The organism is Marinobacter sp. bablab_jr008 (assembly GCF_016464145.1).
GTDB classification, from domain to species: Bacteria; Pseudomonadota; Gammaproteobacteria; order Pseudomonadales; family Oleiphilaceae; genus Marinobacter; species Marinobacter nauticus.
On the sequence record NZ_JACDWW010000024.1, the window covers coordinates 57672 to 171432 of the forward strand.

General features: G+C 56.9%; 112 protein-coding genes, 1 tRNA gene and 1 pseudogene (2 of these 114 only partly in view). 54 read left to right on the forward strand and 60 right to left on the reverse strand.

Annotated features, from left to right (window positions below; genetic code table 11):
- From JIF53_RS01030 to JIF53_RS01070, 9 genes are all read left to right on the forward strand, one after another.
- On the forward strand, positions 1-1769 hold the 3' portion of the coding sequence (locus JIF53_RS01030; RefSeq protein ID WP_199451643.1) for a transglutaminase TgpA family protein. Its footprint begins 322 nt before the window's first position; the window shows 1769 of its 2091 coding nt (coding positions 323-2091); the start codon falls outside the window, past its left edge; the stop codon is at positions 1767-1769.
- Complete coding sequence (gene holB / locus JIF53_RS01035) at positions 1762-2793, forward strand: DNA polymerase III subunit delta' (protein WP_011785059.1); 1032 nt, start codon at positions 1762-1764, stop codon at positions 2791-2793. The genes JIF53_RS01030 and holB overlap by 8 nt, the downstream gene beginning before the upstream one ends.
- Positions 2794-2858: 65 nt before the next feature.
- On the forward strand, positions 2859-3209 hold the full coding sequence (locus JIF53_RS01040) for a PilZ domain-containing protein (protein WP_008171779.1): 351 nt from the start codon (positions 2859-2861) through the stop codon (positions 3207-3209).
- Between the two features lie 12 nt (positions 3210-3221).
- Positions 3222-4142, forward strand: coding sequence for an alpha/beta fold hydrolase (locus tag JIF53_RS01045; protein WP_011785058.1), 921 nt, complete (start codon positions 3222-3224; stop codon positions 4140-4142).
- Positions 4135-5043, forward strand: coding sequence for a DUF4892 domain-containing protein (locus tag JIF53_RS01050; RefSeq protein ID WP_023010333.1), 909 nt, complete (start codon positions 4135-4137; stop codon positions 5041-5043). Before JIF53_RS01045 ends, JIF53_RS01050 begins: the two co-directional genes overlap by 8 nt.
- Before the next feature lie 4 nt (positions 5044-5047).
- Positions 5048-6256, forward strand: coding sequence for a patatin-like phospholipase family protein (locus tag JIF53_RS01055; protein WP_199451644.1), 1209 nt, complete (start codon positions 5048-5050; stop codon positions 6254-6256).
- 75 nt (positions 6257-6331) lie between these two features.
- The gene (gene prmB / locus JIF53_RS01060) at positions 6332-7237 is read left to right on the forward strand and encodes a 50S ribosomal protein L3 N(5)-glutamine methyltransferase (protein ID WP_023010098.1); all 906 of its coding nucleotides are present in this window, start codon (positions 6332-6334) and stop codon (positions 7235-7237) included.
- 37 nt (positions 7238-7274) lie between these two features.
- Complete coding sequence (gene aroC / locus JIF53_RS01065) at positions 7275-8369, forward strand: chorismate synthase (RefSeq protein ID WP_199451645.1); 1095 nt, start codon at positions 7275-7277, stop codon at positions 8367-8369.
- 18 nt (positions 8370-8387) lie between these two features.
- Positions 8388-9542: an MFS transporter gene (locus JIF53_RS01070; RefSeq protein ID WP_199451714.1), complete on the forward strand. Its 1155-nt coding sequence runs from the start codon at positions 8388-8390 to the stop codon at positions 9540-9542.
- On the opposite strand, the gene JIF53_RS01075 is transcribed toward JIF53_RS01070, so the two are convergent.
- A complete protein-coding gene (locus JIF53_RS01075) occupies positions 9536-10423 on the reverse strand; it encodes a LysR family transcriptional regulator (protein WP_199451646.1) in 888 nt (295 codons plus the stop codon). The genes JIF53_RS01070 and JIF53_RS01075 overlap by 7 nt on opposite strands.
- 464 nt (positions 10424-10887) lie before the next feature.
- On the opposite strand from JIF53_RS01075, the gene leuC reads away from it, so the two are divergent.
- The 20 genes and pseudogenes from leuC to cobA form a co-directional block, all read left to right on the forward strand.
- On the forward strand, positions 10888-12306 hold the full coding sequence (leuC, locus tag JIF53_RS01080) for a 3-isopropylmalate dehydratase large subunit (RefSeq protein WP_014421371.1): 1419 nt from the start codon (positions 10888-10890) through the stop codon (positions 12304-12306).
- A gap of 17 nt (positions 12307-12323) precedes the next feature.
- Complete coding sequence (leuD, locus tag JIF53_RS01085) at positions 12324-12971, forward strand: 3-isopropylmalate dehydratase small subunit (RefSeq protein ID WP_114434040.1); 648 nt, start codon at positions 12324-12326, stop codon at positions 12969-12971.
- A gap of 18 nt (positions 12972-12989) precedes the next feature.
- Positions 12990-14063, forward strand: a complete 1074-nt coding sequence (leuB, locus tag JIF53_RS01090; protein ID WP_114434041.1) for a 3-isopropylmalate dehydrogenase — start codon at positions 12990-12992, stop codon at positions 14061-14063.
- 126 nt (positions 14064-14189) lie between these two features.
- Positions 14190-15305 (forward strand): aspartate-semialdehyde dehydrogenase, encoded by a 1116-nt coding sequence (gene asd / locus JIF53_RS01095; RefSeq protein ID WP_114434042.1) that lies wholly within the window; start codon positions 14190-14192, stop codon positions 15303-15305.
- Between the two features lie 313 nt (positions 15306-15618).
- Complete coding sequence (locus JIF53_RS01100; RefSeq protein WP_113880129.1) at positions 15619-18792, forward strand: FimV/HubP family polar landmark protein; 3174 nt, start codon at positions 15619-15621, stop codon at positions 18790-18792.
- A gap of 84 nt (positions 18793-18876) precedes the next feature.
- Positions 18877-19785, forward strand: coding sequence for a tRNA pseudouridine(38-40) synthase TruA (gene truA / locus JIF53_RS01105; protein WP_113880128.1), 909 nt, complete (start codon positions 18877-18879; stop codon positions 19783-19785).
- Positions 19782-20411 (forward strand): phosphoribosylanthranilate isomerase, encoded by a 630-nt coding sequence (locus tag JIF53_RS01110; RefSeq protein WP_113880127.1) that lies wholly within the window; start codon positions 19782-19784, stop codon positions 20409-20411. The genes truA and JIF53_RS01110 overlap by 4 nt, the downstream gene beginning before the upstream one ends.
- Positions 20404-21612, forward strand: coding sequence for a tryptophan synthase subunit beta (gene trpB / locus JIF53_RS01115; protein WP_197536003.1), 1209 nt, complete (start codon positions 20404-20406; stop codon positions 21610-21612). Before JIF53_RS01110 ends, trpB begins: the two co-directional genes overlap by 8 nt.
- Before the next feature lie 17 nt (positions 21613-21629).
- Complete coding sequence (gene trpA, locus JIF53_RS01120) at positions 21630-22442, forward strand: tryptophan synthase subunit alpha (protein ID WP_113880126.1); 813 nt, start codon at positions 21630-21632, stop codon at positions 22440-22442.
- Positions 22443-22480: 38 nt separating this feature from the next.
- Entirely contained in the window at positions 22481-23410 is a 930-nt protein-coding gene (gene accD, locus JIF53_RS01125) for an acetyl-CoA carboxylase, carboxyltransferase subunit beta (protein ID WP_014421381.1), read from the forward strand.
- Positions 23391-24713 (forward strand): bifunctional tetrahydrofolate synthase/dihydrofolate synthase, encoded by a 1323-nt coding sequence (gene folC, locus JIF53_RS01130; RefSeq protein WP_113880125.1) that lies wholly within the window; start codon positions 23391-23393, stop codon positions 24711-24713. The genes accD and folC overlap by 20 nt, the downstream gene beginning before the upstream one ends.
- A 92-nt stretch (positions 24714-24805) precedes the next feature.
- Positions 24806-25477 carry an SPOR domain-containing protein gene (locus tag JIF53_RS01135; RefSeq protein WP_014421383.1) on the forward strand — a complete coding sequence of 224 codons (672 nt, stop codon included), beginning with the start codon at positions 24806-24808 and terminating at the stop codon, positions 25475-25477.
- A 93-nt stretch (positions 25478-25570) separates the two neighbouring features.
- A complete protein-coding gene (locus tag JIF53_RS01140; protein ID WP_014421384.1) occupies positions 25571-26140 on the forward strand; it encodes a CvpA family protein in 570 nt (189 codons plus the stop codon).
- Between the two features lie 34 nt (positions 26141-26174).
- Complete coding sequence (gene purF, locus JIF53_RS01145) at positions 26175-27698, forward strand: amidophosphoribosyltransferase (RefSeq protein ID WP_113880124.1); 1524 nt, start codon at positions 26175-26177, stop codon at positions 27696-27698.
- Between the two features lie 27 nt (positions 27699-27725).
- Entirely contained in the window at positions 27726-28949 is a 1224-nt protein-coding gene (locus JIF53_RS01150; protein ID WP_113880123.1) for an O-succinylhomoserine sulfhydrylase, read from the forward strand.
- 22 nt (positions 28950-28971) lie between these two features.
- Positions 28972-31572: a DNA translocase FtsK gene (locus tag JIF53_RS01155; RefSeq protein ID WP_113880122.1), complete on the forward strand. Its 2601-nt coding sequence runs from the start codon at positions 28972-28974 to the stop codon at positions 31570-31572.
- A 10-nt stretch (positions 31573-31582) separates the two neighbouring features.
- On the forward strand, positions 31583-32233 hold the full coding sequence (lolA, locus tag JIF53_RS01160) for an outer membrane lipoprotein chaperone LolA (protein WP_113880121.1): 651 nt from the start codon (positions 31583-31585) through the stop codon (positions 32231-32233).
- Positions 32233-33567, forward strand: coding sequence for a replication-associated recombination protein A (locus tag JIF53_RS01165; RefSeq protein ID WP_113880120.1), 1335 nt, complete (start codon positions 32233-32235; stop codon positions 33565-33567). The genes lolA and JIF53_RS01165 overlap by 1 nt, the downstream gene beginning before the upstream one ends.
- A 113-nt stretch (positions 33568-33680) precedes the next feature.
- Positions 33681-34955: a serine--tRNA ligase gene (gene serS, locus JIF53_RS01170; RefSeq protein ID WP_113880119.1), complete on the forward strand. Its 1275-nt coding sequence runs from the start codon at positions 33681-33683 to the stop codon at positions 34953-34955.
- Positions 34956-34996: 41 nt separating this feature from the next.
- Positions 34997-35803, forward strand: a pseudogene (cobA, locus tag JIF53_RS01175) (uroporphyrinogen-III C-methyltransferase); the annotation flags it as partial.
- A gap of 16 nt (positions 35804-35819) precedes the next feature.
- Here the strand turns inward: cobA and JIF53_RS01180 are convergent.
- Entirely contained in the window at positions 35820-36899 is a 1080-nt protein-coding gene (locus tag JIF53_RS01180; RefSeq protein WP_011785031.1) for a 3-deoxy-7-phosphoheptulonate synthase, read from the reverse strand.
- A 183-nt stretch (positions 36900-37082) separates the two neighbouring features.
- Between JIF53_RS01180 and JIF53_RS01185 the strand changes: the two genes are divergently transcribed.
- Together JIF53_RS01185 and JIF53_RS01190 are read left to right on the forward strand one after the other, a co-directional pair.
- Positions 37083-38909, forward strand: a complete 1827-nt coding sequence (locus tag JIF53_RS01185; RefSeq protein WP_113880116.1) for a DUF1631 family protein — start codon at positions 37083-37085, stop codon at positions 38907-38909.
- Between the two features lie 8 nt (positions 38910-38917).
- Positions 38918-39334, forward strand: coding sequence for a PilZ domain-containing protein (locus JIF53_RS01190; protein ID WP_113880115.1), 417 nt, complete (start codon positions 38918-38920; stop codon positions 39332-39334).
- A 56-nt stretch (positions 39335-39390) separates the two neighbouring features.
- Here JIF53_RS01190 and JIF53_RS01195 read toward each other — a convergent pair whose 3' ends face one another.
- The 7 genes from JIF53_RS01195 to gloB form a co-directional block, all read right to left on the reverse strand.
- Positions 39391-40176 (reverse strand): enoyl-ACP reductase FabI, encoded by a 786-nt coding sequence (locus JIF53_RS01195; protein WP_014421393.1) that lies wholly within the window; start codon positions 40174-40176, stop codon positions 39391-39393.
- Positions 40177-40243: 67 nt separating this feature from the next.
- On the reverse strand, positions 40244-41842 hold the full coding sequence (locus JIF53_RS01200; RefSeq protein WP_199451647.1) for an ABC transporter ATP-binding protein: 1599 nt from the start codon (positions 41840-41842) through the stop codon (positions 40244-40246).
- Position 41843: 1 nt separating this feature from the next.
- On the reverse strand, positions 41844-42866 hold the full coding sequence (locus tag JIF53_RS01205) for an ABC transporter permease (protein ID WP_113880113.1): 1023 nt from the start codon (positions 42864-42866) through the stop codon (positions 41844-41846).
- 2 nt (positions 42867-42868) lie between these two features.
- Entirely contained in the window at positions 42869-43954 is a 1086-nt protein-coding gene (locus JIF53_RS01210; RefSeq protein ID WP_022991191.1) for a microcin C ABC transporter permease YejB, read from the reverse strand.
- Positions 43955-43997: 43 nt separating this feature from the next.
- Complete coding sequence (locus tag JIF53_RS01215; protein WP_199451648.1) at positions 43998-45827, reverse strand: extracellular solute-binding protein; 1830 nt, start codon at positions 45825-45827, stop codon at positions 43998-44000.
- A 12-nt stretch (positions 45828-45839) separates the two neighbouring features.
- Positions 45840-47582 carry a LysM peptidoglycan-binding domain-containing protein gene (locus JIF53_RS01220; RefSeq protein WP_113880111.1) on the reverse strand — a complete coding sequence of 581 codons (1743 nt, stop codon included), beginning with the start codon at positions 47580-47582 and terminating at the stop codon, positions 45840-45842.
- Positions 47583-47751: 169 nt separating this feature from the next.
- Positions 47752-48543: a hydroxyacylglutathione hydrolase gene (gloB, locus tag JIF53_RS01225; protein ID WP_113880219.1), complete on the reverse strand. Its 792-nt coding sequence runs from the start codon at positions 48541-48543 to the stop codon at positions 47752-47754.
- Between the two features lie 122 nt (positions 48544-48665).
- On the opposite strand from gloB, the gene JIF53_RS01230 reads away from it, so the two are divergent.
- The 4 genes from JIF53_RS01230 to JIF53_RS01245 all read left to right on the forward strand — a co-directional run bounded on the left by JIF53_RS01230 (position 48666) and on the right by JIF53_RS01245 (position 52598).
- A complete protein-coding gene (locus JIF53_RS01230; RefSeq protein WP_113880110.1) occupies positions 48666-49475 on the forward strand; it encodes a class I SAM-dependent methyltransferase in 810 nt (269 codons plus the stop codon).
- Positions 49475-49918 carry a ribonuclease HI gene (rnhA, locus tag JIF53_RS01235; RefSeq protein WP_011785020.1) on the forward strand — a complete coding sequence of 148 codons (444 nt, stop codon included), beginning with the start codon at positions 49475-49477 and terminating at the stop codon, positions 49916-49918. The genes JIF53_RS01230 and rnhA overlap by 1 nt, the downstream gene beginning before the upstream one ends.
- Before the next feature lie 52 nt (positions 49919-49970).
- Positions 49971-50681: a DNA polymerase III subunit epsilon gene (gene dnaQ / locus JIF53_RS01240; protein WP_153739912.1), complete on the forward strand. Its 711-nt coding sequence runs from the start codon at positions 49971-49973 to the stop codon at positions 50679-50681.
- A gap of 210 nt (positions 50682-50891) precedes the next feature.
- The gene (locus JIF53_RS01245) at positions 50892-52598 is read left to right on the forward strand and encodes a chemotaxis protein (RefSeq protein ID WP_153739911.1); all 1707 of its coding nucleotides are present in this window, start codon (positions 50892-50894) and stop codon (positions 52596-52598) included.
- An 84-nt stretch (positions 52599-52682) separates the two neighbouring features.
- Here JIF53_RS01245 and JIF53_RS01250 read toward each other — a convergent pair whose 3' ends face one another.
- Positions 52683-52997, reverse strand: a complete 315-nt coding sequence (locus JIF53_RS01250) for an SCP2 sterol-binding domain-containing protein (RefSeq protein ID WP_011785017.1) — start codon at positions 52995-52997, stop codon at positions 52683-52685.
- A 232-nt stretch (positions 52998-53229) separates the two neighbouring features.
- On the opposite strand from JIF53_RS01250, the gene sohB reads away from it, so the two are divergent.
- Complete coding sequence (gene sohB / locus JIF53_RS01255; protein WP_199451649.1) at positions 53230-54291, forward strand: protease SohB; 1062 nt, start codon at positions 53230-53232, stop codon at positions 54289-54291.
- 49 nt (positions 54292-54340) lie between these two features.
- On the opposite strand, the gene JIF53_RS01260 is transcribed toward sohB, so the two are convergent.
- The 4 genes from JIF53_RS01260 to metH all read right to left on the reverse strand — a co-directional run bounded on the left by JIF53_RS01260 (position 54341) and on the right by metH (position 60791).
- Positions 54341-54847, reverse strand: coding sequence for a DUF934 domain-containing protein (locus JIF53_RS01260; protein ID WP_022991198.1), 507 nt, complete (start codon positions 54845-54847; stop codon positions 54341-54343).
- A complete protein-coding gene (locus tag JIF53_RS01265) occupies positions 54840-56492 on the reverse strand; it encodes a nitrite/sulfite reductase (protein WP_153739909.1) in 1653 nt (550 codons plus the stop codon). Before JIF53_RS01265 ends, JIF53_RS01260 begins: the two co-directional genes overlap by 8 nt.
- Before the next feature lie 351 nt (positions 56493-56843).
- Positions 56844-57077, reverse strand: coding sequence for a DUF2970 domain-containing protein (locus tag JIF53_RS01270; RefSeq protein WP_014421407.1), 234 nt, complete (start codon positions 57075-57077; stop codon positions 56844-56846).
- 15 nt (positions 57078-57092) lie between these two features.
- Positions 57093-60791 (reverse strand): methionine synthase, encoded by a 3699-nt coding sequence (gene metH / locus JIF53_RS01275; protein WP_199451650.1) that lies wholly within the window; start codon positions 60789-60791, stop codon positions 57093-57095.
- Between the two features lie 238 nt (positions 60792-61029).
- Between metH and nfuA the strand changes: the two genes are divergently transcribed.
- From nfuA to JIF53_RS01290, 3 genes are all read left to right on the forward strand, one after another.
- Positions 61030-61617 carry a Fe-S biogenesis protein NfuA gene (gene nfuA / locus JIF53_RS01280; RefSeq protein ID WP_199451651.1) on the forward strand — a complete coding sequence of 196 codons (588 nt, stop codon included), beginning with the start codon at positions 61030-61032 and terminating at the stop codon, positions 61615-61617.
- 184 nt (positions 61618-61801) lie between these two features.
- A complete protein-coding gene (locus JIF53_RS01285; protein ID WP_031210544.1) occupies positions 61802-63013 on the forward strand; it encodes a DUF445 domain-containing protein in 1212 nt (403 codons plus the stop codon).
- 21 nt (positions 63014-63034) lie between these two features.
- Positions 63035-63394 (forward strand): hypothetical protein, encoded by a 360-nt coding sequence (locus JIF53_RS01290; protein WP_023010138.1) that lies wholly within the window; start codon positions 63035-63037, stop codon positions 63392-63394.
- A gap of 22 nt (positions 63395-63416) precedes the next feature.
- Here JIF53_RS01290 and JIF53_RS01295 read toward each other — a convergent pair whose 3' ends face one another.
- The 5 genes from JIF53_RS01295 to JIF53_RS01315 all read right to left on the reverse strand — a co-directional run bounded on the left by JIF53_RS01295 (position 63417) and on the right by JIF53_RS01315 (position 65626).
- A complete protein-coding gene (locus JIF53_RS01295) occupies positions 63417-63743 on the reverse strand; it encodes a TusE/DsrC/DsvC family sulfur relay protein (protein WP_113880103.1) in 327 nt (108 codons plus the stop codon).
- Between the two features lie 3 nt (positions 63744-63746).
- On the reverse strand, positions 63747-64034 hold the full coding sequence (gene tusB / locus JIF53_RS01300) for a sulfurtransferase complex subunit TusB (RefSeq protein ID WP_022991207.1): 288 nt from the start codon (positions 64032-64034) through the stop codon (positions 63747-63749).
- 9 nt (positions 64035-64043) lie between these two features.
- Positions 64044-64394 (reverse strand): DsrE family protein, encoded by a 351-nt coding sequence (locus tag JIF53_RS01305; protein WP_022991208.1) that lies wholly within the window; start codon positions 64392-64394, stop codon positions 64044-64046.
- A gap of 2 nt (positions 64395-64396) precedes the next feature.
- Positions 64397-64807, reverse strand: a complete 411-nt coding sequence (gene tusD, locus JIF53_RS01310) for a sulfurtransferase complex subunit TusD (RefSeq protein WP_023010142.1) — start codon at positions 64805-64807, stop codon at positions 64397-64399.
- Between the two features lie 96 nt (positions 64808-64903).
- The gene (locus tag JIF53_RS01315; protein ID WP_199451652.1) at positions 64904-65626 is read right to left on the reverse strand and encodes a Bax inhibitor-1/YccA family protein; all 723 of its coding nucleotides are present in this window, start codon (positions 65624-65626) and stop codon (positions 64904-64906) included.
- Positions 65627-65881: 255 nt separating this feature from the next.
- On the opposite strand from JIF53_RS01315, the gene JIF53_RS01320 reads away from it, so the two are divergent.
- The 3 genes from JIF53_RS01320 (at position 65882) to JIF53_RS01330 (ending at position 66903) form a co-directional block, all read left to right on the forward strand.
- A tRNA-Ser gene (locus tag JIF53_RS01320) sits at positions 65882-65972 on the forward strand.
- A gap of 110 nt (positions 65973-66082) precedes the next feature.
- Positions 66083-66718: a hypothetical protein gene (locus JIF53_RS01325; RefSeq protein ID WP_199451653.1), complete on the forward strand. Its 636-nt coding sequence runs from the start codon at positions 66083-66085 to the stop codon at positions 66716-66718.
- Positions 66719-66750: 32 nt separating this feature from the next.
- Complete coding sequence (locus JIF53_RS01330) at positions 66751-66903, forward strand: hypothetical protein (RefSeq protein ID WP_199451654.1); 153 nt, start codon at positions 66751-66753, stop codon at positions 66901-66903.
- Positions 66904-67049: 146 nt separating this feature from the next.
- Here JIF53_RS01330 and JIF53_RS01335 read toward each other — a convergent pair whose 3' ends face one another.
- From JIF53_RS01335 to JIF53_RS01450, 24 genes are all read right to left on the reverse strand, one after another.
- Positions 67050-67310, reverse strand: a complete 261-nt coding sequence (locus JIF53_RS01335) for a hypothetical protein (protein WP_199451655.1) — start codon at positions 67308-67310, stop codon at positions 67050-67052.
- Between the two features lie 25 nt (positions 67311-67335).
- Complete coding sequence (locus JIF53_RS01340) at positions 67336-70098, reverse strand: phage tail tape measure protein (protein WP_199451656.1); 2763 nt, start codon at positions 70096-70098, stop codon at positions 67336-67338.
- A gap of 11 nt (positions 70099-70109) precedes the next feature.
- A complete protein-coding gene (locus JIF53_RS01345; RefSeq protein ID WP_011785000.1) occupies positions 70110-70484 on the reverse strand; it encodes a hypothetical protein in 375 nt (124 codons plus the stop codon).
- Positions 70485-70934: 450 nt separating this feature from the next.
- Positions 70935-71348 carry a hypothetical protein gene (locus JIF53_RS01350; protein ID WP_199451657.1) on the reverse strand — a complete coding sequence of 138 codons (414 nt, stop codon included), beginning with the start codon at positions 71346-71348 and terminating at the stop codon, positions 70935-70937.
- Positions 71349-71352: 4 nt separating this feature from the next.
- Positions 71353-71532, reverse strand: coding sequence for a hypothetical protein (locus JIF53_RS01355; protein WP_199451658.1), 180 nt, complete (start codon positions 71530-71532; stop codon positions 71353-71355).
- Positions 71533-71727: 195 nt separating this feature from the next.
- Positions 71728-72702, reverse strand: coding sequence for a hypothetical protein (locus tag JIF53_RS01360; protein ID WP_199451659.1), 975 nt, complete (start codon positions 72700-72702; stop codon positions 71728-71730).
- Positions 72699-72950: a helix-turn-helix transcriptional regulator gene (locus tag JIF53_RS01365; RefSeq protein ID WP_199451660.1), complete on the reverse strand. Its 252-nt coding sequence runs from the start codon at positions 72948-72950 to the stop codon at positions 72699-72701. The genes JIF53_RS01360 and JIF53_RS01365 overlap by 4 nt, the downstream gene beginning before the upstream one ends.
- Positions 72951-73995: 1045 nt before the next feature.
- Complete coding sequence (locus tag JIF53_RS01370; protein ID WP_199451661.1) at positions 73996-74238, reverse strand: phage integrase central domain-containing protein; 243 nt, start codon at positions 74236-74238, stop codon at positions 73996-73998.
- Positions 74239-74328: 90 nt separating this feature from the next.
- Positions 74329-74781, reverse strand: a complete 453-nt coding sequence (locus tag JIF53_RS01375; protein WP_199451662.1) for a DUF4124 domain-containing protein — start codon at positions 74779-74781, stop codon at positions 74329-74331.
- Between the two features lie 489 nt (positions 74782-75270).
- Positions 75271-75510 (reverse strand): hypothetical protein, encoded by a 240-nt coding sequence (locus JIF53_RS01380; RefSeq protein ID WP_199451663.1) that lies wholly within the window; start codon positions 75508-75510, stop codon positions 75271-75273.
- Entirely contained in the window at positions 75498-75872 is a 375-nt protein-coding gene (locus JIF53_RS01385; RefSeq protein WP_199451664.1) for a hypothetical protein, read from the reverse strand. Before JIF53_RS01385 ends, JIF53_RS01380 begins: the two co-directional genes overlap by 13 nt.
- A 324-nt stretch (positions 75873-76196) precedes the next feature.
- Complete coding sequence (locus tag JIF53_RS01390) at positions 76197-77744, reverse strand: YfjI family protein (protein ID WP_199451665.1); 1548 nt, start codon at positions 77742-77744, stop codon at positions 76197-76199.
- On the reverse strand, positions 77744-78721 hold the full coding sequence (locus tag JIF53_RS01395) for a toprim domain-containing protein (protein ID WP_199451666.1): 978 nt from the start codon (positions 78719-78721) through the stop codon (positions 77744-77746). Before JIF53_RS01395 ends, JIF53_RS01390 begins: the two co-directional genes overlap by 1 nt.
- Entirely contained in the window at positions 78718-78945 is a 228-nt protein-coding gene (locus JIF53_RS01400) for a hypothetical protein (RefSeq protein ID WP_199451667.1), read from the reverse strand. The genes JIF53_RS01395 and JIF53_RS01400 overlap by 4 nt, the downstream gene beginning before the upstream one ends.
- Positions 78942-79193: an AlpA family phage regulatory protein gene (locus JIF53_RS19725; protein WP_199451668.1), complete on the reverse strand. Its 252-nt coding sequence runs from the start codon at positions 79191-79193 to the stop codon at positions 78942-78944. The genes JIF53_RS01400 and JIF53_RS19725 overlap by 4 nt, the downstream gene beginning before the upstream one ends.
- A 40-nt stretch (positions 79194-79233) precedes the next feature.
- The gene (locus JIF53_RS01410; protein ID WP_199451669.1) at positions 79234-80097 is read right to left on the reverse strand and encodes a hypothetical protein; all 864 of its coding nucleotides are present in this window, start codon (positions 80095-80097) and stop codon (positions 79234-79236) included.
- A 3-nt stretch (positions 80098-80100) separates the two neighbouring features.
- Positions 80101-81399, reverse strand: a complete 1299-nt coding sequence (locus JIF53_RS01415) for a tyrosine-type recombinase/integrase (protein ID WP_199451670.1) — start codon at positions 81397-81399, stop codon at positions 80101-80103.
- A gap of 441 nt (positions 81400-81840) precedes the next feature.
- Positions 81841-82794, reverse strand: a complete 954-nt coding sequence (locus JIF53_RS01420) for a biotin-dependent carboxyltransferase family protein (protein WP_199451671.1) — start codon at positions 82792-82794, stop codon at positions 81841-81843.
- Positions 82791-83474 (reverse strand): 5-oxoprolinase subunit PxpB, encoded by a 684-nt coding sequence (pxpB, locus tag JIF53_RS01425; RefSeq protein ID WP_153739900.1) that lies wholly within the window; start codon positions 83472-83474, stop codon positions 82791-82793. The genes JIF53_RS01420 and pxpB overlap by 4 nt, the downstream gene beginning before the upstream one ends.
- On the reverse strand, positions 83471-84211 hold the full coding sequence (locus tag JIF53_RS01430) for a 5-oxoprolinase subunit PxpA (RefSeq protein WP_014421419.1): 741 nt from the start codon (positions 84209-84211) through the stop codon (positions 83471-83473). The genes pxpB and JIF53_RS01430 overlap by 4 nt, the downstream gene beginning before the upstream one ends.
- Before the next feature lie 19 nt (positions 84212-84230).
- Positions 84231-85343, reverse strand: a complete 1113-nt coding sequence (gene hemH, locus JIF53_RS01435; RefSeq protein WP_199451672.1) for a ferrochelatase — start codon at positions 85341-85343, stop codon at positions 84231-84233.
- Between the two features lie 23 nt (positions 85344-85366).
- Positions 85367-85795: a TIGR01244 family sulfur transferase gene (locus JIF53_RS01440; protein WP_199451673.1), complete on the reverse strand. Its 429-nt coding sequence runs from the start codon at positions 85793-85795 to the stop codon at positions 85367-85369.
- Positions 85776-86231: a YeeE/YedE family protein gene (locus JIF53_RS01445; RefSeq protein WP_153740038.1), complete on the reverse strand. Its 456-nt coding sequence runs from the start codon at positions 86229-86231 to the stop codon at positions 85776-85778. The genes JIF53_RS01440 and JIF53_RS01445 overlap by 20 nt, the downstream gene beginning before the upstream one ends.
- A gap of 3 nt (positions 86232-86234) precedes the next feature.
- Positions 86235-86672, reverse strand: coding sequence for a YeeE/YedE family protein (locus JIF53_RS01450; protein WP_153739898.1), 438 nt, complete (start codon positions 86670-86672; stop codon positions 86235-86237).
- Positions 86673-87015: 343 nt separating this feature from the next.
- Here JIF53_RS01450 and JIF53_RS01455 point away from each other — a divergent pair, with 343 nt between their 5' ends.
- Positions 87016-87435, forward strand: coding sequence for a phasin family protein (locus JIF53_RS01455; protein WP_011784979.1), 420 nt, complete (start codon positions 87016-87018; stop codon positions 87433-87435).
- Between the two features lie 3 nt (positions 87436-87438).
- On the opposite strand, the gene JIF53_RS01460 is transcribed toward JIF53_RS01455, so the two are convergent.
- From JIF53_RS01460 to JIF53_RS01505, 10 genes are all read right to left on the reverse strand, one after another.
- A complete protein-coding gene (locus JIF53_RS01460; protein WP_014421424.1) occupies positions 87439-88068 on the reverse strand; it encodes a TetR/AcrR family transcriptional regulator in 630 nt (209 codons plus the stop codon).
- Positions 88069-88086: 18 nt separating this feature from the next.
- A complete protein-coding gene (xthA, locus tag JIF53_RS01465; RefSeq protein ID WP_014421425.1) occupies positions 88087-88899 on the reverse strand; it encodes an exodeoxyribonuclease III in 813 nt (270 codons plus the stop codon).
- Between the two features lie 78 nt (positions 88900-88977).
- Positions 88978-89718 (reverse strand): hypothetical protein, encoded by a 741-nt coding sequence (locus JIF53_RS01470; protein WP_153739897.1) that lies wholly within the window; start codon positions 89716-89718, stop codon positions 88978-88980.
- Positions 89715-90239, reverse strand: a complete 525-nt coding sequence (locus JIF53_RS01475; protein WP_153739896.1) for a DUF2878 domain-containing protein — start codon at positions 90237-90239, stop codon at positions 89715-89717. Before JIF53_RS01475 ends, JIF53_RS01470 begins: the two co-directional genes overlap by 4 nt.
- Entirely contained in the window at positions 90236-91510 is a 1275-nt protein-coding gene (locus tag JIF53_RS01480) for an SAM-dependent methyltransferase (protein WP_199451674.1), read from the reverse strand. Before JIF53_RS01480 ends, JIF53_RS01475 begins: the two co-directional genes overlap by 4 nt.
- Complete coding sequence (locus JIF53_RS01485) at positions 91498-92400, reverse strand: DUF1365 domain-containing protein (RefSeq protein WP_199451675.1); 903 nt, start codon at positions 92398-92400, stop codon at positions 91498-91500. Before JIF53_RS01485 ends, JIF53_RS01480 begins: the two co-directional genes overlap by 13 nt.
- A 2-nt stretch (positions 92401-92402) precedes the next feature.
- Positions 92403-93668: an NAD(P)/FAD-dependent oxidoreductase gene (locus tag JIF53_RS01490; RefSeq protein WP_199451676.1), complete on the reverse strand. Its 1266-nt coding sequence runs from the start codon at positions 93666-93668 to the stop codon at positions 92403-92405.
- Positions 93669-93693: 25 nt separating this feature from the next.
- A complete protein-coding gene (locus JIF53_RS01495; protein WP_199451677.1) occupies positions 93694-94476 on the reverse strand; it encodes an SDR family NAD(P)-dependent oxidoreductase in 783 nt (260 codons plus the stop codon).
- On the reverse strand, positions 94473-94943 hold the full coding sequence (locus JIF53_RS01500) for a nuclear transport factor 2 family protein (protein ID WP_023010293.1): 471 nt from the start codon (positions 94941-94943) through the stop codon (positions 94473-94475). The genes JIF53_RS01495 and JIF53_RS01500 overlap by 4 nt, the downstream gene beginning before the upstream one ends.
- Positions 94940-95896 (reverse strand): acyl-CoA desaturase, encoded by a 957-nt coding sequence (locus JIF53_RS01505; protein ID WP_199451678.1) that lies wholly within the window; start codon positions 95894-95896, stop codon positions 94940-94942. The genes JIF53_RS01500 and JIF53_RS01505 overlap by 4 nt, the downstream gene beginning before the upstream one ends.
- Positions 95897-95904: 8 nt before the next feature.
- On the opposite strand from JIF53_RS01505, the gene JIF53_RS01510 reads away from it, so the two are divergent.
- Positions 95905-96930 (forward strand): NAD(P)/FAD-dependent oxidoreductase, encoded by a 1026-nt coding sequence (locus JIF53_RS01510; RefSeq protein WP_199451679.1) that lies wholly within the window; start codon positions 95905-95907, stop codon positions 96928-96930.
- Positions 96931-96936: 6 nt separating this feature from the next.
- On the opposite strand, the gene JIF53_RS01515 is transcribed toward JIF53_RS01510, so the two are convergent.
- Positions 96937-98421 (reverse strand): HD domain-containing protein, encoded by a 1485-nt coding sequence (locus JIF53_RS01515; RefSeq protein ID WP_011784967.1) that lies wholly within the window; start codon positions 98419-98421, stop codon positions 96937-96939.
- 112 nt (positions 98422-98533) lie between these two features.
- On the opposite strand from JIF53_RS01515, the gene JIF53_RS01520 reads away from it, so the two are divergent.
- The 7 genes from JIF53_RS01520 to JIF53_RS01550 all read left to right on the forward strand — a co-directional run bounded on the left by JIF53_RS01520 (position 98534) and on the right by JIF53_RS01550 (position 104024).
- A complete protein-coding gene (locus JIF53_RS01520; RefSeq protein ID WP_199451680.1) occupies positions 98534-99742 on the forward strand; it encodes a PP2C family protein-serine/threonine phosphatase in 1209 nt (402 codons plus the stop codon).
- Between the two features lie 14 nt (positions 99743-99756).
- The gene (locus JIF53_RS01525; RefSeq protein WP_011784965.1) at positions 99757-100248 is read left to right on the forward strand and encodes an STAS domain-containing protein; all 492 of its coding nucleotides are present in this window, start codon (positions 99757-99759) and stop codon (positions 100246-100248) included.
- 52 nt (positions 100249-100300) lie between these two features.
- Complete coding sequence (locus tag JIF53_RS01530; RefSeq protein WP_121206526.1) at positions 100301-101362, forward strand: NAD(P)H-dependent glycerol-3-phosphate dehydrogenase; 1062 nt, start codon at positions 100301-100303, stop codon at positions 101360-101362.
- A 30-nt stretch (positions 101363-101392) separates the two neighbouring features.
- Positions 101393-101842, forward strand: coding sequence for a SixA phosphatase family protein (locus tag JIF53_RS01535; protein WP_199451681.1), 450 nt, complete (start codon positions 101393-101395; stop codon positions 101840-101842).
- Positions 101843-101883: 41 nt separating this feature from the next.
- A complete protein-coding gene (locus JIF53_RS01540) occupies positions 101884-102780 on the forward strand; it encodes a radical SAM protein (protein WP_199451682.1) in 897 nt (298 codons plus the stop codon).
- A gap of 14 nt (positions 102781-102794) precedes the next feature.
- A complete protein-coding gene (locus JIF53_RS01545) occupies positions 102795-103361 on the forward strand; it encodes a DUF1285 domain-containing protein (RefSeq protein WP_199451683.1) in 567 nt (188 codons plus the stop codon).
- Between the two features lie 201 nt (positions 103362-103562).
- Entirely contained in the window at positions 103563-104024 is a 462-nt protein-coding gene (locus tag JIF53_RS01550; RefSeq protein WP_011784960.1) for an FKBP-type peptidyl-prolyl cis-trans isomerase, read from the forward strand.
- A gap of 122 nt (positions 104025-104146) precedes the next feature.
- On the opposite strand, the gene JIF53_RS01555 is transcribed toward JIF53_RS01550, so the two are convergent.
- Positions 104147-105799: an electron transfer flavoprotein-ubiquinone oxidoreductase gene (locus tag JIF53_RS01555; RefSeq protein WP_022991232.1), complete on the reverse strand. Its 1653-nt coding sequence runs from the start codon at positions 105797-105799 to the stop codon at positions 104147-104149.
- A gap of 318 nt (positions 105800-106117) precedes the next feature.
- Between JIF53_RS01555 and JIF53_RS01560 the strand changes: the two genes are divergently transcribed.
- Entirely contained in the window at positions 106118-106867 is a 750-nt protein-coding gene (locus JIF53_RS01560; RefSeq protein WP_011784958.1) for an electron transfer flavoprotein subunit beta/FixA family protein, read from the forward strand.
- Positions 106868-107809, forward strand: coding sequence for an electron transfer flavoprotein subunit alpha/FixB family protein (locus JIF53_RS01565; protein WP_014421441.1), 942 nt, complete (start codon positions 106868-106870; stop codon positions 107807-107809). It abuts the gene before it with no gap.
- A 30-nt stretch (positions 107810-107839) separates the two neighbouring features.
- On the opposite strand, the gene JIF53_RS01570 is transcribed toward JIF53_RS01565, so the two are convergent.
- Both JIF53_RS01570 and JIF53_RS01575 read right to left on the reverse strand, forming a co-directional pair.
- Positions 107840-108295: a hypothetical protein gene (locus tag JIF53_RS01570; protein ID WP_011784956.1), complete on the reverse strand. Its 456-nt coding sequence runs from the start codon at positions 108293-108295 to the stop codon at positions 107840-107842.
- 24 nt (positions 108296-108319) lie between these two features.
- On the reverse strand, positions 108320-108649 hold the full coding sequence (locus JIF53_RS01575; RefSeq protein ID WP_011784955.1) for a hypothetical protein: 330 nt from the start codon (positions 108647-108649) through the stop codon (positions 108320-108322).
- Positions 108650-108807: 158 nt separating this feature from the next.
- On the opposite strand from JIF53_RS01575, the gene JIF53_RS01580 reads away from it, so the two are divergent.
- Positions 108808-110049, forward strand: coding sequence for a saccharopine dehydrogenase family protein (locus tag JIF53_RS01580; RefSeq protein ID WP_199451684.1), 1242 nt, complete (start codon positions 108808-108810; stop codon positions 110047-110049).
- On the opposite strand, the gene cydC is transcribed toward JIF53_RS01580, so the two are convergent.
- The 3 genes in view from cydC to cydB are tightly spaced (each overlapping or abutting the next) and all read right to left on the reverse strand, a layout consistent with a single transcriptional unit that may run on beyond the window.
- Entirely contained in the window at positions 110050-111669 is a 1620-nt protein-coding gene (gene cydC / locus JIF53_RS01585; protein WP_199451685.1) for a thiol reductant ABC exporter subunit CydC, read from the reverse strand.
- The gene (gene cydD / locus JIF53_RS01590) at positions 111662-113335 is read right to left on the reverse strand and encodes a thiol reductant ABC exporter subunit CydD (RefSeq protein WP_153739881.1); all 1674 of its coding nucleotides are present in this window, start codon (positions 113333-113335) and stop codon (positions 111662-111664) included. Before cydD ends, cydC begins: the two co-directional genes overlap by 8 nt.
- On the reverse strand, positions 113336-113761 hold the end of the coding sequence (cydB, locus tag JIF53_RS01595; protein ID WP_014421447.1) for a cytochrome d ubiquinol oxidase subunit II. It continues 576 nt past the right edge of the window; 426 of the gene's 1002 nt are visible here — the last part of the coding sequence; the start codon falls outside the window, past its right edge; the stop codon is at positions 113336-113338.

Genomic DNA, 113761 nt, shown 5'->3' on the forward strand with positions numbered 1-113761 from the left:
TTGGGTTGAAATGGCTCGAAACCCGGTCCGCCAGGGATTTCTATGTGTTGTTTTTTATTCAGGTTTACCTTGCGGCCGTGAACTTCCTGTTCAAACAGGACATTGCCTGGGCATTGCTAACGTTCGCCGCCATTGGGTGCCTGATGGTGGGCCTCCAGATTCTCAATGCACCGGATCTACCCGGTAGTCTCAGGGCTGGCTGGAAGCGCCTGGGTTTGCTGCTACTGAAAACGCTGCCAGTGGTTGTCCTTCTGTTTGTCTTTTTCCCACGCATGGCGCCGCTCTGGAGTGTTCCGTTGGTGTCCGGCCAGGCCCGCAGTGGGATTTCCGATACCATGCGACCAGGCGATATTTCCAATCTGGCCCAGAGTAGTGAAAGGGCGTTCCGGGTAACCTTCGGGGGCGAGTCGCCACCATATCGGGAACGTTACTGGCGGGGTCTGATTCTCGATTATCTGGATGATGAGACCTGGCGCCAGAGCGACCCCGACGGTTTCCGACGGCCAGCCAGGGTAGACAACGACGGTGGTGTCGGGCCGTTGCGAAGTAATGAATACGATATCCTGCTGGAGCCAACAGACCAGCGGTGGGCGTTTGCTCTGGAGAACTCGGTAGCCGTCTCGGGCAACGTGGTAAGTACGCCGGAGGATTTGTTCCGCTTTCAGCGCCCCGCCGACAGCCCGGTGCGTTATCGCCTGGCCCGGGTTTCCGCTGTGCCAGCGCCGGCTGAAGCCCTTTCCCCGGCAGAAACTCGGCGCTATCTCCAGCTTCCTCCATCCGGGAACCCCCGGGCCCGGGAGCTGGCACGAAAACTGTCTCAAGATCTGTCCCATTGGGAAGTCGTCAACACGTTGCTCCGGCGTTTTCGGGAGCAAGCCTATTTCTATACGTTGCGCCCGCCCACCATGCCAGACGACGGTATTGATGCGCTGTTGTTTGATGAAAAACGGGGCTTTTGTGCTCACTATGCCGGTGCGGCGACCTTTGTCTTCCGGGCCGCCGGGATTCCTGCCCGAATTGTGGTCGGCTATCAGGGCGGCGACGCCGGGGCGGGCGGAGATTACCTCATTGTCCGTCAGTACGATGCCCACGCCTGGGTGGAGGTGTGGCTGGAAGGCCAGGGCTGGGTGAGGGTGGACCCGACAGCTGCCATTGCGCCAAGCAGGATTGAATCCGGATTGCGGGATGCGGTGGCCGATGAGGGCTCGTTCCTGGAAAATGATTTGACCTCGCCGCAGCGCTACGGTGATGTCGCGATCCTGCAATGGGCGTCGCTCCAGCTCGATCGCATCAATTATCACTGGCAGCGATGGGTGGTAGGTTACCAGGGGCAGAGTCAGATGGATCTGATGTCCCGGTTGCCGGGCAATTTCGGGCTCAAGGAACTTGGCTACCTGACGGCCGGAGTGGTTGGCTTCACCCTGCTGATCGCAGGTGTTGTCTCGGCTCTTTCGATTCGCCGCGGCGCCCGCAAGGATGCATTCGGTCGGGTGGTGTTGGCCTGGCATCGGCTGTGCGAACAGGTTGGCGTGCCGGTCCGTACCGGTGAAACCCCTGCGACGCTGGCAGAACGCCTGGCTAATGCGCGCCCGGAGGTTGAATCTTCGGTCCGTCTCTTTGCCCGGGCGGTAAACAGCCATTACTATACGGCCTCAACACAGGAAGCTTCCGCGCACGAAGCGCGCAGGCTTACCCGGCTATTGAAAACGATGAAACGACAGCTCCGTCGTAAACCTGAACCCGCTTCACGGACGTTCCGACATGACTGATATCGCGAAGGACATGCCCTGGCTCGGCCGCGCCTGGAGCACGGTGCAGCAACGTCTGGCCCAGGATCGGTTGCCTCACGCGCTGCTGGTCGTTGGTGAGCAGGGCGTCGGGAAAAGGGCGTGGGCAGAAGCCGTCGCTGGGCTGCTGTTGTGCGACCAGCAGGTCGGCCTCGACGACGGAGCACCGATTGCGTGCGGTCAGTGTCGTCAGTGTCAGTTGATCGCGGCGAACAGCCATCCTGATGTCCGGGTGTATTCACCGGAAAAGTCCCGGATGGTGAAAGTGGATCAGATCCGCGCGCTCTCGACGTTTGCCGTGGCCTCGCCACAGGTTGCACACCGCAAGGTGGCCATAGTCGACCGGGCGGATCAGCTCAACATCAACGCCGCCAACGCATTGCTGAAAACCCTGGAAGAGCCTTTGCCGGATGTGACCCTGTTGCTGCTCCAGGAATCCGGGCGGCCGGTACTTCCCACCATACGATCCCGCTGCCAGGCCCTGACCATACCGTTACCTGATGCCGAGGATGCCGGGCGATGGCTGTCTGCCCGGGTATCCGAGTTGGAGGAATCCATCCGCCCGTCGCCGGACACTCTGGCCAAAAGCCTGATGCTGGCGGGTAATGCTCCCAGGCTGGCGCTGGAGTATGCCACTGGCGAGTTTCTTGCGCAGAGGGATGAGGCCTTCGAGGCATTTCGACAGTTCATGAAAGGCCAGATGACGGTAGGGGACGCCGCCCGCCGCTTCAAAACGCTGGGACTGGACGATACATTATGGCTGTTTGAAAGCTGGGCCGCGGACCTGGCCCGGTGCAGTGCCGGGGGCGAAGTTCAGGACCCGGAGGCAGCAGACATGTTGGGCTATCTGGCCAGAGCCAACCCGCCGTGGCGCGCTCATCAATTGATGGAGCGGGTTCGGGAAAGCCGGAGTGCGGGCATATATAACGCAAGCCCGGAGCTTGAGGCCACTCAGCTTCTACTGGCCTGGCGGGAGTTGATGCCCCGGAAGCGGCAGACAACGTGAGCGTTGTTCAGGATCAACTGCTATCATTGCGAAATATCAGTAAATTTGCGTAAAAGGTATTTGATATGGGGCCCGGATTCGGAGCACGCAGCGGTATTCTAACCCTGACGATCAAGGACAAGGCGGTTCTCTATGCGGCGTACATGCCCTATATCCGCCAGGGAGGCCTGTTTATTCCTACCCAGAAGCAATATCAGCTGGGCGATGAGGTGTTTCTGCTGCTCAACCTGATGGATGAGCCGGAGAAAATCCCGGTGGCTGGCAAGGTGATCTGGATTACCCCCAAGGGTGCTCAGGGAAACCGGGCCGCAGGCATTGGCGTGCAGTTCAATGGCGATGACGAAACTGCCCGCACCAAGATTGAATCCTACCTGGCCGGCTCGCTGAGTTCCGATCGTCCCACCCACACCATGTAAGGCCGCTACCGAATGACGGAGACCTCGTTGCCCGGTAGCGTTCCAGAACCACAGGCCGGCTGCCATGAAATGCACTGGCCCCTGGATAACATAACTCTTTCGGGTCTGACCTGGCCGAGCTCCAGCGAGGAAAGCTCACGACCACCGGCTATCCTTCTGCACGGCTGGCTCGACAATGCCATGTCTTTTGCCCGACTGGCGCCGTTGTTGGCCGAGAGCACCACGATACATGCGGTGGATATGGCAGGGCACGGACACTCGGGCCATCGGCCACCGGGTTACAGCTATTGGCTGATGGACTACGTCGGGGATCTATCCGAACTGGTGGAACGGCATTTTCCTGAAAGCGAACGTTACCCTCTGGATCTTGTGGGGCATTCTCTCGGTGGGATTGTCTGCGCACTTTACGCCGCCGCATTCCCGGAACGGGTGCGCAGACTGGTGATGATTGACAGTCTGGGCGCGCTCAGTCGGCCAGCACGTGAGACGATCCCCCAGTTGCGGCGGGCATTACAGAAACGCAGGGCTGGTTCGGCTGCTCCGGCGGTCTATCCGGATATTCAGAGCGCGGCCCGAATCCGTGAGGGCGGGCTGAGCCCCCTGAGCCCCGAGGCGGCAAGAACGCTGGTGCCCAGAAACATGCGCACGGAAACTGGCGGGTTTATATGGCGTACGGATGCCCGTTTACGCCACCCTACACCGCTGATGATGACCGAAGAACAGGTGAGGGCGTCTTTGTCTGCCATCCAGACACCCACTTTATTCGTAAGGGCAGAAGAAGGGTTGCTGGTTTCCCGCGGCGGGCTCGATAGTCGTGCCGATCTGGTCCCCAACCTTGAAACAGTCGATGTGCCTGGTGGGCATCATTGTCATCTTGACGGGGAGGTGACTCCCGTTGCCGAAGCGATTAACAGGTTTCTCTTACATGATTGATCGTGGTAATTCCTCGATGGTCGGTGCGCTGGCCGGCCTTGTATGGTTATGTTTTACCATTCCTGCAATGGCTGCGTGGCCTGAAGACGCGCCAGCCCCTTTTCCGCAGTCAACGCTTGAATCCACGGTCGAGATACAGTCTGCTGGCCATCTGGTGCTTTTTAGTCCGGTTCGGGAAATCCGTGATGAAATCCGCTCCGAGACCATGGCTCGTTTGCCGGTGCAGGGGCAGGGCCAGCTGTTTGAAATCTCCAGGGATGCGAATCGTCAGGCTGCGCGGGCCCATTACTACCAGAAATTGTCTGCCGGTGGTGCGAAAATTCTATTTGAGTGTGCCGGCATCGCCTGTGGCCGCAGTAATGTCTGGGCCAACCAGATTTTCCAGCAATCCCGCCTTCTGGGGCGGGACGCCACTCAGGATTACCTGGTTGCCGCCACAACGGCAGAGGACGGACAGCAGTGGTTGACCCTTGTCTACACCGTGACAAGAGGCAACCTGAGAGAGTATGTCTGGGTTGAGCATCTGAATGTTGGTTTCGGTGCGGCCATTCCCGGGTATACCATTGGAGTTGGCCCGATTCAGGGGCCTTTGGTGATCCCCTGGTCCGGCGGAGTGACGTTTCGTTTTGAGTGGTCAGCGGATGATCGGCGAACCCTGAATGACTGGGCTGGCGATGATGCGGAAGTGGTGCTGGCCTCGTTCACCGATCTCGAGCAGGATGAGCCGCTCGAAGCGGCTTTGGAGCGTTCCCGCGCTGCGGCCGAAAGCCTGGCCGCGCTGCTGGGCAAGACGGGTATTTCGCTGAGTCAGATACGCATTGTTCCGGTTGGGCCGGCCGTCCCGATGAATGACCCGACTCGGCAGGGTAACCGGGTTGAGGTGCTGGTTATCAAGAGGTAAGGAAATGGCAGAAAAGGATAGCCCGGAAAAGGAAGCGTCCGGCAGAACCGCAGCCGCGCAGGACGGCGTCACGTCGGTAGTGACCAGTTCTGGTATTTCTGCGGCGTCAGCGCCGGCCAGTACCGAGCGCATGGAGTCATTGCCTGGTAAGGGCAAAACCGTTGCACTCACCCTTGGTAGCGGCGGCGCCCGTGGCTATGCCCACATCGGTGCGATTGAAGTCCTTCAGGAGCGTGGTTACGAGATCGTTGCCATCTCCGGCTGCTCCATGGGCGCCCTGATCGGTGGCATGTACGGTGCCGGTAAGATGAAAGACTACAAGGACTGGGTGACCGGGCTCGGCCAGTTTGATGTCTTGCGATTGCTGGATGTGACCTTCACTTCTGTCGGCGCTATTCGTGGAGAAAAAGTCTTTTCTGTGGTTCGGGATATTCTGGGCGATACGCGTATTGAGGATCTGCCCATTGCTTACACCGCCGTAGCAACAGATCTTCTGGCCCATAAGGAAATCTGGTTTCAGGAAGGCCCGCTGGACCAGGCTATCCGCGCCTCCATTGCCATACCCAGCGTGGTGACGCCTCTGGTGCTCAACGGCCGGGTACTGGTGGATGGCGCACTGCTCAATCCATTGCCTATTATTCCCACCATCTCAGCCCATGCAGATCTGGTGATGGCCGTTAACCTGAGCGGTGAGGATGATCAACAAAGGCGCATTCCAGACGCTGCGTTTGCTCCGGAAGAAACCAGTAGCGATATGGAGGAATGGGTCGATGCCATTCGCGAAAAGGCGTCCCGCTGGTTTGATTGGGATACCCTGAAAACGCTGGGTTCCCGAAAACCGGAAAGTGGTGAGTCGCCGGAACAGAAAATAAGCCGGGAAATGGCAAAAAAGACGGCGCCCGAGAAAAAGCGTGAAGACGAATCGGGGCGGTCCAGACATCGTGACGAGCACGAGACCATCGACTGGGACAAGCTGGGCATTGGCAAATTCGATGTAATGAACCTGACCATCGAGACCATGCAAAGCGCGTTAGTGCAGTACAAGATTGCCGGCTACCCACCGGATCTGTTGGTTAACATTCCCAAGAATGCCTGCAGAAGCTACGACTATCACAAGGCCCCGGAGCTGATACAACTGGGCCGGGAGCGGATGTTGGCCGCCCTGGACCGGTTTGAACAAAGCCGCAGCAGCTCCGGCCCGCTGGCTCTCTGAGCCACAAGAGCTGCAGCCCGCGCCGCAATGCGCGTATAATGCCGCGCACCATTAGCCAGACCAGGAAGCTAAGTTTTGACCAGTCCCGTTGACGACCTGCACTCCATCCGTGACCTGCTTCGGTTCACGGTTTCCCGTTTTGCGGCTTCGCCAATCTACTTTGGCCATGGCACTGATAACGTCTGGGATGAGGCCGTTCAGCTGGTATTGCGCAGCCTGCATCTGCCGCTGGAAAACAACAATCTGTTTCTGGATGCGCGACTGACCCGTTCAGAGCGGGAACTGATTCTCGAGCGCGTAGAGCGTCGGGTCAACGAGCGTATTCCGATTGCTTACCTGCTTGGCGAAGCCTGGTTTATGGGGATGCCGTTCAACGTTGATGAGCGCGTTCTGGTTCCCCGTTCGCCGATTGGCGAACTGCTGGAGAACGGTCTTCAGCCCTGGTTAGGCGCGACGCAGGTTCAACGAATTCTGGATTTGTGTACTGGCAGCGGCTGTATCGGTATTGGCGCGGCGACGGTTTTTGACGAGGCGGAAGTGGATCTGTCTGATATTTCGGCGGATGCCCTCGCCGTAGCTGAGTCCAATATTGAACTTCATGGGCTGGAGGGGCGCGTACGCGCGATTCAGTCGGATGTTTTCGACAACATTGAAGGTCGCTACGACGTGATCGTCAGTAATCCGCCTTATGTGGATGCGGAAGACCTTGCAGACATGCCGGCCGAGTATCACCATGAGCCCGAACTGGGCCTGGCCGCCGGAGACGATGGGCTGGACATTGCCCACCGCATAGTTGCCCAGGCTGCCGATTACCTCACCGACGACGGACTCCTGATTGTGGAGGTTGGCAACTCCTGGGGTGCCATGGATGATGCCTACCCGGATTTGCCGTTAACCTGGCTGGAATTCGAGAACGGCGGCAATGGCGTATTCCTGGTCACTGCCCGGGATCTGCGTGAATGGCAGGCCCGAAAAAGCTAAGATCGTAAATTACAAAACCTGTATAAAGTGCTGAATTATGTCGGGAAATACATTCGGAAAGCTGTTCACCGTCACCACCTTTGGTGAGAGTCACGGCGCGGCCCTGGGCTGCATTATCGACGGTTGCCCTCCGGGCCTGGAGCTGTCAGAAGAAGATATGCAGCGGGACCTGGATCGCCGCAAACCCGGTACTTCCCGGCATACGACCCAGCGTCGTGAGGCGGACGAGGTTCGGATTCTGTCTGGTGTGTTTGAGGGCAAAACCACCGGCACACCGATTGGTCTGATTATCGAAAACACCGACCAGCGTTCCAAGGACTATTCCAAGATTGCTGCCCAGTTCCGTCCGGCCCACGCTGACTACACTTACCACCACAAGTATGGTGTCCGGGATTACCGGGGCGGTGGCCGCTCATCCGCGCGGGAAACCGCCATGCGGGTTGCTGCCGGTGCGGTCGCACGGAAGTTTCTTGAGCACCGTCTGGGGATCCGGGTGCGGGGTTATCTTTCTCAGTTGGGGCCGATCAAGGCAGAAAAGCTGGATTGGGATCAGGTTCACCAGAATCCGTTCTTCTGCCCGGATGCCGACAAGGTTGCGGAAATGGAAGCCTACATGGACGCCCTGCGTAAAGAAGGGGATTCCATTGGCGCCCGTATCAACGTCGTTGCGGAGGGGGTTCCTCCAGGCCTCGGCGAGCCCATTTTCGATCGTCTGGATGCCGATCTTGCCCACGCTCTGATGAGCATCAACGCGGTCAAGGGTGTGGAGATCGGTGCCGGTTTCGATTGCATTGAGCAAAAAGGAACGGAGCACCGGGATGAGATGACGCCGGAAGGCTTTCTTTCCAACAATGCCGGTGGCGTACTGGGCGGCATTTCCTCCGGCCAGCCGATTGTTGCCAGCATTGCACTTAAGCCAACATCAAGCTTGCGCCTGCCCGGCAAGGGCATTGATGTAGACGGTAACCCGGTGGAGGTGATCACCACTGGTCGTCACGACCCCTGCGTAGGTATCCGCGCAACGCCCATCGCCGAGGCCATGATGGCCATCGTCTTGATGGATCACTACCTGCGCCATCGCGGCCAGAACGGTGATGTAGAAGTCACCACGCCGGTCCTCGGCCAGCTCTGATTTCGGGGAGGCGCTACCATCTACTGGCGGCTGTCGAACCTCTATTTCTGGTTTTTCGCCCTCCTTGGAGGGCTTTTGCCCTATTGGTCCCTCTATCTTGAGGGCCAGGGCTACTCCTATCTTCAGATCGCCACACTGATGGCGACCATCCAGCTTACCAAGATTGTGGCGCCCAGCGTGTGGGGTTATATCGGTGACCGGACCGGTCAGCGCGTCCGTCTCGTGCGTTTTGGTGCCATTTTCGGCTCGTTGTTTTTCGCTGGTGTGTTTCTGGAGCCTGGATTCTACGGTCTGTTGCTGGTCATGCTGGTGTTCACGTTTTTCTGGAACGCCATTTTGCCTTTGTATGAAGTCATTACCTTGCGGGTACTGGGCAAACATCGGGACAAGTACGGCAAGGTTCGTCTATGGGGCTCTGTCGGATTTATCGGCGCAGTGGCTCTGGTGGGCGGGCTACTGGAGCTGGTGGAAATTCAGTACTTGCCGTGGCTGTTATTGCCGGTATTTGCAGGGATTGCCGTCTCGGCATTTCTGGTACCGTCCGAGCGTGGCGAGCGCAAGCAGCAATCTGCCCCGGTTGGCAGCCTGAAAGCGATTGTCACCCACCCGGCAGTCGTCACTTTTTTCGCCATGAACTTCCTGTTGCAGGTGTCTCACGGCGCTTACTACACCTTTTTCAGTATCCACCTGGAACAGCATGGATACGGCAAACTGGCCATCGGATTGCTGTGGTCACTGGGAGTCATCGCAGAGATCGGCTTGTTTCTGATCATGCACAGGCTCTCCCGGCGTTTTAGTGTACGGCAGGTGGTGCTGGGGGCGCTGGTGCTGACAATGATCCGCTGGGGCCTGATTGCCGAGCTTACGTCGGTATTGCCGGTACTGATCTTCGCCCAGCTGCTGCACGCGGCTTCTTACGGCGCATTGCATGCAGTATCGGTCCAATACATTCAGGGCTTTTTCGGGAAGCACCATCATGGCCAGGGTCAGGCTCTATACAGTGGCCTGACTTTCGGAGCCGGAGGCGCGACCGGCGCCTGGTTATCCGGTTTCCTGGTGGATGGTTTCAGTACCTCTGCCGCGTTCTGGGGTGGTGCTGCCGCCATGGCCTTTGCCATTATTGTGACCTGGCGGGGTTTGCAGCCGCCACCACAGCCCCAGCACGATCATTGACTGGATTTCGGTCCCGTTTCTTCCTCTTCCACTATCTGCAGCAATGCCTGGGCGGCACTACCCAGTTGTCGTCGGGACAGTGCTACGGCACCCAGAACCCGGGTAACAGGGTGGGGCACCTCAAGCACCTTCAGACTGTTATCGAGCATGCTGACCGGCAAAATGCTCCACCCGAGGCCAACGCTTACCATCATTTTGATGGTTTCCAGGTAGTTGGTGGGCATCAGGGGTTTCAGGGTGAGGTTGGCTTCCAGAAACAGACGGCTGACCACCCGGTAGGTGGCGGTGCTGGTGTCCGGTAGCAACGCCGGGTGTGGCGCGAGGTCAGAAAGCGCAGGGCTCCCCAGTGTTGCCAGAGGATGTTCTTTCCCAACCACGAACGCCATGGGGTCTGGCCACTGGGCGAGGATGGAGAACTCCGGGTTCATGCTGTCGCTGAGGGTGACGAAGGCCAGTTCAGCATTGCGTTTGTTCATCTGGTCGTAGGCAGCATCGGATTCCATGAATTGCAGGTGCAGGTCCACCTGGGGGTATTCCCGGCGATAGCGGCGTAGCCAGTTGGGCAGGTGGTGTAGGCCGATGTGGTGACTGGCGATGGCGTGGAGTTCGCCTTCGATGCTGTCGGCGCTGGTGGTGAGGGCCATGCGGGCGTTGTGGATTTCATCGAGGATTTTGCGGGCATGGGGGAGGAGTCTTGTGCCGGCTTCGGTCAGACGGATTTCCCGGTTACTGCGGTCGATCAGTCGGGTGTCCAGTTGGGTTTCCAGGGCGGCCAGGCGTTTGCTGATGGCTGGCTGTGTCAGGTGCAGGGTTTCAGCGGCTTCTGAGAAGGAACCCTGGTCGACGATTGTCAGGAATGCTTTCAGGGAGTTTGCGTCCATAGTTGCTGCTCCAATTGATGGGTGGATTCCACGTTGGTGCAGGGATCAGATTCAGGAACCCCCTCCCAAAAACCGCTACAAGCACGTCCATGTGCGCTTCTCTCCGGCCATCCATGGCCTCCGACATTTTTGGGAGGGGGTTCCTGAATCTGCTCCTCATACTTGGGTGCAGGTTTCAGGACTTCCCGACTCATGTTGGGGGAGCGAACGGGCGGGTAAGGCTTTTCAAAACCGTTGAGGGCCAAGGACGGCCCGAAACGAGCCCACAGGGATGTGCTTGTAGGCGTGTTTTGAAAAGCCTTACCCGCCCGTTCGTGACCTGCGCCGAAGTATGGCTCTACTATTGTTGATTCCTGTTTGGAATGCAAAGCATAAAAAACATGAATTGAGGTTATTCGTGGCGCAGGGGTATGATGTCATCATTCGAAGCAGAAACAGAAACCCCCAGAGAGTGAGAGAGAATCATGGCGGGCAAGACCTTATACGACAAATTGTGGGACGACCATTTGGTCAAGCAGCGGGACGATGGTTCCGCGTTGATTTACATTGATCGTCAATTGTTGCACGAAGTGACATCACCTCAGGCCTTTGAGGGCCTTCGTCTGGCTGGCCGCAAGCCTTGGCGGATTGATGCCAATATTGCCACTCCGGATCATAACGTTCCGACCACGGATCGTGACAAAGGTATCGACGGCATTGTGGATCCGGTGTCCCGCACTCAGGTGGAGACGCTGGACAAGAACTGTGACGAATTCGGGATTCTCGAGTTCAAGATCAAGGATCAGCGTCAGGGTATCGTGCACGTGATTGGGCCGGAGCAGGGTGCGACGTTGCCGGGCATGAGCATTGTCTGCGGTGATTCTCATACTTCTACTCACGGCGCTTTTGGCTGTCTGGCTCATGGTATCGGCACGTCTGAAGTGGAGCATGTTCTGGCGACCCAGTGCCTGGTCCAGAAGAAGATGAAGAACATGCTGGTAAAGGTGAACGGCAAGCTGGGCGCGGGTGTTACCGGCAAGGATGTGGTTCTGGCGATCATCGGCAAGATTGGTACCGCCGGTGGTACCGGTTACGCCATTGAATTTGGTGGCGAGGCGATCCGTGGTTTGAGCATGGAAGGCCGGATGACCATTTGTAATATGTCCATCGAAGCCGGTGCCCGGGTGGGTATGGTGGCAGTGGATGACACCACCATCGAGTATGTCAAAGGTCGTCCGTTTTCGCCCAGGGGTGAGACCTGGGACAAGGCGGTTGAATATTGGCGCACGCTCCACAGCGACGATGATGCGGTGTTCGACAAAGTGGTTGAGCTTGATGGCTCCGCCATTCAGCCTCAGGTGAGCTGGGGCACGTCGCCGGAGATGGTGGTTGGTGTAGAGGGCGCGGTGCCGGATCCTGCGAAGGAAGAGGATCCCATCAAGCGCGAGGGGATCGTCCGCGCGTTGAAGTACATGGGCCTTCAGCCGAATCAGAAGATTACCGATATCAAGCTGGATCGCGTGTTTATCGGTTCCTGCACCAACAGCCGAATTGAGGATCTGCGGGAAGCTGCGGCGGTGGTAAAGGGTCGCAAGGTCGCGGCCAGCCTCAAGCAGGCGATGGTGGTTCCGGGTTCCGGTCTGGTCAAAACCCAGGCGGAGCAGGAAGGTCTCGACAAAATCTTTATCGAGGCGGGTCTGGAATGGCGTGATCCGGGTTGTTCCATGTGTCTGGCCATGAACGCCGACAAGCTGGGGCAGGGTGAGCATTGTGCGTCTACCTCAAACCGGAACTTCGAAGGTCGTCAGGGCTTTGGTGGGCGTACTCACCTGGTAAGCCCGGCCATGGCCGCCGCGGCAGCGGTGACTGGTCACTTCGTTGATGTCCGTGAATTGATGAACTGAGCCACAGGAGAGAGACCATGCGAGCATTTACGCAACACCAGGGCATTGTTGCCCCCATGGACCGTTCCAATGTGGACACGGACATGATTATTCCCAAGCAGTTTTTGAAGTCCATCAAGCGCACGGGCTTTGGCCCGAACCTGTTCGATGAGCTGCGTTATCTGGATGAAGGCAAGCCGGATCAGGATTGTTCCAACCGTCCGCTGAACCCGGATTTCGTGTTGAACCAGGAGCGTTACAGGAACGCCAGCGTGTTGCTGGCCCGGACCAATTTTGGCTGCGGTTCCAGCCGTGAGCACGCGCCCTGGGCGCTGGATGATTTCGGTTTCCGGGTGATTATTGCTCCGAGCTTTGCCGATATATTCTACAATAACTGCTTTAAGAATGGCCTTTTACCTATTGTTTTAAATGAAGAAGTGGTTGATAAGCTGTTCCGGGAAACCGAAGAGAATGAAGGCTATCAGCTGACGGTCGATCTCGAGGCTAAAACGGTGGCGACACCCGGTGGTGAGTCGTTCAGTTTTGATGTTGATGATTTCCGCCGTCATTGTTTGCTGAACGGTCTGGACGACATCGGCGTGACCCTGGAAGATGCGGATACCATTCGCGCTTATGAAGAATCCCGGCGCAAGACCGCTCCCTGGTTGTTTAATACTGCAAACTGATTAACAAGGAATTGGATTATGTCCCGTAATGTATTGCTCCTGCCGGGCGACGGCATTGGTCCGGAGATTGTGGCAGAAGCGGAGAAGGTTCTGCATAAGGTGAACGACCAGTTCGGGCTGGCGCTGAGTTTTGAATCTGCCCTCGTTGGCGGTGCGGCGATTGATGAGACTGATACGCCGCTGCCTGAAGAAACCCTGGAGAAGGCCCGTAAGGCCGATGCGATTCTGCTGGGGGCTGTAGGGGGGCCAAAGTGGGACAGCCTCCCGATGGCGAAGCGCCCGGAAAAGGGACTGTTGGGGCTGCGTTCCAACCTTGAGCTGTTTGCCAACCTGCGTCCGGCCATTCTGTATCCGCAGCTGGCGTCTGCTTCGTCCCTGAAGCCGGAGGTGGTTTCCGGGCTGGACATTCTGATCGTCCGCGAACTCACCGGTGGTATTTATTTTGGACAGCCTCGTGGTGTGCGTGAGCTGGAAAGCGGTGAGCGCCAGGGCTACAACACCTACCAGTACACCGAGTCCGAGATTCGGCGTATTGGCCGGGTTGCCTTCGAGGCGGCCCAGCAACGAGGCAAGAAGCTGTGCTCGGTTGACAAGGCCAACGTGCTGGAAGTGACCGTGCTGTGGCGGGAAATCATGGAAGACCTGAAGCGGGAATATCCGGATGTGGAGCTTTCCCATATGTACGTGGATAACGCAGCCATGCAGTTGGTCCGTGCGCCCAAGCAGTTCGACGTGATTGTGACTGGCAACATGTTTGGTGATATTCTTTCTGACGAAGCGGCAATGCTCACCGGTTCTATCGGCATGCTTCCCTCTGCGTCACTGAATTCCGAAAAGCAGGGTATGTATGAGCCGTGTCACGGCTCGGCGCCGGATATTGCCGGGCAGGGCATTGCCAACCCGCTGGCTACCATCCTCAGTGCTGCAATGATGTTGCGTTACAGCCTGAATGAGGAAAAAGCCGCCCAGGCCATCGAGGCGGCGGTCAGCAAGGTGCTGGACCAGGGGCTGCGTACCGCCGACATTATGTCGGAAGGCGGTCAGAAGGTATCCACTCGCGACATGGGTGAGGCGGTTCTGAACGCGCTTTAAAGCACCACTGGTTTGCTCAATCGAGACCCGACAACGGCAGGATGCAGCCGTTGCGGGATCATCCATCCTGTCCCTGCCAGCGATAACGGTAGCGGGCGGGCATAAAACGAGGTTCAAAGGTCGCACATGAAGCGAGTTGGACTTGTAGGTTGGCGCGGCATGGTGGGCTCGGTCCTCATGCAGCGCATGCGTGAAGAAAATGATTTTGCCGACATCGATCCGGTGTTTTTCACCACTTCCCAGGCAGGGAAGCCGGCCCCGGACGTAGGCAAAGACGGCGTTCCTCCATTGCAGGACGCGTTCGATATCGACATCCTCAAGGGGATGGATGTGATCGTTACCTGTCAGGGCGGCGATTACACCACCGAGGTTTACCAGAAGCTGCGTGATGCAGGCTGGGACGGTTACTGGATTGATGCGGCATCCACTCTGCGTATGGTCGATCACTCTGTGATCGTGCTGGATCCGGTTAACCGTAACGTGATCGATGCGGCCCTGGATAAGGGCGTAAAGGATTATATCGGCGGTAACTGCACCGTGAGCCTGATGATGCTGGCCCTGGGCGGCCTGCTGGAGCAGGATCTGATCGAGTGGGTGTCTCCGATGACGTACCAGGCAGCGTCCGGCTCTGGTGCCCAGAATATGCGGGAGCTGTTGAACCAGATGGGCGCGTTGAATGAGAGCGTCAAATCTGAGCTGGCTGACCCGTCTTCCGCCATCCTCGACATCGATCGCAAGGTGACTGATACCATGCGTTCCGGCGATTTCCCCACTGAGCATTTCGGTGTGCCGCTGGCGGGCAGTCTGATTCCGTTTATCGACAAGCAGCTCGATAACGGCATGAGCAAGGAAGAGTGGAAAGCGGGCGTCGAGACCAACAAGATTCTTGGTCGGAGTGACAACCCGATCCCTATCGATGGTATCTGCGTGCGCATTGGCGCCATGCGTTCCCATAGTCAGGCGCTGACCATCAAGCTGAAGAAAGACCTGTCAGTTTCCGAAATTGAAGGCATTCTGGCCAAGGCCAACGACTGGGTGAAAGTCATTCCCAACGATCGCGATGCCACCATGCAGGAGCTCACTCCGGCGAAAGTGACCGGCACGTTGAGTATTCCGATTGGTCGTATTCGCAAGTTGTCCATGGGGCCGGAGTATATTTCCGCTTTCACGGTGGGTGACCAGTTGCTGTGGGGTGCCGCAGAACCGCTGCGTCGGATGCTGCGAATCCTTCAGGAACGTTAAAAAGTGTTACACAGCGGTAATTAATGCCAACTGTGTCCGGTTTTTTGCAAGCCGGTCAGGGGCGGAGGCTGATTTCAGCGTCCGCCCCTGTTATTTTCAAGGGCGCTAAGGAGTTCCGCCCGATAGATAAAAAAACGGTGCAAGGATTGCAGCTGATTGATTGATAAAACGGGTTTTATCAACAATACTTGCCAAACCGAACGGTATAATTGCGATATAAAAACGAGAAATAACAAGGCGAAAGTCATCCAACCTCGTCCGATTCTGTTGAGATACGGCAGTAAAGAATAACGGAGACTGGAAAGGAATAAGCATGAAGGTACGCAAGCTTGCGGTTGCCCTGGCGCTGGCGGGAGGGCTCGGCTCTGGAATGGCTCAGGCGCTTGGACTTGGAGAAATTGAGCTCCAGTCCTGGCTGAACGAGCCACTGGATGCAGAAATATCACTGAATCAGAGTCGCGGTGTTGATCCCGGTGAAGTGTTCGTCAATGTGGCACCGGAGGCCGCCTATGAGCGCGTCGGCCTGGACCGCCACCAGTTTCTGAGTCAATTAAGGTTTGAAGTGGTTACCGGGACGGATGGCAATCTGGCCATCAATGTTTCCTCCCGGGCGCCGGTACGCGAGCCGTATCTGAATTTCCTCCTCGAGCTGACCTGGCCCAATGGTCGCCTGATGCGGGAATATGCCGTGCTGGTCGATCCTCCGGTTTACGCCGAGGAATCTGGTATTGAGGAGCAAGTCAGTGCTCCGGCCACGACAGCCACCAGACAGCAGCCGGCGCGCAGCCAGGAATCTGTCCGCCGCCAGGCGGCAGCAGAAGGCTCCGTGTCGCGTGGCTATCAGGCAGATACGTTTGGTCCGACAGGGCCATCCGACACACTCTGGACCATTGCCCAGCAGGTACGTCCGGATGGTTCGGTTTCCATGCAGCAGGTTATGCTCGCGATTCAGGATCAGAATCCTAACGCGTTCATTGGCGGGAATATTAACCGCCTGAAGCGTGGTGAGGTGTTGCGGATTCCCTCTCTGGATCAGATTCGGAGCCGTAGCCGCGCTGAAGCCAATCGGGTAGTTGCACAGCAGAACCAGGAATTCCAGTCTCCGAGAACCGTTGATGCAACGGATACCGCCCAGGCTGCGGCAGGACAGGGTGCTACTCAGGCGGCAGCGGGTGATGAGTTGCGCCTGCTGGTTGCCGATGAATCGGAATCCCGGTCTACCGAAGACGGTGGTTCTGCCGGTGGTGACGGCGATCTGCCGGGCGGTGTTGATGCCGGTTCCGCAGTTGCGATGGAAGAGCTGGAGGCCGCAAAACGCGAAAATGACGAACTCAATACCCGTGTCCAGGATCTACAGGACCAGGTTGAGACCCTGCAGCGGTTGCTGGAACTGAAGAACAGCCAGCTTGCGGATATGCAGGGTATGGTGTCGGAAGAAGAGTCTCCAGCTCCGACCGATACTGCTGAGACAGAGTCTGACGTTGAACCGGCGACAACACCAGTAGAAGGTGATCTGGGTGCCGGCACCGGTGAAGATCCGTTCGGTGGTGGTCAGGCCGATGAAGTCCTTGAAGGTGAAACGGCCGACACACCGATGGCGGAAGAAGATAGCGCCATGGTCCCGGACGAAGCCGATATTGCAGGTGAAGAACCGTTTGGTGGTGATGTCGAAGGGGGTGCTGCTGATGAGGTGGTGGCAGAGCAGCCTGCCGTTACCGAGCAGGAATCTCCATCTGAATCCGAGCCCGCGGCCGTCCCGCAGACCCAGCAGCCAAAGCCGCTGCAACCAGTAACGGCGCCTGAAAAGGCATTTCCGGGTAACATTATTGACGGTATTCTGAACAATCCGATGTATCAGATTGCCCTCGGTGGTGGTCTTATCCTTCTGCTTCTGTTGTTGTTGCTCGTGGCACGACGCAATGCCAATCGCGAAAAAGAATTCTACGACCAGTTGAACAGTGATGAAGGCGAAGGCGGTGATTCGTTCGACCTCAGTCTCGAAGATGAGGATGAGGCAGAAGCGGAAGCCGGTGATGCCATTGCCGAAGCAGAAACCTATGTTGCTTACGGTCGTCACGATCAGGCAGCCCAGGTGCTCGAGAACGCCATTTCACGTGAGCCCAGCCGTACTGATCTGCGCCTGAAGCTGTTGTCTGTGTATGCGGACAATCAGGACCGCGACGCGTTTGAAAAGCAGTACCGTGAAGTTGAAGCGCTGGATGATGAGGCAGCTATCCAGGAAGCTGAATCCCTCCGGGAGCGCCTTGCTGAAGCTGAAGCGATGCCCAGCATCGACGACCTTGAATCCCAACTGCGCTCGGATTCGTTCGGCAGTCAGCCAGAGCAAGAGCCGGCCACCGAGCATGCTTCGGATGACTGGGATATCTCTGACGAGCTGAAAGCTGACGAATTTGAAGCCACTTCAGAGCCCGCTGATGAAAACGAGTTCGGTGAGCTGGAGTCCGATGTCAGCAAAGAATCCGATGGCCGGGATGACATGATTGAGTACGATCTGTCCGGCATTGGTGAAGAACCGGAGTCTGAAGACGAGTCCGCCACCGAAACTGATTACGCTTCACTTGATCTGGATTCCGGTCTGGATGAGGCAACCGGGACTTCCGAATCCAAAGAAGAGGACTTCAGTCTGGATTTCGAGTCGGCCTTTGAAGACGACGCACTCGCCGGTTCAGATGAGCCCTCCTTGGAAACCGATGAAGCGGAGCCGGTTGAGGCGGATCAGTCTGGTACCGTTTCGGATCAGGAAGACGATCTTGAGCTGGGCTTCGATCTTGATGACGACCTTGAGCCGACGGAAGAAGAGCCAGTTAAGCAGGAAGACACCGAGGTATCGGATCTGGACCTGGAGTCTGATTCGCTTGACGAGTCCTTCCTGGACGAGCTTGATGCGGAGCTGGATAAGGTTGCCGGCGAGGACGATGAGCCTTCTGAACTGGAGCTTGGAGAATCCGATCTGGATGACCTGGAACTGGATGTATCTGATGAAGATCTCGCGCTGATGGAAGAGTTCTCTGATAACGGAGAACCTGCTGGTCCTCAGGAAGACGAACCATCCCTGGAAGATGAGCTTGGGCTGGAAGATGCACTCAGCGAATCCGAGGCTGATGAGCCGGGCGTTGACCAGCAGAATCCGGAAGAGCTGGCGGAGCAGACAGAAGAGGTTGCTGAGGCCGAACCGGCTCCTGAAGAGCTGGAGGACGAAGTCGTGCCGGTGGCGTCAGACTCTCTGGACGAAAGCTCCACTCGTAGTGATAGCGGATTGGATATTGATGAGAGCGCTCTGGACGACGAGGATGACTTTGACTTCCTCGCCGGTACTGACGAAGCTGCCACCAAACTTGATCTGGCACGGGCCTACATCGAAATGGGTGACAGCGACGGTGCCAGGGATATTCTGGAGGAAGTTGCTCTTGAGGGTAACGAAGAACAGAAGGCAGAAGCACAAGAGCTTCTTAAAAATCTCTCCTGATTCGTTATAATCAACTAACCGCGGCAAGCGCCGGCCATTGAGCCGGCGTTTTGCTTTTTCAGTGGACAGCAATCGGGTCAGCACTTGTTCCTCACGCCTCAGCCTCTCACCACAGATAACGCCATTGGTAATGGACGGGTTGCCATCATCTTTGAGTACGACGGTCAGGCCTTTCATGGCTGGCAATTGCAGAAGAGTGGCGTGCGTTCGGTGGAGGCAGAACTTTCCCGGGCCGCGGCCCGCGTTGCCGACCATCCGGTCGACCTGGTGTGTGCAGGCCGCACCGACGCCGGCGTGCATGCCAGTTTTCAGGTAGCCCATTTTGACACGCCATCGGTTCGAAACCTTCGTTCCTGGGTCATGGGAATGAACACGGCATTACCTGATGACATTTCTGTGCACTGGGCAGGGAACGGTCAGGGCGATTTTCACGCCAGGTTTTCCGCGATTTACCGACGTTACCGGTATGTGATCTACAATCATCCGGTGCGCCCGGGGATCCAGCGTGGACAGGTGTCCTGGACATTTCGTCCGTTGGATGCCGAAAGAATGCATTGTGCAGCCCAGGCACTGGTCGGCGAGCATGACTTCTCCTCATTTCGCGCTGCCGGTTGCCAGTCCCGGACTCCGGTTCGGTTTCTGGAGCAGATTTCGGTAACCCGATGCGGAGAGTTTATCGTAATAGATGTGCAGGCCAACGCCTTTCTTCATCATATGGTACGCAATATTGCCGGTGCCTTGATGGCGGTTGGTAATGGTCAGCAGCCTGAAGGCTGGATTGGTGATATTCTGGAACGCCGTGATCGCAAACTTGCCGGTGTGACCGCCCCTCCTTACGGGCTCTACCTGGTGGATGTCGGTTATCCTGAGTCCTTCGGGATTCCCAAGGCATTGTGTGGACCGGCGTTCGTTACTCCCTGGTTTGACCCGGCCAGCAACGCGCCGATCACACCAACTCACATACACCCGAAACAGGGAAAGGCTCCTGCATGACAGCCCGCGTAAAAATATGTGGCCTGACGCGCCCGCAGGATGTGGAAGCCGGGGTAGCCTGTGGCGCCGATGCCATAGGTCTGGTGTTTTATGCGCCGAGCCCTAGAGCGGTCGATCTGGAGCAGGCCCGAATCCTGGCCGCCAAGGTTCCTGCGTTCGTGGCGGTTACTGGACTGTTCGTGAATCCTGAGCGGGATTATGTCGAAGCAGTTCTGGATGCTGTGCCACTGGATCTGCTGCAGTTCCATGGCGATGAGAGTCCGGAGTTCTGCCAGTCTTTTGGCCGACGCTGGATCAAGGCCGTCAGGGTGCGTGAGCCCGGACAGATCGAACAGGCGTTTGCCGATTATCATCAGGCTTCCGGTTTGTTGGTGGACGCCTGGGATCCAAACCGCTATGGCGGTACCGGCCAGTCGTTCAACTGGTCACTGATTCCTGAAAGCAGGCCCTTGCCCCTGATATTGGCCGGTGGGTTGTCATCTGATAACGTAGCCCGCGCGATTGAGCAGGTACGCCCCTGGGCTGTTGACGTCAGCGGTGGGGTGGAAGAGAGCAAGGGTAAGAAAGACACCACCAAATTGTCTCAATTTTTCAAAGAGGTTCACCGTGTCTGTAAAACTGACTGAAGAAATGTTGAAGGCGCTTCCTGATGCGAGAGGTCACTTCGGTGCCTTTGGTGGACGGTTCGTTTCAGAAACCCTGATGGATTCTCTGATGACCCTGGAAAAGGAGTACCTTCGGTTGAAGGAGGATCCGGAATTCCAGGCGACTTTTGATAATGACCTCGCCGATTATGTTGGCCGTCCCAGCCCGCTGTATTTCGCAGAGCGCCTGACTCGGGAAGCCGGTGGCGCACAAATCTGGCTCAAGCGCGAAGACCTCAACCACACCGGTGCCCATAAGGTGAATAACACCATTGGCCAGGCCCTGCTGGCCAGTTTTCTGGGCAAGAAGCGCATCATTGCAGAAACTGGCGCCGGTCAACATGGTGTAGCCACCGCCACGGTTTGTGCCCGTCTGGGCCTTGAATGTCACGTATTCATGGGGGCAGAAGACGTCAAGCGTCAGTCCCTGAACGTGTACCGCATGAAACTGCTGGGCGCGACCGTCCATGCCGTTCAGAGCGGTACGAAAACCCTTAAGGATGCCATGAATGATGCCATGCGCGACTGGGTCGCGAATGTGGATGATACTTTCTACATCATCGGCACTGTGGCAGGGCCGCATCCCTATCCTTTACTGGTGCGTGATTTCCAGTCGGTGATTGGGCGAGAAATCCGTAAACAGGCCATGGAAAAAGTGGGTAAACTGCCGGACGCACTGGTGGCCTGCGTCGGTGGCGGTTCTAACGCCATTGGTATGTTCTATCCGTTCCTGGCGGATGAGTCCGTGGAGCTTTATGGTGTTGAAGCCGGTGGTCTGGGGATTGAAACCGGACAACATGCGGCGCCGCTTTGTGCCGGTCGCCCCGGAGTGCTGCATGGTAACCGGACCTACCTGATGGAAGATGAGAATGGCCAGATCGCCGGAACACATTCCGTTAGTGCTGGTCTGGACTATCCCGGAGTGGGGCCCGAACATGCCTGGTTGAAAGACATTGGTCGAGCCAATTATGTGTCAGTGACTGATGACGAGGCCCTGGATGGCTTCCGTAAACTGACACGCGTGGAAGGGATTATGCCGGCGCTGGAAACCGCGCACGCCGTGGCTTATGGCGTGAAGCTGGCCGCAACCATGGACAAGGACCAAATGCTGGTGATCAACATCTCCGGTCGCGGCGACAAGGATATTCACACCATTGCCCAGCTTGATGGCATTGAGATCTGAAGGTATCAGGAGCAGGCATGAGCCGAATTGAAGGCGTATTGAAAGCATTGAAAGAGCAGGGCCGCAAGGCGCTGATTCCCTATATTACAGCGGGCGATCCACATCCGGATCAGACGGTCAGCCTGATGCATACCCTGGTCTCTGCCGGTGCTGATATTATCGAGCTGGGCGTGCCGTTCTCGGACCCGATGGCTGATGGTCCGGTGATTCAGCTGGCCTGTGAAAGGGCGCTCAAGCACGGTACGTCGCTGCGTCAGGTGATGGCGATGGTCAAGGAGTTCCGCAAGACCGATCCGGATACCCCGGTGGTGCTGATGGGTTATCTGAACCCGATGGAGGCCATGGGCTATGAAGCGTTTGCAGATGTGGCAGCGGACGCAGGTGTCGATGGCGTTCTGACGGTTGACCTGCCTCCCGAAGAGGCTGATCAGGTAGCACCGCTGTTTGCCGACCGCCATCTGGATCCGGTTTTCCTTTTGGCGCCGACAACCACGGATGACCGGATCAAGGCGATCAGTGAGCACTCATCCGGCTATGTGTACTATGTTTCTATCAAGGGCGTGACCGGGTCCGCAACCATTGATGTTGATGAAGTCGCGAAGAAAGTGGCCCACGTGCACGAGCTCACGGCGTTACCGGTGGGTGTGGGCTTTGGTATCAGGGATGCGGAAACTGCCGCTGCAGTAGGCAGAGTATCCGATGGTGTAATTGTTGGCAGTGTTCTGGTCGATACAATAGCCCGACATCAGACAGATCCTGACGCTTTGCGTAACGCACTGACGGATCTGCTGCACCCGATGCGCGAAGCGCTGGACAGCCTCGCTCACTGAGCGGGCATTATCCAGGCATCAAAGGACAGGACGAGAGCATGAGTAACTGGCTGGACAAAATCATGCCGAGCAAGATTCGCTCGGAATCACGGCAACGTACCGGAGTGCCGGAAGGGTTATGGAAGAAATGCCCCAAATGCGGCGCATTCCTGTACAAGCCGGAGCTCGAGAAGAACCTGGACGTTTGCCCCAAGTGTAATCACCATCTGCGGGTGTCTGCACGTCGTCGACTGGATATCTTTCTGGACAAAGACGGGCGTGAGGAGCTGGCAGCTCACCTCGAACCGTCAGATCGGCTGAAGTTCAAAGACAGCAAGCGCTACAAGGACCGACTCGCGGCGGCGCAGAAAGCGACCGGCGAAAAAGATGCGCTGATTGCCATGCGTGGCACAACCATGGGTGTCCCTTTGGTTGCCTGCGCGTTCGAGTTCAACTTCCTGGGCGGTTCGATGGGTCAGGTGGTTGGCGAGAAGTTTGTCCAGGCAGCGAATGTGGCTCTTGAGCACCGGATTCCCTTGGTCTGCTTTTCCGCCAGTGGCGGTGCCCGCATGCAGGAAGCCATACTGTCTTTAATGCAGATGGCCAAGACCGCGGCGGTGTTGGAGAAGCTCAAGCAGGAAGGCATACCATACATTTCAGTGATGACCGATCCGGTCTTTGGTGGTGTATCGGCCAGCCTCGCTATGCTGGGTGACCTCAATATTGCTGAACCTTACGCTCTGATCGGTTTCGCGGGCCCACGGGTTATCGAGCAAACCGTGCGCGAGAAACTGCCGGAAGGTTTCCAGCGCAGCGAATTTCTGCTGGAACATGGTGCGATTGATATGATTCTGCATCGTCATCAGATGCGTGAGCGCATCGCCCATCTGTTGGCCAAGTTTACTGCCCAGGAAAAGCCCGGCACCGAAGCCCCCATCGAATTTGAAGTTACTGAAAAGCCGGACGTTGATGAACCAGAAGGGCACTGAATCCTCCTCAGCCCCCGTTGGGCCTCCGGCCCTCGGGGCGTCTGTTCAAGAATGGCTGCACTGGCTTGAAGCCATTCATCCCACAGAAATAGATCTCGGCCTGGACCGGGTACTGGTGGTTCTGCGGCGGTTGTTCCCGCGCAAGCCTCAGGCTCGCATCATTACCGTGGCAGGGACCAATGGCAAAGGCACCACGGTTACGGCACTTGAGTCGATTTTGCTGGCAGCCGGCAGGAGCACCGGGGCTTATATGTCCCCCCATCTGTTCCGCTATAACGAGCGGGTTCGGATTGGTGGCCAGGAGATTTCCGATGCGGCCCTGGTGACCGCCTTCGAGCGGGTGGAGGCGGCTCGCCGCGGGGTGACTCTGACCTATTTTGAATTCGGAACGCTGGCCGCTTTTGTCGCATTTGCAGACGCCGGCGTTGAGAATTGGGTGCTGGAAGTCGGGTTGGGAGGTCGCCTGGATGCAGTCAACGTGCTGGACCCGGACTACGCGGTGATCACGTCAGTAGATATCGATCATATTGGTTTTCTGGGGGATAACCGGGAAGTCATTGGTTTTGAAAAAGCGGGGATCCTCAGGCCGGGTATACCCGCCGTTTGTGCGGATCCAAATCCTCCATCCTCGGTCCTTCAACAGGCCGCGGCGCAGAAGGTGGCGCTGAAGCTCACCGGCCGCGATTATACGCTTGCGCCCGGTGCTCCCGGACAGGTTGTGCTCACTATTGGCGACGAGAAGATAGAGTTGCCAGCCGGCCCCTTGCCTGTCCAGAGTGTGGCGGCTGCGGCGGTGCTCTCCCGGCAACTCGTACCGGAGCTTTCACTGGAAAGCCTTCAGCATGCGATACATAGCGTGCGGGTTCCAGGCCGGTTTGAAACCATTCATCACGATCCGGAGGTCATTATAGACGTTGGTCACAACCCCCATGCTGCTGCCTGGCTCGTTGACAACCTCCGTAGCCTTCGATGTGATGGTGATGGCCACGGGCGTATCCTGGCTGTGTACGGCGCGTTGGGAGACAAGGATGTGGAGGGTGTGGTCGGTGCCATGTCGTCCGTCGTTGATCAGTGGTACCTGGCGGGCCTGAATGTTGCCAGAGGGCTTGATTCCGACAGCCTGATGAAGCGTATCGCAAGCGTGCCATTTCGGGGAACGCCCGGCGTTTTTGATTCTGTGTCTGAGGCTCTCGCAGCGGCCATGGGCGAGGCAGTGTCCGGTGATCGGGTCGTGGTGTTCGGTTCGTTCTTCACGGTTGCTCTGGCCAGGGAAGAGCTTCTGCCGGCTTCGGAAGCGTCTTAAAGTTTGTCCATAGGCCCCTGGGAAGCTTTGAGTTCTGGCGAGTGGCCGGTTAGTATCGTGATCAAACAGGTTGTTAACGGGAGCCCTCTCAGGTGGATGGACTGAAGCAGCGGATCATTGGCGCACTGGTGCTGGTTTCACTCGCGGTTATTTTCGTGCCGATGATTTTTGACGAGCCCCATTCCCAAAGACAGTCAACCCCCATCACCATTCCCGAGGAACCTCCGTTCCCCGAAGTTGAGATGCCTGAATCTCAGTATCCGGATAACAAGACCGTCGGCGCAGAGGCACCCAGGAGTTCCGCGCCGCCCGTTAACGACGAGCCGGCGGCCGGTTTTCGGATCATCGAGGAAAACGCTGTTGCCGAGGAGGAGCCCGCCCCGGAGCCAAATTCCCAACAGGTGGAACCAGTACCGGCAGAATCCTCCGCTGAGCCGGAGCCTGCGGCGCCAGCCGAAAAACAAGATGCTGCCTCCACAGGCGCTGCAGAACCTGGCGATAAGGCCGAGTTTACGGGTTCACTTGAAGGTGCGTGGGTGGTGCAGCTTGGCAGTTTTGGTAACCAGGACAACGCCCGGCGTTTGCGGGACAAGGTTCTCGACATGGGGTACGGCGCCCACCTGCAACAGGTTGATCGCGGCGATAGCACCCTGACCCGGGTATTCAGCGGCCCGTTCGTCAACAAAGACGATGCCCAGAAAGCCAAGGCGGCCCTTGATAAAGCCTTCGGCTTGAACAGCCTGGTCACCACCGGCGACAAATAACTGGCCGTTGCCGGATTTAATCTGGCTTCGGCAGTTTGGTGTCACCCGGTTTCCTGTTAGAATCCGCCTTTCGTTTTCTCCACCGGGTTTTCCATGGAAGCGCTGATCTGGATAGACTGGGTCATCATTGCCCTCATTGCCGTCTCCACGCTTATCAGTCTGAAGCGGGGCTTCGTCCGTGAAGCGCTGTCGCTGGTTACCTGGGTTGGTGCATTTATCATCGCCCGGACGTTTCACCCCCAGATGCAATCTCTTCTGGAGTCCACCGTGGAAACACCGCTGGTGCGGTTGATTGCAGCGTTTGCCATCCTTTTCTTTGGCACCCTGATCGTTGGCGCGATCATCAACAATATGATCGGCCACCTGGTGCGTGCGACCGGCCTGTCAGCAACGGACAGGGTGCTCGGCATGGGGTTTGGTCTTCTCAGAGGGGTTGTGGTTGTGATTGTCGCCATTGCCTTCACGCGCTACACGCCGCTGGCCGAGGATACCTGGTGGAGAACGTCGGTCATGATTGAACGCCTTGCGGTAGTTGAGGATTGGTCCAGGCGCACGCTCGGCGACGAATTTGCCCGCTTCCTCGGTCCGGAGCAGGGCGCACAGACAGCCCCGGAGGCGTCCGCAGAACCTGAAGGCGTGGAACCCGCGTCTGCATCCCGTTAACATTCAGTTTTAACACTCGGAGATATATCCAGCCATGTGCGGCATTGTCGGTATCGTCAGTACTTCCAACGTCAATCAGCTTCTTTATGATGCACTGACTGTTCTTCAGCACCGTGGCCAGGATGCGGCGGGTATTGTTACCTTCCAGGACAACCGATTCTTTTTACGTAAAGACAATGGACTGGTGCGGGATGTTTTCCATACTCGCCATATGCGCCGGTTGGTGGGTAACGTGGGCATCGGGCATGTGCGTTATCCCACGGCGGGTAGCTCAAGTTCAGCGGAGGCCCAGCCGTTCTATGTAAACAGCCCCTACGGCATTACCCTGGCGCACAACGGCAACCTGACCAATGCCGATGAGCTGAGCAGCGATCTGTTCCGAACCGATCTGCGCCACATCAACACCAACTCGGATTCTGAAGTTCTGCTGAACGTGTTCGCCCACGAACTGCAGAAGCTGGGTAAGCTGAACCCCACCAAGGACGAGATCTTTTCCGCTGTGCGCGCAGTGCACAAGCGTTGCAAAGGTGCCTATGCTGTTATCGCCATGATCACCGGTTATGGCATCGTCGGTTTCCGGGACCCGAACGGTATCAGGCCCGCCTGCTACGGTGTCCGGGAAAATGAAGAGGGCCAGAATGAATACATGATCGCGTCGGAAAGCGTCGCCCTTAATGCTGCCGGTTTCAGCATCGTTCGTGACATTGCTCCGGGCGAGGCCGTCTATATTGAAACCGATGGCACCCTGTATTCAGAACAGTGCGCCGAATCACCCAAACTCTATCCGTGTATTTTCGAGCATGTCTATTTTGCCCGTCCGGACTCGATCATGGACGGCGTTTCCTGTTACAAGGCCCGGCTCCGGATGGGCGAGGTGCTGGCAGACAAGGTCCTGCGCGAGCGACCCGACCACGATATCGACGTGGTCATTCCCATTCCGGACACCAGTCGTACGTCCGCCATGCAAATGGCCCATCAGTTGGGCGTGAAGTACCGCGAAGGCTTTATCAAGAATCGATACATTGGCCGTACCTTTATCATGCCCGGCCAGAAAATGCGTAAGAAATCGGTACGCCAGAAGCTCAACCCGATTGACCTGGAATTCCGTGGCAAGAACGTCATGCTGGTAGACGATTCCATCGTACGGGGCACTACCTGTAAGGAAATTGTTCAAATGGCTCGTGATGCCGGAGCGCGCAATGTCTATTTTGCGTCAGCGGCTCCCCCCGTGCGCTATCCCAATGTGTACGGCATCGACATGCCCTCGGCCAGCGAGCTGATTGCCCACGACCGCACTGTAGAAGAAGTACGTGATCTGATCGGAGCTGACTGGTTGGTGTATCAGGATCTGGAAGACCTGATTTCCTGTGTCAACGATGTCAATGAAGACATCGACGGTTGGGAATGCTCGGTGTTCACCGGGGATTACATTACCGGCGACGTGGATGAAGCTTACCTGACCAGGCTGGAAGATCTTCGCAAGGATGAGAAGCGCTCAACCAGTCAGGTCGCGAATGACGACAACGCCATTATTGACCTGCACAATGATGAAGACTGACACCCGCAATTACGCCAGGAGACTGTCATGACGTTCGGCCGAGAAGAACACGTTTGGATTCCCGAATCGGACCTGGAAGGCATGTCGGTCGATACCCTGGCCGTGCGGGCAGGGCAGATTCGTACCGGGCAGCTCGAACACAGCGATGCAATCTTCCCGACCTCCAGCTTCGTCTATGGTAGCGCGGCCCAGGCGGCTGCCCGTTTTGGCGGTGAAGAGCCCGGTAATATCTACTCCCGGTTTACCAACCCGACGGTTCAGGCATTTGAAGCCAGAATTGCTGCCATGGAGGGGGGAGAGCGTGGTGTTGCGACTGCTTCAGGTATGGCTGCCATTCTCAGCACCTGCATGTCTCTGCTGAAGTCCGGCGACCATGTGATCTGTTCCCGAGGTGTGTTTGGGACGACCAACGTACTGTTTCAGAAGTACATGGCCCGGTTTGGCGTGGAAACCAGCTTTGTGAGCCTGACGAACACCGATGAGTGGAAGGCTGAGGTTCGCCCCGCCACCCGGATGCTGTTTTTGGAAACCCCGTCCAATCCGTTGTGTGAAGTGGCGGATCTTGCGGCCTTGTCGGCCATCGCCCGTGAAAACGATGCTTTGCTGGTGGTCGACAACTGCTTCTGCACACCCGTGCTGCAGCGGCCACTGGAGCAGGGCGCCGACATCGTTATTCATTCAGCCACCAAGTATCTCGACGGCCAGGGCCGTTGTGTCGGTGGCGTGGTGGTTGGGCCGGCGAGATACCTGGACGAGATTTATGGTTTCCTCCGTTCCGCCGGCCCGACGATGAGTCCGTTCAATGCCTGGGTGTTCCAGAAGGGCCTGGAAACCTTACCGATTCGTATGCGCGCCCATTGTGACAATGCGTTAGAGTTGGCGTTGTGGCTGGAACAGCAGGACTGTGTGGAGAAAGTTTACTATGCAGGCTTGCGGAGCCATCCGCAGCACGAGCTGGCGAAAAAACAGCAGGACGGCTTTGGTGGCGTGCTCTCCTTCCTGGTAAGGGGTGGCCGGGAACAGGCGTGGAAGTTTATTGACGCGACCCGGATGATTTCCATCACCGCCAATCTGGGGGATGTGAAAACCACCATCACTCATCCGGCGACAACCACTCATGGACGCCTCTCTCCCGAGGACAAGGCGAGGGCAGGCATTACCGAGAACCTGATTCGCCTGTCAGTCGGTATCGAATCCATCAAGGATCTGAAAACCGATCTGGACAGAGGTTTCCAGGCGTTGAAAGATTAACAACCGGACGGTTTGAGCATTCATGGCGGAATCCGCGAAAGCGAAGAAAGCAGTAGCCACAGAACTGACCGACAAGCAGAAGCGATTTCGTCGCCTGATGGCTCAGGGGGCCAGGGAAGGCGCGGTCATTGCGTTGATTGTGCTGTGCATCTATCTCGCCATGGCCCTGTTTACCTTCAATCCGGCTGACCCTGGCTGGGCCAGCATTGGCCACGATATCCGTGTTCAGAATTACGCAGGTCGCACCGGTGCCTGGCTGGCGAGCCTGTTCATGGATTTCTTTGGCCATGTGTCCTGGCTGTTTCCCGTGATGGTTGCCGGTTACGCCATCATGCTGATTCGTCGCCGGCATCAACCGCTGGATATGCACTGGCCGCTGTTCATGGTCCGCTTTGGCGGTTTTGTTCTTATACTGCTGTCTGCCACCAGCCTGCTTTCTCTCTACTCCGTATTTGGCTTGGGCGCCTCCTCTGGCGGCGTTTTGGGTACTGCGGTGTCTGAAGCCATGGTGCGGTTTTTTAATCTTCCGGCGACCACGTTGCTGCTGATTGCCATTTTTCTCTTTGCCCTGACGGTGACTATCGGCCTGTCCTGGTTCCGGTTGATGGATCAGGTGGGCGGCTTGACCCTGAAGTTTGCCCTGGCCGCCAAATCGCTATTCGCCGGGGCAGGGAAGAAGGCTGAAAAGACCGCCGGCCAGGGAACCTCGGCAGCCAGGGTGGAAGCACCAAAGCCGGAACCGGAACCCCCGGTTGTGCGTGACAAAGTCCGGGCTCGCGAGAAGGGTAAAAATGACCAAAAGTCAGGCCAGCAGAGCTGGTGGCAGCGGATATTTGGTCGTCGTGCAAAACCCGCAGAGGATATCAGGGCTCGGGAGCCCCAGCGCGAACGGAAAGAGCCGGCTATCGAAGGGCTGCCTGCATCCATAGCGGAACCAGACCACCTGGAGAGTTTCAGCTCTCGGGATGTAAAGGCAGAGCCATCGCCTCCCCCGGCTGAAAAGGCAAAGGCCCGTTCCCTGAAGATATCGCCGTTCAAGAAAGAAGAGCAGGGCGGTGCGCCGAAAAAGGGTGATGACCGCCAGGGCTCTCTGCTGGAAGACATTGAAAGCCCGATTCCGCCGATTTCTTTGCTGGATCCTCCCGAGGAGCACAAAGAACGAGGTTATTCGGAAGAGTCTCTGGAGCATATGTCCCGTTTGCTCGAAGAGAAGCTCAGTGATTTCGGGGTATCGGTTGAGGTGGTCGAGGTTAATCCCGGCCCCGTGATTACCCGTTTCGAGATCAAACCAGCGCCCGGGGTCAAGGTCAGCAAGATCTCCAACCTGGCAAAAGACCTGGCGCGATCCCTGGCCGTGCTCAGCGTGCGGGTGGTCGAGGTGATTCCGGGCAAATCCGTGGTCGGCATCGAGATTCCCAACGAGGAGCGTGAAATTGTACGCCTGAGCGAAGTGCTGGGTGCCAAAGTGTTCACCGAATCTTCCTCGCCACTGACGCTGGCTCTGGGGAATGACATTGGGGGCAACCCCATGGTTGCCAACCTGGCCAAAATGCCCCACCTGCTGGTAGCCGGCACCACCGGTTCCGGTAAGTCGGTGGGGGTGAATGCCATGCTGTTGAGTATGTTGCTGAAGGCAACACCGGATGAAGTCCGATTCATCATGGTGGACCCGAAGATGCTTGAACTGAGCATCTACGACGGCATCCCACACCTGTTGGCACCAGTGGTCACAGACATGAAAGAGGCCGCCAACGCTCTGCGTTGGTGTGTGGCCGAGATGGAGCGCCGCTACCGGCTGATGGCCAGCCTGGGGGTGCGCAATATCGCCGGCTACAACAAAAAGGTGAAAGATGCCCGGGCGGAGGGAGAGCCGCTGCTGGACCCGCTCTGGAAACCGGACGAATACCTGGCCAATGATGAGCAGGAACGCCCGGAGCTGGATACCCTGCCGTTCATTGTGGTGGTGATCGATGAATTTGCCGACATGATGATGATTGTCGGCAAGAAAGTGGAAGAGTTGATTGCCCGGATTGCCCAGAAGGCAAGGGCGGCCGGTATTCATCTGGTTCTGGCAACCCAGCGTCCGTCCGTGGATGTGATTACCGGCCTGATCAAGGCCAACATTCCCACCCGGATGTCGTTCCAGGTATCGTCCAAGATTGACTCCCGTACCGTTCTCGATCAGGGCGGGGCTGAACAGTTGCTGGGCCACGGCGACATGCTGTATCTGCCACCAGGCTCAGGTTTGCCGGTGCGGGTTCACGGTGCCTTTGTCGACGATGACGAAGTACACCGTGTGGTCAGTGCCTGGAAAGCGCGGGGCGAACCAGAGTACGTGGATGATGTACTGAATGGCGCCGAGGGCGAGCACCTTCCAGGCGTACCCACGCTTAGCGAAGGCGGCGCCGGTGGTGGCGAAGAGGGTGATGCCCTGTTTGACGAAGCGGTGGCTTTTGTCACTGAAAACCGGCGAGTGTCTATTTCGTCGGTCCAGCGTAAATTCAAGATCGGCTACAACCGTGCCGCCAATCTGGTGGATGCCATGGAAGCTTCGGGGGTAGTCAGCCCGGCGGGCCACAACGGTGCCAGAGAAGTTCTTGCACCGCCGCCTCCCAGAGACTAGGAGTTATCAGATGATCAGAATGTTTTCAGGAATCCTGTTGGTACTGGCAGCAACGTGGTCTGGCGTGTCCCAGGCTGATAGTGCACAGGCATCCCGGGGCGCAGCCGAACAGTTGACCTCGATTCTGAAAAGCTACGAAACCTATCAGGCGGACTTTATACAGATTGTGGTCAATGAGAATGGCAGCCAGGTTCAGGAAACCCGTGGATCGCTCAAAGCCAAGCGGCCTGGTTTGTTCTACTGGGAGACCGGAGCACCCCTGTCCCAGTTTATTGTCAGCGATGGCGATAAAGTGGAGGTGTACGATCCGGATCTGGAACAGGTAACCATTCATTCCCTTGATGAGCGGGTTCAGACCACGCCGGCACTGCTGTTGAGCGGCGAAGTGGAGAATCTGGACGAGAGCTATGAAGTGAGTGTCCGCGAACTCGGTGAAAGCACTCGTGAATTCACTCTGGTACCCCGCAGTCAGGATTCTCTGTTTACCTCTCTGCGGCTAAGCTTCTATGATGGCGAGCTGCAGGAAATGCGCATGCAGGATTCACTGTCCCAGATGAGCATTCTCAGCTTCGACCATATTGAACTGAATCAGGCCCTCGATTCCAGTGTCTTCCGCCTCGACTATCCGGAGGGGGTTGATGTGATTCGGGATGGTGCCTGATGCAGGACAGCCTGTTTCAGACTGAGACCGGCTTTCAGCCCCTGGCCGCGCGTATGCGGCCGACCTCTCTAGAAGGTTATGTCGGCCAGGCTCACCTGGTCGGCCCCGGTAAACCTTTGCGCCGGGCCGTGGAACAAGGTCAGCTGCATTCCATGATTCTCTGGGGGCCACCCGGAGTCGGAAAAACCACTTTTGCTCGCCTGCTGGCCAATGTCGGCGACCTGTCCTTCGAAACCATCTCTGCAGTCCTCAGTGGAGTTAAGGAAATTCGCGAGGTGGTGGAGCGGGCCCGCAACCGTAAACAGTCCCAGGGCAGGGATACGCTTTTGTTCGTGGATGAAGTGCATCGTTTCAACAAAAGCCAGCAGGATGCTTTCCTCCCGCACATTGAAGATGGCACCTTCATTTTCGTGGGCGCAACCACCGAAAACCCATCCTTCGAACTGAACAGCGCCTTGCTGTCCCGTACCCGTGTTTATGTCCTGAAAAACCTGGAAGCGGCGGATATACGACGGCTGCTGGACAGTGCCCTTGAGAGCGAGCAGGGCTTTGCCGGCCAGTTGCGGGTAGATGAGGGGGGGCTGGCGACCATGGCGGAAGCGTCAGGTGGCGATGCCCGGCGAGCGCTGAACATTCTGGAGGTGGCCGCCGACCTGGCAGAGCCGGATGATGACGGTGTTAACCGGGTTACCGCTCAAACTCTCGAACAGGTACTGCAGACCAGTCTCCGCCGTTTCGATAAAGGCGGGGATGTGTTCTACGACCAGATTTCGGCATTGCACAAATCGGTGCGGGGCTCCAACCCGGACGGTTCGCTGTACTGGCTGTGCCGAATGCTCGACGGCGGTTGCGACCCGTTGTATGTCGCCCGGCGCCTGGTTCGTATTGCCAGTGAAGACATCGGTAATGCCGACCCGAGGGCGCTCCAGATTACCCTGCAGGCCTGGGATGCTCAGGAACGTCTTGGCTCCCCGGAGGGCGAGCTGGCGCTGGCACAGGCGGTCACCTATCTGGCGCTTGCGCCGAAGAGCAATGCGGTTTACAAGGCGTACAATCAGTGCATGGCCGACATCCGCAGCGATCCGGACTATGAAGTTCCGGTACATCTGCGCAATGCGCCCACCAAATTGCTGAAAAGCATGGGGCATGGAGAAGAATACCGCTACGCTCACGATGAGCCGGACGCCTATGCGGCAGGAGAAGCCTACCTGCCGGAGGCGATCCACCAGCGGCGCTATTACCAGCCGGTACAACGGGGACTTGAGATCAAGCTGGCGGAGAAGCGCGAACGCCTGGATTCGCTGGATGCCAGCAGCCCGAAAAAGCGGTACTAAGCCCCATCCCTCGCCAATTTTGCTGCCTGTGTCCGGCCGGTGGTGGTCAGCGCATTCACGGCAGGTATAATGCCCGCATACCATTCATTCGTTAACCGGAAATCAGGAACAACATGCTCGATCCGAAACGTGTCCGTACACAGACTGAAGAGATCGCCCGTCGGCTGGCTATCAAGAATTTCGAGTTTGATATTGCCACCTTCGAGCAGCTTGAGGAACGCCGCCGGGCCATTCAGGTTCGTACGGAAAACTTGCAGAGCGAGCAGAACAAACGGTCGAAATCCATCGGCAAAGCCAAGGCGGCCGGTGAGGATATCAAACCGTTGCTGGAAGAAGTCGAAAGCCTGAAGCAGCAACGTGGTGACGCCGAGGACGAACTGCGTTCCGTGCAGGAATCCCTGAATGCCTTCTTTGCCGGTATTCCCAATCTTCCCGACGACGACGTGCCACCGGGCGCCAGTGAAGACGACAACGTCGAGACGCGTGTCTGGGGTACGCCCCGTGAATTCGATTTTGAGCCTAAGGATCACGTGGCCCTGGGTGAGCAGCTGAAAGGCCTGGACTTTGAGAAGGCCACTCAGCTGGCCCATTCCCGTTTTGCTGTTATGCGCGGACAGCTGGCGCGCCTGCACCGTGCACTGGCTCAGTTCATGCTCGATCAGCATACTCTGCAGCATGGTTACACCGAGGCCTATGTGCCTTATCTGGTGAATGCCAACACTCTGTTTGGTACCGGCCAGCTGCCAAAATTTGAAGAAGATCTTTTCCGCACAGCCGGCGACAATCCTCTGTACCTGATTCCGACCGCGGAAGTGCCGGCCACCAACCTGGTGGCGGATACCATTCTGGATGATGCCGAACTGCCGCTGCGTCTGGTTTGCCATACGCCGTGCTTCCGGAGTGAGGCAGGGTCTTACGGCCGGGATGTGCGGGGCATGATTCGTCAGCATCAGTTCGACAAGGTGGAGCTGGTGCACATTGTTCGCCCGGAGGAATCCACTCAGGCGCTGGAGGAACTGACCGGACACGCCGAGAAGATCCTGCAGCTGCTTGAACTGCCTTACCGTGTGGTCACCCTCTGTGGCGGCGACATGGGCTTTTCCGCCGCCAAAACCTACGACCTGGAAGTCTGGCTGCCGGGGCAGGGCAAATACCGCGAAATTTCTTCCTGTTCCAACACCCGTGATTTTCAGGCACGGCGTATGCAAGCCCGCTGGCGTAATCCGGACACCGGAAAGCCCGAACCGGTCCATACCCTCAATGGTTCCGGCCTGGCCGTAGGTCGCGCCATGATTGCGGTGATGGAGAACTACCAGCAGGCGGACGGCAGTATTCTGGTGCCCGAGGTACTCAAACCCTACATGGGAGGCGTCGAGCGTATTCAATGAATGATCAATCCAGGGATGCACCAGTAAAGGGCGTACCCGTCGGCTCTGCACCGACGCGGTACAGGGCCAATCCGGTTACGGATAACCCCAACAACTCGGCCGGTGAAGTAGCGTTGGTCGGTGCCGGCCCCGGCGATCCGGAGTTGCTCACCCTCAAAGCCTGGCGCCTGATCCAGTCGGCGGAGGTGGTGTTGTACGACCGCCTGGTTTCTCCGGAGATCATGGCCCTTATTCCGGAAAGCACCCAGAAGATCCACGTTGGCAAACAGCGTTCGAACCACACGCTGCCGCAGGATCAGATCAATCAACAGTTGGTGGATCTGGCCCGGGAAGGCTATCGGGTGGTACGTCTTAAAGGCGGCGATCCGTTCATCTTTGGCCGTGGCGGCGAGGAGATTGAAACCCTGGCCTCGGCCGGCGTCCGTTTCCAGGTTGTGCCGGGTATCACCGCCGCCTCAGGTTGCGCTGCCTACGCCGGTATTCCTCTGACGCACCGGGATCACGCCCAGTCAGTGCGGTTTATCACCGGTCACCTGAAGAATGACACCTGCAATTTGCCGTGGAAGGACTTTGTTCAGAATAATCAGACCCTGGTATTTTACATGGGCCTGGTCGGTTTACCGATCATCAGCCGGGAGCTGATGGCCCACGGCATGCAGGCGGATATGCCCGTGGCTCTGGTGTCCAGGGGCACCACACCGGAACAGGAAGTGATTACCGGTACTCTGGAAACGATTGTGGATCGGGTTCAGGAGGAGGGCGCACAAGCGCCGACGCTGGTGATCATCGGCAATGTGGTTTCTCTTCGAAACCGTCTGGATTGGCTGGGAGCAGAAGCCGGGCGGTGAGGCCCGGCTTCAGGATTCAGGCAGAGGCGGTCCGCTTGGGCAGAACGTCTTTCAGCTTTTCACGCATGTCGCGAATGGCTTTTTCGGTGGTTTCCCAGTCGATACAGGCATCCGTGATGGATACACCGTATTTCAGGTCAGCCAGGTTTTCCGGAATAGACTGACTACCCCAGTTGATGTGGCTTTCCACCATCAGGCTCTGGATAGACTGATTGCCTTCCAGAATCTGGTGTGTCACATCCTGCATTACCAATGGCTGAATAGCCGGATCCTTGCTGGAGTTGGCGTGGCTGCAATCCACCATGATGGATTTGCGCAGCTTGGCCTTATCCAGTGCCTGTTCGCACAGGGCTACGCTGACGGAGTCGTAGTTTGGCTTGCCGCCACCACCACGAAGTACGACGTGGCCGTAGTTGTTGCCCTTGGTGCGAATAATGGCAACTTTGCCCTGCTGGTCGATGCCCAGGAAGCTGTGGGGATGAGAGACTGACTTCATGGCGTTAACCGCAACGTCGAGGCTGCCATCGGTGCCGTTCTTGAAGCCGATGGCCATGGACAGGCCGCTGCTCATTTCCCGGTGGGTCTGGGACTCGGTGGTACGGGCACCGATAGCAGACCAGGCTATGGTGTCCTGAAGGTATTGGGGAGATATTGGGTCCAGGGCTTCAGTGGCGGCCGGAAGGCCCATCTCATTGATGTCCAGCAGCAGCCGGCGACCAATGTGCAGTCCCTGCTCGATATCAAAGGTATCATTCAGGTGCGGATCGTTGATCAGGCCTTTCCAGCCTACGGTGGTGCGTGGCTTCTCGAAGTACACGCGCATGACGATCAACAGTGTATCGCTGACTTCATCGGCGAGCTTTTTCAGTCGGGCGGCATAATCGCGGGCAGCTTCTACATCGTGAATCGAGCAGGGGCCTACGACAATGAACAAACGATGATCCTTGCCATCCATAATGTCGTAGATGGCTTGCCGACCATTGGCAACGGTTTCGGCTGCCTTGTCTGACAGTGGCATCTCTTGCTTCAGTGCTTCAGGAGTGATCAGTGTTTCCTGGCTGGCCACGTTCAGGTTTTCCAGTTTCTTACCCGACATCTTGTTGTGCTTCCCCGAATCTTGTCGTTACCTCACCCGGTATATTCATTCTTTTGTCCGGATGATTGAATAATAAGTGCGAGTGGGATACTAGGTTGCAGTAAACCCCGGCGAGTTGGTTATACTGCGTTATTTGCAGGCCCTTTTCAACGCTTCTCAACGCTTCAGGACAACAGGTAACGGATGTCGCCCTCATCAACGAAACCACAGGCTGTCGCTCCCTCCCGAAAGGTGGTTTCAGAAAGGATTACCCAGGTTCTGTCCGGGATCCGGGTGCCCGATCTGCCATACCCCGCCAGTAAGTCTTCTCCGGAGCAGGAACCGGACTGGCGTCCCTTATTGATGTCCTGCTGGACGGAACAGCGGGATGAGCGGGTAACCAAAGTGCTGCGTTCGGTTCAGATTGAGTGGACCGTCCGACAGGTGAATGCGGCCTACCTCTCCGACCGGATCATGGATGTCTTCCTGAAAACCTCAGGCCTGCATGCCGCCCTGGTGGGGCGCATAGCGCGCTTGCGGTTCTGGCTGGCATGGCAACTGGATTTGTGTGGTGCGGAGGTGTTCAGCGGGGTGCTTCTGGACTGGCTTGATAACCTTCAGGAATGGCGTGGCTGGAGTGATACCGGTGGTCGATCATCCCGCGTATTGCTGGATCAGCTTGATAGCCTGGTTATTACTGTATCCGGCAGCTTTGAGGCCGGCAGCCGCGATCCGCTGGAGCACTACTGCAGCCAATGGCTTGCCGATACCCGAAAGCGGGATGATCAGGTGGCGCGGCTCCGGGAACGGTTGTTGGAAACCGAGCAGGGGGCTTCACGCCAGCGTTTGTCAGATCAGGTGGCCAGGGCTCTGATTGGCCGCGCCTTGACGGGCCGTCAGCTACCACCGCCCATTACCCGCTTTATCCTGACCGACTGGCACAAGGTGTTGAAACAGAGTGTCTGGGCCGAAGGCGCGGACAGTGAAGTGCATCGGCACGCCAACAAATTACTGGAATGGCTGGTCTGGGTGGGAGACCCCCAGCTTTCTGATCGGGATCGTAACCGGTTGTACCACGTTGGGGAACAACTCGGCGACCGTGTGCGCGAAGTCTGGACTCGCGCTCTGGGTGAGGATGCTCCTGAACAGGCATTACACGAGATCCAGGCGGTAATTGTGGCTCGAATTCGAGGAGAGACACCAGAACTGGAGCCCGCGCTCGCCACCGGTTCAGATTTTGCCTGGGACAGCACCTGGCTGGCAAATGAGCCGGTCTCGGCCGACCACGCCAAACCTCTGGTCGGTCAGTGGTTTGTAGAGGGTGAAGGGGCAAGGGAACAGCGACGTTTTTTCTTTGCTTTGTTGTCTGATAGCGGGGAAGTGCTCTGGACCAATGGTGCCGGCGTTAAACTCGGGCTGCAGCCGTGGGTCGAGTTCCAGGCCGAGCTTGGCCGCGGCGCGCTCAGGCCGCTTCCGGAACCAACGGCCTTCGGTCAGGTACTTGCGGAAACCCTCGAAGTGCTATCGAAAGTCTGTGCCAGACAGCTGGAACAACGGGAAAAGGCGGCCAAGGAAGCCCGTGCCCGGGCCGAAGCGCTTCGGAAGGAACGGGAAGCGGCCGAGCAGCGCCGTCGGGAAGAAGAGCTCGCACGCCAGCAGGAACTTGAACGGGAGCGTGAAGAGGCGGAGCGCCAACGGGTGGCGGATGAGAAGGCGGAGCAGGAGCGTTTGCGAAAAGAGGCCGCGCTGGTGGCCACCAAACAGGTTGAGGGTATCGCTCTCGGTGGCTGGATTGTGCTTACTCAGGAAACCCGGGATGACGATCCTGTCCGGCTCAAGCTTGCCGTCAAGATTTCTGCCTCGCGGAAATATGTGTTTGTGGATCGTCTGGGGCTCAATCGCCGGGAATTTCTCCAGGACGAACTGGTTAACGGAATCGTGGGAGGTCGAATTCGCGTGCTTGGCAGTTCGGCCGAGTTTGATGACACCCTGAGCCGCGTTGTCGGGCGTATCCGTGTTGGTCGGAACTGAGGTGAACGATGATCGATGATGATTATGGGTTCGGAATAGAGGACGACTTACCGTCAGGGAAAGACCTTCGTGAGGACTACCGTCTAACGGCCCGGGCGCGTGCCTGGATACTCCTGGAATCGGCCGAACCGGAGTCGGAGCCGTCGACACTGGATGGTGTATCCGACAGGCTGGAATGTCAGGTGCGCGACATATCGGCCCGTGGAATCAGTCTGTTGTGCGAGGCATCGCTTAGCATCGGGTCGATTTTGGTTGCGGAGGTAAGTCTCGGGGAACACGCAGAGCACTTCCGGCTGAGTGTCGAGGTCATGTGGTGTCGCGAGGCGGAGTGGGGGTATCTGATTGGCGTCCGGGTACTTGAGTCAGATGAAACTGACTATCTGGACTGGATCGAGGCGGTTGCCAGGGCACTCTCGGAAAGCTGAACGAAAAGAGCCGGCATCGCGCCGGCTCTTTTGCTATGGCTGACGTAGGGAACCTATCAGGCGTCCATCTCCGCCATGCCGGTGATGTTGAAACCACCGTCCACATACAGGATTTCACCGGTGATACCAGAGGCCAGGTCGGACGACATGAAGGCGGCGGCGTTGCCAACTTCTTCTGTGGTCACGTTACGACGCAAGGGGGCCTGCTTGGCGTTCTCGGCCAGCATGCGGCGGAAGCTCTTGATGCCTGAAGCGGCCAGGGTCTTGATCGGGCCCGCTGAGATACCGTTCACCCGGATGCCTTCCTTGCCCAGGCTGGCGGCCATATAGCGTACGTTGGCTTCGAGAGACGCCTTGGCCAGACCCATCACGTTGTAGTTCTGCAGCACCCGCTCGGCGCCCAGGTAGCTCAGGGTCAGCAGACTGCTGCCTTCGTGCATCATCTTGCGCGCGCCCTTGGCGAGGGCCACGAAACTGTATGAGCTGATATCGTGGGCAATCCGGAATCCGTCACGGGTGGTGACGTCCACGTAGTTTCCATCCAGCTCATGGGCCGGCGCATAACCAACCGCATGGATGATGATGTCGATGTTGTCCCAGTGTTTGCCCAGTTGCTCGAATACTTGGTCAATCTGCTCGTCGCTGGCGACGTCACAGGGGAAAGTCAGTTTGCTGCCCCACTGTTCCGCAAACTTCTCAACGCGGGACTGCAGTTTCTCGTTCTGATAGGTGAAGGCCATTTCGGCGCCTTCACGAGCGAAGGCCTCGGCAATGCCGTAGGCAATGGAATGTTTGCTGGCGACGCCAACAATCAGTGCTTTTTTGCCACTGAGGATTCCCATGGGTTTCTGCTCCCTGTGTTCCGTGGTTTCGGCGCATTATCCCCGACCTGTCAGGGTCGGGTAACGCTCAATTGGTCGTAGACTGATAGAAAAATGCGGCATTCAGCAGTTCCCGGGTATACGGCTGTTGTGGTTCCCGGAAAATGGTCTCTGCATCGCCGTATTCCACAATCCGGCCTTGCCTGAGTACCAGCAGTTTGTGGCTGAGTGCGCGAACAACGGCCAGATCATGACTGATAAAGATGTAGCTTAGCCTATATCGGGCCTGAATTTCCCGTAAAAGCTCGATCACCTGCTTCTGTACCGTTCTGTCCAGGGCGGAGGTGGGTTCATCCAGAATCATCAGGTCTGGCTGGAGAACCAGCGCGCGTGCTATGGCAATACGCTGACGCTGGCCGCCCGAGAACTCGTGTGGATACCGATGCCGTGCGGCCGGATCCAGTCCCACATCCTGAAGGGCCTGGATAACCCTGGCTTCGTGCTGCCCGGAACTCCCGGGCTCGTGGATTTCCAGTCCTTCACGGATGATTTCTTCAACGGACATCCGCGGGCTGAGGCTGCCAAACGGATCCTGGAAGACAATCTGAACGCGCCGGCGCCATGGCCGGAAAGCCTTCTGGGAAAGGGCGGACAGCTCTGTGCCGCAGAGGCTGAACTGGCCTGTGCTCGGAGTGAGTTTCAGCAAGGCGTGGCCCAGTGTGGTTTTGCCACTGCCACTTTCGCCGACAATACCGAGGGTTTCACCGGCACGCAGCTCGAAGCTGGCATCCTGTACCGCGTGGAAGCTTTCTTTTACCTTGCCCAGCAGGGTCTTGCGAATGGGGAAATGCACATTCACGTTGTTTACGGTCATCAGGGTTTCGGTACCACTACTGGCTGGCAGAGGGTGCTCCGGTGGTTCCGCGTCAATGAGTTTACGGGTGTAGGTATGAGAGGGCGACCTGAACAGCGCTTCTGTCGCGCCTTGTTCGACCATTTTTCCCCGTTCCATCACCACCACGTAATCGGCATACCGGCGGACGATGTTCAGATCGTGGGTAATTAACAGCACTGCCATGCCCAGCTTCTGCTGCAATGATTTCAGCAACTCCAGCACCTGTTTCTGAACCGTCACATCCAGTGCCGTGGTGGGCTCATCCGCAATCAGCAAATCGGGTTCATTGGCCAGAGCCATGGCAATCATTACCCGCTGTTTTTGCCCACCCGATAATTGGTGTGGGTAGCTCGTCAGGCGGGTCTCCGGGGCCGGAATCCCGACCAGTTCCAGTAATTCCAGGCAGCGTTTCCGGGCCTGGGGGCCGCGCATGCCTTTGTGTAGCTCCAGGGTCTCGCCAATCTGCTTTTCGACGGTATGCAACGGATTGAGCGAGGTCATCGGCTCCTGGAAGATCATGCTGATGTGCCGGCCACGAATCTGGCGCAGGCGCTTTTCCTTCGCCTGCAGCAAGTCTTCGCCCTTGTAGAGGATCTGTCCGGCGGGATAAGCCGCATGACGTTCATCCAGCAGCCGAAGTATCGACAGGGCAGATACCGACTTGCCGGAGCCGCTTTCGCCAACCAGCGCGAGAGTCTGGCCTTTGTCGATGCTGAATGACAGCCCGTCAACCACCCGTGGGCCGTTATCGAAGGTGATGGACAGGTCCGAGATGGAAAGCAGGTCACTCATATCAGTTCTTTCTCGGGTCAAAGGCATCGCGCACCGCTTCTCCCACAAACACCAGCAGCGTAAGCATGACGGCCAGTGACACGAATGCGGAAATACCCAGCCAGGGGGCATGAAGGTTGGCTTTACCCTGGGCAATCAGTTCACCCAGTGATGGCGATCCCGAGGGCAGGCCGAACCCCAGGAAATCCAGAGACGTGAGCCCGGTTATGGCGCCGGTGAGAATAAACGGCATGAACGTGAGGGTTGCCACCATGGCATTGGGCAGAATGTGCCGGAACATGATTCTGCGATTATCCAGGCCGAGTGCTCTGGCGGCTTTCACATACTCGAAGTTACGGGCGCGGAGAAACTCAGCCCGCACGACATCCACCAGCCCCATCCAGCTGAACAGCAGCATGATGCCCAGCAACCACCAGAAATTGGGCTGAACAATCGAAGACAGAATGATGAGCAGGTACAACATGGGCAAACCAGACCAGATCTCGATAAAGCGCTGGCCAAACAGATCGATCTTGCCACCGTAGTAGCCCTGAAGTGCGCCAACGGCAACGCCAACGATGGAACTGGCGATGGTGAGCGTCAGGCCGAACAACACCGAAATACGGAAACCATAGATCACCCTGGCAGCCACATCCCGCCCCTGGTCATCGGTTCCCAGCCAGTTCTCGGCACTGGGTGGCGCAGGTGAGGGCACGGTGAGCTCGTAGTTGATGGTGTTATAGCTGAAGCGGATGGGCGGCCAGAGCATCCAGCCATTGCTCTGGATTTCGCTCGCAATGAAGTCGTCCCGGTAATCAGCTTCCGTGGGTAGAAAACCACCAAAGGTTTCTTCGGGCACTTGCTGAATGACCGGAAAGTACCAGTCTCCGTTGTAGGAAACGACCAGGGGTTTATCGTTGGCTATCAGTTCCGCACACAGCGAGAGGCCAAACAGCACCAGAAAAATCCAGAGGCTCCAGAAGCCGCGCCGGTTGGCGGTAAAGTTATTGAGTCGTCTGCGCTGAATCGGCGAGAGGGTTGCCACGATTACGCACCCTCCCGGCTTTCGAAATCGATGCGCGGATCAACCGCGACATAAGTGAGGTCGCTGATCAGCTTCATCACCAGCCCCATCAGCGTCAGGATGTAGAGAGTGCCGAAAATGACCGGATAATCCCGGTTGAGGGCAGCCTCAAAACCAAGCAGGCCGAGGCCGTCCAGCGAGAAGATTACCTCAATCAACAACGACCCGGTAAAGAACAGCGCCACCAGAACGCCGGGCATACTGGCAATGACAATCAGCATGGCATTACGGAACACATGGCCGTAAAGCACCTGCTTCTCTTCCAGGCCCTTGGCCCTGGCGGTGACCACATACTGCTTGCTGATTTCGTCCAGAAACGAGTTCTTGGTCAGCAGCGTGAGGGTAGCGAACCCGCCGATCACGTTTGCGGTCACTGGCAGGGCGAGATGCCAGAAATAATCAGCAACCTTCTGGTACCAGGTCATCTCGTCAAAACCCGGCGAGGTCAGGCCCCGGAGCGGGAACAGATCGAAATAGCTACCGCCGGCAAACAGTACGATCAGCAGGATGGCAAACAGGAATCCGGGAATGGCGTAGCCGACCACGATCGCGGAACTGGTCCAGACATCGAACCGGGAGCCATCCGTGACCGCCTTACGGATGCCCAGTGGAATGGAGACGAGGTAGATAATCAGCGTGGACCAGAGGCCGAGGGAAATGGAGACCGGCATCTTGTCCAGAATCAGTTCGACGACGCTTCTGTCCCGGAAAAAGGAATCGCCGAAATCGAAGGTGGCGTAATCGCCCAGCATTTTGAAAAAGCGTTCGTGCGCAGGCTTGTCGAAGCCGTACATGGCCTCAAGTTCTTCAAGAAGTTCGGGCGGCAGGCCCCGGGAGGCCCGGCTGTCTCCGGAACTGCTCGCCACTTCACTGCCGACATCGCCACCACCGGCGCGCGCCAGAGCGCTGCTGCCGTGGCCTTCCATCTCCGCGAGAATCTGTTCAATGGGGCCACCGGGAGCGGCCTGAACAATGACAAAATTCAACAGCATGATCCCCACCAGGGTGGGGATGATCAGGGCGAGGCGGCGGAGTATGTAAATGCCCATTCAGGGAGCAGTCCTTACTACAGCGTCGTGATAGCGAACGGTATCAGCGTTCACTCCACCAGTTGTTAAGGTCGATGCCGTTCTTGGGCGTGTTGGCCGGGCGTTTCAGGTGGTTCCAGTAGGCCACCCGATCCTTGCGCAAATGCCAGTGCGGGATCACGTAATGGCCATTCAGCAGCACACGATCCAGTGCGTGCACCCGGCGTACAAGCTCTTCCCGGTCCGGCGCCTGAATGACCATGTTGACCAGCTCATCGATGACGGGATCGCTAACGCCCATGAAATTGCGGGAGCCGGGTACATCGGCATTACTCGAGTGCCAGTAGTCCCGTTGTTCATTACCCGGAGAATCAGATTGAGGCAGCACCTGGGTGATCATGTCGAAATCAAAACTCCGAACCCGCTGAACATACTGGTTGCTGTCGACCAGGCGCACCGACACATCGATGCCCAACTTTCCAAGATTCTGTTTGAAGGGTAGAACCACTCGTTCAAAGCTTTTCTGGAACAGAAGGATCTCGAATGCCAGTGGTTTGCCGGTCTCCTGATGGACCATTTTGCCATTCTTGATCTGATACCCGGCTTCGGTCAGAAGTTTCATTGCGGTACGCAGATTGTCCCGCAGGCTGACGCCGTTACCGGTATCCGGTGGTACATAGGCCTCTGTGAAAACGTCGGGGCTTAGTTGATCCCGATAGGCTTCAAGAATTTCAAGCTCTCGCCCTTCAGGCAAGCCCGACGAGGCAAGATCGCTGTTCTCAAAATAGCTGCTGGTGCGAGTGTACTGGCCAAAGAACAGGTTCTGGTTGGCCCACTGGAAATCAAAACCGTAGGCCAGCGCCTCCCGAACCAGGGGATCCTGAAACACCGGCTTGCGGGTATTGAAGATAAAGCCCTGCATGCCGGTGGGGCGGTGGTGCTCAATGGCTTCTTTCTCAATATCGCCGCTCTCGAACTGACGACCGGTATAGGCAGTGGCCCAGTTCTTGGCGGAGGTTTCCTGGCGGAAATGGAAATTACCGGCTTTGAAAGCCTCCAGGGCGACGGTGTCGTCGTTGTAGTACTCGTAGGAAATGGTGTCGAAGTTGAACCGGCCTTTGCGTACACCCAGATCTTTGGCCCAGTAGTCGTCGACTCTTTGATAGGTAACCGAACGGCCGGCATCAAAAGAGGCAATCCGGTAAGGGCCACTGCCCACCGGGATGGTCAGGCCGCTGCTTTCAAACTCTCGATCCTGCCAGAAATGTTCTGGCAGGACGGGCATCTGGCCAAGAATCAGGGGCAGTTCCCGATTGTTGGTTTGCGCAAAGTCAAAGCGGATCCGGTGACTGTTTTCAATGGTGACCTTGTCTACATCCGCGTAGTAGTTGCGGTAAAACGGGTGGCCTTCGGTGGTCAGAATCCGGTAGGAAAACTCCACGTCTTCAGCGGTGATTGGTTCACCGTCCTGGAAGCGGGCCTCTTTATTCAGATTGAAGATGACAAAGCTGCGGTCTTCCGGCACTTCAACGGACTCGGCAATCAGCCCATATTCGGAAAACGGCTCGTCGGCAGAAGACTCCAGAAGGGTATCGTACACGTATGCGTTAATACCCGCCGCAGAGATGCCCCGGATGACAAAGGGGTTAAAACTATCGAAGCCGTTGGCAACCACAGATAACTTCAGTTCGCCGCCTTTCGGGGCCTCCGGGTTGACGTAGTCGAAGTGACTGAAATCCGCAGGGTACTTCAGTTCACCGTGCATGGCGATGCCATGCACAGGAGTGGGGTTTTCGGTGACGCCTTCATCGGCTGAGGCGAAACAGGCAGACGCTGCCAGAGCCAGCGTCGCGGTAATTCTGGTCAGCAAGGGTGCTTCTGGTTTTTTTGTCATGGTTCTCGCACGTTACGGACTGTTTCTTATGTCCACGTAGAGTACCAGACTTTGGCCGGGTTGGAGATAACGGTCCGTATTAAGATCGTTCCATGATGCGATGTCACGCACATTCACCGAAAACCGGCTGGCGATGGCGGACAGGGAGTCGCCGCTGCGAACCCGGTATCCTACCTTGCGCACCATGGCCTTGCCCCGGGTATTCGAAGCTACCATGGTCGGCTTTGAAGTTTTCGACCAGATCACCAGCTCCTTGCCTGGAATCAGGGGGTCTCCCGGTGCCATGCCATTCCAGGCAGCCACTTCCCGAACCGAAACCCGGTGCTCCCTGGCGATATCCCAGAAGGTATCGCCCCGGCGCACGGTGTACCGTATCTTGTTGCCGCTGCGCTTGCGATCCTGTGTTCGCTCCAGTCGCTGGGCCTGGCTTAGCGCATAGGCGTCGGAGCCCTTGGTGGAAGACGGAATCAGCAGTTGCTGGCCAATCCGGATCAGGTCACTGTTGAGTTTGTTGACCTGTTGAATGACCGATGGGGTAGTGGAGAACTTGCGGGCAATAGTGTTCAGGCTGTCACCCTTGCGGACTTTATAGTTCTGCCAGGATACACGCTGTTCGCTTGGGAACTCTGCCAGTGCGGTTTGGAATGCCTCGGCCTGTTGCTTGGGTACCAGCAAGCGATGGGGGCCATCCGGATTGGTTGCCCAGCGATTGTAGGACGGGTTCAGCAGATAGATTTCATCAATATCCACGCCGGCTAATTCTGCGGCCTGGGCCAGATCCAGCTGGGAGCCGGTATCCACCACTTCGAAATACGGTTCGTCTTTTAATGGTGGCAGGTCGATACCGTGGGCTTTCGGATCGTCGAAAATTTTTGCCAGGGCAATCAGTTTGGGCACATAGTGGCGGGTCTCCGTCGGTAATGTCAGAGACCAGTAATCTGTGGATTTTCCGGCGTTGCGGTTACGACGCATGGCGCTGGATACGGTCCCGCCCCCGGAATTATAAGCGGCCAGGGCCAGGGTGTAATCGCCATCGAACCGGTTGGCCAGGCGCTCCAGGTAAGTCAGGGCAGCATCGGTAGCCGCAATCACGTCCCGTCGGTCATCATGCCACCAGCTTTGGGTCAGCCCGAAGTATTTGCCGGTAGACGGGATGAACTGCCAAAGCCCGGCAGCGCGACCGTGGGAGTAGGCAAAAGGATCAAAGGCGCTTTCTACCACTGGCAACAGAGCCAGTTCGCTGGGCAGGCCGCGTTTTTCGGTTTCATTGATAATGTAATGCAGGTACCGGGAGCCTCTTTCCACCACGCGATCGATGTAACGGGGGTGGCGCACGTACCAGTCCAATTGAGCCTGTACCCTGGCATTGTCGACGGAGTGGTCCATGGTGAAACCGGCGCGAAGTCGTGACCACAGATCGTCTGTTCTGGTGGATGCGTCGGATTGTCGGGCGGGATTGTCCAGTTTTTCCCGAGCTTGCTGGGCCTTGGCCTGAAGTTCCGGGGAGATGGCGTCATCTAATGGTGCCCCGCTGGCACTGTCCTCTCCATTGCCGGCAGCGACGTCAGCCTTGAGGTCCTCATCGCCCTTGGCAACAACCACTTGCTGTGAGTCCAGGGGGTCTTTTTGCTGATTCTCTTCCTCGGTCCCGAACCAGGCCGAAGGTGTATGCCAGTTTTCGGCGATCTGACTGGTACTGCAGCCGCTGAAAAGGGTTGACGCGAGAAGGATGAAGGGCAGTCGTTTTACCGGCATAAACACAGGGTTCCGGGTGGAGCCGGCGGGTATCTGTAAAAATAGCCGGCATATTTAACAGGTTACGTTCGATAATTGCTCGAAATTCTATGGGAGCGTTTTCCGGGCGGTCAAGCCGAGCCATGTTACGGCTGTGAGATAAATTGTTAAGCAGTGACCGCCCGCACGCTCAGAAGTTATCCTTGCCGTGGCGCACGGCTGCAAAAACCGCACAATCCGAGCCGGTGGCAAGGCGGTGTGTGGTGCTGTAATTCTCGGCGGCCTCTATGACCATGGCATCATCCCACCGAAGGAATGGATTCAGCTGTTTCTCCTGGCCGATCGTGGTCGGCACGGTTGGCTTACCCCGTTCCCGAAGGTCTTTGCAGGCGTTCTCAAACTCGGCCAACGCCTTATCTTCGGGTAGCCAGTGACGGGCGAAGCGAAGGTTTGCCAGGGTGTATTCATGAGCACAGTATACTGCAGTGTTATCCGGAAGGTCCCGCAGGGTCTGGAGCGAGGTATGCATCTGCTCCGGTGTGCCTTCGAACAGTCGTCCGCAGCCGCAGACAAACAGTGTGTCGCCGCAGAATAGAACGGGGTTGTCATTTACCTGGGTGTCGCTGTAATAGGCAATATGATCCAGTGTATGGCCGGGAACTGCCAGGACATCGAACGTGATGCCTTCCCAGACGACTTCATCGCCGGCATGGACCGTGTTTGTGGCACCCTTGAAGGGTGAATCCGTCGGCCCAACAATACGGATGTCCGGATACTGTTGCTGAAGCTCTTTCACGCCGCCGGTGTGATCCGGGTGGTGATGGGTGAGCAGGATGGTGTCTGCTGAGAAACCGCTGTCACTGAGATAGTCCAGTACCGGCTTTGCCTGGCCGGGATCGACTATCAGGGTCTTGCCGGACTCAAGGTTGGTAAGGCACCAGATATAGTTGTCTGAGAATGCCGGAACCGGATGAATGCGCAAGGTGGCCACCCCATGTGTTCAATGAATGTGCCTGTTATGATAATGCAACAACGGGTACAGCCCAAGGAGCGGCAGGTTGCGCGAGCAATCAAGCCTTTAGTGGATCGGGTAGGGGAGCCAGCGTGACAACCAGCGGCGTGATTGACTATTCAGCACGACATGAGAGCTTTGAGCGTTGGGTGCAGACCCCCCTCGGCCGCTCCCTGCTGGCCAGCCAGAGAGCGGTGCTTGATAAGGAACTGCAAGGCCTTACGGGGGCAAGACAACTTCAGGTCGGCCTGAGTCACCGATTGCCTTTGGCGAGTGGTACCGATTTTGCCCAGAAGATTATTACCTGCCCGGCCTGGCATGCCCATATGCCAGAGGGCGTGGCGGTTTGTGACGCCGACGAGCTGCCGTTTCCCGGTGATTCCATGGATCTTGTGATCCTTCATCATACGGCCGATTTCTCTCCGGATCCGCACCAGGTACTTCGCGAGTCCGCCCGTGTATTGCGAGGTGAGGGGCGCATCGCTCTGGTTGGGTTCAACCCCCTCAGTCTCTGGGGCGCACGCAGGCTGGTTTCCCGCCATCGGTTTGGCCCCTGGGGTGGTCGGTTCCTGATGCGATCACGAATGGAGGACTGGCTCAGGTTGCTGGGGTTCGAGCTGGAAAACAGTGGCACCTATTTCTGTACCCTTCCGCTGCAGCGAAAACACGGGGCATCCGGAAGACGGCAGCGTTTGGCCGCCAGTAGCCGCCCTCATTTACTGCCCACGGGCGCCTATTACTGTATCCTTGCGCGCAAACGCGAATACGCCGGGATCCGGACCAGGGCATCCTGGCGCAAGAGCAAGGTGATTTCTTTGCCCGGAACCGTGGGGGTATCCAGTGGCTGTGCCAGCCATAGCTCAGGCAGGGTGGACAGGCGTGGAACAGAACAGGAGCAGTAATGGCTGGTAAGGTAGTGATGTATACCGACGGAGCCTGTAAAGGTAACCCGGGCCCCGGGGGGTGGGGTGTTGTGTTGCGCTATGGCGATGCGTGCAAGACCATGCACGGTGGCGAGTTGCAAACCACCAACAACCGAATGGAGCTGATGGCGGCCATTCGAGGCTTAAGGGAGCTCAAGCGCGCTTGCCAGGTGGAGTTGTATACGGACTCACAATACGTGCGCAAGGGCATTACCGAATGGATGAGCGGCTGGAAGCGCAATGGCTGGAAAACCTCGGCAAAGAAACCGGTCAAGAATGCGGATCTGTGGCAGGAGCTCGATGCTGAAACTGCCCGGCACACCGTTAACTGGCATTGGGTGAAGGGTCATTCAGGGCATCCTGATAACGAGTTGGCGGATGAGTTGGCCAACCGCGGAGTCCGCGAACTGAACGGGGCCTGAACCCTGGCCCCTGGAAAACCGATTAATGAGCAGTGAGTGAGAGCGCAGTTGCATGAGACAGATCGTACTGGATACCGAAACCACGGGTATTGATCCGAACGAAGGTCACCGCATTATCGAAATTGGTTGTGTGGAAGTGATCGAGCGCGAGCTGACCGGTCGCAACTATCACGTATACATTAACCCTGAGCGGGAGGTAGAAGCGGAGGCTATCACCGTTCACGGTATCACCAATGAATTTCTGGCCGACAAGCCAAAGTTTGCGGAGGTTGCCGACGAGTTCTTTGAGTTCATCAAGGGTGCAGAGCTGGTCATCCATAACGCCGCGTTCGACGTGGGCTTCATGGACTCCGAATTCGCCCGTCTGAAACCGGTTCGGAAAACAGCAGACCATTGCGGCATTGTCGATTCACTGGCCATTGCCAGGAAAAAGCACCCGGGCCAGAAAAACAATCTCGACGCCCTGTGCAAGCGTTATGGAGTGGATAACTCCAACCGTGACCTTCACGGGGCATTGCTGGACGCCGAGATCCTGGCAGACGTCTATCTGCTGATGACCGGCGGCCAGACCGCGCTTTCCCTGGATGCCGGCTCCGGCGATGAAGGTGGCGATGGCGGTATTCGCCGAATCTCCGGTGAGCGCGCGCCTTTGGCGGTGGTTCGGGCCTCCAGTGATGAAGCCTCGGCCCATGATGAGTTCATGGCGATGATGGAGAAGCAGGCCGGAGAAACGGTGTGGTCCCGGTTGCAGGCAACAGAATGAGAACCACGTTCAGCTGTACCATTTGTTACATTCCGGCTTTCTTGAGCTACTTGAGTTTTGTGTTATAAGTAATGATAAGTTCGCCAGTTTTTTGCGAACCGTTCAGGTATGGGCAAGGGCTGCCTCGCTGAACAGGAAGGACCTGCCCGTATGCAGGCTGCAGTTCATGAACAGGATGCGGTAGTCTCCGCAAATTAACAGGAAGCGTTTATGGTTCAATCGTCTCTGGCGACGAAATCGCAGTCGTTTGATCTGGTCAAAAGTGAAATCGAACAGACCATCAAGCAGGCAGAATCCAGCCTTGAGCGCTTTCAGGAAAACCGCGAGAGCGGGGAAGATCTGCAGAACTGTGTTGATTACCTGAACCAGCTTCGGGGAATCTTCATTCTGGTGGAGCTCCGGGGCGGAACCCTGCTTTGCCAGGAAGCGGTTAATCTCGCCAATGATGTTCCGGTTGGTGCCAACGACGACAAGAATATACTGCTGACAGCACTTAACAGCGCGCTGTTCATTCTCCGCCGTTACGTCGAGTACTACCATCAGCAACGTGAAGATCATCCCGAGCTGCTGCTGCCCGTGATCAATGATCTGCGTGAAGCCCGTCGTGAGAAACCTTATCCCGAATCCTGCTTCTTTGATATCGACATCAAGGAGCGCCCGGACTTTTGCAGCGATCTGGGGCTCAGGCCCATGGATGATGCAGAGTCTGAATATGAAATCCTGGCCCGTCGCATGCGCCTGACCTTCCAGGTGGCACTGCTCGGCATTCTCCGCGAGCGCAACGAAGCGGTTAGCAAGAAGCTCATTGCCAGGGCTGCCCGTGGTCTCGCACGGCTGTGTCAGGGAGCGCCTATGGGGCAGATGTGGTGCCTGCTGGCGTTGGTCTCCGATACCATGCTGGATCGTGCCATGGGCTTTAGCAAGGCCCGCAAGCGTCTGCTGATGCGAATCGAGAAATACGCTCGGGAAGTGGTATATGTCGGCAAGGTAGCTACCGCCAAGGATGCCCCCGAATCGCTGATCAAAGATCTGATCTATCTGCTTTACCGCAGTGGCTCAGCCAACCCTGAGGTGACGCGGGTACTCTCTGCTTATCAGCTCGGTCCTGCCGAATTCCCGGACGCACTTCTTGAGGCTCATTCCCGGCGCCTCTATGGCCCTGGCACGGACGTGCTCAAATCCCTGTCTGAAGCCTTGCAGGAAGAGCTTAATCAGCTGAAAGACAAGCTGGACATCATTGAGCGCGGAATAGAACCGGATCTGGCCGAACTTGCCTCGATTGCCGATACTCTGGAGCGCCTGGCCAATACGCTGGTGATGCTCGATCTGAACCGCCTGGCCAGTATTTCCCGTGAAGAAGCGGCCAAACTGCGTAAATGGGAAGAGGAAAACCGCCTGCCGGCGGAGGAGGAGCTCTATCGTCTGGCGGATTCCGTGCTGGGGGTGGAAGATGCCGTCATGCAGATTGTCACTCGCGGCATCACCTCAGAGACCGACGCCCTTGCCGGCGCAGAACGGAGCCGGGACGAATCCGTGTACCTGCAGGAAGCCATCTGGGTTGTGGCGGATGAGGCCCGTAGTGCGTTGACCCTTGCCAAGCGAGCGATCACAGCATTTATCGAATCCGATTACGACAAGCTTCATCTGGCCAATCTGCCGGGGACACTGCGCAGTATCTGGGGTGGCTTGCAAATGGTGGACGACCCGATCGCAGCGGACGTCATTGCCAGGGTCGCGACGTCTATTCAGGAGCGCCTGCTGGATGCGCGCGAAGCCCCTGCGTCTCAGGTTCTGGAAGCGCTGGCGGATGCGCTCACCTCGCTCGAGTACTACATTGAAGGCGTCGGTCGGCGGGAAGACAGGAATGTAGACCTGCTCAAGCTGGCTCAGAGTTCGCTGGATGACGTCGGTCTGTAGACGCCAGGGTGGCCCGAATTTCTGAATGGCATAAAAAAACCTGCGGTTTGCGCAGGTTTTTTTATAGCTGGTGTTTAACCGGGCTCAGCCCATGTTGAACAGTTCACCCAGCTTGGTTGCCAGCATCATGTCGCCTTCGGCGCGTAGCTGACCAGCCATGAACGCCTGCATGCCGTCGGTCTCGCCAGAGACGATACCCTGCAGGGTTTCAGAGTTCATGATCAGGGTAACAGAAGGATCGTCGTGTGCGCCTTCGTGCAGCTTGCAGGTGCCGTCATTGATCACGAGGTGGTAAGTCTTGTCGTCTTCGATGTCGAACTGGAATACCAGGTCCAGGCCCTGTGCTGCGTCTGCGTTGAAGTTCTGTTCGAGTTTTTCAAATACCTGAGCTACAGACATTGTTTTACCCTTTTTGATGGTTGTCTTGTCATGGTGGTGACGACTAGTGATCCCTGGCAGAGGCAGCCTGTACAGCAGCCGGGGTAGCGCCAACCTCGCAATCCGACTTTATGGTTAGAGCCGGTTCGTGTCAAGCTTGATCGAACGCTTGTTTTAATTTTATCGCGGGCTTATCAGGCCTGTGCCGAGGCGGTACACTTCGGGGTTTGCAAATACGTGTGGAGACTGCATTTTGGAATTTCTGACCGAATACGGCCTGTTTCTCGCCAAGGTGGCGACTTTCGTGGTGGCGGCGATTGTGCTCGTGTCCATCATTGTCTCGGCAACCCAGAAAGACCGGGACGATCACGAAGGTGAGGGTGAGCTGAAAATACGCAAGCTGAACGATCAGTATCGCCGGCTCAGAGAGTCAATCCAGGCCAGGTTGATGACAGACCAGGAACGAAAGGCTTGGCAGAAGAAAAAGAAAAAAGAGGACAAGGCTGAAAAGAAAGCCGCGAAGAAGCAGCCAGAACCTGACGCTACCGAAGAGAAAACGGCGCGGGTTTACGTGCTCGATTTCGACGGTGACATTAAAGCCAGCGATACCGATACCCTGCGGCGTTCAGTGTCGGCGGTTCTCGGTGTCGCCAATCCGGAAACGGACGAAGTGGTTATCCGCCTGGAGAGCGGCGGTGGTCTGGTTCATGCCTATGGCCTGGCGGCAGCCCAGCTGGACCGGATTCGCAGCAAGGGCATCAAGCTGACTGCTTGTGTCGACAAGGTTGCGGCCAGCGGCGGCTATATGATGGCCTGCGTGGCTGATCGCATTATTGCTTCGCCGTTTGCCGTGCTCGGTTCCATCGGGGTGGTGGCGCAACTCCCGAACTTCCACCGGTTCCTGAAAAAGAACGACGTTGACTTTGAGGTGCTCACCGCGGGTGAACACAAGCGAACGCTGACAGTCTTTGGTGAGAATACCGATAAGGGACGCCAGAAATTCCTCGAGGACCTGGAGGATACCCATGTCCTGTTCAAGGAGTATGTGAGTGAGCGGCGTCCGGATCTGGATATTCAGGCGGTTGCCAATGGAGATATCTGGTTCGGCAAGCGCGCTCTGGACGTGAAGCTGATCGATGAGATCAAAACGTCTGACGAATACCTGATTGAGGCTTGTGAGCGGGGAGACGTGATCTCAGTGTCTTTCCAGCGCAAACGTACACTGCCGGAAAAGCTCGGTTTGGCTACCAGCGCGGCGCTGGAACATACCGTCTGGAAAGTGTTGAGTGCGTTTCGGAATCAAAAAATGCAGTAAACCAGAACTGAACACCAGCGCATGACGACTCATGCGCTGGTGATTGGTCTCAGGAGGCCCGGCGGCGGAACAGGGGCTGGTCCGTGTCGGTCGCAGCCTGGTAGGTCTGGGTGAAGAAGCTCAGGCACTTCGGTGCCTTTGCAATGTCCTTGTCAGCGCGCAGTACGTAGCTGTCAAAGCCACAGCGCTTCATGAACTGAAGCTGGTCAAGCAGAACATCGCCAATGGCTCGCAGCTCGCCGCGGTACCCGAACCGTTCACGCAGCAAACGGCCAATGCTGTAACCACGGCCATCGACAAAGCGCGGGAAATTCACCGCGATCAGTGGCAATTCATTCACTTTCTCGCCAAGCAATTCCGGCTCATCGTGGCTGTCAAACCAGACACCCACTGAGGGCTTTGCGGCAAAGTGCTCATGGCCGGCCAGCCACAGATCTGCCGGAATCAAGACCGGCTTATCTTCAGGAATATCCATGGATTCACCCGCCGCAGGGCGGGGCACCACAACCCAGTCGTCATTACGAATCGTGCCGTCAGCGGCAATTACATCAGGCATATACCCGCTCCTTGAAAGGATCCAGACCGACCCGGCGATAGGTGTCCAGGAAGGTTTCCTCTTCCGTCCGGTTTTCTACGTAAACATTGATCAGCTTGGCGATGACCTCTGGCATTTCCTCACGAGCGAAGGACGGCCCCAGAATCTTGCCGATGGTGGCGTCGTGGTGTGACGATCCACCCAGGCTGATCTGATAGAACTCTTCGCCTTTCTTGTCGACGCCCAGAACACCAATATTGCCCACGTGGTGGTGGCCACAGGCGTTCATGCAGCCTGAAATGTTCAGGTCGATGGGACCGAGGTCGTACAGGAAGTCCAGGTCATCAAAACGACGCTGGATTGCTTCAGCCACAGGAATCGACTTGGCGTTGGCCAGGGCGCAGAAATCGCCGCCGGGGCAGCAGATAACGTCGTTCAGTGTGTTCAGGTTCGCCGTTGCGAAGCCCAAAGGCACAAGCTTTTGCCAGAGCTCAAACAGCCGATCCTGGCGGACGTCTGCCAGCACCACATTCTGCTCGTGAGTGGCCCGGGCTTCGCCGTAGCTGTACTCATCCGCAAGGTCGGCAATCTGCTCCAACTGGAAGTCGGTGACATCCCCCGGGGGCGTACCGGTCTTCTTGAGTGTCAGGGTCACAATGGCGTAGCCGGGCTTTTTGTGACTGTTGACGTTGTGGGTCAGCCACTTGTCGAACTCACGGTTCTCAAAGCGCTGCGTTGCCAGCAGGTCGGTGGCATTGTCCAGTGCATCATAGGACGGCTCAGTAAAGTAGCCCTGGAATTTGGTCACCACCTCCGGTGTCAGCCTTGAAGGAGAGTCCTTGATGTGGGCCCACTCTGCTTCCACTTTCTCGGCGAAGCCTTCCGGGCTCAGTGCCTTAACGAGAATCTTGATACGCGCCTTGAACTTGTTGTCACGGCGGCCGTAGCGGTTGTAAACCCGGACAATGGCTTCCAGGTAGGTCAGCAGATCCAGTTCCGGCAGGAAGTCGCGGATGACCGGGCCAACCATGGGGGTACGGCCAAGTCCGCCACCGACGTGCACCCGGAAGCCGAGTTCGCCCTGGTCATTGCGCACCAGCTGCAAGCCGATGTCATGGACCCGGATAGCCGCACGATCCGTGTGTTCAGAGGCATTCACGGCAATTTTGAATTTACGTGGTAAAAACGCAAATTCCGGGTGGAATGTCGACCACTGGCGAATAATCTCGCAGTAGGGGCGAGGATCAGCAATTTCGTCCACCTGGACACCGGAGAACGGGTCCGTGGTGGTGTTCCGGATGCAGTTACCGCTGGTCTGATTTGCGTGCATTTCCACTTCCGCCAGCTCAGCCAGGATATCGGGCACGTCTTCCAGGTTCGGCCAGTTCAGCTGGATGTTGGTGCGGGTGGTGAAATGAGCGTAGCCTTTATCATAGTCCCGGGTTACGCGTGCCAAACGGCGGAGCTGCTCGGAGCGAAGCATGCCGTAAGGGATACAGATACGGAGCATGGGTGCGAGACGCTGAACATAAAGCCCGTTCTGCAGTCGAAGTGGAAGGAATTCCTCTTCAGACAGCTCACCAGCAAGGGCGCGCTCGGTCTGGTCACGGAATTGGGCAACACGCTCTGCGGCTATCTGCCGGTCGTGCTCATCATAAACGTACATAGTGGAACGTCCTGCCTGCTACATCAGAAGAGCTAAAATTTACGGCCGGGTTTCATGGACCGGGCCTTATTCCTGCGAGGCAGGATACCATCGTGTTTTTATTCTCAAAATGATTATTTCAACATAACATTATCGATTCAGGTGATAAGTGATCGCCGCCGGAACTGGACGAATGTCAATTTGCTGCTTTACTTGATCGGGAAAGCCAGAAAAACAACAACTTCGGGTAGGAAGGAGGAAGTGCCATGAAAAAATCCGTGCAATCAGACAGTCAGGCCGATGCAGTGGCGGCGGTATTGCTCGTGCTGCTGGCAGTGGCCTTTGCGGTGGTCTGGGTATCCGGGCAGTAGGCTACTGCCCGGCCAATACCAGTTTGACCACGATGATCAGCCCGCCCACAAACGCGACGGTAAACAGAACGCCGGCAACGATATAGGGCAGCGGGCTGTGGTGTGAAAAGTCTTCCTGGCGGCGCTTGTCAGACTGCACACCGAAAGCGCCGGCAAGGATGCTTTGCATGATCTTCAGAACCCCCGGGCTGCGGGGGCGTTCATTGTTATTGTTGTTTTCGGTCACGTCATTCATGGAATACGCCTCAGGTTATTCCGCCGGATCGTACGCCAGGCTTGGCATCAACCAGCGTTCAGCCTCAGCCTTGGTCAGGCCTTTGCGTTCAGCATAGTCCTCAACCTGATCAACGCCAATTTTGCCAACGGCAAAGTATTTGGCTTCCGGGTGGGCGAAGTACCAACCGGAGACCGCTGCGGTTGGATACATGGCGAAATGCTCCGTTAGCTGGAGGCTGGTGTTGGCGGTGGCATCCAGCAGTTTGAACAAAGTGGCCTTTTCGGTATGGTCCGGGCAGGCAGGGTAGCCGGGGGCCGGGCGGATACCACGGTAGCGCTCCTTGATCAGGTCCTCGTTGGCCATCTGTTCATCGGTGGCATAACCCCAGAATTCCTTGCGCACCCGTTCGTGCATGCGTTCGGCAAAGGCTTCGGCCAAGCGGTCTGCCAGGGCCTGCACCATAATAGCGCTGTAGTCGTCGTGGGCGTTTTTGAACTCAGCGGTCAGTTCGTCCACGCCGATGCCTGTGGTCACCGCAAAGCCTCCGACATAATCGCCCAGGTGCAGACTCTCCGGCGCCACGAAATCTGACAGCGCCATCATTGGCTTGCCCGGAGCTTTCTCATCCTGCTGACGCAGGTGGTGCAGGGTAGTGAGCTCTTCGGTCCGGGATTCATCGGTGTACACGACAATGTCATCACCCCGACGATTGGCGGGCCAGAACCCAACAACGCCTCTTGCCGAGATCCGCTGATCCCCGATCATCTGTTTCAGTAGTTTCTGGGCATCGTCAAACAGGGTACGTGCGGCTTCGCCTCTTTTCGGGTCGTCGAAAATGGCCGGGTATTTGCCGGCAATGTCCCAGGAAATAAAGAACGGTGTCCAGTCGATGTAGTCCACCAGTTCCTTCAGATCATAGTCCTCGAAGACCCGGACACCGGTAAATGCGGGCTTGGGCGGCTGGTAGTTCTCGAAATCGATTTCCGGTGCACGGGCACGGGCTTCTTTCAGCGACACCAGCTTGGTGCGGTCACCACGGTTTTTACGGCGTTCACGAATTTCGTCATATTCGGTGCGAGCTGCTTCAACGAAAGCGGGCTTCGCGGTCTTGCTCAACAGCTGGGACGCTACGTTCACGCAGCGGGATGCATCAGAAACGTAAAGGGCGATGTCGTTCTTGTACTGGGGCTCGATTTTGACTGCTGTGTGGGCTTTCGAGGTGGTGGCACCACCAATCATCAGCGGGATATTGAAGTCCAGTCGCTGCATTTCACGCGCTACGTGCACCATCTCATCCAGTGACGGTGTGATCAGGCCGCTCAGGCCAATCATGTCGACATTTTCTTTTCGGGCTGTTTCCAGAATCTTTTCACAGGGCACCATCACGCCAAGGTCGATTACCTCGTAGTTGTTGCACTGCAGGACAACGCCAACAATGTTCTTGCCAATGTCGTGTACGTCGCCCTTGACCGTGGCCATCAGTATCTTGCCCTTGGCCTGCTGGTCTTCAGTTTTCTCTGCTTCGATGTAGGGAATCAGGTGGGCCACGGCCTGCTTCATTACCCGGGCGCTCTTGACCACCTGGGGCAGGAACATCTTGCCGTCACCGAACAGATCGCCGACCACGTTCATGCCGGCCATCAGAGGGCCTTCGATCACTTCAATGGGATGGCTGGCGTTCTGACGGCAGGCTTCCGTGTCGTCGATGATGTAACTGGTAATGCCTTTAACCAGGGCATGCTCCAGGCGCTTCTCAACGGGCCACTCACGCCAGGCGAGATCTTCTTCTTTGGCCTGGCCGCCTTTGCCTTTGAACTTTTCGGCCGCCTCAAGCAGGCGATCGGTGGAATCATCCCGGCGGTTCAGAACCACGTCTTCCACCAGTTCTTTCAGGTCCGGCTCTATTTCGTCGTAGATCACCAGTTGGCCCGGATTCACGATGCCCATATTCATGCCGGCCTTGACCGCGTGATACAGGAAAACCGAGTGGATGGCCTCACGTACCGCATCGTTGCCGCGGAATGAGAACGAGACGTTGCTGACGCCGCCGGAGATAGAGGCGTGGGGGCAGTGCTCCCGGATCCAGCGCGTGGCGTTGATAAAGTCCACCGCGTAGTTGTTGTGCTCTTCAATGCCGGTGGCAATGGCAAAGATGTTGGGATCAAAAATAATGTCAGCCGGGTTGAAGCCGATGCCGGTCAGCACATCATAGGAGCGTTTGCAGATTTCAGTCTTGCGTTCGAAGGTATCGGCCTGGCCGTCTTCGTCAAAGGCCATCACCACCACGGCAGCGCCGTAGCGCATACAGTCCCTCGCACGTTTGATGAACTCTTCTTCGCCTTCTTTCAGGCTGATGGAGTTCACCACGGCTTTGCCCTGGATACAGCGAAGACCCGCTTCGATCACATCCCACTTGGACGAGTCGATCATGATCGGCACGCGGGAAATGTCCGGTTCAGAGGCCACCAGGTTCAGGAAGATAACCATCACCTCCCTGGAATCCAGCATGCCCTCGTCCATGTTGATATCGATGATCTGGGCGCCATTCTCAACCTGGTCCCGGGCAACGCTCAGGGCTTCTTCATACTGTTCTTCCTTGATCAGTCGCAGGAAGCGCTTGGAGCCGGTTACGTTGGTGCGTTCACCCACGTTGATGAACAGGGTGTTTTCGTCACCGGTAAACGGTTCCAGGCCGGAGAGCCTGAGTGCTTTCGGGCGATCAGGGATCTGTCTGGGCGGATACTTGGCCACGGCCCTGGCGATGGCTTCAATATGGTCCGGGCGCGAACCGCAACAGCCGCCAATGATGTTGAGAAAGCCGTCTTTGGCAAAGCCTTCAATGATCTCGGCCATTTCCTCCGGGGTCTGGTCGTATTCACCAAACTCGTTGGGCAGCCCGGCGTTGGGGTGGGCCGATACGTAGGTTTCGGCCTTGTTCGACATTTCTTCCACATAAGGCCGCAGCGCGTCCGCGCCAAGTGCACAGTTCAGGCCCACGGAAATCGGTTTAGCGTGGGCAACCGAGTTGTAGAAGGCTTCAGTGGTTTGGCCGGACAGGGTTCGGCCAGAGGCGTCGGTGATGGTGCCGGAAATCATGATCGGCAGCTCAATACCACTGTCTATAAAGAACTGCTGAGTCGCGTAGATTGCTGCTTTGGCGTTCAGGGTGTCGAAAACAGTTTCAATGAGAATAAGGTCTGAACCACCTTCAACCAGGCCGGAAACTGCCTCGTAGTAATTGTCGACCAGAGTCTGGAAATCCACGTTCCGGTAACCGGGATTGTTCACATCCGGTGAAATAGAAGCGGTGCGTGAGGTGGGACCCACGGCACCGGCTACAAAACGTGGCTTTTGGGGATTCCTCGCGGTGAACTCGTCGGCAATTTCCCGTGCCAGCTTTGCCGCAGCCACGTTCAGTTCCCTGGCCAACTCTTCCAGACCGTAGTCGGCCTGCGACAGCTTGGTGGAGTTGAAGGTGTTGGTCTCGATAATGTCGGCGCCTGCGTCCAGGTACTCTGCATGGATGTTGCGGAGCAGGGCAGGCTGGGTAAGGTTCAGCAGATCATTGTTGCCCTGAACCTCCCGTTCGTAATCCTTGAACCGATCGCCCCGGAATGCAGCCTCATCCAGTTTCTGGTTCTGGATCATGGTGCCCATGCCACCATCAAGAATGACAATCCGCTCCTTGAGGGCTTGGTGCAGCTGTTCCAGGCGTGTATTGCGATCGGTCATAGAAAACTCTTCCGGGTGTCGTTATTAACGTCGTGTTTTACGTTTTGGCGCGGGATCATAGCAAAAATGCTGAAAGGCGTCTTAGTACGGATGATCATTATCAAGTTCCGTTTTGCCTGTCCGCCGTTGGGATAAGGGAAACTGATTACCCCATTAATGCCCGACTATTTTACTTGGTCTTTTATGTTCCGGCGATCTTTCATAAAATGTCAGTCACACTTGATAACAGGTAGGAAGCATGGCTCTGGTAACTGTGACTAATTCCGCAAGGGATTATCTTGCGCAACTGATTGAAAAGCAGGACGTTGAAGGTATGGGCGTACGCATTTTCGTGACCCAGCCCGGCACCCGCAACGCAGAAACCTGTCTGGCATACTGTCCGCCCAATGAAGTTGTGCCAACCGATGAGCAGGTCAACCTGGAGAAGTTTACTCTGTATCTGGACCATAATTCGGTGCCGTTCCTGGAAGACGCCTATGTCGACTATTCAAAGGATCAGATGGGCGGGCAACTGACCATCAAAGCGCCTAATGCCAAGGTGCCGCAGGTGGCTGATGATGCGCCCCTGCCGGATCGTGTGAACTACGTGCTGGCCTCTGAAATCAATCCCAACCTGGCAGCTCATGGCGGTGATGTTTCGCTGGTTGAGATTGTTGACGAATCGGTTGCGGTGTTGCGCTTTGGTGGCGGGTGCCAGGGCTGCTCTGCGGTCAGCCTTACGCTGAAGCAGGGTGTCGAGAAGACCCTGAAGGAACGCGTACCTGAAATCTCCGCGGTGCGTGATGTGACAGACCACTCGAATACCGAAAACGCTTACTATCAGTAAGTTGCACCCTTCCTCCGGCAGTCGCCCCTTCTCTGGCGGCTGCCAGAAACACCCGCCTTGTCTGGCTACACGGCCAATGGCCTGTTAAGCGCAATACTTCATTATCGGTCACATAAACAGAATCAAAGCCCGGGTATTATCCGTGCCGTGTGAGCGAACGCTTTTCTTGATTTCGGGGTAACGCTTGACTGACCTTGCTCTTGTGTCCGTGCCTGTAATGGCTGCCGTGGTGGGATGGTTCACTAACTGGCTCGCCATTCAGATGTCCTTTCATCCTGTCCGGTTCATCGGCGTTGGGGTTATTGGCTGGCAAGGGGTGATTCCGCGCAAGGCCGAGAAAATGGCCCACATCTGCATTGATCGCACACTGCAGAAGTTTGGCGACCTGAATTCTGTGTACCAGAAGCTGGAGCCCAACCGCATTGTGGAACAGGTGGTGGCTCAGGTAACGCCCCGTATGGATGAGTACATTGACGAGGTCATGTATGAAATCCAGCCAGTGCTCTGGGATAACCTGCCGCTGTTTGTTCGTGCCCGGATCTATCAGTGGGCACGGCAACAGTTACCCAATCGGGTAGAAGAACTGGTGGAGGATTTTGGTGACGACCTGGATGAGCTGGTCGATCTCAAGGCTCTGTTGAGTCGGGAGCTTCAGAACCATCCGGACCTGATGAATCGTATATTCCAGCAGGCCGGTGCGGTTGAACTCAGGTCGGTCATTAATCGGGGCGCGATTATCGGTGCCTTGATGGGCGCGGTGCTGGCGCCGGTTTCGGTGTTCTACCCCCAGCCCTGGTTACTGCCGGTAGGCGGCTTTTTTATTGGCTTTATCACTAACTGGATTGCCATCAACCTGATCTTTGCACCGGTGCGCCCGCGCCGGGTATTGTTCTGGCAGTTGCAGGGGCTGTTCCTGCGTCGACAGGATGAAATCAGCGATATCTGGGCGCGCCTGGTGGCGGAGGAATTGATCACGGTGGAGAAAGTCGCCGATGCCATGATCAACGGTCAGCATGGTGACCGTACCCGCGCCATCATCCAGAAACACCTGCGCCCCATGCTCGACAATTCCATGGTCATGAAGCTGGCGGCCCAGGTGTCTGTGGGCATGACCGGTTACACCGAGCTCAAGCGCGTGATGAATCAGAAAGCGGTGCTGGCAACCCGGGATGTATTCAGTGATCCCGCTTTCAATCGGGAGCGTGCACCCGTCGTGGCGGGGGTGCTGGCCAGCCAGATGAAAGCCCTGCGCCCGGAAGAGTTCCAGGACATCCTCAGGCCAGCGTTCCGGGAGGAAGAAATCCAGCTGATGTTCGTAGGTGGCTTGTTTGGTGCCGTGGCCGGGCTCGTTCAGTTTCTTGCCATGACCGGCTTGCCCCAGGCCGTACTGGGCTGACCACACCAGGGAGAATAGCGTATGCCAGTTTGGGCACAGATCCTCACGCAGGTTTTACTGACAGCGGCCACCGTAACGGCCGTTCTCTTCGGTTTCTGGTTCTGGGTGGTAAAGCCATGGCTGGCTGAGCGCATTCAGGAACTGATTGATACCGCCAATGAGATTGAGCCGAGGGTGACCAGTGGCGTTCAGAAAGGGGTTGCTGAATCTATCCGGCAGATACCCCAAAGCGCCTGGGACGGTGCCACCAGGGAATCCACTCGCCAGTTCCTCAAGTTTGGTTCGAACCTGTTTGAAAACGGGCTGAGCACCTTTCTGGGGGCCGCTGCCGAAGAGCAACAAGCCAATCAGGCGCGGTCAGCCGAAAAGCGGGACAGGTAACAGCGCGACATCTTCCACTGGCTCAGAGGCAATTCGTAGGGCGAGGCAGTCCGGCAATCCTGCAGGCTGTTTTGGCGGGGGTTCCGGGGAACAGTGTCATCAGATAGATGCTGTCGCCTTTCTCGTCCCCCAGCGCTTCTCTTACGGCCTTCACGAACAACCGGTTCGACGGTGGCGACATCTCATGCTGTTTATAAAAACCCCTTAAAAAGTATATGATTTCCCAGTGTTTTTCCGTTAACTCAATGTCGTCTTCCTGAGCGATTTCCTGGGCTACCTCATTGGTCCAGGTGGCCGCGTCCTCCAGAAAACCTTCGTTGTTTCTCACAGGCGAATTAGAAGCACTCATGGTTTACCAGTTGATGATTCGTGAATGATTGACGGTCAGCTGCACAAAACCGGCGTAGTCGACCAGTTGCTCCGCGGGCACGCGGTTAGCCACGGCGCGCGCATTCGCGTCTGTCTCCAGGCCATAAGACGCCCCTGGCAGCTGTCTTTCCCGATCAAGCAGTGCGAGCACCGCATCCTCAATCAGCAGTAGCGTGTCACCCTGCTGAACAGATGCCAGACAATGCCGGAACCTGGCGTGTTCCGGAGCCTTGTTGATGATGTGCAGGGTAGTGTTGACGTTCTCAGGCATGACAGGGTCCTATCCGGCAAAAACGACGCGGCTATACTGGCCCAGGGTTTCGGAAATTGACTCCGCTGCCGTAGTCCCTGGCAGTAAATCGCTGGTCTCCAGCCCGTACTTCGCGCAAGCCCGGGAATCCACCAGTATCTGTTCAACGCCGAACAGGGCGGCCGCAGCGAGATTCTTCTCCACAGATTTCTGGCCGACGGCGTCGGCGGCCTGGCCTTTGCACAGCCAGTTGACGCCAGCCCCCAGAAACAGCATAGCGGCAGGCTGGTCGAAGGCTGCCAGAGAGAAGGTCATGTCCAGCGCTTCTCGTCCAGTCCAGGAGCCATAGGGTGGCTGATCGATCACAATCAGGGTGGTCATGGTCAGTGTGCCCCGTGAAAATAAAGAACCCGGTTGGACTTCAGGTTACCCTCTACCCATTCGCCAAGACCGGCAATCTCGAAGGGTGCCCTGAGATTGCTGGCGGTCAGTTCGTAACGGGCCTGTTCGGTCTTATCGACAATGCCACGGCGCAGGGCTGAAGCAATGCAGGCGACCGCTGTGATGTTGTTCCCGGAAAGGAATTCAGACCACAGTCGCGGCCAGTGTTGCTCATCGGAGGGAGGAGCGCTCAGGGCCGACGCCAAGTGTACGCCATCACCATACAGGAACACCCGGTCGATACGGTGGCCCGCTTTCAGCAGGGCCTGAGCGAATGACAGGGCAGTCTGGGGAGCCTGTGTTGCCCAGGGGGCACCGGTAATCACGAGTGTGTAACTGAGTGGCTGAGGCATGGAACTGGATGCTGACTGATGGAAACCCTGCAAGTGTACCTAAAGCAAAAACCCCGGCATAGGCCGGGGTTTTCCAATACATCAGGTTTGCGATGATCAATCGTCGCCACTGAATGCGGACAATAAGTGCAGCAGAGCCACAAACAGGTTGTAAATGTTCAGGTACAGGCCTGTGGTGGCAATGATGTAGTTCTGTTCGCCACCATTTACGATGCGGCTGGTGTCGTACAGGATAAAGCCTGACATCAGGAACACGATGGCAGCACTGATCGCCAGGCTGAACGCTGTAATCTCAACGCCAAACATGGCCGCGACAATAGAGCCCAGAGCAGCAACCAGCACAACAACCAGGCCCGCCACGAGAATGCCTCTCATGAAGCTGAAGTCTTTTTTAGTGGTAAGGACATAGCCTGACAGGGCAAAGAAGACCAGCGCGGTTCCTCCGAGAGCCTGCATCACAATCTGGCCACCGTTAGCCAATTGCAGGTAGTAGCTCAGTGTGGGCCCGAGTGATAGCCCCAGAAGGCCGGTAAACCCGAAGACGACGCCGATACCGGCACTGCTGTTGGCGGTACGTGGCAGGACAAACCAAACAAGCGCCAGGGCGCCCAGGCTGCATACGAGGCTCGCGCCGCGACCAAGCCCGACGGACATGGATACAGCTGCCATGACCGCACTGAAAAGCAGCGTCATGGCCAGCAGGGTGTAGGTGTTGCGCAAAACCTTGACCGCTTCCGGCCTGATGGCGTCCGTGGCAGAGCCACGAGCGATCATGCCGCCGCTCTGGTTCTGCGAATAATTGTACTGTCTGTTCTCCATTGTCATCTCCGTTTAATGCGACTGGATACTGTAGACCATGATAGTGTCGAAACCACAACTTTCAATCATTTACGACAGTAAATGAGGGAATGGATTCCATTAAAGCGCGGTAACCTTGTATAAGCTCTGATCAGAAGTTGCGGAATTTGCTTTGTTTTTATTTCAGGGCGTTGACAGAGGGGGCAAATCCGGTATCATTCCTCCCGCTGTCGACAAGGCAGCAAGCCGAAGCGTTTCCCGATGCTTCGACAAGACGGTGGGCTGGCAGAGTGGCTGAATGCAGCGGTCTTGAAAACCGCCGACGGTTAATAGCCGTCCCGGGGTTCGAATCCCTGGCCCACCGCCATTTTTCCTTTCAAAACAGTCTCTTATCTCCCGAAAATCCAAAAGGCCTACAACTTGGCCCACATGCCTGATTCGCTTGTTTTTCACCAACAATCGAAAAGGAATGTGACCATGAACAAATTCTCAAAAGAACTCGTTGAAGCCATTGCGGCCCTCTACTCCGGTGATGCCATGAAAGGCGATCCTACCGAGATTCAGATTACTGGCCACGTTGTTTGGCTTGCCCAGCAGGCAAAAAAGCAATCTGCAGCGAGTGATTCAGAAGGGAGCAAATTTTCAGACTACCTTACCGATTGCCGTTCGCGCCTGTTGGATGCAGACGCATTGCTGAATTATTTGCACAAACCTGAAAACCTGAATCATATGCTTGAGAGTGACTCCCCAGAGGTCACCCTGGCCGCAATGATTGAGCGCACGTTCGATCTTGTATCCGATGCCTGCGGAAAGACTGAGTTGCTTTGTAAGCAATACGAGGCTGAACCAAAGTCTCTGCCCACACCAAATGATGCACAAGCCACGCATGAGTCAAGGGTGGAGGATGCCGGCGCCGAGCATTTCAACAACATCGACATGATCCATGAACACACCCGATCCATGTTGCTCATGATGCTGGTATACCTTGAGCAAGCCAGAGATGGAGGCTCAGAATTGAGCGGTCTCATTGTTGAAAACTATGTCGGCCAGATGATTGATAATATGGACCGAGCGGGTCAGGAAATGAGGGCGCTCGCTGAAGTTGGGCGCTGAGCTGCGATTGCGACAATGAGGAAGGTGAGAAAATGAAAACACCAACAGAATACTATTATGTCTGTCGTCCGGACCAACCAGCTTTCCCGCTGTCGCCTGAGTTCGAGAAGATCGAGCAGGCGCAAGAATGGCAAAGAAAACAAGGCGACCCAACTTTAAAAATTGCCCGGGCTGGGTTTTGCTGAAAGTTGACGCAGATTTGCGTCAGTACGGTTATCGAACGTTCCCCGCTGAGGGGTGTTGATACTCTGAGTTTTGCGAGTAGTCCGTGAAAGCCCCGGGGAACTCCCGGGGCTTATGATTTACTGTGTTTTGTCGGACAATTGACCGGTTACTGCTTGGTGGCCGGCGCTGCCGCGTTGGTTTTCTGAAGCCTGTCGTAATTCCGTTTTGCGTTGCCTTTGGCGGCCTCTTTCAGAAAGTCGTGGTCCTTTTTCGATAACTTTCCCTGGAATTCCAGAAGCATAATCATTCCGTGAGCCATGCTGAGATAACGCTCTAGCTGAAGCTCGTCGGTTGCCACCTCCATTGTTTGGAAAACGTAGCCCAGTGGGTGGTGTTGAAATCTTTCTTTAAACTCTTCGCTGGTCATGCTGTATGCCTTTTTCAGTGGGGGGTTAGTTGCCTTTCAGGCCCAGGAGCATTTCTTCACCTTCGGCGTTCACCTTTGCCTGCAGCTTCTCGAGGATCTGCCACCAAATGGCTTCCAGGTGGGGCTCAAGGCCGTCTGCTTTAATCGTAAGCTGGGCATCGCCGTTTCGGAGTTGTCGTGTTTTTTCCTTAACCCACTCCACTTCAGCCTCGGTCAGTTTCTTCTGTAGCTTCATCTGGTCGTCACGAAGCTCGTTCTCTTTCTTGATTTGCTTTTCGATACCCCACTTATCCCGGAAGCTGTCGGCATCGCCAAGGAGCTCGAAAAGGTCACCGGCAAACTTCGTAGAATCTCCAAATGTCGATGAAATGGAATCCAGTAGGGCCTCCACCTTTTTAGCGTTGGCTTCTGCCTCGGCAATGTTCAGGTCTACGTTTGCCTCAATGTTGGCTATCCGTTCATTGCTGGCGATTTTCTCCATCTGAACGTAATAATCTTCAGACTTGGCGATGGCCTTTTCCGTTTTGGTGGCGTTGTCGTCCATGGCGTCACCAGATCGCACGATGGCGCCGGACCAGCTGTTAACCTTGCCGGTGGCCTTGTCGTATCCGAGAACCAGAGTTTCGTTGTTCTCCGCCAGCTGCTTGGTGGCCCGGCCAACGTTGCCGAGTGCGTCCCCGCTTTTGCTGGCCTCACCCTGCAGGCGCTCTACTGCGTTGGCGGAACGGTTGAGGTTTTCCCCGGTACCGCTCATGGCTTCGTTGAGGTCGCCATGTTTGTTGGCGGCGTTTACCAGTTCGTTGGCGTAGTCCTGCCAGGCCCGCTGGGTGTCCTTCGTAGCTACTTCGGTTTTGCCCAGTTTTTCAGCCAGGCTGGCGTTCATGTCGCGCAGATCTTGGGTGTCTTGAATCAGTTTCTGCTGGGCCTCGGAAACTGGCGCCATCGCCTTGGCGATTTTCTCCAGCTCATCCTTGTTGAATTGCTCATACAGCCAGCCGCCGATAGAGTTGCCGAACTTTTCCTCCAGCGGTTTGATGATTGTCTCGTTGATGATTTCGCCGATGGCATAGCCGCCAGCCAGAGCAAAACCGATGAGGCCGCCTTTCCCGACTTTACCCATCTTTTCAAGTTCGCCCAGGTTGCCCAGTAGGGCCTTGAAGCCTTGTGCACCGGCCAGGGCGGTTAACCCAGAGCCAACGGATTGCAGGCCGCCAGCCAGACCCCCCAGAAGGGGCAGAACTGTGTCAATGGCCTTGGCAATACCGAGCAACTCTCCAACGCTTTTCTGGGTAGCGGAATCCAGATTCTGGAATTCCTCAATGCCGGCGCCAATGGCGTCGAATAGCGGCTCCAGGCCGTTGATGATGCCGGCTGAAACGTTGGTCAGTGCGGTGAAAGCATCCACTACTTTTTGCAGGGCTTGCTGCAAGCCTTCTGCTGTGTCCAGGTCGATATCACCGAATACCGCGGTTACCGCGTCCCCGAGTTCATCCCCCAGGCCGTCGAAGGCCGCCAGCAACTGCGAGAAGTCCAGGCCCTCGAAAGCTTCCGGCAAATTCTCGGCAATGATGTTGACCTGTTCGGAGAACCGTTCCAGGCCACCCCGGAGGGCGTCAAACAACTTATCCGCGTTGTCACCCTGTAGGGCTTGCTGGAAGGCTTGAACGAGGCTTGTGGTAGCCTGGGTGGCGGCTTTCGTTTCCTCGATGTACTCCATCCCGGTAACTTTGGCTGCCGTGGTGAATGCGGCCCGAAGTTGGTTCAGGGCGAACTCTGCGGACTGGGTGCGGACCTCGAATTCTCGGAGCGTGGAACCGCTGGCCTCCAATGCTACTTTGAGAATTTCCTCGGAGCGTTCCGCGCCATTCAGAACCGCCAGGAACCGGCTCATTTGCTCGGCGCCGGCAATGACCGTTGCCACGCGCTGTTTCTCGTTGTCGTCCAGGCTCTGGGTGGCTTCAATCAGGTCATACAGAACATCTTTGGTGTTCCGGCGCTGGCCGTCGATTTCAAGCTGAATGCCCAGCTCATCCTCCAACAGTTCCTTTCGCTCTTTGGTCGGTTTGATGAGATTGGAGATTGCCGTTTTCAGGGCGTTGGCCGATTCGGATCCGGAGCGGGTCACTTCAACTACCGGTGTCAGCAGGGCGGCGGTTTCCTCGAAAGTCAGCCCGAGCGTTTTGGCCACCGGCGCCAGGACCTTGAAGCCGTCCCCGAGCTGAGCCACTGAGGCGCCGGCATTGTTGGAAACGGCGTTCAGCACGTCCAGCAGGTTGGCGGCATCGGCAGCCGGAGCCTTGAAGCCCGCCAGCGTACCAATCAAAAGGTCCGCCGATTGCTGGGTGGTCAGATCCGCAGCGTTAACCGCCAGCAACGACTGTTCAACGAGTGTTAACGAGTCGTTGATATCGAAACCGGCCTGGCGGAAATCTGCCGTGCTCTGAACAATGGCTCCGGCGTCCACCCCAAACTGGTTGGAGAGGTTGCTGAAAGTGTCCGCGTAATCGGCTGCAGCTCCCTCGTTTTCGCCCATGACTTTCTGAAGGTCAATCAGGGCCGCCTCAAAGCTAACGGCTTCCTTGGCAGCAAAGGTGAGGGCGGCGGCCCCCAGGGCAACCAGTGAAGTCTGCAACTTCAGAATACTGTCGGCAGCATCCGCCAGCGGGCCGGTGATGTTGCCGGTTTTATCGACGAGTGTATCAAGGTTCCTGCCAACGGATGAGATAGCGGGGCCGGTTTTATCGACGCCACCAAAAATCAATTCAACGGTTTTTTTCAGGTCAGCCATGATGTTTACCCTCAGTGGTAGCCGCTTGTCTTTGCGGCGGTGATAGCGGTTTTAAGTAACTGTGCTGGGTTGTCCATGTGTTGAATGAGTGGGCTGGCGTCAATGCCTGCGGCCTGGGCGATGTCCCTCAGTTCCCGGGCAAGCTCCAGCTTTTCTTTAACCGCCTTTCGAGGAATCGGGCGTTGGCATAGAGCAACGAACAGATCATCTTCGGAATTGGCGATGCACAATTTCAAAATGTCATCCTTCGTGGCCAGGTCGTATTCCTGGCGTAGCTCCTGCTCGATCGCTTGAAGTTTTTTCAGCTCCGCTTTGAATGCAGCGGAGGCCCGTTCAGCTGCGGCCAGTCGGCTGTTCAGCTTGGCGAGGGTGCTCTGGGTAGTCATTGGTTCTCTCCTGTCTCTGGAATCATCAGATGAATCAAATCTAGTTTATTGTTTTTTATAGGGTTTCCCGTCCAACTGGTGAGGCCCCATGTAGCGCCAAAAATTTTCCGAATACCGGGTGGTTGCCCCGTCCCCGCGGAGTTTTTGAGGTGCCAGGGTCCCCCGGGTTTTTCAGGTGGTGTAAGTGACTACCGTTTGTGCATACTGAACAGCCAATGTGTTCACTGGTGGCCGTGGGTGATTTCTCACTGAATCCACTGCAAAGAGAGAACTGAATAAACACCCCCCTTGGTAAACTATAAGGTGTACACATAGCGACTAATGAGCGCGCCCAAAACTGCATGACTGATACACATAGCGACCAGTGGAAGGGGGAGGGAGGGCGCAAAACCCCTGACTGATACACATAGCGACTACATTGATACGAATAGCGACTACAGTTTTTAATTTTCATGCTGCAAGTTTCTCCAAATTCAGATAGCGGGCGCTGGGGGCCTGGGTTGGTTTTATGTCGAGCTTGCCTTTGCACTCGTCGATAGGGCGCCACGTAACGGCGTAGAGAGAGCACCGGTTCCGGCCTCCCTGCCTGGTCTGCTCCAACAGGCCGGCTTCAGTCAGCGCTTTGAGGGCCTTGTTCAGGGTTCCCGGTGACCGCCACCCCTTATCCCTCAAAACGCTCCATGAGGCCGTCAGATCGCCGTTGTTGTTTCCGCAGAACTGGCCGGCAACATCAACCAGCAATTTCACCGCCCAGCCGTCCAGGTTGAGATAGGCCTCACTCTTCAGAACATCGCGGGGTATATGGAGGTACCCCGCTTGTCCTTTCCGGCCCTTGTGCTTTGCCCTGGGGTCTTTGGCCGGCATCCGTTCAGGCTCCCTGGCAGGCGATAGCGAGAAGCTCTCGGGCGAGGGGAATGGAGTCCCGGGACAGTTGGTAGATTCCAGGCCGGCACAGAGTTCCATCCTCGTTGATGAGGGTTCGCCTCAGGCAGGCGATGGTCAGGCCCCGGCTCCGTAAAGTGGCAATGTACTGAGGCGAGTTGCTCACACGACCTATTCTGTCGGCTTGCTCACGACTGACCGGGCCCATGAGGAGGGCGGTTAGGATTCGTCGTTCTCGAGCTAACAGTGGGGTGGAGATTCGGACTCTATTTTGTTCGGGCAGGGGTGTGCTAAGATTGTTCATGGTTTTATTCCTCCAGGAAGGCAGCTCACCAAATGGGCGTGGTGAGCTGCCTTTTTTTCAGCTCTTGCGAATGTCCGCCAAAATTCTCGCAACTCTCTCAGAAACCAATTCCTCATCGGCGCTGATTGTGCTGTTGTCGATTCCGTAATAGCTCCCCATATCAAGCTTGATGCGCCCGCTTAACCGGCTGAACTCATCCCCATCGCCGTGGGTGCCCGATAGCTTATTGGCTACCAAAATCTCGTGGAGTGCTGCCCCGACCTCATCGAAGGCCTTCAGGATCCTTTGAAGCCCCGCATCGTGAATTTCCTTGGCGTACAAACTCAGCTGACAACGGAATTCCTGCTCTGCCCGTCGCTTGGTTTCTGAGAGATCCGCCAGCCGTTTCTCGTAGCCTCTTTGGGTGGCGCCGGCCAGGCTGGCGGTCTCCTCCTGTTCCGCCAGCTGTTTCCTCAGCTTGGTCAGGTGGGTAGTTGCTTTCTTGAGGTCAGCTTCAGAGCCTTCGCCCAAGTCCAGGTCAGCCGCCAGCAGATCACGGTCAGAAGCTGCTTGGGCGATTTCATCTTTCAGAGATTCAATACCCTCTGTCGGTGTCCGGGCTGCAGCTTCTTCCCGGGCCTGCTCAATTCGGTCTATCTGTGTTTCGAGTTTTGTGATTTCGGCTTGCGTCTGTTGAAGGTCTGCCAGTGACACCGCGGGAGGGTTGTTGATGAGCCGTTCTTCCTCTTTGTCCAGGTCATCCAGCTGTTTCTGGAATGGGCGTATTTCTTCCTGAAGCTGTGTGGTGTTCTGCGTTGCCTGATCCAGCTTACGACGAACCTGAGCTATGTCATCTGACCGGCCGGCATTCCGCCAGCCGTGCTTGGGGGGCGGTGAGGTGAGCTCCTGGAGCTGTTTCTCAAGATTCGCTTGGCCGCCTTGAGCATTTGCCAGCCGGCTCCGAATGTCGCTGAATTCTGGCATGAGCTCTTCACGTTCGGCCGCGATTTCCCGGAGACGATCGGCGCGTTGTGCTGCGGTTAGTTTTTTCATGCAACGGCCCTCCCTGTCGGTTCCCAAGCATGTTGGGGCATTTGATCGCGTTCGGCGATGCGGGCCTCAATCCAGGCGTTTACCTCTGATTCAAGCCAGCCAACCGCGGAACCGTGACGGTGACGGGTGAGCTTGATGGATTTGGGGAATTCCCCGGCTGTTTGCAGATCGTAGAGCGTGCTGCGAGAGAGGCCGGTTCGGCGGAGAGTTTCAGCGAGTCGAATGATGGTTTGATTGGCAGCGGCCATAACATACCTCTGTATTTCAGGTGTAGTTATGCCGTTGAAGGGCAGGCCCCAGGATACAAAGCGAAATTGTAGAGACGCTAACGCCCTGTTATCGTTCGGGGGCTATTTGGAGTCGCATCTTAATAGCGCCCATCCTTCAACGGCTCTGGGTTCGGGCGGATACGGTTGCCTGGTACGCTTCCGTATCCGCTCACTTCCGAACACGTCCTAACCCTGCCGCTTTAATCCAAAGTCCGCAAGCTGATCTTCCCGAAAATGCCCGCACTCCCTCGCCTGTGGAGAACTTACCCAAGATTCAACTGGTTACGGTATGTTATTCGTTGCTATCCGTAGACGTCCGCCAGCGGCTGCTCACTATGCATGTGGCGATAGCGTCAGCAATCTTTTTTGAGTTGCTTTATTGAAAAATACAATGATTATTCAGGCTTCTTTCGCTTTGAATGGCAGAATTGAGCGTCCAGATTTCAGTGAGTCGAGGTATTCCGCCCGCTGCTGTAACATCGCTTTTCGCTCTTTCAGCCTGGCCGCTCGGTTTCGTCGTATGCGGCGGCTACTTAGTTTCGCTGGCGGTGAACAAGTTGCAGCTCGATGACTTCCGGCTGCCAGCCCATTTCATGCAAAAGTGTTGACGCGGTTGCCCGGAATCCATGACCAACCATAACCTCAGTGTCATAGCCATGCTCCGGAGCGTGGTGTTGATCGTGTTTTCCGTGAGTGGCCTCCCGGATCTGATTGCCTCGAATACGAAGGGACGACGGCCTGTGATTTGTTACAGTGGCTTGAGGATCTCGACTGCTTGGCGGGGCAGGGGGATGATGTGGTTCGGTACCTGGCTCGCCCGCTTGGCTTTCAGTGTGCCATTCGTCTTTTCGCCGGGAACAATCCAGGTGCCGGCATGAAGATCAATCTCCCAACTAAACCGCCTTTCTGAGCTCCTCGGGCCGCAAGAAATTCATGGGCGCCAACTTCAGTGCAGCGCAAGCTGTCGGCTGGCCTGCATAGGCCTCAATGGCCCGTAACAGCCCGCCGAGTTGATCCGACTTTGTTATGGAAACTCTGATTTTGCTGGCATGGATTTCAGGAGGCCGCGAAGGTCGGCTGCAGGATCTGTTTCAGCCCAGCCATCTGAAATAGCGAACCTGGATACCTGGCTGATTCGCTGTTTTATTCTGTGCGCGGTTTCGTACTTGCCCTGTGCTTGGATCTTTCGGAGCACCAGTGCCGGCTCAATACCAGTGATGGGGGTATTGCCAGGTAGAGGTAATTCCATTCTGCGAGCAGGTTTCATTAACGCTGCTGTTTTGTGGGCAGGCCTGCAGTGTTTTCTCCGCGTATAACAAACCGGCGCACGGCAGGGCCTCTTCACTGAGTATTTGTCTCAGTTACAGTCTCGTTGAACCTCTCGCTCAGCTTCTCGTTTCCAGGACTCCAGCTGATCTTTTTCCCACTGCTGATATCCGCGCCTGCCAAGCTCTCGCAAGCGCACTTCGTACTCCTCTACCCGATCCTTGGAATACTTGCAGGCCCAGCTTTCTTCAGGCCCTCGTGCTGCCTCAGCTCTGGCAGCTGCCTCGCGGCGATCCACCTTCCGCTGCAATTCCTCACGCTTTCGTTTCAGCTCTAACCGTTGGGCTCGCAGCTCCAGGTCTGAGGATGCAGGGTTTCCCTTGCCCATGGCGCCCGGAGAGCTTTCCCGGATATGAACAGATTCGTGTTGGCCAGCCGGCGGCTGAGTGCCAAAATGAGTAACGCCGTTTTCATCGGTCCATTTGTAGACCTGGGCAGCGGCGGAAAATGAGAGTGTGGCCAGAAGCAGAGCAAGAAAGCGCATGAGATTTACCTCCCTGTAACGATATGTAACAGCCTAGCATAAGGACTTTGGCTGCGTCCTCCAGACAGAGCCATCTACACATCGGCCAGTTTCTTGGCCCCGGCTTCAGGCAGGCAGGGCGGGGTGTTCGGTCGTGTGGAGGTGGTCGTGGCATGATGCCTCGAAAATTAGGCGGTCTGCGCGGTCCGCGTCCCCAGTATGGAATGGCATTCTTTAGGGGCCCGGCGATCCGCCAGCGCCATTACCTGTCTGTTCCGGTGTCATCGGGAGGCTGTGTTTGCCGGTGGCCTGCTGGCGGTCTGAAGGCGCGTTGCTCGGTAGGCTTCCAGCAGTTCCGCCAGCAGTAAGACACCAACATCAAGCGGTAGGCCATCCGAAGATCTCCCGGCGCTGGCGGTTCCGCGCCCCCGTGGTGAGTTGTTGCCGGTAGTACCTTTCGGGGTTTGTCCGCCAGCAGGGGCCGGCCTGTACCAGTTGCCGCTGGTGTTGTTATGGCGCGGTGCCGTTGGCGTGCAGCAGGTTATAGAGCACGTAGCTTGCCGCGCAGAGGGCCCCGTATTGTTCGCTTGCATCGTGTTCAGGGAAAAACAGAACATCATGCAAAACCTGTTCAATATCGGCGGCTATGCCCTCATGTTTCAAACCTTCAGCCAGGGCGCGGGTAATGTCCCCGGCCCTGTATCGGTAGGTTGTCGTGGGAGTAGGGTGCAAAGGCGTTACGTTGGACATGGACATTGCTCCGGCTGGTTGGCGTCCTGGTATGTCTGAAGGTAAGCCCGCCTAAGTTTGGCCCCCGTGTCACAGTAGCGGCTTTGTGGTGCATTGCAGGCAGGGCAGGCCATGGCGTGATTCAGGAATGATTCATGGGCGGCCCGCCATGCCCGCTCATGCTCTTTGGCTTGCTGGGCCTTCTGGCGGTTTCTGGCGGCGCCCTGGCGTACCACTTGGGTAAGGTGGTGTTCTATGTCGTGTAGGGGCATGCCGTGGGTCTCCATCAGCCTGAAGTAGTCCGCCAGCCGGGCCTGGTCATAACCGGGGCAGTTCTTGGCTATGGCCTGCATATCGTCATCAGACAGCAGGGCCCGCAACATGTGGGCGTCAGCTTTCAGGGTGCGGGCAATCTCCAGTAGTACGGCGTCAGGGTTCTGCCGTTCCTTCCCCTCAAGGGGCTGCGGATTTTGCGGATTTGCGGAAAACTCCGGGCAGCCCTTTGTTTTCGGGGGTTCGCTGGCTTTTGGCGTTTGCGGATTTTTGCGGAGAGTTGCGGAAAAATCACGGGCCCGCAGCTATCCGCAGTTTTCCGCAATGCTTCCGCAAGCTCTCCGGCCCGTGGTTGTGGGCTTTCCGCAGTTTCCGCAGAATCCGCAAGGGGTGGCGTTTGTGCCTTCTGCCGTTGCCTTATCGCTCCCATAAGATCAAACATTGTCTGGACCCTCCCTCAGCTTCCAGGCGCGGGGTTTGTTGTTGGGGCCAGTGACAGAGACAACGGCGTGCCCGTAATCCACCAATAGGTTTAGAAGTTCTCGGGCTTTCGTCGCTTTGCGGTAGGCAGCTGGTAGTTTCTTGAAGTGATCGGCTATCAGCTCTCCCCCGTTCTGCCTGATCCAGCCCGCCAACTCTCGTGCCTCGTGTTCAGTTGTGCTCTGTGCCGCTTCCTGCGTTCGCTGGATCATGGTTTGCAGGTAGTACTGCATCAGCTCGGCGGCCCGGTTTATATGTTCCGGGGTTGGTGCTGAACGGCTTTCAACATAGGACAACACGGCAGCAATCCGGGCGGCGTTATCGGCCGCTTTGGCGGCGAACTCCCGTATTACGGCTAGCTCTCCATGCGGTGATAGTTGTTCCTCTATGGCATCGTGAACCGTTACCCAGGCATCAAAGGCGGGCCCGGTGATGGGCAGGGTTTCCGGTTCCAACTCCCCGGCTTCATCGGTGGGTAAGGGCTGGCGTATAAGTTCCCCTAGGGCATCCCAGAAACGGGTAATAGCCGGGTCACTGGCGACGTTTTCATCGTTGGCGCGGCCCGATAAGAAACGACTACCCACCAACGACCGGTCACTGCATACCAGGAAGCGGGCAAGAAAGCCCTGGCCCATCATCAAACGGTCTGACAAAACTTTGTCAGCGATAACCGGCTGAATCATCAGGTGGGTAGCCAGGCGGCGGCCTGCCAGTACGCCAGACTCCCCGGCCCCCGCTCTGGTGCGGGTGATGGGTTTCCCGTCCCATAGTTGGGAGAGCATGGTAATAATCCGGCCTTTGGCCTCATCTGCCATGCCGTGCCCGTTGAAGAATGCCCCGCCTTCATCTGAAAACAGGCCAGCGATAGCCAGGGCGTCAAGAAAGTGCTTATAGATTCCCTCTGCCGTGGGTTCTTCCATCAGGATATGGGGGCGCGGTGGTTGGACTGGTCGGTTTTTTTCCAGCTCCGCCAGCTCAGCCGATAGGGCGTTTTGCTCGTCATGGGTCAGCGGACGGGGTTTCTTGCCGCTCCCCTTGTAGGTTCCCGTAATGCTTTTGTAGCGCATTTCGTGGGCTTCCAGATCGGCCCGGTATTCAGCCATAAGGGCGTCATACTCAGCCCGGCGCTCTGCCTGATATTCATAGATGGGCTTCATAGCCTGGCTATCGAGTGAACTCTTACGCTCCCCGCTGGCGGCTATGGTCAAACAGTACAAAGCTGTGGGGCTGGTCCCTACGTTGCCCTTTTTCACGTTGGCGTGGCCCTGTACCGCCAGCGAAGTGACCGCCAGCACAGATTGAGCGGCCATCCCCAGCGGGGTTTGGACGTAATAGGCCAGGGCCTTTGCTGCGTTGCCCAGCAGCTCTCCCAGGGCATCCACCGGGTAGGGTGGCGGCGGGGTTCTTCCCGCCAGCGGTATAGGGGCTGTATCAATACCGGGAAGTGGGGCGCTTAAGTTGGTTCTTGGGTCTGTTGCAGTAATGGGCGGCTGCTTGGTCATTACCGCCCCCTTTGCCAGTTTTGCAGGTCGTTGAAGTCTGACAGGTGCAGCGGTGCAGCTGGCGGCCATTCCGGCAGGGCGAACCGAGCCCCAGCAGCCAGCGCGGCGGCCCTTGCGGCTGTGGCTCCGGGGTTGCCCGGTGTTTGCCGGTCATCATCTCCGCAAACAATCAGGTCAGCACAAGGCCAGCGATTACGGGCCCTGGTTGCCACAGCTTGAAGGTTGCCGCAATCCACGGCGGCCAATACCAGGGCGGCGGGGTCTATCTCCGCCAGGGTGCAGCCGGTGGCGTAGCCCTCACAAATCAGAACGCGGGTGGGATAGTCCGGGCCATCCACTACGATGAAATGACCGGCCTTCTTGCCGCCAGCCATCAACCGCTTGTCCCCGGTCTCGTCTATCGTTTGCAGGCTCCATGCTTTGCCGGTGAAGTCCGCCAGCAGTAACACAAGCTCCCGTCCCTTCTGGCGGGCCCGGTGCGGCTGTATGCCTTTGCGTTGCAGGTAGGGGTGTAATGGGTCTGCCGGGCTGCATGAATGCCAGTGGCGGGCGGCTGCGGCGGCTCTGGCTTCCCATTGCCGGGCCTGTTCTTCCTCCCTGGCCCGTTTGGATTCCGCCATCCGGCGTTTCAGTTCCCGGCGCTCGTCAGGGTTCAGGGTATCTCCGGTTCCGGCTACCCACTTTGTTTCAGCTCCGGTGCTCCAGTCTCCGGCAATAACGACAAACGGCAGGCCCCGGTCATGGTAGGCGATCAGCCATCCGTTTTTACTGCGGGGCTTGCTGGCGGTGCCAAACCGTACCGGCTTGCCTTCAGCATCAGCCAGGCGGGATAGCAGGGCGTCAGGGTTGGCCGGTTCTATGCCAGCTTCCAGAAGGGCGGCGCGAATGGAATCCAGGCGCTCTGCATAGTTGGCGGGGGTGCTATACTGACTCTGGGTTTGGTGCCTTGCCCCTTCGGGGGCGGGTGCCTGTTTCATGCCTGGCCCCTCCCGCTTTCTTGCATATCAATCCAGTTGAACAGGTCCTCGATTGCGACGACTTTGCAGCCGTTCACTCTCTCGATTCTGAGCTGCCCCAGGGATACGGCATCGGTGACTGCAGAGTTCGTCAGATTGACTGTGCGTGGCACTTCGGAAACAGCCAGGTACTGCCGGCCATTGCGGAAGAACCAGCCAGGCTTAACTGGTTTATCCACCCTCATGCTGTGGCCCCCCTGCTGGCTTCCCAGGCTTCAATCTCTGAGAGTTTCCAGCGGGTGCAGCCAGGTCCGAGTTTTACGGGGGAGGGGAAAGAGTCTTTTTTGGCCCAGCGCCAAGGCGTAACCAAAGATACTTGATAACGAGAGGCAAGCTCTCGGGCTGAAAGGTATTTCTCTGTCTGATCTGATTTCATTTCATGACCTCGGGTGCTTTCTGATAACAACGAGGTCAGTAAATCAACGCGGGCCATTGATTTGGCGCAGTTGCGTTATGTGGTTGCGCAATTGCGCTTAATCTTCTAAATCGCGGGCCTCTTTCAGCAGGGTTTCAAGTGTGCGCTTGCTCGGAATCGTCAGGCCCATAGTGTCCGCCATTGCGATTATTTGGCCGGCAGCTGTTGAATGTTGGCCAAGGTCAAGATGCTTGTGATTCTCGCATAGTGTTCGGATGATTTTGAGGTAGGTTTTCTTTTCTTTGGTGGATAGGCCTGTTGCCTGAGGTTTGGGCTCATCTTCGAAAAGTTCCTTAAGAGCAAGAGATCGAACGCAAACAATTGAGCCCTCCGCCAACGACTCAAGCGGGATACTTACTTCCCACCGGGGCGAATCAGGCTCTGTATCACCGCCAATCATATCGAGCTTCAATAGATTTATAGGGTGCATTTGTTTGTCTTTGTCAGATAACTCCGAAATGATTTCTGAAATGACTTCTGGAGTAATGGTGTGGCCTTGTATGGCGCGATGAAGCATCTTGCTAATTATAGGGTTGCCAATAAAAGAACCGTTTACGTCCCATAGTCCAGAAATAGAGTATTCGTCTCCAAGGGTCATATTTCCGGCGCCTGGCGCCCCTTTAAGGAATCTGAGAGAGGGTCTCAGCGGACTACCAGATCTTAAGCGGTCATAGTCTTGATAGAAGTTAAGTTCGCGCATCTCCTCACAAGAAAGCCTTCTGTGGTCGGTCGCAAACTCCATTGTGTCCCTGGTAACCAGTTTCTTCTCTGAAAAATGAATGGCCGCCGCCAGGTGTCCAGTTGAGATGAACTGAATAATGTCAGCTTCCGTTATGGTTTGATCTTGCACCGTATCGGTTAGATATTTCGCTGCATCAGCCAGGGTGAACCACTCTTTCTGTTTCAGCTTTAGTTTTGCCATGATTTATCCCTTTCCCTCGCCAATGGCTACCACCTTGCCGGATTCCTTTTTGGTCTCGCCGTGCATACAGAACTGCTCCCAATCCGCCATCATGAGCCGGCGCTTGTCTATCAGCTCTGAGCGGGCGTAGGCGGCCCGGGTGGCGTCACTGTTTACGTGAGCAAGGGCCAGCTCGGAAACTTCGTCAGCGTATGCTGTGCGCTCACGTGCCCAATCCTTGAACGTCGAGCGGAAGCCGTGTGCGGTGACTTGCCTTTCCATTCGCTTCAGGAGGGCGGTTAGAAAGTTGTTTGACGGAATCCCGCCTTTTGGCCCGGGAAAGATCAAATCTTCCGGGGCTCCCTCTCCCATCCCTTTGAGAAGCTTAATGGCTGAGTCAGTCAGAGGGACGCGGTGGACTTTTTCGGACTTCATGCGGTCAGCTGGCACTGTCCATACTTTGCGGGCCAGGTCAATTTCCTGCCAGGTAACTCCGGCCTTGCCAATCCGCTTATCTCCAATGACCTCGTTTGTGCGGCTGGCGGTCAGAATCAGAAACTCCAGAGCCCGGGCCGCTGTACCTGTCCGCTTTTTCAGATCCTTCATAAACTCCGGCATATCGTCCACCGGGAGGGCGGCAAAGTGGCCACGTTTTTTGATTTTCTCCGGAGATGGATAGACCTCATCCAGATAGCCCTGCCATCGAGCGGGGTTTTCCGCTGAACGGTAACCGTGGATCGCGCACCAGCCGAGAATGTTCTCGATTCGGGCGCGGACGCGATTGGCGGTTTCGGTTTTGGTTTCCCAGATTGGGTCCAGAACTTGTTTAATGTGCGGGAGGTCGATTTCACGAACCGGCAGCTTGCCGAGATGCGGGATTGCGTATGTGTTAAGACTGTTCGTCCACTGCGTTTCCTGTCGGGGGTTCCGGAACTCCTTGGCCTTCATCTTGATGTATTTTTCCATGGCCTTCTGGAATGTCAGCGTGCTGATTTGTTCCGCCAGCAGGGCGCGTTTCAGGGTGCGCTTTTCTTCCAGGGGGTCTATCCCGCTCCGGATTTTTTCTTTCAGCTCCCGGGCTTTGTCGCGGGCCTGAGCCAATGAGATTTCCGGGTAGGGCCCCAGGCCCATATCCGGGCGCCGATTGCCAACTTTGGCGCGCAGAATCCATTGACGGGAACCAGAGGGAGTTATTCGGAGTAGCAGGCCAGACACACCACCTACCGGATAGCGAACTTCCGTCGCCTCTCCGGTTTCCGGGTCTATCCTGCAAGTGAGGCGCTTAACCTCAAGGGCGGAAAGTTCCTTGGCAATCTTCGGCATCGCTTGGCCCACATCCTGTCACACAAAAAGTATTGTTATTTGATGTTATACAGTGTTACGGTAAGACACAAGCGAAACAGGTAATCTTTGATTTTTCGGGTAGTTAGGAGTCGGAAGGCCGCGTGGTTGGCGGGTTTTGTAAGGTCTGGCCCACCGCCATTTTTCTTCTTGTTTTTCCTCTTGATACCCCAATATCCTGGTTACACCAATCCCTCCGTTGGATTCCAAACACCACGCTTCATATCCGGGAGATTTCATCCATGGCTGAAGAACCGGAAAGTCAGGAACAGTCAGATCGCAAAAACCGCCGCTTCGCAGTGTCAGCCAATCGAGGCAGGGCGAGCCATCGCGTGCGTTATGTCGAGACCGGTGGCGCGGCCGTAGATACGGAAGAGTGCACCTTTTGTCAGGCCGTTCCCGACCTTGAACATGCCGGGGGAATCAAAGCCACTCAAGTGCCTGGCCATTCTGACACCAGCGAGTGTTCTGGTAGTGAAGCTCAAAAAGCCGGCGCTGATTCTGCGCCGTAGCCAGATCGCATAATTCAAACCGGACACGGTCACCGGGTAGTTGCTGGGCCAGGCGGCTGCAATCCAGGATCGGTACCACGCCAGGCTTCGGGTAGCCACCAATCGTCTGGCCATCGTTCAGCAGCACGATAGGCTGACCATCGCCGGGAATCTGAACAGATCCGTGTGCAATGCCTTCGGAGATGATGCCGGGCGGAGGGCAGTCCAGGGCTTCACCCTGAAGCCGGAAACCCATACGGTCAGATTGATCGCTAACGGTGTAGCCGCTGGTTGTCAGCCGCAGGATATCTGACCGCTGAAACTGAGTGTACTGATAGCCCGGTATCAGGCCGAGAACCACCTCTGAACTGAAATCAGGGCGCTGGTGCGCGGGCACTTCCCGGCTTGGCACTTTTCGTTGCGGTTCCCGTAGTACCAGTTTATCTCCTGCCTTTATCGGGCCCCGGCCCTCAAGCTTTTCCCGAACAACCACCGTGTGACTGCCGAACTGCTGCGGCGAATCCAGTCCTCCCGCCACGGCCAGGTAGATAAGCCGGTTGTGAGCCGAATGGCTGATGGCCAGCTCGTCGCCGTCGTTCAGGTTCAAGGTTCGCCACATTTCAACGGGTTCGCCGGTCACGGTCACGCTGGTTCTGGCGCCAGTGATGGCAATCCGGAGCGAGCCGTGGGCAATGGCGCGGAATCCCCCTAACATTATTTCCAGGCAGCCAGCATGGCGAGGGTTGTCCAGCAGCTTGTTGGCCCAGGTAAAGCTGATCAGATCAAGGGCGCCGCCTGCGGCCAGCCCGTGGTGGCGATAACCCCGGCGACCACTGTCCTGCACAGAACTTTGCACGCCGGGATGAATGACCTCCAGCCAGCTCATGAAATGAGCTCCCCACCGGCGGCCAGAAACGCCTCCCGGCTGATGGGGGTAAAGCGCACCCGATCGCCCACCTTGAGGAGCGACAGGTTCGTTGGATCAAAAAGGCGTGTCGGGCAGCGCCCAATCAGCTGCCAGCCGCCCGGAGAAACCTGCGGGTAAACTGCTGTCTGCCGATTGGCAATGCCAACGCTTCCGGCGGGTACCTGTTTGCGAGGAGTGGTTTTCCGGGGTGCGGCGATGCTGGGGTCAACCTGCCCCATAAAGGCGAAGCCGGGGGCAAATCCAAGCGCATGCACCCGGTATTCAACCGAGCTGTGTCGACGAATCACTTCCTCGCAATCCAGGCCGCTTTCCGAGGCCAGCCACTGCAGGTCAGGCCCGGTCTCGGCACTGTAATACACCGGCAGTTCCACCAGGCGGCTTTTCAATTCCGCCGTGTGCGCCTGTGTGCTCAGCCTGTGAACGAGGGGCCAGATCTCGGCGCTTACCTGTCGGAAATCGACGACTACCGGGTCGTAGACCACCATCAATGTCGTGTATGAGGGCACCATATCCACCAGCCAGTGAAAACCCGCACGCCAAATGTTGTCGACGAGGTTGGCAATGCGGGCAGGCAGGGCGTCATCGATGGCCTGGGCCAGGGTAATCAGGATGGTATCTTCCGAAACCGCCTCGATCATCGGCCGGATTTACCGAGCGCCTGGCGGATGGCTTTGATTGCGTCGAGCGCGGCGTCATTGTCGCCATGTACACACAGGCTGTCGGCCGGAAGCTCAAGCCAGTTGCCGGTGGTACTGAATACGCCGCCCTTTTCCGCAAAGGACTGCGCCTGGCCAACGATGATGTCCGGATTCTCGTGTACGGCGCCGGCCTGGCGCCGGGAAACCAACTGGCCTTCGTCATCGTAGGCGCGGTCTGCAAAGGCTTCCAGCAGCAGGGGCAGGCCAACGTCGGCCGCCATTTGCTGATGTTCGCGGTAGTTACTGGTGACCGGAATCATTAGTGCCAGATCGGTCCGGAAGGTGCGTACGGCCTCCATCACGGCGCGAAGCAGTCTATTGTCCCGCATCATGTCGTTGTTCAGGGCGCCATGGGGTTTGACGTAGCTTAGCGTCAGGCTTTCACTGCGGCACATGCCTTCGAGCGCCCCGAGCTGATAAAGCATCAGGGCTTCGATTTCTTCCGGCGTGTGGTGAATCGAGCGCCGGCCGAAGCCGGGCAGGTCGTGATAGGACGGGTGAGCGCCAACCGCCACGTCATGGGCAGCTGCCAGTGCCAGTGTTTTGCGAATCACCATAGGGTCTGCGGCGTGAAAGCCACAGGCCACGTTGGCCATGTCGATCAGGGGCATAACCAGGTCGTCCTGGCCCATTTGCCAGGCGCCGTAGCTTTCCCCCAGATCGCAATTCAGTTTCATGGCACTGTCCTGTCTTTCCTTAGATGTCGCTGCGGCCCGGGAAGGTGGCCTGTTTGCGCTCTTCCGCCAGTCTGGCCCGCTGTTCCAGGGATTCCGGCGAATTCTCGGGAATAGCCCATCCCTGCAGATTGTCCTCAACCAGTTGCACCAGCGCATCAATGTGCCCCGGGGTGGCGTTCAGGCAGGGGATATAGCTGAAGCTTTCGCCGCCGGCTGCCATAAAGTAGTCCCGGTTTTCCTCATTGATCTCCTCAATGGTTTCCAGGCAATCCGAGGAGAACCCCGGGCAGAACACATCAATGGATTTTACCCCCTTTCCGGGCAAGGCTTTAAGGGTTTCATCGGTGTAGGGTTGCAGCCATTCCTCCCGCCCGAACCGGGACTGGAAAGTGGTAATGTACTGGTCTTTACCGAGGCCAAGACGCTCCGCCAGCAGCCGTGATGTCTTATGGCATTCACAGTGGTACGGGTCGCCCTTCAGCAGGTATTTCAGCGGCACGCCGTGGTAAGAGAGAATCAGCTTTTCCTTGCGGCCATGCTCAGCCCAGTGCGATTCAATATGGCGCGCCATGGCTTCGATGTACGGCGGGAAATCGTGGTAATGGGAAATAAACCGGAAATCGGGCAGCCAGCGTCGCCGGGTAAAGTCTTTTGAAATGGCATCGAACGTTGAGGCTGTGGTTGAGGCTGAATACTGGGGATACAGCGGAAGTACCAGCAGCTTGCGCACGCCCTGTTGTTGCATCTCCTCCAGTACCCGGGGGATGGAAGGGTTGCCATAACGCATGGCGAAACCTACCACCACATTGGTGCCGAAGCGCTGTTTCATGGCCTCACGGATACCCTCAGCCTGTTTTGCCGTGTGAATCAGCAGAGGGGAGCCGTCCTTTTCCCACACGCTGGCATAGGCTTCCGCGCTTTTTCGGGGGCGGATGCGGAGGATGACCCCGTGCAGAATCAGCCACCACAGGGGGCGCGGTACCTCGACAACCCGCGGATCCCAGAGGAATTCCGCAAGGTATTTCCTGAGGGCCGGAGTGGTAGGGGCGTCGGGGGTTCCAAGATTGGTGATCAGCACACCGAGCCGATCCGGCTCATTGTGGCGGTAGTTATCGATCCCGTTGTAAGGCATTGAGACGTTCCGTGAGGTGAAAATTAACGCTTGCCGGCCTGCTGCATCAGGCGGGGAATAAGCCCGGTAATGTCGTAACCTGCATTCCGTGCCCGGGACAGGATTTCCTCAGGCTGGTGGTCGCGGGCGCTACTCAGGGCCCATAGTACCGTACAGCGGGTGCCGGAACGACAGAAGGCTAGTACGGGTTTCTCGGCATCACGGATCATGGGCGCGAAACGTTCGACGTCCTGGTCGGTAATATTGCCAGACTCAACCGGCATGTAGACCCACTCAAGGCCCTGTTCTTTTGCTGCGGCCTCAATGTCGGCCATGGCCGGTTGGCCGTATTCTTCCTGGTCGGGCCGATTGGCAACCAGGGTCCGAAACCCCAGCCGCGCAATTTCGGCGACGTCCTCGATAGCGATTTGTGGCGCTACGGAAATGCTGTCATCAATTTTTCTGATATCCACGCGTGTCTCCCAACGACGGTCGTTTAATCCGCTCGATCACTTCGAATGCCATCATACCGGCCACCATGGACGCAACAAAGACCACGGCCTTGATTTCTCCGGCACCAAGAGCCACCAGGGCGGGCCCTGGACAAAAACCGGCAATGCCCCAGCCAATACCGAACATCATGCTGCCAATAACAAGTCTGGGCTCAATACGGTTGTTCGCCGGCATTTTCATGGTGAATCCGAGGAACGACAGGGTACGCCTGCGCGCCACGGCGAAAGCGACCAGTCCGACGATGATTGTGCCTCCCATCACGAAAGCCAGTGACGGGTCCCAAAGCCCGGCGATATCGAGAAAACCGAGCACTTTTTCCGGATTGGCCATACCGGATACCATGAGCCCCAACCCGAAAATCAGTCCTGCCAGAAGTGAGGTGACAGAGTACTTCATCATTCAGACTCCCATCAGATGGCGAATTACGAACACCGTTAAAAATCCTGTTGCCATAAAACTCAGGGTTGCGACCAGTGAGCGAGGCGACAGACGAGACAATCCGCAGACACCATGCCCGCTGGTGCAGCCTGAGCCGTAGCGAGTGCCTATACCCACCAGCAATCCGGCGAGGATCAGAGCCGGGTAACCTGCGTCAACTTGAATGGGTGGAAGTTCAGAAAACAGCAGCCACAGGCTTGGGGTGCCTACAAGCCCGGCGAGAAAAGCCACCCGCCAGAGTATATCGCGGCGGGCAGGCACCAACAGGCCACCCAGTATTCCACTTATTCCTGCAATGCGGCCGTTCAAAAGCAGGAAGCTTGCAGCGGCGAGGCCGATCAGCAGGCCGCCGGTCAGTGCAGCGCCAGGGGTAAACTGGCTCCAGGCAATATCAATCATTCATAGACTCCCGCGAAATATCGGTTTTGGAATAACCATATAATGGGGAGAAATAATAACAAAAAAAGCCCGGCAGGGAATGCCGGGCAGAGGCGTGCGAGTAGTATCCATGAAAGACTTCCAGACAAACCGACATCAACAGGGATGCCGGTATTGGGAAGTATTGACCATAATTTGAACAGTTCAAGTGAGAGGCGCTTTCGTTTGAAAACATTTTTTCATATTGCATCAGTGGTTATACTGCGGCCTTTCGTTATGCGGTTCTCAGGGCCACCACTGCAATCCGGCCCCGGCTGTAATACAATGACAGCTACCGCTAATGCCCGACTCCCATGAGGTATGCATGTCTGAGCACGACGACAAAAATCCTGAAAATGATCCGCAACTGGCGGGCAAGATCAAGGATTCCGCCCGGCAAATCTGGCTGGCTGGGCTTGGCGCCTACACCAAAGCGGAAGAGGACGCCGGCAAGTTCTTTGATCGTCTGGTTCAGGAAGGCGAACAGCTGGAGAGCAAAACCCGGGGTGTGGTCGAGAAACAGATCCGCACCGTGGAAGATCGGGTAGGCGAGGTTCGTGAGCGGGCCACCGGTACCTGGGACAAGCTCGAGCATATGTTCGACCAGCGGGTTTCTGGCGCACTCCGTCGCCTGGGCATCCATCGCCGGGAAGAAATCGAAGCTATGGAGCGCCGTATCGAGGCATTGGAAAGTGAGCTGTCCAGGCTGCGCGGCCAGAACACTGCGCGCGACGAGGAAGAATAAACTCTAGAGATAGGTCCGGCTGGTGAGCCGGACCTGTTCCTGCTCGTCCTCGTTCAGGTAGGGCAGCAACAGGTGCAACATTTGATAGACCCCGCGGCCCGGGTCCACTGACTCCCTGTCATCCAGATGCGAAAGCGTATCGAAGCTGCTCCAGTAACACACCGTCAGGGTAAGCTGCTCACACACCGAAGCCAGTTCATCCGAACCGATGTTCATGATGCCTTGCCGGCGAAAACTCTCACACAGCGTGTTGAACGCCAATTCCTTTTTTTTGAGAACCCTGCGAAATCGAACCTGAAGCTGATCGTAACGGGACAGGACATTGACCAGATCCTGGTACAGGAAACGGTAGCGGGCCACGGCTTCAAACAGCAGATGCAGGAAGAAGCTGAACTGGTCCATGGGCACGTCTGCTTCCTCGGGCACCGCCAGAAGATCCAGCATCTCTGCCTCATAGGCCCGGAACAATTCCTCAACGATATCGCCTTTGCTTTTGAAGTGGTAATACAGGTTGCCAGGGCTGATCTCCAGCTCATCAGAGATCAGCAGAGTGGTGACGTTGGGCTCCCCAAGGCTGTTGAACAGCAGCAGGCTGGTGTCGAGGATCCGATCCCTGGTTTTGACTTTCTTCATCCGTAATGGCCCGGTCAATCAGAGGTCGAATGAGGCCCACACCGGGCAGTGATCGGATGGTCGCTCCATGGCCCGGATATCGTAGGACACACCAGCTGCTTTTGCCTTGGGCAGGAGGCTGTCACTGGCCATGATCAGGTCAATGCGCAGGCCTCGCCTCGGGTCACGCTCAAAGCCTTTGCTGCGATAGTCAAACCAGCTGAAGGTGTTGGCTTCGTCCGGGTGCAGATGGCGGAATACATCGGTAAAGCCCCGTTGTTCAACCTGCCCAAGCCATTCCCGCTCTTCCGGCAGGAAACTGCATTTTCCCGAACGCAACCAGCGTTTTGCATTGTCGGCGCCAATGCCGATGTCGCGGTCTGTGGGCGATATGTTCATGTCGCCCATTACCATAATATGGCCGGGTTTCTTGGCCAATTCGTCCAGGTAGGCCATCAGGTCGGCGTAGAACTTTTCCTTGGCAGGAAACTTTACAGGGTGGTCCCGGCTTTCTCCCTGGGGGAAATAACCGTTGATGACGGTCAGGGGCTCGCCGTTAACGGTGAAATGGCCGGTAATCAGGCGCCGCTGGGAGTCTTCGCCATCGGAGGGGTAGCCTTTGAGGACCTCTTCCGGCTCCGCGCGGGATAACAGGGCAACACCGTAGTGGGTTTTCTGGCCATGAAAGTGAACGTGATAACCGAGCTCGCGAATGGCCTCGACCGGGAATTCCTCATCAGTGACCTTGGTTTCCTGAAGACCGATGACATCCGGATTAAGCTGCTGAATCACGGCTTCGAGCTGATGCAGGCGGGTGCGGATACTGTTCACATTGAACGACACAAACATCATGGGCGCAGAATCTCCGGAAAAATTTTTTCGGAGTTTAACACACCCCAGGCCGGGTGCCGTCTGGCAGCTGCGACCGGATTACCGTGTCAGTTCACAATCCGGCAAGCGGGCAACCTGATAGCGAATGTGGGCAATGTGGTTGGATTCGGCATCTTGCCGGATGTTGGTCAACCCCAGATAGTCGGTCAGTGCGCCGTCTGAGCTATAGCCCAGCACGATGGGATCCACCAGAAACCGTAATACCAGACTTGTGGGGCGGATCTGCACGGTCACCTCTGCGTTCACCTTTACAGAAGTGGCTGGCTCCAGAACAAAACCGTAGTGATCGCCCCGGGTGGGGGCCAGAAACCGGAATTCCACAGACTCGCCTTGTTGGACGCGTTCCCAGTTTGCCCGGACAAAGTAATCAAAACCTGAATCCACCACCAGGCTCTGGTCAAAGGGGACCATGAATTCGCGGGTGTCTCCCGCTGGACTCTGCCAGACGATGTTGAGTGCCTGCTCCTGCGGGTAGGTGATGGTCAAAGCTTCTCCGAATGTCGGCTGGCGGAATTCCAGTTGCGGACGGAATGGGGAGCTATTGTAAGACAGCATTTTGCTGGCAAACTCGTCGCGGCTTTCCGGAGTCCGGTAGGAAACCTGGTGATTAACCGGGGCGAAGACGCCTTCGGAACACGTGCCTTCGACTCGATGATCCTCCTGGTAAAGCACCTTCCCATCCTGTTTGGCTGTACCTGAAAATTCAAATACCTCGCCAGCCACGGGAAACGCGGCTGCTGCCAGGAATACGGTCAGGGCCGTCGAACCAGCGAGTTTCATGTTTCCAGCTCCGTATACAGGGCCTTGCGAATGAACAGCAGCAACGGAAACAGGACGAACCAGCCGACGGCCATGGCGACCAGGGAAACTGTCAGGTCCGGCAGCGCCACTATACCGAGCTGGCTGGCGGACCAATAGGCAAAGGGGCCGGCAATGGGGGCCAGAGCCCACGGCAACCACTGGCGCTGGCCAATCCAGCCCAGGGAATGACACAGGGTGGTCATGAAGATTGCCCAGATCGCGATGAGCCAGGGCGGGGCCGCCAGCACCTCTTCTCCGGAATCCAGGGCCAGCACCCCGGTTCGGAACCAGAATGTATCCATCAGTCCGCCGAGCACCACGCCAAAGCCAATAAACTGCAGTTCGGAAAACCGCTGTTGACTGACCAGAGCAAGATGTAGCCCCAGGAACACCAGGATCAGCCCAACCGTAGCTAGCCCGGGGTACAGCACGCAGGCCAGCCAGCCTGTCTGGAACAGTATAAAGTTCAGCAGGTTACGGGCGTTTTTTGAAGTGATCATACACTCAGAATATTCGCGCGTTTGTTGGCCGGCTTGGCCATGACCAGATGGGCAACGCCAATCGCCCGCTCGCTGAAGCCAGCTTCGCAGTACGCGAAATAGAAATGCCACAGGCGCTGGAAGGCCTGGTCGTATCCCAGCTGTTCCAGTTCCTGACGGCACACCATGAACCGATCACACCAGTCCCTCAGCGTTCGGGCGTAGTGAAAGCCGAAGTCTTCGGCATGGGTCAGTACCAGGTCTGAGCCCCGGTTCATAGAGCCAAGAATAGCGCCAAACGATGGGATAAAGCTGCCGGGGAAAATGTAACGCTGGATGAAATCCACATTCTTCAATGCCCGGTGGTAACGCTGTTCCGGCATGTTAATGGCCTGAATCAGCGCCAGGCCATCCGGCTTCAGCAGGTGGCTGATTTGGGACAGGTAGCTGTCCAGGAACTGGGGGCCAACGGCTTCGATCATCTCGATGGACACCAGTTTGTCGAACTGCCCCTGCAGATCGCGGTAGTCGTCGAACAGCAGCGTAATCTTGTCTTCCAGGCCTTCCGCTTTCACTCGCGCCTTGGTCAGCTCCAGCTGCTCCCTGGAAATGGTAGTGGTGGTGACATGGCAGCCATAGTGTTTGGCGGCGTGAATGGCGAAGCCACCCCAGCCAGTACCGATTTCCACCACCCGGTCCTCCGGCCTTAAATCCAGCTTGCGGCAGATGGTATCCAGCTTGTGAACGGCCGCTTCGTCCAGGGTTGCATCCTCGCGGGGGTAAATGGCGGAGGAATACATCATGGTTGGGTCCAGGAACAGGCGGAACAGGTCATTGCCCAGATCGTAGTGGGCGCTGATGTTCTTGCGGGAGCCTTCCGGGGTGTTGCGGTTCAGCCAGTGCAGTGCCTTGAGTGCTGGCTTGCTGATCCAGGCAAACCGGTCTTCAAACCGGTTCATGGTGTCGATATTGCGGGTAAAGAACCGAAGCAGGGCGGTCAGATCTGGTGAACTCCAGTCACCTGCCACAAACGATTCGGCAGCACCGATGCTGCCACCGGTCACCAGATCCCGCCAGGTGCTGTGGTTGTGGATCACTAACTCGGCCTGCGGATAGCGGTCATCGCCATCACCGAATACGAGGTCCTCAGCTCCTGCCTCTCTGATCACCAGCCTGCCATGACCAAGCTGCGCCAGTTGCTGGCAAGCCAGGTGCTTTGCGACACGGCTGATCAACGAAAGCCCCGTATTTCCAGTGCGCTGGTGTTCAACCGAGGTGTTCAGGTTCTCCATGAGCTTACCCTTCCTGCCGAATCAAATGCATTATCTTGTTGTGCCGATGGTTTTTCCGTTACGTCCAGCCCCAGGTCTTCGGCACCGCGCTGGTAGGCGCTATTGGTGGCATCGAGTTTGTCCGGGTGGGTGTAAAAGGGTGCCCCTCTGAGTTTCAGCTTCAGGGCATTCCAGTAAATACCGGCAACGCCTTTGATGGTTTCCAGGGGAAACCGCCTCAGGCTCCTGTGCAGGGTTTTACGATCAAGAGGGGTGCGTTGGACTACCAGCGTGGCATCAAAATGCTTGCGGCCTTCCTCTTCCACATTCATGTGAACGCGCATGTCCTTGCCGCGAAAACTGAACAGCCACTGGTAGTGCTGATTCATGCCATTAAATGGTGAAACGTGGAAGCGTTTGCTGAAAGCAAAACGCTCGGTGTGCCAGGCGTTATCGGAGCCCGGCCCCGGCTGGGTGCATTCCATGCAGTACACATGGCGCTGTTTCCAGGGGGTGTTGGTAATCTGGGCGACAATCACACGGGGGGTGGCGCCGGCGTCTGGCCTGCAGCCCCTTTCATAGCACAGGTAAAAGCTGACCGGATTGAAAATGTAGCCCAGGTAGCGCGGGTGGGTAACCAGCTCTATTGGCCCATCCGGAGCCCAGCCGGTGGCGCTTTTAACCCGGTTGAATACCGCCTGGCGCAGGCTGGGCACTTCCGGGTCAAGGTAATCCCGCCGGTAGAGCCCCAGCCAGTTAAAACGTTCGAGGGAAAAAAACGGACTGGTTCTGGTTACCGTGGACCAGTCGTCAAGGTCGAGGGCGAGCATTCCGATGTTGTAGCTGAACTCATGCTGAACCGGTAGCTTGCGCCGATGCCTTATGGTGCCTTCCAGCCATTCACTGGCCATAATCAGAGCTCCACCCCGAATGCCCGGGTAACTCTCAGTGCGCTGCGCACACCGTCTTCGTGGAAGCCATTGAACCAGTAGGCACCGCAAAAGTGGGTGCGGTTCCGGTTACCGATGTCATCGTAGCGCTCCTGTGCGGCAACGGCGTCCAGAGTGAAGACGGGGTGATCGTATTCAAACCGTTTGATCACCTTTTCCGGATTAATATCCCGGCTTCGGTTCAGGGTGACGCAAAAGGTTTCCGGAGCGTCGTCGAAGTTCTGAAGAACGTTCATGTTGTAGGTTACGGAAACCGGTTGCGTGCTGTGTTCCGGGATCATGTAATTCCAGGCGGCCCAGGCCAGCCGGTTGGATGGCAGCACACTGGCGTCGGTGTGTAATACCACATCGTTCTTCTGGTACGCGATGGCTCCGAGAATGCTTCTCTCGTCGTCGGTGGCATCCTCCAGCATGGCCAGGGCCTGGTCGCTGTGGCAACCGAAGATAACCTGGTCAAACCTATGTTCCTGGCCGTTGGTAACCAGGGTAACGCCGTCGGCATCCCGTTTTACCGATGTTACCGGGCTGTTCAGGTGGGTACGTTCGCCGAGCCTGTCCATCATCCGGTTTACGTAGGTAGCGGAGCCGCCGGAAATGACCCGCCAGGTGGGCCGGTCATCCACGGATAACATGCCGTGGTTGTTAAAGAACTGCAGGAAAAAACGGATCGGAAACTGTTCCAGCACAATCTCCGGCGCAGACCAGATGGCCGCACCCATGGGGACAATATAGTAGTTTCGGAAGTACCGGCTGTAGCCGTTGCGGTTCAGGTATTCCCCCAGTGTCTCGCCATCCGGAATGGTGCCTGCGGCCAGGTCGGCTCGGGTTTCCTTGTTGAACCGGAGAATCTCCCGGATCATTTTCAGGAAATTCAGGTTAAACAGGTTCCGGCGCTGGGCAAACAGGGTGTTCAGACTGGTGCCGTTGTACTGCAGTCCACTGGCATGGCAGTCCACGCTGAAACTCATGTTGCTCACTTCAGAGGCCACCCCGAGCCGATCCATCAACTTGATGAAGTTGGGGTAGGTCCAGTCGTTGAACACAATAAACCCGGTATTCACCGGCCAGGTACGGCCACCAGCTTCAACCTGTTCCGTGTTGGTGTGGCCTCCGGCATAGTCGCCGGCTTCAAACAGATGCACATCGTGCTTGTCGGCCAGCAGCCAGGCGGCTGTTAAACCTGATACTCCAGCGCCAATCACGGCAATTCGCTGACGTTCCTGATTCATGCAAGGTATTTCCTGTGGTCAAACTTCAATGATCGGTTTTACGGGCCATGGAGGCGGCCATGCGGTCGATGACTCCCTGGGGCAGGGCGGCTAGCAGCTTCAGGGACCAGGTAAAGCGTTTCGGGAACGCGATTTCGTTCCGGCCTTTCTCAAGCCCTGTGCGGATTCGTCTAGCCGCATCCCCGGCTGAGATGATGAACGGCATGGGAAAATCGTTTCGGTCCGTCAATGGCGTTTTGACAAACCCCGGGGATACCACCACCACCCGAATCCCCTCGGCCGCCAGATCAGCTCTCAGTGACTGGGCAAAGTAGGTAAGTGCCGCCTTGGAGGCGCCATAGCCCTCAGCACGCCCGAACGGAAACCACCACGCCGAGGAACTCACAATCACCAGCGTCGCCGGTTTACCTTTGGCACGGGTCGCCCGCAGCGCCGGCAGGGCAACATCCAGGCAGCGTGCTGTGCCGATCACGTTGGTGGTCACGTTGTTGGCAATGACATCGCTGTTGTAGTCCGCGACTTCCAGATACTCACAGGTACCGGCGTTCAGAATGACCATGTCCAGGTCGCCAAAGTGGTCAAGCTGCGACTTGGCCCCCTGCAAGTCATTCTTGCTGGTGGTGTCCGCAGCGGCGGCGGCTATCTGATTCGGGAAGGTTTGCAACAGCTCATCCAATGGCTCCTGCCGGCGGCCGGTCACAATCAGTTTGTGACCGGCACCGGCGAGTTCGTGAACCAGCGCTTCGCCAATACCGGATGAGGCGCCGGTTAACCAGATGTTGCTGGGTGATGACAGCAATTGGCTCATCCCGCCTGCTCCTTTACCCAACGAATCATCCGGCCCAATACGGGCAGGTTTTCATACAATAGCTGGCCGGCGTCGAAATAGTCCCGGTGATACCGCACTTTCCCGTCCCGGATTTCCAGGTGGCTGATGCCTTCTACAAACACCGGCTTGCCGCCGCGGACACGCTTGTGTTGAAGTTCCATCACCCAGGGCAGGCTGCACCAGCATTCCTGAATGACGGGTTCATGGAAACGGAACTGGCAGCGGATAACGTTGCCGTAGGCGCTCGCCATGTATTCGGTTAGCTGATCAAGGCCATGTACCCGACCAAAAGGATCCTGAAACTCGATATCCTCGCCGTATACCTGCTGGAGCTTGTTGAGATTGCCTTTGTCCAGTGCGTTATACAGCGAACAGAAACGGTCCAGTACCACGGGCAATCCGGAATCCGGTGCCCCGACTTCAATGGCAGAGGCAGACGTCGTCATGAGCGGTTCCTCCTCTTGTGGTCCAGTTCCCGGGTCTCTTTCTGAATATGAGCCGGAATCGGATTGAGATCCCAGATGATGCCCAGCTTGGAAAGCAACCACAGGCCGTACCAGGTGACATCAATTTCGTACCAGCGGAAACCCTGGCGTACCGATTGCGGCCAGCGGTGGTGGTTATTGTGCCAGCCCTCGCCCAGGGTGATCAGAGCGAGCCAGAAATTGTTGCGGCTGTCGTCATCGGTCTCAAACCGTCTTTTACCCCAGACGTGTGACAGGGAGTTGATCGAAACCGTCCCGTGAAAAAGCACCACGGTTGATATGAAGAAACCCCATACCAGGAGCTGAAGCCCGTTGGTGCCGAGCTCGGGCGCCCACAGGGCCAGTGCCTCGCCAAACAGGTAAATAGCGACCGCGAACGCAGCGGGTATCAGAGAGTCAAAACGGTTGATGAACCTGAGTTCCGGGAATTTCAGCCAGTCGCGCACCCTGCGTTCATCCATCGCAAAGCCCGCATCACAGGTGAACCATCCCATATGGGACCACCAGAACCCACCCTGGTGTGGTGAGTGCAGATCCTGCTCATTGTCCGAGTGCTGGTGATGGTGCCGGTGGTGCGCGGCCCACCACAAGGGACCCCGCTGAGCCGCGCTGGCCCCCAGAATGGCAAATGCGAACTGCGCAGGCCGGCTGGTTTTGAAGGTTTTGTGGGAGAAATACCGATGGTAGAAGCCCGTGATCGCGAACATCCTTACCAGGAAAAACGCAACGGCAAAAACCACTGCGAAAGTACTGACGCCGGTGTAAAGTGCCAGCAAACAGGCAAGGTGGAGAGCGATGAAGGGCAGGACTCGTACCCAGTTAAAGGCTCGGGAGTCCGTATCCAGGTGATCTGATCCAGCTTCGGAATCGAACCATCTCAGAATGTTTGTTAACCAACTATTTACTCGGGTCATATACAACCATGCGTGAAGTAACATCAGACACCACATCAATACGCAGCATCGCGGTTATTGGTTCAGGGCTGGCGGGGCTGACGACCGCAATTCTTCTTGGCGATTCGGGCCATAATGTCCGGGTATTCGAGAAGAGTCGCGGCCCCGGTGGTCGTCTGGCGTCCAAACGCGTGGCGAACGGATCCGCCGATATCGGCGCCCAGTACTTCACGTCCCGTAATCCCGGCTTCACCCGGTTTCTGGATCGCTGGGCCGGGCCCCGGAGCTACCAGAGCTGGAATGCCCGGTTCGGCTATCAGACGGAAGGGGCCAGCTGGCAGGCGTTTCCGGAGGAACACCGGTTTGTTGGTACTCCGCGAATGACGGCCATTTCCCGGGCTCTTTCTGAACACATTACGCTGGCATCCGGTGTTCGAATCGTCCGATTGTCGAAAGAAGATTCGAAATGGCAGCTCACCGATACCGATGGGCAGCACTACGACGGCTTTGATCAGGTCGTGATAACGGCGCCACCGGCGCAGGCTCAGGAACTGTTGCGGGACAGCGGGCTTGATACGATGGCGGAAGGGCTGGCTGGACACGTGGGTAATATCCTGCCGTGCTGGGCGGTAGCTGCCCATTTTAATCGCTCCGTTGATTTCCCGTTCGATGCTGCGCGCCCCAACTCGGACGTGTTGTTCTGGGTGGCCAACAACTCCTCCAAACCCGGCCGGGAAGACGAGGGCCAGTGGTGGGTGCTGCACGCCAACCCTGGGTGGACACATGAGCACGTGGATGACGCTCCGGAAAGCATTGCTGAAGCTCTGCTGGCGGAATTCAAGGCACTGACCGGGCATGAGGAGGCTCCGGATGACTGGGTAACTCATCGCTGGCTGTACGCACGCTCGGAAGCCGGCGATAACCCCGGCTATCTGTTCGACCAGAATACTGGCATTGGCCTGGCAGGCGACTGGCTGGCGGGCGGTCGGGTTGAAGGCGCCTGGGAAAGCGCCTCGCAACTGGTGCAGGCAATGGGCCAGAGCTCTGATCAGTAATTGCGGCTACTCAGTCAGGTCGGAGGGAGCTTTTTCTGCGACCTCCGGCCGCCGGTAGAAATGGGTGATGGTGCCGTCGCCGAATTTTGAGAAGAAGGCACTCACTTCGGTGATTTTCCTCAGGCTGCGCTCCCGGGTGATCGGGTTTTTCACCAGCACCTTGATGCCGTTGAAGTTGTCCTGAATGTTCGAGAAGCGAGCCTTCATGGAGCAGGTAACCACGTTGTCCGGGTTAATGCCCAGCTCCGATGCCAGCCAGCGGCTGTGGTTCAGGATTTCGGTCTTGTCCAGATTTTCCCGGGTGTCGACGTGGTCCAGCTTTACCCGGTTCACAATGCAGAACGAGTAGCTCCTGGGCTCCCGGCGGGCCACCTTGCGGAAGGCTTCCCAGAAGAAGTTATCGGTCAGCTCGGCAAACCATTTCATGTTGCTCAGGCAGGTATCCACCCAGTCGAAGCTTTCCGGGTCCTCCAGCACTTCGTTAATGGCCTCCCGCAGCAACCAGTCGAAGCCCAGAGCGGTCTTGTGCGCATATACCTTGCGGTACATCTGGTGGCGGCTGTACACGAAGTCTTCCAGGGCGCCCAGGCCTTTCTGGGTAATCGCAAGCCCCATCCAGGGTTCAGAAACGTCCCAGCCGAACCGCAGGTTGCTCAGCAGGTGATCGAGATTGAAACCGCCGATGGTGACCGAGCTGTGGAAGCCGTCCCGCAACATATAATCGGCCCGGTCGGCATCAATTTCCCCCGAAACAATGGATGACAGCAGGCCCATCACCAGCTGCGGTACATCCCGGGGCGGGATAGTGCCGGCAATGGCATCATCACCAGCAATAAATTCCCAGAAGGTCTGGGCGTGGCGGCAGAAGGTTTCGCTGGGCGTAACATCGGTGGTTTCCATAATGCCGATGACATCGATAGCAGCCAGCCCGGCGCTCTCCAGATCCACAGACGAGAGTACGTCATGGGCGACTCGAACAGAGTAGTGTTCATGCTCCAGCTCTTCCGGTTCACTGGCGTGGTAGGCCGAATAGTCAACGCCTTCCCACAAATCCCGGAACCGTTCAGGGCGAGACATCAGGTCGCGAATCTTCCGGGCCTGGGTGAACTGATGGGAGAAACTGGAGTGACCGCTGTCGTGCAGCAAGCAGCCAAGCCGGATGGTCTTGGCCAGGTAATCAATGGCATCGAGCTGGCTCAGGCTGAGATCGGTCTGCTCACTCAGCTGCCGTTCCCGAAGGTATGCATCGATCATGGCCCGGAACATCCGTGTGCCCACATGCATCACCCCGATGCTGTGCAGGAAACGGGAATGGGTGGCGCCGGGGAAAACAAGACTCAGAATGTCGTTCTGGCAGATGTTTCGCAAGCGCTGAAACAGAGGATGGTCAATCACCTGGATTTCGTGCCGGTAGAGCGGGATACCGCCATGCACCGGGTCCATGATCAGTTTGTCATAGGCTCCGAGCAGATCGTTAACGGCACGTCTCATGGTTACAATTCTCCCAAAATGATGATTGCGGCCTTGTTATATCACAGGGGCATGCCAGAATAGGCCATATAAAGCCTTTTTTCTTTACCGCTGGTAGTTTAGGGCAGCCAACATGACCTCGCGCACCGAGCGCATTCTGATAATTGACGCCGATGAACAGGCCCGAGCCGATCTGTCCCGTTACCTGGAGGCGCGGGGGTTTTACGTAACTGGTGCAGCGGGGGTAAACGCTGCCCGAGGATTGTTCGACGACAATATCCCGGATGTGATCTTTGCAGATCTCCCTCCAGAGGCGATCAGAGACCTGTCCCGGCGCCTTGATGAAACAGAAAGTTTCACGCCGATAGTGGCCTGCACCAGCAGCCACTCCAGTGCCGATGTGGTCCAGGCCATGCGGGCCGGAGCCGCCGATGTCGTGCTCAAACCCTGCAATGACGACCGCAATGCACTGGACGACGTTATCGGCAAGTTGTTTGACCGGGTCAGGGTAAACCGCCTGAACCAGTTGTACCGGCAGGAACTGGAAGAAGCCAACCGGGACCTGCGCAACGGTATTGCCGAGCTAAGGGCCGACCAGAATGCCGGTCGCAAGGTGCAGCTAAAAATGCTGCCAGACCATCAGCTCACGCTTTCCGGGCTCAGCGTTGATTACCTCATCAAGCCGTCCCTGTATCTCAGTGGCGATTTTCTCGACTATTTTCGCATCAGTGAAGACAAGGTCCTCGTTTATATCGCCGACGTTTCTGGTCATGGCGCCAGTTCCGCATTCGTTACCGTGTTACTGCGAAACCTCACCAATCGTTTGCAGCGGAATCTTCGGCGTCAGTCCAGTGAAGACATCCTGCACCCGGAACGTTTCCTGGAGCGCATCAACTCAGAGCTGTTGGATACAGGGCTTGGCAAGCATGTCACCGTGTTTGTTGGCATTATTTCAACAACAGAACGTACATTGAGTTATGCGGTCGGAGCGCATTTCCCGATGCCCATTCTGTCTTTTGAAGACGGTGAAACCCGTTTTCTGGAAGGCAGCGGGCTGCCGGTAGGGCTGTTTGAAACGCCGGAATGGGAACTTTACCAGGTGAAGCTGGACCGACCATTCAGGCTTTTGTTGTTCTCCGATGGCCTGCTGGAAGTGATCCCGGCCAAATCTCTGGATGAAAAGGAGAACAGACTACTTGAACTCGTTTCAGGAGGTAGTCACACTATCGCATCGCTGAGCGACGCTCTGGGGCTGGATAAGATCTCGGAGCTGCCTGACGATATCGCGATAGTATCGGTAACTGATACCATAAACGGGTCAGATAACACGTCGTCGACTTAGTGGCAGTGTGAAAAATGGCTGGTTATAAAATCCTGCAAGCAGAACAGCAGGGAATATACGTCCTGAAGTTTATTGGGGAAATCCGGCTGAACCTGTGTTCGACGCTGGACAATCTGGTTGAGTCCATAACCCGTGATCCGGCATTCAAAACCGTGGTTATCGATCTCACCGAGACCGAAATCATCGACAGCACGACGCTTGGCCTGCTGGCCAAGATTGCGCTGGCGGCGCAGAAACAAAGTCATTTTCTGCCAACGCTGATTTCCACCAACCCCGATATCACCCGCATTATTACGTCCATGGGCTTCGACAAGATTTTCATTATTGTCCGTGAGCCAGCTTCCCGAATTGAAGAACTCGAAGAAATCCCCGTGCTCAAGGCGAGCGAACAGCAGGTTCGCGATAAAGTTCTTGATGCCCATAAAGTACTGATGGGCATGAATAGCCGGAACAGGGAAGAATTCAAGAATCTGGTACGGGCGCTGGAATGCGAGGAAACTGGCTGAAACGCCAGTCCTGCACCGGGCCCGGCCCTGACAGAAACAGAACGGAACGTTTATGCCTGATAACCCGACGCCCGGTAATCACGGGGCGAATTCCTACGATGTGGCAGTACTTGGTGGCGGCAGTTTCGGTACTGCCATGGCAAAAGTACTGGGCGAGAATGGCCACGTTGTGCATTTCTGGATGCGCGATGAAGCACAGGCAGAGGAAATACGCAGCACCCGCATTAACCGCCGGTATATGCCCGCCGTTACCCTTGAGGGTGACATTCAGCCGACAACAGACCTGGCCGATGCGGTGCGCAAAGCGGAGATTGTGCTGGTTGCGATCCCATCGAAAGCGTTTCGGTCGGTCATTCGCGAACACAGCAGCGAATTCCGCGATGGCCAGATCGTCGTCAGCCTGACCAAAGGCATCGAAGAGCACGGTTTTAAATTGATGAGCGAAATCCTACTGGAGGAGCTTCCCAGGTGTCGCTCCGGTGTTCTGAGCGGGCCGAACCTGGCTGGCGAGATCGTCAACCGGGAACTGACCGCCACCGTGATCGCAGCAAAAGACCCGGATGTGCGCCGCACAGTGCAGGAACTGCTGGGCTGCGAATACTTTCGGGTTTACGCCAATGTTGATGTCTACGGCGTGGAACTGGCCGGCGCACTCAAGAATATCTACGCCATTGTTGCCGGCCTGGCATCGGCCCTGAACATGGGCGAGAACGCGAAAGCCATGCTGATTACCCGTGGCCTGGCCGAAATGAGCCGTTTCGCGGTTAGCCTTGGCGCCAACCCGATGACCTTTATGGGCCTTGCGGGTGTTGGTGACCTGATTGCCACCTGTACCTCCAGCAAAAGCCGGAATTTCCGGGTTGGTTATGCCATTGGCAAGGGCCAGAAGCTGGAAGAAGCCGTGCAGGAGTTGGGGCAGGTGGCCGAAGGTATCTATACCCTGAAACTGGTACGCGAAAAATCTGAGGCTATTGGCATCTACATGCCTCTGGTACGGGGGCTTTACGAGATTCTCTATGAAAGCGCTTCCATCAATGCGGTGATCAACAGCCTGATGATGGCCGTGCAGAATTCTGATGTGGAGTTCATTCTGCCGCGCACCATTACCCAGTGACCCGGGATTGTCATCCGGAAGGAGAGGCACGTGCATCTGATTGTTATGCGCCATGGTGAGGCCGGCTGGCATTCGCTGGATCAGGAGCGTGAGCTGACCGAGGCGGGTCGCCGCGGCGTGGCAGCCGTGGCGTCGCAAATTGCCTCTTCCCCGTGGCGTCCCGCCCAGATATGGTCCAGTCCCTATGTTCGGGCCCGGCAAACCGCCGCGATTGTGGCGGAAGTGCTGAATTGCCCGGTCCAGGAAAAAGCCTTTATCACACCCGATGATGACCCTGGCCGTTGTCTGGATGAGCTTCTGGACAACCAGGTTTCACCATTGATGCTGGTTTCCCACATGCCATTCGTGGGTAGCTTCTCCACTCTGTTGGTTGATGGCCATCGGCAGGGCATTCCCTTTATGACGTCTCAGGCTGTACTGCTGAATATGCCTGTAGTGGGGCCAGGCTGCGCCGACTTGAAAGCCCAGTTTCTGCCCTGATCTAATCAGTACATCACTCATTTCCGATACTGAACGAACCTATGTACAGTTTTCCCATTGATTACATTGAGCCAGTCTTCCGGCCGCCCAGCGAGGCGAAATCGCTGATTCTGCCGGTGACTAATGGCTGTTCCTGGAACCAGTGCACCTTCTGCGAGATGTATACCCAGCCCCAGAAGAAATTCCGGGCTCGAAAGCCCGAAGACATCAGGGCAGACATCGAGAAAGCAGCAGCGGCATTTGGCGACGTCCGCCGGGTTTTCCTGGCCGATGGAGACGCCATGGTGCTGCCCACCCGGCGCCTGCTGGAAATAATCGCTGATTTGAAGCGAGGCTTTCCCGGCCTGGAACGCGTTTCCAGCTACTGCCTTCCACGAAACCTGGCAAAAAAATCGGTTGAAGAGTTGGTCCAACTCCGGGAAGCCGGCCTGAAAATCCTTTATGTGGGCATGGAATCCGGCGACGACGAGATTCTTCGGCGCGTTAACAAAGGTGAAACCTGGGAATCCACCCGGTCGGCCCTGGTGAAGATCCGGGAAGCGGGCCTGGTGAGCTCGGTGATGGTGCTCAATGGTCTGGGCGGTGAAGCTCTTTCACGGCAGCATGCCATTAACACTGCCACACTGTGCAATGAAACCCAGCCCGATTACCTGTCTACCCTGGTGGTCAGCTTCCCGCAGGGTGAAGAGCGATTCCGCGAGGGTTTCGGGGCGGATTTCGTGCCCCTGGGCCAGCAGGCCCTGTTCGAGGAAATTCGTGTGTTTCTGGAGCACCTGGAACTGGACAACACCATTTTCCGAAGCGATCACGCCTCCAATTACCTCGTGCTCAAAGGAACGTTGGGCCGCGATAAAGACCGCCTGCTGCAGCAGGTAAACATGGCCATTACCCAGCCTGGCGCTGTGCCTCTGCGGGCAGAATGGATGCGTGGGCTCTGATCAGGGAGAAAACGATGAACCGGACACCCGATGACATTGCCAAATCCCTCGAAGACGCCGGCAAGAGCAGGGATCTGCCACCGCTGGATAAATGGCACCCCGAACTTTCCGGCGACATGGATCTGGTGATCACCCGGGAGGGCCAGTGGATCTTCAAAGGTGAGCCCATCGCCCGGGAGGCCACGGTAAAGCTGTTCTCTACCATTCTCAGGCGGGAAAGCGATGGAGAGTACTACCTGGTTACGCCGGTCGAGAAATGGCGTATCCGGGTTGAGGACGCACCACTGCTGGCCCATGGCCTGGAAGTGAAAGGCGAGGGCGCGGAGCAGGTTATTACCCTGGCCACCAACATGGGCGAAACCCTGGAGATTGGCGAGCAGCACCCGTTACATGTGGGTTCCTACTCCGAGACTGGCGAACCTCGGCCAGTTATTCAGGTGCGCCACGGCGTTGAAGCCCGGCTGGTTACCTCGGCGTTCTATGACCTCGCCGAGCTGGCCGAGGAAACCGAAGCGGCGGGAAAAACCGTGTACGGGGTGCTTAGTCACGGAAAATTCTGGGAAATCGGGCAGGGCGGTTGAAAAGCGCCTGACCACCCCAATGAATAAGGTAGAAAACGCAGTCTGTCACTTGTTAAACTGTGGTTTCTTACTTGTTATCGAGCCTGGCTCTCTAACGAGGCCCGGTGGTCGTTAGTCCCTCTGTGCAGTCTGGCTGTTCACGATCACTTTCGATTGCCTACAATCTAAATACACAGTCATTGCGACACGCAAGGAGATCACATGGCCCAACCTCGTGTTGTCACCATCCATTACACGCTCACTAACGACCAGGGAGAGCAACTCGATTCCTCCCGCGTAGAAGGCCGTGAGCCCCTGGCATACCTGGAAGGTGCACAGAACATCATCGGCGGACTGGAAAGTGCGCTGACCGAGAAGAACGCTGGCGACCAGGTTAAAGTTTCCGTAGAGCCAGCTGAAGGCTACGGTGAAGTAAACGAAGAGCTCATCCAGCCGGTTCCGCGCTCTGCTTTCGAGGGCGTAGACACCATCGAGCCAGGCATGCAGTTCCAGGCACAAACTCCGGGCGGCCCCCAGGTCGTTCGTGTAGTAGAAGTTGGCGACGAAACCGTTACCATCGATGCCAACCACCCGCTGGCGGGCCAGACTCTGCACTTCGACGTTGAAGTGGTAGAAACCCGCGAGGCAACCGACGAAGAGCAAGAGCACGGCCACGTGCACTGATATGCCTTCTGATGGTTGATCAGAAAACGGCACCTTCGGGGGCCGTTTTTTTATGCCCGGAATAATCTGCGAGCATAAAAAAACCGGGGCAAGCCCCGGTTTTCTGAAACAGTGATCGTGGATCACATGTTCGGGTAGTTCGGACCACCGCCGCCTTCCGGCGTTACCCAGGTGATGTTCTGGGCAGGATCCTTGATGTCACAGGTCTTGCAGTGAACACAGTTCTGGGCGTTGATCTGGAACTTCTTGCCGCTGCCATCGTCTTTCTCAACCACTTCGTATACGCCGGCCGGGCAGTAACGCTGCGCTGGCTCGTCGTACTTCGGCAGGTTTTCTTTCAGCGGAATTTCCGGGTCGGTCAGCTTCAGGTGAACCGGCTGATCTTCCTCATGGTTGGTGTTGGAAATGAACACCGAGGACAGACGGTCAAACGTCAGCTTGTTATCCGGCTTCGGATAGTCGATCTTCTTGCACTCAGACGCCGGCTTCAGAGTGGCGTAGTCCGGAGTCGTGTCGTGGAAGGTGATAGGCAGGCTGCCGCGCAGAATGTTTTGCTCGAAGAAGGCGATGGCACCGCCGACGATATTGCCGAACTTGTGCATGGCCGGGCCAAAGTTACGCTCGGCGTATAGCTCCTTGTACAGCCAGCTGTCTTCGAAACGCTTCTGGAAGCTGGTGATTTCCTCACCGGATTTACCTTCCTTCAGGGCCTCGAATACGGCTTCAGCGCCCAACAGGCCGGATTTCATGGCGGTGTGGGAACCTTTGATCTTGGAGCTGTTCAGGGTGCCGGCATCACAACCCAGCAGCAAGCCGCCCGGGAAGCTCATCTTGGGCAGGGCGTTGTAGCCACCCTTGGCGATCGCACGGGCGCCGTAGGCAACACGCTTGCCGCCTTCCAGATACTTCTTGATTTCCGGGTGGTACTTGAGACGCTGGAACTCCTCGAACGGGCTCAGGTGCGGGTTGCTGTAGGAAAGATCGGTGATCAGACCAACATAAACCTGACCGTTTTCCAGGTGATACAGAAAAGAGCCGCCGGTAGAGCCGGATTCATTAAGCGGCCAGCCAGTGGTGTGAACAACTAGGCCGGGCTCGTGTTTGGCCGGGTCGATGTCCCACAGCTCTTTGATGCCGATGCCGTAGTGTTGCGGATCCTTGCCTTCGTCCAGCTTGAAGTCATTGATCAGGCGTTTGCCCAGATGACCACGACAGCCCTCAGTAAACAGGGTGTACTTGGCGCGCAGTTCCATGCCCGGCATATAGCCGTCTTTCTCGGAACCGTCACGGGCAACGCCCATATCACCGGTGATAATGCCTTTTACCTGACCATCTTCAACGATGGTTTCTGAAGCGGCAAAGCCCGGATACACTTCAACACCCAGCTGTTCGGCCTGCTCAGCCAGCCAGCGGCACAGGTTGCCCAGGCTGATGATGTAGTTGCCGTGGTTGTGCATGTTCTTGGGCACAAAGGCATTGGGTACTTTGGTGGCCTTTTCCTGATTCTTCAGCAGGAAAATGTCATCCCGGGTAACCGGGGTGTTCAGGGGGGCGCCTTTCTCTTTCCAGTCCGGGAAGAGTTCGTTCAGGGCCGTGGGCTCGAATACGGTGCCGGCGAGGATGTGCGCGCCGATCTCAGAACCTTTTTCAACCACACAAACGGTTAGTTCTTCGCCGGCTTCCTGCGCCAGTTGCATGACGCGGCAGGCTGCCGACAGGCCCGCAGGGCCGCCGCCGACGATCAGAACATCAAATTCCATCGATTCGCGTTCCACGTTGGTCTCCTCAAACAGCTTTTAATGGATATTGTTTGCCCGCAGGCCTCATCAGGGGCGCCATCATACCGGTAAAAATGCGTATAGACGACAGCCCAAAACCGCTCAAAACGGCTATTTGTCCCGAAAGGATAACGCATTTGAAGAATCAAACAAACGTTTGTTTGAAATCTGCACTAACCTTTGGCATTGTACGTATACACCGAAATATCGTGTGTTTTGAGTCGATTTTTAGTATCGTCTCATTGTCAGGTCGGGTCAACCCGGTCCTTTGACTGTGAAGACTCATTAAACCCATCGTAGAAGAACGAGGAATCTATGAAGGTTCTGGTCGCTGTAAAACGAGTTATCGACTACAACGTGAAGGTGCGCGTCAAGCCGGACAACACCGGCGTTGATCTCGCCAACGTCAAGATGGCAATGAACCCGTTCTGCGAAATCGCAGTTGAAGAAGCGGTTCGTCTTAAAGAGAAGGGCGTTGCCAGTGAAATCGTTGTTGTATCCATTGGCCCGAAGGCTTCTCAGGAGCAGATCCGTACTGCCCTGGCTCTGGGTGCTGACCGCGGTATCCACATCGAGACTGACGAAGAAGTTCAGTCCCTCGAAGCGGCCAAGCTGCTGAAGGCTGTTGTTGAGAAAGAAGAGCCCAAGCTGGTTATTCTTGGCAAGCAGTCCATCGATTCCGACAACAACCAGACTGGCCAGATGCTGGCTGCTCTGACTGGCATGGGCCAGGGCACCTTCGCCTCTGAAGTGGTTGTTGACGGTGACAAGGTTAACGTAACCCGCGAAGTAGACGGCGGTCTGATGACAGTTGCTCTGAACCTGCCGGCGGTTGTTACCACAGACCTGCGTCTGAACGAGCCGCGCTACGCTTCTCTGCCGAACATCATGAAAGCCAAGAAGAAGCCGCTGGACTCCATGTCTCCGGCTGACCTGGGCGTTGACGTTGCCGCTCGCCTGTCCACCCTGAAAGTCGAAGCCCCGGCTGCACGCCAGGCTGGTATCAAGGTGGCTGACGTAGCTGAGCTGGTGGATAAACTGAAGAACGAAGCGAAGGTGATCTAAATGAGCATCCTGGTAATTGCTGAACACGACAACAGCAGCCTGAAACAGGCTACTCTGAACGTTGTAGCGGCTGCCAAGGCCATCGGTGGCGACATCGACGTGCTGGTTGCCGGTGAGAACGTAGGCGCCGTCGCTGAAGCCGCTGCCAAGGCAGAAGGCGTGAACAAGGTACTGGTTGCCGACAACGCCGCTTACGGTCACTTCCTGGCAGAAAACCTGTCTGAGCTGGTTGCTGAAGTAGGCAAGGGCTACAGCCACATCCTGACCTCTGCCGGCACCACTGGTAAAGACTTCATGCCGCGTGTTGCTGCGCTGCTGGACGTTGCCCAGGTTTCTGACATTATCCGCGTTGAATCCGAAGACACCTTCGTGCGTCCGATCTACGCTGGTAACGCCATTGCGACCGTCAAGGCAAGCGACAGCATCAAGGTTGTGACGGTTCGTCCGACCGCGTTCGACCCGGTAGCCGCTGAAGGTGGTTCTGCCTCTGTTGAGCAGCTGGACGTAGTAAAAGACGCTGGCCTGTCTTCCTTCGTTGGTGAAGAGAAAGCCCAGTCTGATCGTCCGGACCTGGCTTCTGCCGGTATCGTTATCTCCGGTGGCCGTGGCATGCAGAACGGCGACAACTTCAAGATGCTGGAGCAGGTTGCTGATCTGCTGGGCGCTGCGGTTGGTGCTTCCCGTGCCGCTGTTGATGCCGGCTTCGTGCCGAACGACATGCAGGTTGGTCAGACCGGCAAGATCGTTGCTCCGCAGCTGTACGTTGCGGTTGGCATCTCCGGTGCCATCCAGCATCTGGCGGGCATGTCTGATTCCAAGGTGATCGTTGCGATCAACAAGGACGAAGAAGCCCCGATCTTCCAGGTGGCCGACTACGGCCTGGTTGCAGACCTGTTCGAAGCAGTTCCGCAGCTGGAAGAGGAACTGAAGAAAGTTCTGTAACTTTCTGAAGTTTCAGAAAAAGAAGGCGCCTCAGGGCGCCTTCTTTGTTTTTGAAACAATGCGTTTTTCCGCTTTGCCGATGATCAGTGTATCCGCGAGGATATGCAGTGCCCGGTTAGAGGTTCTCACCGCTTTGTACACCTGCTCGCTCTTCTGGTGGTGGGATTGCTTTATCCGGCGGGCGCTGTCCCGGAACTCATCGTCCCGGGAAAACAGGTCAATCAGGCCAAACGTGGTGTTGGCGATGGCTTTGTGGACTTTCTCGACTGCGGTCGCGCCGCCGGACACCGTTTCTTCCAGCAACCGGGCGCGGTTGCGAACCTCCATCAGGTCCATCCGGCTTTTCTGAATAGCGCTCAGGGCACCTATTCGATGGGCATTCAGGATTCTCAGGTCGCGCCGGTTACCATTGGACAGCCGGAATGCAGCGAACAACAGTATTGCGCTGCCGGCCAGACACATCAGGCTAACGATCAGTAACAGCATGGCAGGGCTCCTGTTGCTCTTGTACTAGCGATACTCAATGTGCATATCTACCTCAATGTCCCGCTCGTCCAGCTCCCGCTCCAGCTCTTTCATCACTTCCTGATAGACCATTTTCCGGGTCATTACTGGTAGGCGGTCGGCCAGCACCCGTCCGGTGCGGGATTCGCGTTTGGCCAAGGCAATCGGATCCCGTACCCGTAACGTAAGCACCAGCTCAGGATCCTGATGTGTGTCGCTGATATCCTCGCTTTCCAGCATTTGCTTGATCATCTTTCGCTGCTCAAGCACTTGCCAGACCAGCAGGGCGCTGAAAGCCAGAAGAAACAGGCTGATAATAATCAGAAAGACGCTCAAAGGGGCTCTCCTCCTTCAATGACTGGGCAGAGTGTGCCGCAGTCCACAGGACAAACGATTGGCCGGCCCGACGCCGGTTCACGAGTTCACGGGAAAGTAGCACCACAGAATAAACCTGTTACCATCCATTCATACATTCGTTTGAACAAGGACAGACCATGACAGACACCACCGCTGCGAACTATGACCTTGTCGTGTTCGGTGCCACCAGTTTTGTCGGCCAGATTCTGGCTCGCTACCTTCTGGAAAACTATGGTGCAGACAAGGAGGTCAAATGGGCCATTGCCGGCCGCTCCGAAGGAAAGCTGAACCAGCTCAAGTCGGATCTGGGGGCAGACGCCGCATCACTACCGGTAATTCTGGCGGATGCAGCAGACGAGCCTGCGCTGCGCGATCTGTGCGGCCAGACGCGAGTGGTCATCTCAACCGTGGGCCCTTACGCTCTTTTCGGCGAAACTCTGGTAAAAGTCTGCGCAGAGACAGGTACGGACTATTGTGACCTCACTGGTGAAGTACAATGGATCCGTCGGATGATTGAGCGGTACGAGGCCAAGGCTAAAGAAAGCGGTGCACGGATTGTGCATTGCTGCGGCTTTGACTCGATTCCTTCCGATATGGGCGTTTGGTTCCTGCAGCAGCAATCGGAAGCAACCTTTGGCAAACCCTGCCAGGACGTGCGCATGAGGGTGAAAGTCGCCAAGGGCGGCCTTTCTGGCGGCACGGTGGCTTCCATGATCAACGTGGCCAAGGAAGCCGGAGCCGACCCCAAGTTACGCAAGGAACTAGCCAACCCGTTCTCTATCTGCCCGCCGGAGCATCGCTCCGAGAAGCGCCAGCCCAGCCTGAAATCTGCTGAGTTCGACAAGAATTTCAACGCCTGGCTGGCCCCGTTTGTGATGGGCGCCATCAACACCCGTGTGGTGCACCGCTCCAATGCGTTGCAGGGTGCCCGTTACGGCAAAGAGTTCACCTACGACGAAGCCATCATGACCGGCAAGGGCACTAAAGGCCGCCTGACCGCTTACGGTATGGTCGGCGCGCTGGGTGCGTTCTTCACCGCGTCCGCCATCAAGCCAACACGCTGGGTGGTCGAGAAGCTCGTACCCAAGCCGGGTGAGGGCCCGAGCCCGGAAGATCAGGAGAAAGGTTTCTACGACCTGCGTTTCGTGGGCAAAACCACCGATGGCAAGACCATGATCACCAAGGTGACGGGCGATCGCGACCCGGGTTACGGCTCGACATCAAAAATGCTTGGGGAAGCCGGTCTGTGCCTGGCCTTTGATGTGAAAGAGGACGTCAAAGGTGGCTTCTGGACACCGGCCTCGGCCCTCGATGGCAAATTGCTCGAGCGCCTGCAGGCCAATGCCGGTCTGACGTTTGAAGTGGTCGAAACCCGCTGATCAACCCAGGTGCAGAATACGGTCGGAGGCCAGCAGGGCGTCCGGCCCGTGCCCGAGACAAACCACGGTGCGCCCCTGTAGCCAACGGCTGATCTGGGGCGAAATCCGTGTACGGGTTGCCTCGTCCACACCGGTGAAAGGCTCATCCAGAATCACCACGGGTGCCTGACTCAGTAACACCCTGGCCAGCACCAGGCGCCGGGCCTCCCCGCCAGATAAACGGTTGCCGGCGCTGCCCAGCCAGGTACCCAATCCTTCAGCGTCCTGGGCGAAGCGTTCCGCCAGTTCGACTATCTCCAGTACCCGCCACATATCACCGTCCCCGGCGTTGGGGTTCGCCAACTGAAGGTTCGCTTTCACGGTGTCTTCGAACACCACGGTCGCTTGCGTGAGGTAGGCGCAGGGCAGGGAATGACGTTCTCCCCGGCATGGCTCTGCCAGTCCGGCCAGAGTATCCGCCAGGGTGGACTTGCCACTGCCGGAGACGCCAACGATACCCACGGTGTTACCGTGTGCGAGTTCCAGCGTGAAGTGACTGAGTAAGGGCGAATAACCCGGGTAACCCACGGTGATATCGCGAGCCTGAAGAGAAAAGCCCTCCGACAGTTCGCCAGCAGAACCGGCGGGTGATGCAGCGGCCCTTTCCAGGCTGTGGTCGGAGTTCAGGCGGCGCGCTGCAGCACGAGTCGCTCCCAGTTTGCCAAAGGCATCCGGCAGCATGGCGTAGACTTCGGCCAGGCCCAGCAGGGCAATGGGCAGGAGAACCAGTACCGGGCCGCTCAGACTGCCTTGCTCGAACAGGCGGAAGCCCAGCCACAAGGCTGCCACCGCCGCGACATTGATCAGGAAATGAGAGCCAGCCTGATGCCAGCCGGTTCGGCTGTCGATCCGGGCCTGATCCCTGGAAAGTTCTACGCTTCGACGCATCAGCCGGGCCGTGTGCTTACCCGTCCGGCCAGCGGCGGTAAGTTCCGCAAAGCCTTCAAGATGCTCAACCAGTTCGCCCCGAAGGCTCTCCTGCTGATCGCTCAACTGTCCGGAGGCTGTGCAGGTGCGCAGATACACCAGCCAGGTGGACAGGAGGAACGAAAGTGACAGAATCACCAGCAGAATCACCGCCACAACACCATCAAACAGCAACCACGCCATTGCGGTAAGCAGTAAGGTAACCACGGCTGCCAGGGCGGCGGGGGCAATCAGCCTTAGATAAAGCGTGTCCAGCGCATCGACATCGGCTGTGAGCCGGGAAAGCCACTGCGCGCCGGAGCGGGAACTGCGCTCTGTTCGTGGCCGGGCCGCCAATCGGTCAAACAGGGCCACCCGAATATCGGTGAGTAGCTGCAGTACCGTGTTGTGGTTGTACACGCGTTCCAGATACCGGAACACCGTTCGGGACACCGCAAAAAAACGGATACCACCGCCCGGCACATAAAGATTGATGTAGGCCTGTATCCCTGCCGCCAGCAACAGGCCAACCAGCGCGGTTTCGGTCAGAAACCAGCCAGACAACGCTAGCAGACCGATACCGGAAAGCAGGGTGCCCAGTAGCAAGCCGGCACCAACCGTAAGGCGACTTTTGCGACGGAAAATCAGCGCCAGCCAGGGCTTCAGTTCAGGCATCGCGCACCTCGCCGTCATTCACTATCAATACGCGGTCTGCCAATGTCAGCAGCGCCTGATGATGGGTGGAGAACGCCAGTGTTTTGCCGGATTCGCTGAGTTTGTGCAGGGCCTCCAGAATGAACACCTCGCTGGTGGCATCCAGCCCGGCCGTCGGTTCATCCAGCAGAATCAGGGGATAGTCCGCCAGGAAGATACGGGCCAGGCTTAAACGGCGGGCCTGACCACCGGACAGCCCCAGACCATCCTCGGCAATGCGGCTGTGAATGCCGTCAGCCCGGCTGTCCACCAGCTCACCCAGGCCCACCTGTCGTAATGCATAGTCGATGGCAATATCCGTCGCATCGGGGGTGGTTAGCCGAAGGTTTTCGGCCCAGGTGCCCTGAATCCAGAAGCCCCGCTGGCCAAGCCATCCGAACGGCTGATTGCCCGGAGCCTCGCCGAATACTGACACAGCCCCTGCCTCTGACTGAATAAAGCCAGCCAGCAGATGCAAAAGGGTCGATTTGCCTCCACCAGAGGGTCCGGTAAGGGCGATCACCTGACCGGCCTTGATGCGGATATCCAGGTTATCGAAGATGACCGGGCCCTCGCCGTAACGGAGCGTGACCCCGGAGATCTGAATGCCTTGATTGCTAATGCTGTTGTCTGGCCGGATCGGCTCTGCGTTGTCGACAGACTGTTCCAGCCGGGCCAGAATCTCGGCACCGGCCCCCAGGGCGGCCGCCCGGTCGTGATAGTGCTGGGATAGCGTGCGCAAGGGCTGAAAGAACTCCGGGGCCAGCAGCAGGATAAGCAATCCGCTGAACAGCGTGAGTTCGTCGCTTGGGCCAAATTCGATATAACCCAGCAATCCGAAGCCGATATAGATGGCCAATACCGCAATCGCCACAGAGGCAAAGAATTCCAGTACCGCTGACGATAAAAATGCCACTTTCAGCGTTGTCATGGTGATCTTGCGGTACTGGTCGGAACGGGCTTCCAGCGTGCGGCTGGCCGCCTCGGTTTGCCCGAACAGTTGAAGCGTCGTCAGCCCTCGAACCTTATCCAGAAACTGGCCGGACAACCGGCTGACCGTTTCGAAATGCTGCTGGTTCAGCTTTTCTGCGCCCATGCCCACCAGGGCCATAAACAGCGGAATCAGCGGAGCAGAAAGCACCAGGAAAATACCCGCCAGCCAGTCCAGCCAGAACACCAGAACGAGGATGGCCAGGGGAATCACCACAGACAGAGTCATCTGCGGCAGAAAACGGGCGAAATAGCCGTGCAGCGCCTCCACGTGGTCCAGCCACTCGCGGGCCAGGGACGCAGCGGACGTATCCGCCAGATTAACCGGACCGGTGGCTTTCCAGTGATGATGCAGTTGCCGGCGGGCATCGCGCCGCACCTGCTCGCTGCAGCGGGCTGCAAAGCGGGTTTGCAGCCCCTGGCCTGCGGCCCGAATCACCAGAACCGCAAGCAGGGCCAGAAATACGGGCGTGAGTTCGGAAACCGGCGTTTTTTCAATCACACCCCGGTGAATCAGCCAGGCCAGCAACACCATTTGTACGATGGTCGCCAGCCCGGCAAGAACACCGGCCAGAACGGTTGCGGTGATCCAGCGCTGGCTGTTGCGGGCCAGACCCGATAGCCAGGCGCGGACCTTTAACCGGGCCGGATCCGCCACTCAGTGGTACCCTTCGCCTGCACGCACCTTGCCGCGGAATACCCAGTAGGTCCAGGCGGTGTAGGCCAGAACAATGGGAATGACGAACAGCAGGCCGAGCAGCAGGAACAGCTGGGACTCATAAGCGGAAGCCGCATCCCACAGGGTGTAGTTGGGCGGAACCACATACGGCCACTTGCTCACCACAAGTCCGAGGTAGGTAGTGATGAACAGGCCCATGGTGGCGACGAATGGCATACCTTCAAACCGGTTGCGTACCGAACGCCAGATCTGGAAAGCACACAGCAGGGTCAGGGCCGGCAGAATCCAGATCACGCTCAGATTGGAGAACCAGCGCTCCCGCACCATGTCGTCAACAAAGGGCGTCCATACGCTGATAATGCCAAACACCACCAACACGGCAATCAGCAGTGGTGCACTTACCCG

What these genes read in the sequence shown, in the direction of transcription:
- holB (WP_011785059.1), top strand. Translation starts at nt 1,762, where the DNA reads ATGACTGATATCGCGAAGGACATGCCCTGGCTCGGCCGCGCCTGGAGC.
- JIF53_RS01040 (WP_008171779.1), top strand. Translation starts at nt 2,859, where the DNA reads ATGGGGCCCGGATTCGGAGCACGCAGCGGTATTCTAACCCTGACGATC.
- JIF53_RS01045 (WP_011785058.1), top strand. Translation starts at nt 3,222, where the DNA reads ATGACGGAGACCTCGTTGCCCGGTAGCGTTCCAGAACCACAGGCCGGC.
- JIF53_RS01050 (WP_023010333.1), top strand. Translation starts at nt 4,135, where the DNA reads ATGATTGATCGTGGTAATTCCTCGATGGTCGGTGCGCTGGCCGGCCTT.
- JIF53_RS01055 (WP_199451644.1), top strand. Translation starts at nt 5,048, where the DNA reads ATGGCAGAAAAGGATAGCCCGGAAAAGGAAGCGTCCGGCAGAACCGCA.
- aroC (WP_199451645.1), top strand. Translation starts at nt 7,275, where the DNA reads ATGTCGGGAAATACATTCGGAAAGCTGTTCACCGTCACCACCTTTGGT.
- JIF53_RS01075 (WP_199451646.1), bottom strand. Translation starts at nt 10,423, where the DNA reads ATGGACGCAAACTCCCTGAAAGCATTCCTGACAATCGTCGACCAGGGT.
- leuC (WP_014421371.1), top strand. Translation starts at nt 10,888, where the DNA reads ATGGCGGGCAAGACCTTATACGACAAATTGTGGGACGACCATTTGGTC.
- leuD (WP_114434040.1), top strand. Translation starts at nt 12,324, where the DNA reads ATGCGAGCATTTACGCAACACCAGGGCATTGTTGCCCCCATGGACCGT.
- leuB (WP_114434041.1), top strand. Translation starts at nt 12,990, where the DNA reads ATGTCCCGTAATGTATTGCTCCTGCCGGGCGACGGCATTGGTCCGGAG.
- asd (WP_114434042.1), top strand. Translation starts at nt 14,190, where the DNA reads ATGAAGCGAGTTGGACTTGTAGGTTGGCGCGGCATGGTGGGCTCGGTC.
- JIF53_RS01100 (WP_113880129.1), top strand. Translation starts at nt 15,619, where the DNA reads ATGAAGGTACGCAAGCTTGCGGTTGCCCTGGCGCTGGCGGGAGGGCTC.
- JIF53_RS01110 (WP_113880127.1), top strand. Translation starts at nt 19,782, where the DNA reads ATGACAGCCCGCGTAAAAATATGTGGCCTGACGCGCCCGCAGGATGTG.
- trpA (WP_113880126.1), top strand. Translation starts at nt 21,630, where the DNA reads ATGAGCCGAATTGAAGGCGTATTGAAAGCATTGAAAGAGCAGGGCCGC.
- accD (WP_014421381.1), top strand. Translation starts at nt 22,481, where the DNA reads ATGAGTAACTGGCTGGACAAAATCATGCCGAGCAAGATTCGCTCGGAA.
- folC (WP_113880125.1), top strand. Translation starts at nt 23,391, where the DNA reads ATGAACCAGAAGGGCACTGAATCCTCCTCAGCCCCCGTTGGGCCTCCG.
- JIF53_RS01140 (WP_014421384.1), top strand. Translation starts at nt 25,571, where the DNA reads ATGGAAGCGCTGATCTGGATAGACTGGGTCATCATTGCCCTCATTGCC.
- purF (WP_113880124.1), top strand. Translation starts at nt 26,175, where the DNA reads ATGTGCGGCATTGTCGGTATCGTCAGTACTTCCAACGTCAATCAGCTT.
- JIF53_RS01150 (WP_113880123.1), top strand. Translation starts at nt 27,726, where the DNA reads ATGACGTTCGGCCGAGAAGAACACGTTTGGATTCCCGAATCGGACCTG.
- JIF53_RS01155 (WP_113880122.1), top strand. Translation starts at nt 28,972, where the DNA reads ATGGCGGAATCCGCGAAAGCGAAGAAAGCAGTAGCCACAGAACTGACC.
- lolA (WP_113880121.1), top strand. Translation starts at nt 31,583, where the DNA reads ATGATCAGAATGTTTTCAGGAATCCTGTTGGTACTGGCAGCAACGTGG.
- JIF53_RS01165 (WP_113880120.1), top strand. Translation starts at nt 32,233, where the DNA reads ATGCAGGACAGCCTGTTTCAGACTGAGACCGGCTTTCAGCCCCTGGCC.
- serS (WP_113880119.1), top strand. Translation starts at nt 33,681, where the DNA reads ATGCTCGATCCGAAACGTGTCCGTACACAGACTGAAGAGATCGCCCGT.
- JIF53_RS01180 (WP_011785031.1), bottom strand. Translation starts at nt 36,899, where the DNA reads ATGTCGGGTAAGAAACTGGAAAACCTGAACGTGGCCAGCCAGGAAACA.
- JIF53_RS01185 (WP_113880116.1), top strand. Translation starts at nt 37,083, where the DNA reads ATGTCGCCCTCATCAACGAAACCACAGGCTGTCGCTCCCTCCCGAAAG.
- JIF53_RS01190 (WP_113880115.1), top strand. Translation starts at nt 38,918, where the DNA reads ATGATCGATGATGATTATGGGTTCGGAATAGAGGACGACTTACCGTCA.
- JIF53_RS01195 (WP_014421393.1), bottom strand. Translation starts at nt 40,176, where the DNA reads ATGGGAATCCTCAGTGGCAAAAAAGCACTGATTGTTGGCGTCGCCAGC.
- JIF53_RS01200 (WP_199451647.1), bottom strand. Translation starts at nt 41,842, where the DNA reads ATGAGTGACCTGCTTTCCATCTCGGACCTGTCCATCACCTTCGATAAC.
- JIF53_RS01210 (WP_022991191.1), bottom strand. Translation starts at nt 43,954, where the DNA reads ATGGGCATTTACATACTCCGCCGCCTCGCCCTGATCATCCCCACCCTG.
- JIF53_RS01215 (WP_199451648.1), bottom strand. Translation starts at nt 45,827, where the DNA reads ATGACAAAAAAACCAGAAGCACCCTTGCTGACCAGAATTACCGCGACG.
- JIF53_RS01220 (WP_113880111.1), bottom strand. Translation starts at nt 47,582, where the DNA reads ATGCCGGTAAAACGACTGCCCTTCATCCTTCTCGCGTCAACCCTTTTC.
- rnhA (WP_011785020.1), top strand. Translation starts at nt 49,475, where the DNA reads ATGGCTGGTAAGGTAGTGATGTATACCGACGGAGCCTGTAAAGGTAAC.
- dnaQ (WP_153739912.1), top strand. Translation starts at nt 49,971, where the DNA reads ATGAGACAGATCGTACTGGATACCGAAACCACGGGTATTGATCCGAAC.
- JIF53_RS01245 (WP_153739911.1), top strand. Translation starts at nt 50,892, where the DNA reads ATGGTTCAATCGTCTCTGGCGACGAAATCGCAGTCGTTTGATCTGGTC.
- JIF53_RS01250 (WP_011785017.1), bottom strand. Translation starts at nt 52,997, where the DNA reads ATGTCTGTAGCTCAGGTATTTGAAAAACTCGAACAGAACTTCAACGCA.
- JIF53_RS01260 (WP_022991198.1), bottom strand. Translation starts at nt 54,847, where the DNA reads ATGCCTGATGTAATTGCCGCTGACGGCACGATTCGTAATGACGACTGG.
- JIF53_RS01265 (WP_153739909.1), bottom strand. Translation starts at nt 56,492, where the DNA reads ATGTACGTTTATGATGAGCACGACCGGCAGATAGCCGCAGAGCGTGTT.
- JIF53_RS01270 (WP_014421407.1), bottom strand. Translation starts at nt 57,077, where the DNA reads ATGAATGACGTGACCGAAAACAACAATAACAATGAACGCCCCCGCAGC.
- metH (WP_199451650.1), bottom strand. Translation starts at nt 60,791, where the DNA reads ATGACCGATCGCAATACACGCCTGGAACAGCTGCACCAAGCCCTCAAG.
- nfuA (WP_199451651.1), top strand. Translation starts at nt 61,030, where the DNA reads ATGGCTCTGGTAACTGTGACTAATTCCGCAAGGGATTATCTTGCGCAA.
- JIF53_RS01290 (WP_023010138.1), top strand. Translation starts at nt 63,035, where the DNA reads ATGCCAGTTTGGGCACAGATCCTCACGCAGGTTTTACTGACAGCGGCC.
- JIF53_RS01295 (WP_113880103.1), bottom strand. Translation starts at nt 63,743, where the DNA reads ATGAGTGCTTCTAATTCGCCTGTGAGAAACAACGAAGGTTTTCTGGAG.
- tusB (WP_022991207.1), bottom strand. Translation starts at nt 64,034, where the DNA reads ATGCCTGAGAACGTCAACACTACCCTGCACATCATCAACAAGGCTCCG.
- JIF53_RS01305 (WP_022991208.1), bottom strand. Translation starts at nt 64,394, where the DNA reads ATGACCACCCTGATTGTGATCGATCAGCCACCCTATGGCTCCTGGACT.
- tusD (WP_023010142.1), bottom strand. Translation starts at nt 64,807, where the DNA reads ATGCCTCAGCCACTCAGTTACACACTCGTGATTACCGGTGCCCCCTGG.
- JIF53_RS01315 (WP_199451652.1), bottom strand. Translation starts at nt 65,626, where the DNA reads ATGGAGAACAGACAGTACAATTATTCGCAGAACCAGAGCGGCGGCATG.
- JIF53_RS01325 (WP_199451653.1), top strand. Translation starts at nt 66,083, where the DNA reads ATGAACAAATTCTCAAAAGAACTCGTTGAAGCCATTGCGGCCCTCTAC.
- JIF53_RS01330 (WP_199451654.1), top strand. Translation starts at nt 66,751, where the DNA reads ATGAAAACACCAACAGAATACTATTATGTCTGTCGTCCGGACCAACCA.
- JIF53_RS01335 (WP_199451655.1), bottom strand. Translation starts at nt 67,310, where the DNA reads ATGACCAGCGAAGAGTTTAAAGAAAGATTTCAACACCACCCACTGGGC.
- JIF53_RS01340 (WP_199451656.1), bottom strand. Translation starts at nt 70,098, where the DNA reads ATGGCTGACCTGAAAAAAACCGTTGAATTGATTTTTGGTGGCGTCGAT.
- JIF53_RS01345 (WP_011785000.1), bottom strand. Translation starts at nt 70,484, where the DNA reads ATGACTACCCAGAGCACCCTCGCCAAGCTGAACAGCCGACTGGCCGCA.
- JIF53_RS01350 (WP_199451657.1), bottom strand. Translation starts at nt 71,348, where the DNA reads ATGCCGGCCAAAGACCCCAGGGCAAAGCACAAGGGCCGGAAAGGACAA.
- JIF53_RS01360 (WP_199451659.1), bottom strand. Translation starts at nt 72,702, where the DNA reads ATGAAAAAACTAACCGCAGCACAACGCGCCGATCGTCTCCGGGAAATC.
- JIF53_RS01365 (WP_199451660.1), bottom strand. Translation starts at nt 72,950, where the DNA reads ATGGCCGCTGCCAATCAAACCATCATTCGACTCGCTGAAACTCTCCGC.
- JIF53_RS01370 (WP_199451661.1), bottom strand. Translation starts at nt 74,238, where the DNA reads ATGAAACCTGCTCGCAGAATGGAATTACCTCTACCTGGCAATACCCCC.
- JIF53_RS01375 (WP_199451662.1), bottom strand. Translation starts at nt 74,781, where the DNA reads ATGCGCTTTCTTGCTCTGCTTCTGGCCACACTCTCATTTTCCGCCGCT.
- JIF53_RS01380 (WP_199451663.1), bottom strand. Translation starts at nt 75,510, where the DNA reads ATGTCCAACGTAACGCCTTTGCACCCTACTCCCACGACAACCTACCGA.
- JIF53_RS01385 (WP_199451664.1), bottom strand. Translation starts at nt 75,872, where the DNA reads ATGTTGCGGGCCCTGCTGTCTGATGACGATATGCAGGCCATAGCCAAG.
- JIF53_RS01390 (WP_199451665.1), bottom strand. Translation starts at nt 77,744, where the DNA reads ATGACCAAGCAGCCGCCCATTACTGCAACAGACCCAAGAACCAACTTA.
- JIF53_RS01395 (WP_199451666.1), bottom strand. Translation starts at nt 78,721, where the DNA reads ATGAAACAGGCACCCGCCCCCGAAGGGGCAAGGCACCAAACCCAGAGT.
- JIF53_RS01400 (WP_199451667.1), bottom strand. Translation starts at nt 78,945, where the DNA reads ATGAGGGTGGATAAACCAGTTAAGCCTGGCTGGTTCTTCCGCAATGGC.
- JIF53_RS19725 (WP_199451668.1), bottom strand. Translation starts at nt 79,193, where the DNA reads ATGGCCCGCGTTGATTTACTGACCTCGTTGTTATCAGAAAGCACCCGA.
- JIF53_RS01410 (WP_199451669.1), bottom strand. Translation starts at nt 80,097, where the DNA reads ATGGCAAAACTAAAGCTGAAACAGAAAGAGTGGTTCACCCTGGCTGAT.
- JIF53_RS01415 (WP_199451670.1), bottom strand. Translation starts at nt 81,399, where the DNA reads ATGCCGAAGATTGCCAAGGAACTTTCCGCCCTTGAGGTTAAGCGCCTC.
- JIF53_RS01420 (WP_199451671.1), bottom strand. Translation starts at nt 82,794, where the DNA reads ATGAGCTGGCTGGAGGTCATTCATCCCGGCGTGCAAAGTTCTGTGCAG.
- pxpB (WP_153739900.1), bottom strand. Translation starts at nt 83,474, where the DNA reads ATGATCGAGGCGGTTTCGGAAGATACCATCCTGATTACCCTGGCCCAG.
- JIF53_RS01430 (WP_014421419.1), bottom strand. Translation starts at nt 84,211, where the DNA reads ATGAAACTGAATTGCGATCTGGGGGAAAGCTACGGCGCCTGGCAAATG.
- hemH (WP_199451672.1), bottom strand. Translation starts at nt 85,343, where the DNA reads ATGCCTTACAACGGGATCGATAACTACCGCCACAATGAGCCGGATCGG.
- JIF53_RS01445 (WP_153740038.1), bottom strand. Translation starts at nt 86,231, where the DNA reads ATGAAGTACTCTGTCACCTCACTTCTGGCAGGACTGATTTTCGGGTTG.
- JIF53_RS01450 (WP_153739898.1), bottom strand. Translation starts at nt 86,672, where the DNA reads ATGATTGATATTGCCTGGAGCCAGTTTACCCCTGGCGCTGCACTGACC.
- JIF53_RS01455 (WP_011784979.1), top strand. Translation starts at nt 87,016, where the DNA reads ATGTCTGAGCACGACGACAAAAATCCTGAAAATGATCCGCAACTGGCG.
- JIF53_RS01460 (WP_014421424.1), bottom strand. Translation starts at nt 88,068, where the DNA reads ATGAAGAAAGTCAAAACCAGGGATCGGATCCTCGACACCAGCCTGCTG.
- xthA (WP_014421425.1), bottom strand. Translation starts at nt 88,899, where the DNA reads ATGATGTTTGTGTCGTTCAATGTGAACAGTATCCGCACCCGCCTGCAT.
- JIF53_RS01470 (WP_153739897.1), bottom strand. Translation starts at nt 89,718, where the DNA reads ATGAAACTCGCTGGTTCGACGGCCCTGACCGTATTCCTGGCAGCAGCC.
- JIF53_RS01475 (WP_153739896.1), bottom strand. Translation starts at nt 90,239, where the DNA reads ATGATCACTTCAAAAAACGCCCGTAACCTGCTGAACTTTATACTGTTC.
- JIF53_RS01480 (WP_199451674.1), bottom strand. Translation starts at nt 91,510, where the DNA reads ATGGAGAACCTGAACACCTCGGTTGAACACCAGCGCACTGGAAATACG.
- JIF53_RS01485 (WP_199451675.1), bottom strand. Translation starts at nt 92,400, where the DNA reads ATGGCCAGTGAATGGCTGGAAGGCACCATAAGGCATCGGCGCAAGCTA.
- JIF53_RS01490 (WP_199451676.1), bottom strand. Translation starts at nt 93,668, where the DNA reads ATGAATCAGGAACGTCAGCGAATTGCCGTGATTGGCGCTGGAGTATCA.
- JIF53_RS01495 (WP_199451677.1), bottom strand. Translation starts at nt 94,476, where the DNA reads ATGAGCCAATTGCTGTCATCACCCAGCAACATCTGGTTAACCGGCGCC.
- JIF53_RS01500 (WP_023010293.1), bottom strand. Translation starts at nt 94,943, where the DNA reads ATGACGACGTCTGCCTCTGCCATTGAAGTCGGGGCACCGGATTCCGGA.
- JIF53_RS01505 (WP_199451678.1), bottom strand. Translation starts at nt 95,896, where the DNA reads ATGACCCGAGTAAATAGTTGGTTAACAAACATTCTGAGATGGTTCGAT.
- JIF53_RS01510 (WP_199451679.1), top strand. Translation starts at nt 95,905, where the DNA reads ATGCGTGAAGTAACATCAGACACCACATCAATACGCAGCATCGCGGTT.
- JIF53_RS01515 (WP_011784967.1), bottom strand. Translation starts at nt 98,421, where the DNA reads ATGAGACGTGCCGTTAACGATCTGCTCGGAGCCTATGACAAACTGATC.
- JIF53_RS01520 (WP_199451680.1), top strand. Translation starts at nt 98,534, where the DNA reads ATGACCTCGCGCACCGAGCGCATTCTGATAATTGACGCCGATGAACAG.
- JIF53_RS01525 (WP_011784965.1), top strand. Translation starts at nt 99,757, where the DNA reads ATGGCTGGTTATAAAATCCTGCAAGCAGAACAGCAGGGAATATACGTC.
- JIF53_RS01530 (WP_121206526.1), top strand. Translation starts at nt 100,301, where the DNA reads ATGCCTGATAACCCGACGCCCGGTAATCACGGGGCGAATTCCTACGAT.
- JIF53_RS01540 (WP_199451682.1), top strand. Translation starts at nt 101,884, where the DNA reads ATGTACAGTTTTCCCATTGATTACATTGAGCCAGTCTTCCGGCCGCCC.
- JIF53_RS01545 (WP_199451683.1), top strand. Translation starts at nt 102,795, where the DNA reads ATGAACCGGACACCCGATGACATTGCCAAATCCCTCGAAGACGCCGGC.
- JIF53_RS01550 (WP_011784960.1), top strand. Translation starts at nt 103,563, where the DNA reads ATGGCCCAACCTCGTGTTGTCACCATCCATTACACGCTCACTAACGAC.
- JIF53_RS01560 (WP_011784958.1), top strand. Translation starts at nt 106,118, where the DNA reads ATGAAGGTTCTGGTCGCTGTAAAACGAGTTATCGACTACAACGTGAAG.
- JIF53_RS01565 (WP_014421441.1), top strand. Translation starts at nt 106,868, where the DNA reads ATGAGCATCCTGGTAATTGCTGAACACGACAACAGCAGCCTGAAACAG.
- JIF53_RS01570 (WP_011784956.1), bottom strand. Translation starts at nt 108,295, where the DNA reads ATGCTGTTACTGATCGTTAGCCTGATGTGTCTGGCCGGCAGCGCAATA.
- JIF53_RS01580 (WP_199451684.1), top strand. Translation starts at nt 108,808, where the DNA reads ATGACAGACACCACCGCTGCGAACTATGACCTTGTCGTGTTCGGTGCC.
- cydC (WP_199451685.1), bottom strand. Translation starts at nt 111,669, where the DNA reads ATGCCTGAACTGAAGCCCTGGCTGGCGCTGATTTTCCGTCGCAAAAGT.